Annotated in this window: 109 protein-coding genes and 6 pseudogenes (1 of these 115 cut by a window edge); 50 read left to right on the top strand and 65 right to left on the bottom strand. The window is 58.8% G+C overall.

The window, feature by feature from the left end:
- The first annotated feature begins 83 nt into the window (after nt 1–83).
- From thiC to MOV76_RS02325, 5 genes are read left to right on the top strand one after another with little or no spacing between them, the layout of a single operon-like run.
- A complete protein-coding gene (gene thiC / locus MOV76_RS02345; protein ID WP_247263697.1) occupies nt 84–1,907 on the top strand; it encodes a phosphomethylpyrimidine synthase ThiC in 1,824 nt (607 codons plus the stop codon).
- The gene (gene thiO, locus MOV76_RS02340; RefSeq protein WP_247263696.1) at nt 1,907–2,884 is read left to right on the top strand and encodes a glycine oxidase ThiO; all 978 of its coding nucleotides are present in this window, start codon (nt 1,907–1,909) and stop codon (nt 2,882–2,884) included. The genes thiC and thiO overlap by 1 nt, the downstream gene beginning before the upstream one ends.
- 4 nt (nt 2,885–2,888) lie before the next feature.
- Nucleotides 2,889–3,086, top strand: coding sequence for a sulfur carrier protein ThiS (thiS, locus tag MOV76_RS02335; RefSeq protein ID WP_247263695.1), 198 nt, complete (start codon nt 2,889–2,891; stop codon nt 3,084–3,086).
- Between the two features lie 3 nt (nt 3,087–3,089).
- A complete protein-coding gene (locus MOV76_RS02330; protein ID WP_018517438.1) occupies nt 3,090–3,863 on the top strand; it encodes a thiazole synthase in 774 nt (257 codons plus the stop codon).
- Nucleotides 3,860–4,468 carry a thiamine phosphate synthase gene (locus MOV76_RS02325; RefSeq protein WP_247263694.1) on the top strand — a complete coding sequence of 203 codons (609 nt, stop codon included), beginning with the start codon at nt 3,860–3,862 and terminating at the stop codon, nt 4,466–4,468. Before MOV76_RS02330 ends, MOV76_RS02325 begins: the two co-directional genes overlap by 4 nt.
- A gap of 227 nt (nt 4,469–4,695) precedes the next feature.
- Here MOV76_RS02325 and MOV76_RS02320 read toward each other — a convergent pair whose 3' ends face one another.
- Nucleotides 4,696–4,842: a hypothetical protein gene (locus tag MOV76_RS02320; RefSeq protein ID WP_155257546.1), complete on the bottom strand. Its 147-nt coding sequence runs from the start codon at nt 4,840–4,842 to the stop codon at nt 4,696–4,698.
- 394 nt (nt 4,843–5,236) lie between these two features.
- Here MOV76_RS02320 and MOV76_RS02315 point away from each other — a divergent pair, with 394 nt between their 5' ends.
- From MOV76_RS02315 to MOV76_RS02300, 4 genes are all read left to right on the top strand, one after another.
- A complete protein-coding gene (locus MOV76_RS02315) occupies nt 5,237–5,656 on the top strand; it encodes a GNAT family N-acetyltransferase (protein ID WP_027686785.1) in 420 nt (139 codons plus the stop codon).
- A gap of 328 nt (nt 5,657–5,984) precedes the next feature.
- Complete coding sequence (locus tag MOV76_RS02310) at nt 5,985–6,722, top strand: GGDEF domain-containing protein (RefSeq protein WP_113544027.1); 738 nt, start codon at nt 5,985–5,987, stop codon at nt 6,720–6,722.
- A gap of 269 nt (nt 6,723–6,991) precedes the next feature.
- Complete coding sequence (locus MOV76_RS02305; protein ID WP_018517443.1) at nt 6,992–7,267, top strand: type II toxin-antitoxin system ParD family antitoxin; 276 nt, start codon at nt 6,992–6,994, stop codon at nt 7,265–7,267.
- A complete protein-coding gene (locus tag MOV76_RS02300; RefSeq protein ID WP_020572920.1) occupies nt 7,248–7,598 on the top strand; it encodes a type II toxin-antitoxin system RelE/ParE family toxin in 351 nt (116 codons plus the stop codon). Before MOV76_RS02305 ends, MOV76_RS02300 begins: the two co-directional genes overlap by 20 nt.
- Before the next feature lie 94 nt (nt 7,599–7,692).
- On the opposite strand, the pseudogene MOV76_RS02295 reads toward MOV76_RS02300, so the two are convergent.
- From MOV76_RS02295 to MOV76_RS02280, 4 genes and pseudogenes are all read right to left on the bottom strand, one after another.
- Nucleotides 7,693–7,846: pseudogene (locus MOV76_RS02295) on the bottom strand (integrase); the annotation flags it as partial.
- Between the two features lie 490 nt (nt 7,847–8,336).
- A complete protein-coding gene (locus tag MOV76_RS02290; protein WP_131591533.1) occupies nt 8,337–8,834 on the bottom strand; it encodes a hypothetical protein in 498 nt (165 codons plus the stop codon).
- Nucleotides 8,824–9,708 carry a PGN_0703 family putative restriction endonuclease gene (locus MOV76_RS02285; protein ID WP_247263693.1) on the bottom strand — a complete coding sequence of 295 codons (885 nt, stop codon included), beginning with the start codon at nt 9,706–9,708 and terminating at the stop codon, nt 8,824–8,826. Before MOV76_RS02285 ends, MOV76_RS02290 begins: the two co-directional genes overlap by 11 nt.
- Nucleotides 9,709–9,798: 90 nt before the next feature.
- Nucleotides 9,799–10,522, bottom strand: a pseudogene (locus tag MOV76_RS02280) (DUF2726 domain-containing protein).
- A 506-nt stretch (nt 10,523–11,028) separates the two neighbouring features.
- On the opposite strand from MOV76_RS02280, the gene MOV76_RS02275 reads away from it, so the two are divergent.
- Entirely contained in the window at nt 11,029–12,990 is a 1,962-nt protein-coding gene (locus MOV76_RS02275; RefSeq protein WP_247263692.1) for an elongation factor G, read from the top strand.
- Between the two features lie 39 nt (nt 12,991–13,029).
- On the opposite strand, the gene MOV76_RS02270 is transcribed toward MOV76_RS02275, so the two are convergent.
- Nucleotides 13,030–14,523: an FGGY-family carbohydrate kinase gene (locus tag MOV76_RS02270; RefSeq protein ID WP_247263691.1), complete on the bottom strand. Its 1,494-nt coding sequence runs from the start codon at nt 14,521–14,523 to the stop codon at nt 13,030–13,032.
- A gap of 116 nt (nt 14,524–14,639) precedes the next feature.
- Nucleotides 14,640–15,596, bottom strand: a complete 957-nt coding sequence (locus MOV76_RS02265; protein ID WP_210068881.1) for a sugar-binding transcriptional regulator — start codon at nt 15,594–15,596, stop codon at nt 14,640–14,642.
- A gap of 139 nt (nt 15,597–15,735) precedes the next feature.
- On the opposite strand from MOV76_RS02265, the gene MOV76_RS02260 reads away from it, so the two are divergent.
- The 10 genes from MOV76_RS02260 to MOV76_RS02215 all read left to right on the top strand — a co-directional run bounded on the left by MOV76_RS02260 (nt 15,736) and on the right by MOV76_RS02215 (nt 28,117).
- Nucleotides 15,736–17,091, top strand: a complete 1,356-nt coding sequence (locus MOV76_RS02260; RefSeq protein ID WP_131598646.1) for a sn-glycerol-1-phosphate dehydrogenase — start codon at nt 15,736–15,738, stop codon at nt 17,089–17,091.
- Nucleotides 17,092–17,095: 4 nt separating this feature from the next.
- Entirely contained in the window at nt 17,096–17,908 is an 813-nt protein-coding gene (locus MOV76_RS02255) for an HAD-IIB family hydrolase (RefSeq protein WP_247263690.1), read from the top strand.
- Entirely contained in the window at nt 17,905–19,452 is a 1,548-nt protein-coding gene (glpD, locus tag MOV76_RS02250) for a glycerol-3-phosphate dehydrogenase (RefSeq protein WP_247263689.1), read from the top strand. Before MOV76_RS02255 ends, glpD begins: the two co-directional genes overlap by 4 nt.
- 154 nt (nt 19,453–19,606) lie before the next feature.
- Nucleotides 19,607–20,494: a carbohydrate ABC transporter permease gene (locus MOV76_RS02245; protein WP_027686776.1), complete on the top strand. Its 888-nt coding sequence runs from the start codon at nt 19,607–19,609 to the stop codon at nt 20,492–20,494.
- A 1-nt stretch (nt 20,495) separates the two neighbouring features.
- Nucleotides 20,496–21,377 (top strand): carbohydrate ABC transporter permease, encoded by an 882-nt coding sequence (locus MOV76_RS02240; RefSeq protein WP_027686775.1) that lies wholly within the window; start codon nt 20,496–20,498, stop codon nt 21,375–21,377.
- Nucleotides 21,378–21,446: 69 nt separating this feature from the next.
- Nucleotides 21,447–22,946 carry an ABC transporter substrate-binding protein gene (locus MOV76_RS02235; protein WP_065275909.1) on the top strand — a complete coding sequence of 500 codons (1,500 nt, stop codon included), beginning with the start codon at nt 21,447–21,449 and terminating at the stop codon, nt 22,944–22,946.
- Between the two features lie 127 nt (nt 22,947–23,073).
- Nucleotides 23,074–23,799 (top strand): SDR family oxidoreductase, encoded by a 726-nt coding sequence (locus MOV76_RS02230; protein ID WP_065275910.1) that lies wholly within the window; start codon nt 23,074–23,076, stop codon nt 23,797–23,799.
- Between the two features lie 49 nt (nt 23,800–23,848).
- Nucleotides 23,849–24,913, top strand: a complete 1,065-nt coding sequence (locus tag MOV76_RS02225) for an ABC transporter ATP-binding protein (protein WP_247263688.1) — start codon at nt 23,849–23,851, stop codon at nt 24,911–24,913.
- A gap of 70 nt (nt 24,914–24,983) precedes the next feature.
- The gene (locus MOV76_RS02220) at nt 24,984–27,032 is read left to right on the top strand and encodes a bifunctional aldolase/short-chain dehydrogenase (RefSeq protein WP_130729697.1); all 2,049 of its coding nucleotides are present in this window, start codon (nt 24,984–24,986) and stop codon (nt 27,030–27,032) included.
- Between the two features lie 44 nt (nt 27,033–27,076).
- Complete coding sequence (locus tag MOV76_RS02215; protein WP_018245328.1) at nt 27,077–28,117, top strand: hypothetical protein; 1,041 nt, start codon at nt 27,077–27,079, stop codon at nt 28,115–28,117.
- Between the two features lie 29 nt (nt 28,118–28,146).
- Here MOV76_RS02215 and MOV76_RS02210 read toward each other — a convergent pair.
- Both MOV76_RS02210 and MOV76_RS02205 read right to left on the bottom strand, forming a co-directional pair.
- A pseudogene (locus MOV76_RS02210) lies at nt 28,147–28,331 on the bottom strand (Gfo/Idh/MocA family oxidoreductase); the annotation flags it as partial.
- Nucleotides 28,332–28,409: 78 nt separating this feature from the next.
- Nucleotides 28,410–28,628, bottom strand: a pseudogene (locus MOV76_RS02205) (hypothetical protein); the annotation flags it as partial.
- 153 nt (nt 28,629–28,781) lie between these two features.
- Here MOV76_RS02205 and MOV76_RS02200 point away from each other — a divergent pair.
- Nucleotides 28,782–29,876 carry a GSU2403 family nucleotidyltransferase fold protein gene (locus MOV76_RS02200; RefSeq protein ID WP_247263687.1) on the top strand — a complete coding sequence of 365 codons (1,095 nt, stop codon included), beginning with the start codon at nt 28,782–28,784 and terminating at the stop codon, nt 29,874–29,876.
- A 296-nt stretch (nt 29,877–30,172) separates the two neighbouring features.
- On the opposite strand, the gene rsgA is transcribed toward MOV76_RS02200, so the two are convergent.
- Both rsgA and MOV76_RS02190 read right to left on the bottom strand, forming a co-directional pair.
- Entirely contained in the window at nt 30,173–31,225 is a 1,053-nt protein-coding gene (rsgA, locus tag MOV76_RS02195) for a ribosome small subunit-dependent GTPase A (protein ID WP_247263686.1), read from the bottom strand.
- Between the two features lie 34 nt (nt 31,226–31,259).
- Nucleotides 31,260–31,436, bottom strand: a complete 177-nt coding sequence (locus MOV76_RS02190; RefSeq protein WP_247263685.1) for a hypothetical protein — start codon at nt 31,434–31,436, stop codon at nt 31,260–31,262.
- A gap of 257 nt (nt 31,437–31,693) precedes the next feature.
- Between MOV76_RS02190 and MOV76_RS02185 the strand changes: the two genes are divergently transcribed.
- Complete coding sequence (locus tag MOV76_RS02185; RefSeq protein WP_245277491.1) at nt 31,694–31,957, top strand: HlyD family secretion protein; 264 nt, start codon at nt 31,694–31,696, stop codon at nt 31,955–31,957.
- A 261-nt stretch (nt 31,958–32,218) separates the two neighbouring features.
- Here MOV76_RS02185 and MOV76_RS02180 read toward each other — a convergent pair.
- From MOV76_RS02180 to csgH, 7 genes and pseudogenes are all read right to left on the bottom strand, one after another.
- Nucleotides 32,219–32,661: pseudogene (locus tag MOV76_RS02180) on the bottom strand (TA system VapC family ribonuclease toxin).
- Complete coding sequence (locus MOV76_RS02175) at nt 32,658–32,885, bottom strand: CopG family transcriptional regulator (protein WP_112907822.1); 228 nt, start codon at nt 32,883–32,885, stop codon at nt 32,658–32,660. Before MOV76_RS02175 ends, MOV76_RS02180 begins: the two are co-directional and overlap by 4 nt.
- A 209-nt stretch (nt 32,886–33,094) precedes the next feature.
- Nucleotides 33,095–33,478 (bottom strand): type II toxin-antitoxin system VapC family toxin, encoded by a 384-nt coding sequence (locus MOV76_RS02170; RefSeq protein ID WP_018245324.1) that lies wholly within the window; start codon nt 33,476–33,478, stop codon nt 33,095–33,097.
- Nucleotides 33,475–33,675 carry a type II toxin-antitoxin system VapB family antitoxin gene (locus tag MOV76_RS02165; protein WP_018245323.1) on the bottom strand — a complete coding sequence of 67 codons (201 nt, stop codon included), beginning with the start codon at nt 33,673–33,675 and terminating at the stop codon, nt 33,475–33,477. The genes MOV76_RS02170 and MOV76_RS02165 overlap by 4 nt, the downstream gene beginning before the upstream one ends.
- Nucleotides 33,676–33,840: 165 nt before the next feature.
- Nucleotides 33,841–34,185, bottom strand: a complete 345-nt coding sequence (locus tag MOV76_RS02160) for a hypothetical protein (protein WP_165548379.1) — start codon at nt 34,183–34,185, stop codon at nt 33,841–33,843.
- Nucleotides 34,186–34,201: 16 nt separating this feature from the next.
- Nucleotides 34,202–34,570, bottom strand: a complete 369-nt coding sequence (locus tag MOV76_RS02155) for a curlin (protein ID WP_065275915.1) — start codon at nt 34,568–34,570, stop codon at nt 34,202–34,204.
- Nucleotides 34,571–34,735: 165 nt separating this feature from the next.
- Complete coding sequence (gene csgH / locus MOV76_RS02150) at nt 34,736–35,080, bottom strand: curli-like amyloid fiber formation chaperone CsgH (protein ID WP_112907636.1); 345 nt, start codon at nt 35,078–35,080, stop codon at nt 34,736–34,738.
- Between csgH and MOV76_RS02145 the strand changes: the two genes are divergently transcribed.
- Nucleotides 35,052–35,651 (top strand): hypothetical protein, encoded by a 600-nt coding sequence (locus MOV76_RS02145; RefSeq protein ID WP_408987976.1) that lies wholly within the window; start codon nt 35,052–35,054, stop codon nt 35,649–35,651. The two genes, csgH and MOV76_RS02145, sit on opposite strands and share 29 nt — an antisense overlap.
- Before the next feature lie 1,112 nt (nt 35,652–36,763).
- Here the strand turns inward: MOV76_RS02145 and MOV76_RS02140 are convergent.
- The 9 genes from MOV76_RS02140 to MOV76_RS02100 form a co-directional block, all read right to left on the bottom strand.
- Nucleotides 36,764–36,928: a hypothetical protein gene (locus tag MOV76_RS02140; RefSeq protein WP_247263684.1), complete on the bottom strand. Its 165-nt coding sequence runs from the start codon at nt 36,926–36,928 to the stop codon at nt 36,764–36,766.
- A gap of 276 nt (nt 36,929–37,204) precedes the next feature.
- Nucleotides 37,205–38,611, bottom strand: coding sequence for an adenylate/guanylate cyclase domain-containing protein (locus MOV76_RS02135; protein WP_113544109.1), 1,407 nt, complete (start codon nt 38,609–38,611; stop codon nt 37,205–37,207).
- An 87-nt stretch (nt 38,612–38,698) separates the two neighbouring features.
- Nucleotides 38,699–39,343 carry an NrsF family protein gene (locus tag MOV76_RS02130; protein WP_131703275.1) on the bottom strand — a complete coding sequence of 215 codons (645 nt, stop codon included), beginning with the start codon at nt 39,341–39,343 and terminating at the stop codon, nt 38,699–38,701.
- Nucleotides 39,343–39,990, bottom strand: a complete 648-nt coding sequence (locus MOV76_RS02125) for a sigma-70 family RNA polymerase sigma factor (RefSeq protein WP_113544107.1) — start codon at nt 39,988–39,990, stop codon at nt 39,343–39,345. The genes MOV76_RS02130 and MOV76_RS02125 overlap by 1 nt, the downstream gene beginning before the upstream one ends.
- Before the next feature lie 52 nt (nt 39,991–40,042).
- Nucleotides 40,043–40,486, bottom strand: coding sequence for a DoxX family protein (locus MOV76_RS02120; protein WP_408987977.1), 444 nt, complete (start codon nt 40,484–40,486; stop codon nt 40,043–40,045).
- A 65-nt stretch (nt 40,487–40,551) separates the two neighbouring features.
- Nucleotides 40,552–41,421 (bottom strand): DNA-binding domain-containing protein, encoded by an 870-nt coding sequence (locus tag MOV76_RS02115; RefSeq protein WP_309506037.1) that lies wholly within the window; start codon nt 41,419–41,421, stop codon nt 40,552–40,554.
- Between the two features lie 17 nt (nt 41,422–41,438).
- Entirely contained in the window at nt 41,439–42,338 is a 900-nt protein-coding gene (locus MOV76_RS02110; RefSeq protein ID WP_113544105.1) for a DUF692 domain-containing protein, read from the bottom strand.
- Between the two features lie 72 nt (nt 42,339–42,410).
- The gene (locus MOV76_RS02105) at nt 42,411–42,743 is read right to left on the bottom strand and encodes a DUF2282 domain-containing protein (protein ID WP_113544104.1); all 333 of its coding nucleotides are present in this window, start codon (nt 42,741–42,743) and stop codon (nt 42,411–42,413) included.
- Nucleotides 42,744–42,929: 186 nt separating this feature from the next.
- Entirely contained in the window at nt 42,930–43,238 is a 309-nt protein-coding gene (locus tag MOV76_RS02100) for a putative quinol monooxygenase (protein WP_113544103.1), read from the bottom strand.
- A gap of 381 nt (nt 43,239–43,619) precedes the next feature.
- Between MOV76_RS02100 and MOV76_RS02095 the strand changes: the two genes are divergently transcribed.
- Both MOV76_RS02095 and MOV76_RS02090 read left to right on the top strand, forming a co-directional pair.
- Nucleotides 43,620–44,252 carry a DUF433 domain-containing protein gene (locus MOV76_RS02095; RefSeq protein ID WP_018444521.1) on the top strand — a complete coding sequence of 211 codons (633 nt, stop codon included), beginning with the start codon at nt 43,620–43,622 and terminating at the stop codon, nt 44,250–44,252.
- Complete coding sequence (locus MOV76_RS02090) at nt 44,249–44,623, top strand: DUF5615 family PIN-like protein (protein ID WP_018245318.1); 375 nt, start codon at nt 44,249–44,251, stop codon at nt 44,621–44,623. Before MOV76_RS02095 ends, MOV76_RS02090 begins: the two co-directional genes overlap by 4 nt.
- A 71-nt stretch (nt 44,624–44,694) precedes the next feature.
- Here MOV76_RS02090 and MOV76_RS02085 read toward each other — a convergent pair whose 3' ends face one another.
- Nucleotides 44,695–46,275, bottom strand: a complete 1,581-nt coding sequence (locus MOV76_RS02085) for an ABC transporter substrate-binding protein (protein WP_247263682.1) — start codon at nt 46,273–46,275, stop codon at nt 44,695–44,697.
- A gap of 121 nt (nt 46,276–46,396) precedes the next feature.
- On the opposite strand from MOV76_RS02085, the gene MOV76_RS02080 reads away from it, so the two are divergent.
- Nucleotides 46,397–47,182 carry a helix-turn-helix transcriptional regulator gene (locus tag MOV76_RS02080; protein WP_018245316.1) on the top strand — a complete coding sequence of 262 codons (786 nt, stop codon included), beginning with the start codon at nt 46,397–46,399 and terminating at the stop codon, nt 47,180–47,182.
- Between the two features lie 56 nt (nt 47,183–47,238).
- Here MOV76_RS02080 and MOV76_RS02075 read toward each other — a convergent pair whose 3' ends face one another.
- The gene (locus MOV76_RS02075) at nt 47,239–48,273 is read right to left on the bottom strand and encodes a LacI family DNA-binding transcriptional regulator (RefSeq protein ID WP_018245315.1); all 1,035 of its coding nucleotides are present in this window, start codon (nt 48,271–48,273) and stop codon (nt 47,239–47,241) included.
- 160 nt (nt 48,274–48,433) lie between these two features.
- Here MOV76_RS02075 and MOV76_RS02070 point away from each other — a divergent pair, with 160 nt between their 5' ends.
- From MOV76_RS02070 to MOV76_RS02045, 6 genes are all read left to right on the top strand, one after another.
- Nucleotides 48,434–50,008 (top strand): sugar ABC transporter ATP-binding protein, encoded by a 1,575-nt coding sequence (locus MOV76_RS02070; RefSeq protein ID WP_247263681.1) that lies wholly within the window; start codon nt 48,434–48,436, stop codon nt 50,006–50,008.
- Nucleotides 50,008–51,018: an ABC transporter permease gene (locus MOV76_RS02065; protein WP_182565304.1), complete on the top strand. Its 1,011-nt coding sequence runs from the start codon at nt 50,008–50,010 to the stop codon at nt 51,016–51,018. Before MOV76_RS02070 ends, MOV76_RS02065 begins: the two co-directional genes overlap by 1 nt.
- 100 nt (nt 51,019–51,118) lie before the next feature.
- Nucleotides 51,119–52,042: a sugar ABC transporter substrate-binding protein gene (locus MOV76_RS02060; protein WP_247263680.1), complete on the top strand. Its 924-nt coding sequence runs from the start codon at nt 51,119–51,121 to the stop codon at nt 52,040–52,042.
- Between the two features lie 107 nt (nt 52,043–52,149).
- Nucleotides 52,150–53,154 (top strand): Gfo/Idh/MocA family oxidoreductase, encoded by a 1,005-nt coding sequence (locus MOV76_RS02055; protein ID WP_018245310.1) that lies wholly within the window; start codon nt 52,150–52,152, stop codon nt 53,152–53,154.
- Nucleotides 53,151–54,110, top strand: coding sequence for a sugar phosphate isomerase/epimerase (locus MOV76_RS02050; RefSeq protein ID WP_018444515.1), 960 nt, complete (start codon nt 53,151–53,153; stop codon nt 54,108–54,110). Before MOV76_RS02055 ends, MOV76_RS02050 begins: the two co-directional genes overlap by 4 nt.
- A 108-nt stretch (nt 54,111–54,218) precedes the next feature.
- Nucleotides 54,219–54,506: a MurR/RpiR family transcriptional regulator gene (locus MOV76_RS02045; RefSeq protein ID WP_080764045.1), complete on the top strand. Its 288-nt coding sequence runs from the start codon at nt 54,219–54,221 to the stop codon at nt 54,504–54,506.
- 339 nt (nt 54,507–54,845) lie between these two features.
- Here the strand turns inward: MOV76_RS02045 and MOV76_RS02040 are convergent, their stop codons facing one another.
- Together MOV76_RS02040 and MOV76_RS02035 are read right to left on the bottom strand one after the other, a co-directional pair.
- Nucleotides 54,846–56,273, bottom strand: coding sequence for an aldehyde dehydrogenase family protein (locus tag MOV76_RS02040; protein WP_065275921.1), 1,428 nt, complete (start codon nt 56,271–56,273; stop codon nt 54,846–54,848).
- Nucleotides 56,274–56,438: 165 nt separating this feature from the next.
- Entirely contained in the window at nt 56,439–56,849 is a 411-nt protein-coding gene (locus MOV76_RS02035; RefSeq protein WP_018245306.1) for a helix-turn-helix domain-containing protein, read from the bottom strand.
- Nucleotides 56,850–57,145: 296 nt separating this feature from the next.
- On the opposite strand from MOV76_RS02035, the pseudogene MOV76_RS02030 reads away from it, so the two are divergent.
- Nucleotides 57,146–57,484: pseudogene (locus MOV76_RS02030) on the top strand (hypothetical protein); the annotation flags it as partial.
- A gap of 108 nt (nt 57,485–57,592) precedes the next feature.
- Here the strand turns inward: MOV76_RS02030 and MOV76_RS02025 are convergent.
- From MOV76_RS02025 to MOV76_RS01965, 13 genes are all read right to left on the bottom strand, one after another.
- Nucleotides 57,593–58,384 (bottom strand): SDR family NAD(P)-dependent oxidoreductase, encoded by a 792-nt coding sequence (locus tag MOV76_RS02025; RefSeq protein WP_112907624.1) that lies wholly within the window; start codon nt 58,382–58,384, stop codon nt 57,593–57,595.
- 263 nt (nt 58,385–58,647) lie between these two features.
- Nucleotides 58,648–59,457 (bottom strand): sugar phosphate isomerase/epimerase family protein, encoded by an 810-nt coding sequence (locus MOV76_RS02020; protein ID WP_065275924.1) that lies wholly within the window; start codon nt 59,455–59,457, stop codon nt 58,648–58,650.
- Nucleotides 59,458–59,557: 100 nt separating this feature from the next.
- Nucleotides 59,558–60,379, bottom strand: coding sequence for a sugar phosphate isomerase/epimerase (locus MOV76_RS02015; protein ID WP_245369014.1), 822 nt, complete (start codon nt 60,377–60,379; stop codon nt 59,558–59,560).
- 36 nt (nt 60,380–60,415) lie between these two features.
- Nucleotides 60,416–61,183 carry a 2-keto-4-pentenoate hydratase gene (locus MOV76_RS02010; RefSeq protein ID WP_247263679.1) on the bottom strand — a complete coding sequence of 256 codons (768 nt, stop codon included), beginning with the start codon at nt 61,181–61,183 and terminating at the stop codon, nt 60,416–60,418.
- 156 nt (nt 61,184–61,339) lie between these two features.
- Complete coding sequence (locus tag MOV76_RS02005; RefSeq protein WP_247263678.1) at nt 61,340–62,272, bottom strand: dihydrodipicolinate synthase family protein; 933 nt, start codon at nt 62,270–62,272, stop codon at nt 61,340–61,342.
- A 27-nt stretch (nt 62,273–62,299) separates the two neighbouring features.
- Nucleotides 62,300–63,127, bottom strand: a complete 828-nt coding sequence (locus MOV76_RS02000; protein ID WP_210068858.1) for a shikimate dehydrogenase — start codon at nt 63,125–63,127, stop codon at nt 62,300–62,302.
- Nucleotides 63,118–63,936 (bottom strand): sugar phosphate isomerase/epimerase, encoded by an 819-nt coding sequence (locus MOV76_RS01995; protein WP_210068856.1) that lies wholly within the window; start codon nt 63,934–63,936, stop codon nt 63,118–63,120. The genes MOV76_RS02000 and MOV76_RS01995 overlap by 10 nt, the downstream gene beginning before the upstream one ends.
- 138 nt (nt 63,937–64,074) lie before the next feature.
- On the bottom strand, nt 64,075–65,082 hold the full coding sequence (locus MOV76_RS01990; protein ID WP_222333550.1) for an aldo/keto reductase: 1,008 nt from the start codon (nt 65,080–65,082) through the stop codon (nt 64,075–64,077).
- Nucleotides 65,083–65,386: 304 nt separating this feature from the next.
- Entirely contained in the window at nt 65,387–66,685 is a 1,299-nt protein-coding gene (locus MOV76_RS01985; protein ID WP_065275932.1) for a sugar ABC transporter substrate-binding protein, read from the bottom strand.
- A 50-nt stretch (nt 66,686–66,735) separates the two neighbouring features.
- Entirely contained in the window at nt 66,736–67,371 is a 636-nt protein-coding gene (locus tag MOV76_RS01980) for a carbohydrate ABC transporter permease (protein WP_162710345.1), read from the bottom strand.
- Between the two features lie 219 nt (nt 67,372–67,590).
- Complete coding sequence (locus MOV76_RS01975) at nt 67,591–68,469, bottom strand: carbohydrate ABC transporter permease (protein WP_247263677.1); 879 nt, start codon at nt 68,467–68,469, stop codon at nt 67,591–67,593.
- A 117-nt stretch (nt 68,470–68,586) separates the two neighbouring features.
- Nucleotides 68,587–69,639, bottom strand: coding sequence for an ABC transporter ATP-binding protein (locus MOV76_RS01970; RefSeq protein ID WP_258719687.1), 1,053 nt, complete (start codon nt 69,637–69,639; stop codon nt 68,587–68,589).
- A 143-nt stretch (nt 69,640–69,782) separates the two neighbouring features.
- On the bottom strand, nt 69,783–70,613 hold the full coding sequence (locus MOV76_RS01965; RefSeq protein WP_247263676.1) for an IclR family transcriptional regulator: 831 nt from the start codon (nt 70,611–70,613) through the stop codon (nt 69,783–69,785).
- Between the two features lie 178 nt (nt 70,614–70,791).
- On the opposite strand from MOV76_RS01965, the gene MOV76_RS01960 reads away from it, so the two are divergent.
- Both MOV76_RS01960 and MOV76_RS01955 read left to right on the top strand, forming a co-directional pair.
- Nucleotides 70,792–71,799 carry a Gfo/Idh/MocA family protein gene (locus tag MOV76_RS01960; protein WP_247263675.1) on the top strand — a complete coding sequence of 336 codons (1,008 nt, stop codon included), beginning with the start codon at nt 70,792–70,794 and terminating at the stop codon, nt 71,797–71,799.
- A gap of 175 nt (nt 71,800–71,974) precedes the next feature.
- A complete protein-coding gene (locus MOV76_RS01955; RefSeq protein ID WP_247263674.1) occupies nt 71,975–72,907 on the top strand; it encodes an SMP-30/gluconolactonase/LRE family protein in 933 nt (310 codons plus the stop codon).
- Between the two features lie 534 nt (nt 72,908–73,441).
- Here the strand turns inward: MOV76_RS01955 and MOV76_RS01950 are convergent.
- From MOV76_RS01950 to MOV76_RS01940, 3 genes are all read right to left on the bottom strand, one after another.
- Nucleotides 73,442–74,245: a shikimate dehydrogenase gene (locus MOV76_RS01950; RefSeq protein ID WP_245472814.1), complete on the bottom strand. Its 804-nt coding sequence runs from the start codon at nt 74,243–74,245 to the stop codon at nt 73,442–73,444.
- Entirely contained in the window at nt 74,242–76,215 is a 1,974-nt protein-coding gene (locus MOV76_RS01945; protein ID WP_247263673.1) for a VCBS repeat-containing protein, read from the bottom strand. The genes MOV76_RS01950 and MOV76_RS01945 overlap by 4 nt, the downstream gene beginning before the upstream one ends.
- Before the next feature lie 347 nt (nt 76,216–76,562).
- Nucleotides 76,563–77,387: an IclR family transcriptional regulator gene (locus MOV76_RS01940; protein WP_247263672.1), complete on the bottom strand. Its 825-nt coding sequence runs from the start codon at nt 77,385–77,387 to the stop codon at nt 76,563–76,565.
- 323 nt (nt 77,388–77,710) lie between these two features.
- On the opposite strand from MOV76_RS01940, the gene MOV76_RS01935 reads away from it, so the two are divergent.
- Complete coding sequence (locus tag MOV76_RS01935; RefSeq protein ID WP_247263671.1) at nt 77,711–78,586, top strand: ribokinase; 876 nt, start codon at nt 77,711–77,713, stop codon at nt 78,584–78,586.
- Nucleotides 78,587–78,661: 75 nt separating this feature from the next.
- Nucleotides 78,662–79,237: a LysE family translocator gene (locus MOV76_RS01930; protein ID WP_247263670.1), complete on the top strand. Its 576-nt coding sequence runs from the start codon at nt 78,662–78,664 to the stop codon at nt 79,235–79,237.
- A 354-nt stretch (nt 79,238–79,591) separates the two neighbouring features.
- On the opposite strand, the gene MOV76_RS01925 is transcribed toward MOV76_RS01930, so the two are convergent.
- A complete protein-coding gene (locus tag MOV76_RS01925) occupies nt 79,592–80,188 on the bottom strand; it encodes a mobile mystery protein B (protein ID WP_113544095.1) in 597 nt (198 codons plus the stop codon).
- Nucleotides 80,185–80,646: a mobile mystery protein A gene (locus MOV76_RS01920; protein ID WP_247263669.1), complete on the bottom strand. Its 462-nt coding sequence runs from the start codon at nt 80,644–80,646 to the stop codon at nt 80,185–80,187. Before MOV76_RS01920 ends, MOV76_RS01925 begins: the two co-directional genes overlap by 4 nt.
- Nucleotides 80,647–80,878: 232 nt before the next feature.
- On the opposite strand from MOV76_RS01920, the gene MOV76_RS01915 reads away from it, so the two are divergent.
- Nucleotides 80,879–81,019, top strand: a complete 141-nt coding sequence (locus MOV76_RS01915; protein WP_247263668.1) for a hypothetical protein — start codon at nt 80,879–80,881, stop codon at nt 81,017–81,019.
- Between the two features lie 137 nt (nt 81,020–81,156).
- On the opposite strand, the gene MOV76_RS01910 is transcribed toward MOV76_RS01915, so the two are convergent.
- The 16 genes from MOV76_RS01910 to MOV76_RS01835 all read right to left on the bottom strand — a co-directional run bounded on the left by MOV76_RS01910 (nt 81,157) and on the right by MOV76_RS01835 (nt 97,467).
- A complete protein-coding gene (locus tag MOV76_RS01910; protein ID WP_247263667.1) occupies nt 81,157–82,044 on the bottom strand; it encodes a hypothetical protein in 888 nt (295 codons plus the stop codon).
- A 100-nt stretch (nt 82,045–82,144) separates the two neighbouring features.
- The gene (locus MOV76_RS01905; RefSeq protein ID WP_247263666.1) at nt 82,145–83,302 is read right to left on the bottom strand and encodes an iron-containing alcohol dehydrogenase; all 1,158 of its coding nucleotides are present in this window, start codon (nt 83,300–83,302) and stop codon (nt 82,145–82,147) included.
- A gap of 12 nt (nt 83,303–83,314) precedes the next feature.
- Entirely contained in the window at nt 83,315–85,066 is a 1,752-nt protein-coding gene (locus MOV76_RS01900) for a nitrilase-related carbon-nitrogen hydrolase (protein WP_018444507.1), read from the bottom strand.
- Nucleotides 85,067–85,093: 27 nt separating this feature from the next.
- A complete protein-coding gene (gene urtE / locus MOV76_RS01895) occupies nt 85,094–85,789 on the bottom strand; it encodes an urea ABC transporter ATP-binding subunit UrtE (RefSeq protein ID WP_018444506.1) in 696 nt (231 codons plus the stop codon).
- A complete protein-coding gene (gene urtD / locus MOV76_RS01890) occupies nt 85,789–86,538 on the bottom strand; it encodes an urea ABC transporter ATP-binding protein UrtD (protein WP_247263665.1) in 750 nt (249 codons plus the stop codon). Before urtD ends, urtE begins: the two co-directional genes overlap by 1 nt.
- Nucleotide 86,539: 1 nt before the next feature.
- Nucleotides 86,540–87,679 carry an urea ABC transporter permease subunit UrtC gene (gene urtC, locus MOV76_RS01885; protein ID WP_131704248.1) on the bottom strand — a complete coding sequence of 380 codons (1,140 nt, stop codon included), beginning with the start codon at nt 87,677–87,679 and terminating at the stop codon, nt 86,540–86,542.
- Nucleotide 87,680: 1 nt separating this feature from the next.
- Nucleotides 87,681–88,574 (bottom strand): urea ABC transporter permease subunit UrtB, encoded by an 894-nt coding sequence (urtB, locus tag MOV76_RS01880; protein ID WP_247263664.1) that lies wholly within the window; start codon nt 88,572–88,574, stop codon nt 87,681–87,683.
- Nucleotides 88,575–88,718: 144 nt separating this feature from the next.
- Nucleotides 88,719–89,969: a transporter substrate-binding domain-containing protein gene (locus MOV76_RS01875; protein WP_018444502.1), complete on the bottom strand. Its 1,251-nt coding sequence runs from the start codon at nt 89,967–89,969 to the stop codon at nt 88,719–88,721.
- A gap of 248 nt (nt 89,970–90,217) precedes the next feature.
- The gene (locus MOV76_RS01870) at nt 90,218–90,826 is read right to left on the bottom strand and encodes an ANTAR domain-containing response regulator (protein ID WP_018245266.1); all 609 of its coding nucleotides are present in this window, start codon (nt 90,824–90,826) and stop codon (nt 90,218–90,220) included.
- Between the two features lie 11 nt (nt 90,827–90,837).
- A complete protein-coding gene (locus tag MOV76_RS01865; protein WP_018444501.1) occupies nt 90,838–91,989 on the bottom strand; it encodes a transporter substrate-binding domain-containing protein in 1,152 nt (383 codons plus the stop codon).
- 354 nt (nt 91,990–92,343) lie between these two features.
- Nucleotides 92,344–92,823 (bottom strand): MarR family winged helix-turn-helix transcriptional regulator, encoded by a 480-nt coding sequence (locus MOV76_RS01860; protein ID WP_018444500.1) that lies wholly within the window; start codon nt 92,821–92,823, stop codon nt 92,344–92,346.
- A 134-nt stretch (nt 92,824–92,957) separates the two neighbouring features.
- Entirely contained in the window at nt 92,958–93,989 is a 1,032-nt protein-coding gene (locus tag MOV76_RS01855) for a leucyl aminopeptidase (protein ID WP_047620173.1), read from the bottom strand.
- Nucleotides 93,990–94,048: 59 nt separating this feature from the next.
- Nucleotides 94,049–94,690 (bottom strand): N-carbamoylsarcosine amidohydrolase, encoded by a 642-nt coding sequence (locus tag MOV76_RS01850; protein WP_247263663.1) that lies wholly within the window; start codon nt 94,688–94,690, stop codon nt 94,049–94,051.
- Nucleotides 94,691–94,703: 13 nt separating this feature from the next.
- Nucleotides 94,704–95,456 carry an Asp/Glu racemase gene (locus MOV76_RS01845; protein WP_309506031.1) on the bottom strand — a complete coding sequence of 251 codons (753 nt, stop codon included), beginning with the start codon at nt 95,454–95,456 and terminating at the stop codon, nt 94,704–94,706.
- Between the two features lie 77 nt (nt 95,457–95,533).
- Nucleotides 95,534–96,334, bottom strand: a complete 801-nt coding sequence (locus MOV76_RS01840) for an alpha/beta fold hydrolase (RefSeq protein WP_047620175.1) — start codon at nt 96,332–96,334, stop codon at nt 95,534–95,536.
- Nucleotides 96,331–97,467, bottom strand: coding sequence for an FAD-dependent monooxygenase (locus MOV76_RS01835; RefSeq protein WP_047620176.1), 1,137 nt, complete (start codon nt 97,465–97,467; stop codon nt 96,331–96,333). Before MOV76_RS01835 ends, MOV76_RS01840 begins: the two co-directional genes overlap by 4 nt.
- Nucleotides 97,468–97,824: 357 nt before the next feature.
- Between MOV76_RS01835 and MOV76_RS01830 the strand changes: the two genes are divergently transcribed.
- The 12 genes from MOV76_RS01830 to MOV76_RS01775 form a co-directional block, all read left to right on the top strand.
- Nucleotides 97,825–98,364, top strand: coding sequence for a (2Fe-2S)-binding protein (locus MOV76_RS01830; protein WP_245304544.1), 540 nt, complete (start codon nt 97,825–97,827; stop codon nt 98,362–98,364).
- Nucleotides 98,361–101,903: a molybdopterin cofactor-binding domain-containing protein gene (locus MOV76_RS01825; protein WP_247263662.1), complete on the top strand. Its 3,543-nt coding sequence runs from the start codon at nt 98,361–98,363 to the stop codon at nt 101,901–101,903. The genes MOV76_RS01830 and MOV76_RS01825 overlap by 4 nt, the downstream gene beginning before the upstream one ends.
- Before the next feature lie 11 nt (nt 101,904–101,914).
- Nucleotides 101,915–104,599 carry a carbohydrate-binding protein gene (locus tag MOV76_RS01820; RefSeq protein ID WP_247263661.1) on the top strand — a complete coding sequence of 895 codons (2,685 nt, stop codon included), beginning with the start codon at nt 101,915–101,917 and terminating at the stop codon, nt 104,597–104,599.
- A 17-nt stretch (nt 104,600–104,616) separates the two neighbouring features.
- Nucleotides 104,617–106,854 (top strand): MGH1-like glycoside hydrolase domain-containing protein, encoded by a 2,238-nt coding sequence (locus MOV76_RS01815; protein WP_247263660.1) that lies wholly within the window; start codon nt 104,617–104,619, stop codon nt 106,852–106,854.
- A 364-nt stretch (nt 106,855–107,218) separates the two neighbouring features.
- The gene (locus tag MOV76_RS01810) at nt 107,219–108,295 is read left to right on the top strand and encodes a PotD/PotF family extracellular solute-binding protein (RefSeq protein ID WP_032981498.1); all 1,077 of its coding nucleotides are present in this window, start codon (nt 107,219–107,221) and stop codon (nt 108,293–108,295) included.
- The gene (locus tag MOV76_RS01805) at nt 108,285–109,199 is read left to right on the top strand and encodes an ABC transporter permease (RefSeq protein ID WP_247263659.1); all 915 of its coding nucleotides are present in this window, start codon (nt 108,285–108,287) and stop codon (nt 109,197–109,199) included. The genes MOV76_RS01810 and MOV76_RS01805 overlap by 11 nt, the downstream gene beginning before the upstream one ends.
- 10 nt (nt 109,200–109,209) lie before the next feature.
- Nucleotides 109,210–109,989 (top strand): ABC transporter permease, encoded by a 780-nt coding sequence (locus MOV76_RS01800; RefSeq protein WP_007813634.1) that lies wholly within the window; start codon nt 109,210–109,212, stop codon nt 109,987–109,989.
- Entirely contained in the window at nt 109,976–111,025 is a 1,050-nt protein-coding gene (locus MOV76_RS01795) for an ABC transporter ATP-binding protein (RefSeq protein WP_247263658.1), read from the top strand. Before MOV76_RS01800 ends, MOV76_RS01795 begins: the two co-directional genes overlap by 14 nt.
- A 2-nt stretch (nt 111,026–111,027) precedes the next feature.
- Nucleotides 111,028–111,624: a cysteine hydrolase family protein gene (locus tag MOV76_RS01790; protein ID WP_018245250.1), complete on the top strand. Its 597-nt coding sequence runs from the start codon at nt 111,028–111,030 to the stop codon at nt 111,622–111,624.
- 52 nt (nt 111,625–111,676) lie between these two features.
- A complete protein-coding gene (locus MOV76_RS01785) occupies nt 111,677–112,156 on the top strand; it encodes a MarR family winged helix-turn-helix transcriptional regulator (RefSeq protein ID WP_018444488.1) in 480 nt (159 codons plus the stop codon).
- Between the two features lie 32 nt (nt 112,157–112,188).
- Nucleotides 112,189–114,531: a beta-glucosidase gene (locus MOV76_RS01780; RefSeq protein WP_247263657.1), complete on the top strand. Its 2,343-nt coding sequence runs from the start codon at nt 112,189–112,191 to the stop codon at nt 114,529–114,531.
- A gap of 13 nt (nt 114,532–114,544) precedes the next feature.
- Nucleotides 114,545–114,634: the beginning of an XdhC family protein gene (locus MOV76_RS01775; protein WP_047620183.1), read on the top strand. 240 nt of this gene lie beyond the right edge of the window; only the first 90 of its 330 coding nucleotides appear in the window; it begins with the start codon at nt 114,545–114,547; the stop codon falls past the right edge of the window.

Genomic DNA, 114,634 nt, shown 5'->3' with positions numbered 1-114,634 from the left:
CGTCCTTCGGAATCCACGGCGTTTTTTCATCATTCCAACACTGGAACTGGGTCTCCAAACGTCAAAACTTGGAGCCTCGAACCATGAATATTGCAGCCACCAAACTCACTCCGGTCGTCACCACAGGTCCGCTTCCCGCCTCCGCGAAAGTCCTGAAAGCAGGCACCATTCATCCGGATATCCGCGTACCGATGCGTCAGATCGCACTGCATCCGACCTCTGGCGAACCGCCAGTCACTGTCTACGATTCTTCGGGTCCCTACACCGCAGAAAGTGCCGAAATCCGCATTGATGCAGGCCTGCCACGCCTGCGCGAAAGCTGGGTTCTTGCTCGCGGTGATGTTGAATCCTACGGGGGCCGCATCGTCAGGCCGGAGGATAACGGCTTTGTTTCAGGCGACAGGCTGACGCCGGAATTCCCCGTTCGCAGCCAGCCTTTCAAGGCGAAGGCGGGGAGGGCCGTTACCCAGCTCGCTTATGCGCGGGCCGGCATCGTCACGCCGGAAATGGAATTCATCGCCATTCGCGAAAACCTCGGACGACAGGCGGCCAAGGAAGCTCTCATCCGCGACGGCGAAAGTTTTGGCGCCCATATCCCGGATTTCGTGACACCGGATTTCGTCCGTCGGGAAGTCGCGGAAGGCCGAGCGATCATTCCCGCCAATATCAACCATCCAGAATCCGAACCGATGATCATCGGCCGGAACTTCCTGGTAAAGATCAATGCCAATATCGGCAATTCGGCTGTTACCTCGTCCATGGCGGAAGAAGTGGAGAAGATGGTCTGGGCGATCCGCTGGGGTGCCGACACCGTCATGGACCTGTCGACCGGCCGAAACATCCACAATATCCGCGAATGGATCATCCGCAATTCGCCGGTGCCGATCGGTACCGTGCCGCTCTACCAGGCACTCGAAAAGGTGAACGGCGTTGCCGAGGACCTCACCTGGGAGGTCTATCGCGATACGCTGATCGAACAGGCCGAGCAGGGCGTCGACTATTTCACCATCCATGCCGGCGTGCGGCTCGCCTATATTCCGCTGACCGTCAATCGCGTCACCGGCATCGTTTCCCGCGGCGGCTCGATCATGGCCAAGTGGTGTCTGCACCACCACAGGGAGAGTTTTCTCTACGAGCATTTCGAGGAGATCTGCGACATTTGCCGCGCTTACGACGTTTCCTTCTCGCTCGGTGATGGCCTGCGCCCGGGATCGATCGCTGATGCCAACGATGCGGCGCAGTTCGCAGAACTGGAAACGCTCGGCGAGTTAACGAAAATCGCCTGGGCGAAGGATTGCCAGGTGATGATCGAAGGTCCCGGCCATGTGCCGATGCACAAGATCAAGGAAAACATGGACAAGCAGCTCGCGGTTTGCGGCGAGGCGCCTTTTTATACGCTCGGACCGCTAACCACCGATATCGCGCCGGGCTATGACCACATCACATCCGGCATCGGGGCTGCGATGATCGGCTGGTTCGGCACCGCCATGCTCTGCTACGTGACGCCCAAGGAACATCTCGGCCTGCCGGACCGCAACGACGTCAAGGTGGGCGTCATCACCTATAAGATCGCGGCACATGCCGCCGATCTCGCCAAGGGCCATCCGGCGGCGCGGGTGCGCGACGATGCGTTGTCGCGCGCCCGTTTCGAGTTCCGATGGGAGGACCAGTTCAACCTCTCGCTCGATCCGGAAACCGCCCGTTCCTTCCACGACGAAACGCTGCCGAAGGAGGCGCATAAGGTGGCGCATTTCTGCTCCATGTGCGGCCCGAAATTCTGCTCGATGCGGATTTCGCACGATATCCGCGCCGAAGCGCAGAGGGAGGGGTTGCAAGCCATGGCCGCCAAATACCGCGATGGCGGCGATCTTTACATGCCGGTCGCAGACCTTCCGGGTAACGCATAATGTCTACCTTTCTCGTCAAAGGGGCCGGCGTTGCCGGCCTCGCGATGGCCCATGAGCTCGTCAGGCGGGGCTTTTCGGTCGAGGTGATCGAAAAAGCCGGCGCGGCGGGACTTGGCGCCTCGCATTTTGCTGGAGGAATGCTCGCACCCTATTGCGAACGGGAGGCGGCCGAAGAGATTGTCCTGACATTGGGCCTGGGCGCGGCCGGATGGTGGGAGGAGGCCGTGCCCGGCGAGGTTCGTCGCCGCGGTACTCTGGTCGTGGCGCAGCCGCGTGACCTTCCGGATCTCGTCCGGTTTGCGGCGCGCACGACCGGTCATGTCTGGATCGATCGCAAGGGTGTGACCGACCTCGAACCTGCACTTGCCGGCCGCTTCGAAAAGGCTCTTTTCTTCCAGCAGGAAGCGCATCTCGATCCACGCCGCGCACTGGCCAGACTAGCCGGCAGGCTCCGCGAGCGTGGCGTCGTCTTCCATTTCGGCGGACACGAGCCGCAAGACCGGCGATTTGCCGGCGTGCTCGACTGCACCGGGCCAGCGGCGATACCGCGACTTTCCGGCATGCGCGGCGTGCGAGGCGAAATGCTCTATCTGGAAACTGCGGATGTGACGCTTTCCAGGCCGATCAGGATGCTGCATCCACGCCATCCGATCTATATCGTGCCCCGCGACGATCACCGTTTCATGGTCGGGGCGACGATGATCGAGGCCGAAGATGACGGACCGATTGCCGCGCGTTCGCTCATGGAATTCCTGAACGCGGCCTATACGCTGCATCCGGCGTTTGGCGAGGCACGCGTTGTCGAGACCGGGACTGGCATACGTCCGGCGTTTGCCAACAACATTCCGCAAGTAATCGAAACGGAGGAGGGGCTCGCCATCGCCGGCATGCATCGGCATGGCTTCCTGTTGGCCCCCGCCATGGCTGTGCGGGCCGCAGATATTCTCCTCGCGCGACATTCACGTCTGAAAGGCTAACCCCATGAAACTGATCATCAATGGCGAAACCCAGGTCTGCGAGGCCGTAACCCTGGCCGAACTTCTTCATGTTCTGGAATACGAGGGCGACTGGTTGGCAACCGCCGTCAACGGAGATCTCGTGCATCGCGAGGACCGAGCCGCTCACCGGCTGGACGTTGGTGACCGTATCGAAATCCTGTCCCCGATGCAGGGAGGTTGATCCATGCTTTCTCTTTATGATGCTGCACTGTCTTCGCGGCTTCTGCTCGGTACCGCGCGTTATCCGTCACCGGCCGTCCTTGCCGAGGCGGTGAGCCGGTCCGGCGCGGAGATTGTCACGGTCTCGCTTCGCCGCGAAACGGCCGGCGGAAAGACGGGGGGAGCCTTCTTCGAACTCATCCGCCAGCTCGCGGTGCACGTCCTGCCCAACACCGCGGGATGTCACAGTGCGTCGGAGGCGATCCTGACCGCCAAGATGGCGCGCGAAGTATTTGGTACCGACTGGATCAAGCTCGAGGTGATCGGCCATCACGACAGTCTCCAGCCGGATGTGTTCGAACTGGTCGAAGCCGCACGCATTCTTTGTTCGGAAGGGTTTTGCGTATTTCCCTATACGACGGACGATCTGGTGGTCGGTGAAAAACTGGTCTCCGTCGGATGTCGGGTCTTGATGCCCTGGTGCGCGCCGATCGGTTCTGCGGCCGGTCCGCGCAACCCTTCCGCGCTCAAGGCCATGCGGAGCGCCTTTCCGGACATCCCGCTGATCGTGGATGCGGGGATCGGGAGGCCGTCGCATGCGGCAGCGGTGATGGAATTCGGCTACGACGCGGTGCTGCTGAATACCGCGGTCGCCGTCGCAGGCGATCCGCCTGCCATGGCCGAGGCGTTTGGCAAGGCGATCGAGGCCGGAAGGCTCGCTTATCTTTCCGGCATGCTGGAGCCGCGCGACATGGCGGTACCGTCCACCCCGGTTGTCGGAAAGGGCGTTTTCGCATGAGGCTCGATCCCTTCTATCTCATCGTCGACAGTTCCGAATGGATCGAACGTCTCGTGCCGCTGGGCGTCAAACTGGTGCAACTGCGCGTGAAGGATCGCCCGGACGAGATCCTGCGCCAGGAAATCCGTCGTACCAAGGCCGTTTGCGCAGCGGCGAATTGCCAGCTGGTTGTCAACGACTACTGGAAACTGGCGATCGACGAGGGATGCGATTTCATCCATCTGGGCCAGGAGGATCTGGTGGAAGCCGACCTTGATGCTATTCGCAGAGCCGGCCTGAAATTCGGTCTTTCCACACATGACGAGACGGAGCTCGAAACGGCTTTGGCTGCGAAACCTGACTATGTGGCGCTCGGCCCGATCTATCCCACCATTCTCAAGCAGATGAAATGGCCGCCGCAAGGTCTGGAACGGATCACGGATTGGAAGAAGCGTGTCGCACCCTTGCCGCTGGTGGCCATCGGAGGCTTGAATGTGGACAGGCTACAGGGCGTATTCGACGCGAGCGCTGACACCGTGGCGGTTGTCACCGACATCACCTTGAACGCCGATCCCGAAGCGCGGACGCGCGAATGGATCGATCGCACGGCACCGTGGCGTTATTGAGGGTACCACCACGCTTCCGTCGTGCGCTCTGCAGGAAGTCCACGTTGTTTTTGGAGCAGTATCCCGATATCGACGTGGAAATTAGCGTTGATGAGGGCCTGAGCGGTATCGCAGCCGCGGCCGCAGGCGTAATCCGCCTGAGCAGCGTCTGTTGAGGTGGCTTTGTCCAATGCAAGCGGCGCAACCGACGCCGCTTCGCGAATCCGCTATTCATCCAATATGGCGGCTCAGGGCCGGTGCACCGGCGCCAGTCTGGAGGTCTTTTCCGAATGGATTTCCGGCCACTTGCTATTCGGCGCCGGTGCAGTGCCAATCGCCGAAATGGACACCACGATCGCCGTTACCGCCGAGAAAAGCACGAGTGCATAGGTCATAGCTTTTGATCCTTTGAGGTTGGTTCCCAGCCATCCCGGCCGCAAACTGCTCTGGGAGGATGAATCAAAGGCTAATCAACATGGTTAAGCGCACGGATTTTTTCCCGCTTAGGGACAGAGCTCTGGATGAAACTTCCATCGCCACGGTCTTCGGGACCTTTGGCTTGCCGCGAGTTCCATTTCAAGCGCGATTGTCGGCCGCGGTTATTGGCGAAGTGATCGCAGCCGTTTGCGGATGATCAGAGAGTGGTTTGGAGGAAACATGGCCTGGAGAGACGTTCTGTTATCTTTTTAGGGCCAGTTCATAGCGCGATAACTTGGCCCATCAATCGCCAGCACCGCGATAACGGTGGCGAGAGAGATTTTTTAGGAGACGTACATTGAAAGGCATTACATGACCCAGCATGACGATTACCGCATCGAGCCCCGCGTCCCGGGCATCGACGATTACCTGCGCCTGCGATACCTGTCGGGCCTCAGCCCCTTTTCGAAAGAGGCGGCCGAAAAGGGGCTGCCCAACTCGATCTTTGGTGTCTGCCTGATGAGCGGCGACGCGGTGATTGGCATGGGTCGCATCATCGGCGACGGAGGCTGCTTCTTTCAAGTCACCGACGTCGCGATCATGCCCGAACACCAGGGCAGGGGGCTTGGCAAGATGATCATGGCCGCGCTGACGAACCATATCGAGAACCAGTTGCCAAAGACGGCCTATGTCAGTCTGATCGCCGACGTCCCGGCGAACCGCCTGTACCGACAGTTCGGTTTCGCTGAAACCGCGCCGCGCTCGGTCGGGATGGCGAGGAAAGTTGCCTGACGACAGGCCGTCCGTCCGGCGAGCCTTCCCGTCTTCTGCCGGCAGGCTTAGACGCGCAAATCCGCCGGGCGGCAATCATGGGATAAACCTCTCGATGTTCCACGACCATTCAAGACGGCCACGATGACGCGACCGCGCAGCCGCGCTTTCTCGCATAGTTAAAAACAGAACAAGGATAGCTGCGACGATCTGGCGGCCAGATGCGGGGGGTGGCCATTCGAGGCAAATCGTCGGTGAGAGAGACGCATGAATCAAGTTTTATCGATGTGTTTCAACCCATTTTAAATTGATGAGCTCATAGCAGTTTCACTTCGTCACGGTGGTATTGATGCGTCGTATTGTCGAAAAGTCTATTTTAACTGGACTGCTTTCAGTGTTCGCCTCGCTGGCACTTTCATTCATCATTGTTCCACTGTTGGGCGGACAAGTGGCAGGCGCTGGCCTATTCATGACGATTTTTTGCCCGCTGGCGATATCGATCCCGGCTTCGGCGCTGCATTTTACTCAGTCGGAAAAAGTCCGACGCGCTGAAGCTGCGACAAAAGAGGCTTTGAACAAGCTCGCGGACGCTTATGACGCCCTTCGCGTCCAATCTCGCACGGATGGCCTGACGGGCACCCTCACTCGCAGCGCCTTCCTTGAAGAGCTAGACGCGACCAGTCAACACGGTGTATCCGGCGCCTTGCTGTTTCTGGACCTCGACTATTTCAAGTCGATCAACGACCGATATGGTCATGCAACGGGCGATGAAGCACTCCGCTGCACCGGTCTTATCCTCGCCCGCTACCAAGGGCAGTCAGGGTTCGCAGGACGCCTCGGGGGCGAAGAGTTCGGTCTGTTTCAACGCAATTTGACGCCTGCCGAGATGCTTATACGTAGCGAGGAAATCCGGGAAGAGATCGCGCGTATTGATCTGCGATCTCCTTCGGGTTCGAAAGTGCTAATCTCGGCGAGTATCGGTGTGTTTCATTGCCGGCCGGGGTTTCATCCACACTCTTGTTTGAAAGCCGCGGACGAAAACCTTTATCAGGCTAAAGCCTCGGGTAGAAACATGGTGATCGGGTAGCTGTCGAGCATATGTCCGAGGACCTTTCCACACAGCTAGTGCTGAGAGTCCGAGAACCGGATATTCATGAATCGCTTGGGACACTCGGCCCCCGGCGGGCGCTCGGCGGCGCACATCGTGACGCGGACCGCGAACCAGCAGAAAGCTATTGATCCAGCGTTGATCCTGGATTGACATTGCGCTGCCATCCTTTGCCGCCCTGACGGACATCTCGTCATATTGACAAATGTGCTACTGAGTAGCAAATTAGGTTCAAAGGAGTTAAACCTATGAGTGTCAAATCGTCGATCTCGCTGACCGACCAGCAGGATGCGTTTGCCCGTTCGTTGGTGGAGAGCGGCCGGTATGCCAGCCTGAGTTCCGTTCTTCAGCAGGGCCTAGAACTGCTTCGCCAAAAGACGGAAACCGAGACCGTCGAAACGGCAGCGCTTCGCGAATTGGTTCAGCGGCGATTGAATGGACCTATGATTACTGCGACGGAAATGGAAAGCCGCGTCTCGGCAATGATTGAGCGGAAGCGACGGGTTGTTCGTGTGGACTCTTGAATATTCAGAGGATGCCGAACGCGATTTCGAGTTGATCTTCGATCATCTGTTCGGCGCCTATGTTGAACTCGGGGACTCGCCTGACGAGGCGGTGGAGCGCACCGCTGAACGGATCCACAAACTCCGTGTCGAAATCGATCGTCTCGTCGATACGCCTTATATCGGGACTCTGCGGCCCGATATTCATCCCGGGATCCGGTTTCTTCGGCGGGACAAGGCAGCTATTTGGTTTCTACCGGTAGAAGATAGCCGCAAAATCATTGTCGCGGCAATTTTCTACAGCGCGCAGGACCACATCAGAAATATGCTCGCACGTATGCTGGCGGGATAAGGTCCCTACAGCCCTGTAGCTTTTACTCCCCGATTTCAATTGAAGCGCGAACACCCAGCCGGCAATTTTGACCGCTTGGGGAGGGACCCTTAAAGCCAAGACGCTTGGTGAGGTTGCTGCGGAAGCGGCCGCACCGCAGCTGACGATTGCGTGTCAACTCAGCCGAAGTGTGCCCCTGCTGTTTTTCAACATAGCGCTCCTCGACATCGCCCGAGGAGGGCAAGGCCGGCGCGCAGCAAATGGCCGGTCAAGTTGCGTTCCTATTCATGGTCCGAGGGATGGAGCCCGAAGCGTCGAGTTTTCTGAGGATTTTCGCCGGTTGTGCAGACTGGGATAGTACACTTGTCACGCTGCTCATCGCGAGCGGCCAAACACCTGATAAGCCCCAGCACCTTTCGGAGCCTGCCTCTTTGCGGTCGGATGATATTGAATTTGGACTTCAGAGATTGTCGGATCTCGATGTGCTAACGCCGCGCCCTGCCGCCACTGGCCAATGCCGCAATCACCGCAAGCGGCGCCCAAAGCGGCCGTGAATGTCGACGATGTGTTCCAGTTCATTGCCCTCGACCCCTCAAGGCACGGATGCTGTGATGCCAAGCGGACTATACGCGTGCATCTAAAATTCTGAATTAATGATTTTTGGCTGCTACGTCGTGCAACCAAAGTTTGCCGCACGAGAGGAGAGGGCGCTCGAGGGCCTGAGGGGTTCGCCACTTGGCGCGATCACGCATGAAGTCGTCATTGGCCTTTGGGCAGATCGCTCCACCTTATCCTCAGGAGAGGTTTGGTCGTTTTCGGAAGCTTCGAGCGGTCAACCATCCGCGACGACACTTCAAAGTCGCCGTTGATTTTCACGACGAGCAGCTTGCTGAAATTACTCGACACCTTGACGGAAACCTCGTCCTTGGACTTGAACGGCGTGATGGTTTTGATCTCCACGTGGTCGTTGCCCAGCCGCCCGTCGGCACCCTGCGCGTAGTTCTTATTCAGCTTTATTCCGTAGGTGATTGCTCCGAACAGTTCACCAATGACGCCGTACACATCAAGATGACGACCTGTCTCACGGTGGTAGCTTTCGGCCAGTGCCAAGAGGTCCTGAAAATATGGGATCAGATGTCTAATCGCATTGGGATACTTGGCACGCCACTCTTGATATTGGAGTTGTTCTTCCACGTCGGACCAGGAAACCCACTCGCCATCGTCATAGAAGGCTCCATTCCAGATATCAGCATCCATTTCGAACCTCTTGGAAGTCCGATTTTCGCGACGCTGCCCGTGCGATCTTATGATCTATCCATGCAGAAAGCTCGTTCCAGAGCGCTCGGTCACGGCCGACTTGGCAGGCGATCGCAATGATCTGCTGGTATGAGACAGGCGTTATCGCCCCTTGGCCGGCGAGACTAGGATCCACCAGGCCTCGTTTCACTTTTCGCGCTGTTGGAAAAATTGGATGATCGGCAAAGGCTGCTAGGGCAGCCGCTTGAAGATTGCGGTGTTTGCCTAGCGCAGCCGCCAACACGGCGTTGCGCATCCACTGATAGGCGTCTCCCTTAAAGGGGCAGGGCGTATGGTCCACACCTGGATCGAGCTCGAAGATCTTTGGGATGTATTCCCAGTACCGGATGCTCTTGCCTGTCAGAGCGCATCGCGATCGCACGCCATTGCCTGGGTTGATTTGGTCTTCGTAGTTTCCGTTGCATTGGCGTTCGCCCGAGCGAGAAACGGCCGTTTGGCTACATTGTCCTGCGGGCTCGGTGAACTTGCACTCGATGACAAGTGCGGCCGCAGAGCCGACGGCAAGTGCATCCACTTGCGTCGGCCTGGGTTCTCTCAGAAGCCGATCGGTATCAGTCCACTCGAGTATTACTGCCCATGGGCCACCCCGTGCCACCCCCACGCACTCAGCGATGGCGTCGAAAATGCGATCGCGGTCTCTGCTCATCTTCAGGGTGCCGAAGACATCGATTGCGATGGCTTGCGACGAATGCGCCTTATAAGCCTGAATTTGATTGGTTCGATCACGATGCCAGGGGAACTTGCTCCAGTCCTCGATCGCTCCGTGACTCGCCGGAAACAGATTTTCGCGAACTGCCTCGAAGTCGGAGATCATCTCGGGTGCGCCTCAATTCCATTAAGGCACGGCAATCTGCTTATCCACTCAGAGAGGCACGAGCGTGCAGTCATGCGTGTTGAGATCGCTTTAAGTGACACTCGGCTTGTCCACCAGCTTCTCGACCAATCGCCTGAGTTCCGACGGCGTCGTTTGACCAGCCACCACTTCATAAGCCGATCCCGGCGCGTCGTAGCGCCTCCTTCTTTACCGCGTCACGCGCGGCCGTGGCTCCTTGATGGTGCGCTCCGCCCTGGTATTCGATGACGTGCCGCGGTTGGCAGTTACCGTCCACGAGGAGCAGGTCGACACGTTTGGAGTTGATGCAACTGTAGGCCTCCGGATCGGCACTTCGGAGGATCTCGCCCAATGAAACCTGCGCCATCACCTGCCAGGAGGAATTGCAGCCGATCACGACGCTGTCGAGCTCCCAAAACACCCGGGCTTCGCTTTTGTTCAGCAATGGTTGAATCGTGAAATTCGAGCGCATCACGATACGCAGTTGATCCGCAGCGTCGACCGGTCGCAATCGCTCCGCAACTGGCGTCTGAAGCCAGGGCCTCGGTACGATGCGCTCGTTTCGGCGCCGGTTCTCCCAGCGTGATCTGCTTCTCTGCCGCCACGCCTGTTTGTTCATCGTGGCGAGGAACTGCTCAACGGCCATTCCGATGATAATACCGACAAACAGTGCGGCGACTAACAGTTCCGGCTTTTCGAAGTCTGCAATCGTTATACCGCTCGAAGCGCCGACTGCGGCAGCTCCGATGATCAGCCAAGGTGCTGCGAACAGCACCGACCTTTGGCGATATTGCATGCCCCTCTCCGGATTTCCCGCCAAGATAGTATTACGCTTTTACGATGCGCGAAAAGCTATCCAAAAGAATGAGGGAGCGCACGCATGATGCTTCCCCCGAGGAACCGATATTGGCTCTAGCGGTCAGTTAACATCCGCCTCGGCGCAGGACGTTCCTACGTCCCTGGCACAAACAGCGGCGCGGGCGGAGAGTTTTCATGCAACTGCGGAGGAACTGAACCTGACGCCCTCCGCCGTCGACGGCTTCCAGCCCTTGGCCGTAATCAGCACCCGAAGCCTAGGTCGATAAAGGCGGAAGAAGCAATTGTCCGGACAGCCCGTGGGTTGGCTTCAAGATCAAACGAGACCTTCTCGGATTTAGTATCGAACCGTAAGCTCAATGGATCAGCCTCAAATGCAAGTCTAAGTCAAAGCGTCGTGAAACTGAACACCTCTGGCGCCTTGCAGCGGTTCAGGGCATCCTATGATGGCTGAAAATTGTGTTTATGGCAGTTGGAGGAAGACCGATGCGCTGCTTTACCGTGCTTGGACCCTCGCAGACCGGAAAATCGACAGTCGTGGAAAAGCTCGGCTCCCTGGAGGGGGCGCCGAAAAAATCCAGCTCCCCCTATGGATTGAACCTAACGGAATTCACCTTCGGAAACGAGGCGTGGTGTGCGCTGGATGCGCCAGGACCCAACGAAGCGTTGGCGCATGCGCAGCACGCGCTTCTTGCCAGCGACGCCTGCATCCTGTGCGTTTCATCGGCACCCGAGGAGGCTGTGCTCGCCGCGCCCTATCTGCGGATAGTCGAAGCCTCGGAGACGCCGTGCATCCTCTTCGTCAACCGGATGGACGAACCGAGAGGGCGGCTGAGGGACGTGATCGCCGCGCTTCAAGACTACGCCAACCACACGCTTTTGCTTCGCCAGATCCCGATCCGCGAGGGAGACAGGATCATAGGCAGTTGCGATCTGATTTCGGAACGGGCGTGGCGCTACCGGGAAGGCCAGACTTCGGCGCTGATCGCAATCCCCGAAAGCACTGCCGAGCGCGAGCACGAAGCGCGCAGCGAGCTCCTGGAACACCTGTCCGAATTTGATGACTGGCTTCTCGAGGAACTGATCGAGGATCGCGAGCCGCCCAGCGACGCGCTCTATGCCATTTCATCACGGGTTCTCAGGGAAAATAGAATTATCCCGGTCCTGATCGGTGCTGCAAGTCACGGCAACGGCATGACGAGGCTGATGAAGGCGCTGCGCCACGAGGCGCCGCCGTTAGGGGTTCTTCGGCAGCGTCTCGCTCATACGGGAACTGTCGATGAAGGCAAGCTGGTGGCCGTGAGCTTCCATGCCTATCATCGCCAGAATGTCGGCAAGACGGTGCTCGTGCGCGCACTTGGCGAGGGACTGCGGCAAGGCGTTTCACTGGGCGGCTCCAGCCTCGGCGCCGTACAAAATCTCGCAAACGGGCGGTCCAATTCGGCGGTGCTGCCTGCGCCGGGGGATGTCTTCGCGACGGTCAAGTCCGACCACCTGCCCGTCCCTTCGCTGTTGACCTCCGGCGCGGTGGTCGCCCCGCCTGAGTGGACGGAACCACCCACGCCGATGCTTGAAAGGATCCTAATTCCAGGCAGCGAGCGCGATGAAAACAAACTTTCCGAAACGCTGGCGAAACTTTCCCAGACGGATCGCGGTCTGAAAGTCTTGCAGGAGGAAGGCACGGGCGCTCAACTCGTCCGCGCCCAGGGGCCGGTGCATCTGCGTGATCTCTGCCGAACGCTGTCCGATGTCTTTCATATCTCCGTGACCGACCGAACGCCCAGCCCAGTCTACCGCGAGACGATCACGAAACCATCGGAGGTTCATTACCGCCATCGCAAACAGACCGGCGGTGCCGGACAATTCGCGGATGTGAAGTTGAGCATTCACCCCAACGAGCGCGGCCAGGGCTTCACCTTTGGCGAAACCATCAAGGGCGGCGCCGTTCCGCGCAATTACATCCCCGCCGTCGAAGCGGGCGCGCGCGAAGCGATGGAGAAAGGACCGTTAGGCTTCGAAGTCATCGATGTCGGCGTAACGCTGTTAGATGGTCAGCACCATACCGTCGACAGCTCGGAACACGCCTTCCGGACTGCGTCGAAAATGGGGGTGCGACAGGCGCTTTCCGAAGGATCGACCGTCTTGATGCAGCCGGTCTTCCGCAGCGAGTTCCACATCCCATCGGTCTATTCAGGCAGCCTTGTCCAGATCGTCGCCGCTCTCAACGGTCAGGTTCTCGGCTTCGACCGTGATGAAACCGCCAAGGGATGGGACATCTTCCGGGCGCTCGTTCCGGGCGGCGCGCTTAACGATCTGGCGCGGGCGCTGCGCTCGGCGACGCAGGGCATTGGTTATTTTTCCAAGACCTTCGATCACTTCGAGGAACTATACGGCAAGGAAGCGGACGCCATTGTGAGGGCAAACGAGAAACCAGGCACCGCACACTGAAACGTTCGCGCCACTTCATGCTCGTTCACAGAGCCGGGCTCACGTCCGCCCTTGCTCGCGATTGTTGATGTAAACTTGGGCCTGTCTTTCCGAGAGGGTAAGCCAATCCTCGTAAGCGGCAGGATCAGGCGCAAGGGCTTCGGTCGTCCGCGCCATGGCATTTTTCGCTTCGTGGAAATTGCTGTACCACCCGGCACCCACCGCTGCCGCAATGCCTGCACCAAGTGCCGATGCCTCATTGGAGAGGCTGCGATGGACAGGAAGCCCTGTAGCATCTGAAACCATTTTTCTCCACAGCACACTCGAAGCTCCGCCGCCGATCACGAAAATTCGCTCGGCTACGAGCCCCGTGGCCCTCATCTCCTGCAAGCTCCTTGCAAATTCGAGCGTGATCGCTTCAAGGGATGCGCGATAGAGATGACCCATTCCGTGATCCGGCCCGAAGCCAGTAAAACTCGCCCGCGCATTTTCATCCCAGTAGGGATCCATACAGCCCATCAGATATGGGCACACCGTCAGCCCGTCAGAGCCGACAGGCAGGCGCATGGCTTCCGCCTCTAGTCGTTGAAAAACCGCCACATCCGTGCGTCCGCCAGCGAAATTATCGAGCAGCCAGTTCACGAAAAAAGCACCGCCCCGCTGTACGCTTTCCAGAACAAAGCCGTCGCCAGTGGGAGATACCAGCGTGCGCCAATGTCCGCTCAATTCCGGCGTGGCCGACCAGAGGCCACCCACGACCGCTGTTCCGAGATTAAGATAGACTGTCCCCGGTTCGATCGCGCCTACGCCAAGAGCGGCGCAATGACCATCTCCGCCGGCAGCAAAGATTGGCGTGCCTGGTTTCAGGCCCGTCTGCGCAGCGGCTTCCTGGGAGATAGAGCCGATTCTGGAGGCGGGCGGATTGAGCGGCGGAAGCTTGGCCTCGTCGATCATGAGGTGGCCGAGGATCGTCTTCGACCAGGTTTTACTGACGATATCGAAAATTCCGAACGGATCGGCGCTTGTCCATGTCGCCTGCGGTGTGCCGCTCAGCTGCATCGTCAAGTAGTCATGCACGGACAGAATATAAGCCGCCTTATCGAGCAACTCCGGCTGATTGGCACGCATCCAGCGCAGGCGATAGACGCAAGGAATAACATCGACCGGCTTTCCGGATATGCCGTGCAGAACATCCGCGCCCAATTCGTCAGCAAGGAGGGCGGGCATGTCCCGCGCACGCCGGTCGAGCCAAACCGTGGCGGGCGCCAGCGGACGTCGCTGGTCGTCCAGCAATGCCATTGTCTCGCGCTGATTGGAAATCGCTATGCCATCGATGCGGTCGGGGTCGGTAGCTCCGGCTACAGCTTTCAAGGCAGTGGTCGCTGCGCTCCACCATTCGTCGGGATCCTGTTCTGCGCGGTGGGCGTCAGGCGTTATAAGCGTGTGCGGCGCACGCCCTTCGAAACAAGGCTGACCGTCTTTCGACCAGGCAATGGCCTTCACCGATTGCGTCGATGAATCGATTCCTATGACATAACGTTCCTCCGACTGCATTAAAGCGGCTCCTCTCCGCTGAGTGATCCGCGATACCTCGGTACGAACCGATGTGATGCGGGTGGGTCCATTGAATACCTCCACAGGCAGCGGCCCTTCGCCACTGCTTGTGATTGTCAAACCCCCAACAAGGCCTCTCCCGTGGCCATGTCTGTGACGAAATGCGTCGCGTAACCGCCTTCGAGTGTTGCGGTAATGGCCTCTATCTTGCCGGCCCCACCTGCCACGCAAATCCTATTGGGCGTCTGAATAAGCTCTTCGAGTGCGATTCCGACCATTCGTTCATCGTGCTCGCCGCCTACCGCGCGACCGTGCGCATCGATAAACCGACCGATGATAACCGCGACCGCACCATGTTCGACATATGTGTCGATTTCCCTTTGGCTTGCGATCCCGGACGCTCGCACGGTGCTTTTAGGGCCGACATCGCCGACACCAAACAAAATGCGGTTTGTCGAGTGTATGAGGTCGAACTGCTTTTTCAGGACCGGTTCGTCGAGCAGCATCGCCCTGAGTTCCTTGGTCGATAGAATGGCCGGCGCCAGAAGGTTGACGCAACGCGCGCCGATACGGCTCGACAGAAGCGAGGTGCACAATTCGGGCGAGAAATCCGGCTCGCCCGTCGAGCTTCCCGAGACCTGGACCACGGTGAGATTGGAGATCGGTTCAGGAAGTGAAATCTGATCGGCGACCGAAAGCACGGTGCGCCCCCAAGCCACCCCAATTACATCTCCCGTCGTCACCTGGTCGGCCAGAACACGGGCTCCGGCGTCCCCCAACCGACGCACGAGGTCTCCATTTCCGGTCGAGGGGATGACCAGCGCGCCTTCAAGGCCAAATTTTTCCTTCAATGCACGGGCGATCTTTGTCCGTCCGCTCGCATAGGTGCTGATCCGGATGGAGACAATGCCACGGCTGCGCGCCTCTTGAAGGTAATTGACGACTGTCGCGCGGGAGACGTTGAGCGTTTTGGCGATCTCGCTCTGGGTCATCTCGTCGGCGTAATAGAGCCATGCGGCCCAATTGACGGCATCGTCGAACTCCGTGGGCAGGGTGACGCCTGCGTCCAGCATGTGTTTCCTCAGTGTTTCCTTGTTTCCACCTTATCTGATGACACTGAATGGCAAATGTCAAGGCGGTTTGATTTATGTATTGACAAGTGTCAGTGGCTGGTGTCTTTTGTTTTCATCACAATAAGACTGGACATCAGGAATGGAAACGACAGGGAACCAGGGCGGCGCCGCAAGCGCTCCCCAGGGCGGCTGGACCGCGTTGATTGATGATATCGTCGCCGGGCGCTGGGTGGATCCGGAGACCGGCAAACCAGCAGCTGTGCCTTACGAATCGATCATCATCGCAGATAGCCTTGAGGGACGGGAAGCCGAACTGGTTGCCGGACTAGGGCTAGGTAAGACGTTCACAGTCGTGGCCGATCACGCCACCTGGGATGCGATGGGTGAACGCATCGCCCATGCTCTCCAATCGCTCGGCCCCGTCAAGACCGTTCTTCTCGACCATCCGCATGCCGATATGGCGAATGTGGCTGTGTTGACCGAAAAACTGAAAGGCGCCGAAGGTGTGGTCGCAGTGGGGTCGGGCACGATCAACGATCTGGTGAAATACGTGACCGGCCTCGATGGACGGCGGTATTGTGTATTCGGCACCGCCGCCTCGATGAACGGCTATACCTCGACCACCGCGTCTATAACCCTCGACAACGGTCTCAAAGTGTCGTTGCCATCGCATGCGCCGGCAGGTTTCTTTGTCGACCTTTCTGTCGCCGCTGCGGCGCCCACCTATCTATCGGCTGCCGGCTTCGCCGATTGCCTCGTTCGGTCTGTGGCGCAGGTGGACTGGTGGCTGTCGCATCGCCTCTTCGGGACGGCCTACGATAACGCGCCTTATATCATTCAGCAGGAGGACGAGGCGGAGCTAAACCGGCGCGCCGAGGGGATCAACCGCGGCGATGTCTCCGCAAACGGCTACCTCTACCGCGTTCTGACCATGTGCGGTCTTGGCGTCTCCTTTACCGGCATGTCGAACCATGGCTCCATGGGCGAGCACCAGATCTCCCACTACATCGATTGTTTCGCGGGAGACCGCCATCCGGGGACGCTTCATGGCCAGCAGGTCGGCGTCGGCGTCCTGACCATGGGCCGCTTGCAGCGGCACTACCTGGAAAACGCATCACCGCCGAAAATGAAGGCAACCAGGATTGATCTTCAAGGAATGTCGCGTCGCATGGGCGCAGATATTGCCCAGCAATGCTTCACGGAGATTCAACCCAAGATCTTCGATGAAAAAGAAATCGGCGCTCTCAATGAAAAGATTGCCGATCTTTGGCCGGCGCTGCGGGAGGAGTTGAAAGCCTTCGTCATTCCGGTCGAGGAAATGACGCGGCTGCTCAAGGCAGCAGGTGGTCCCACGACGGCACAGGAACTCGGCGTACCGGTCGAATTTTACCGTGAGGCAGTGGTTCACTGCCGCGAGATGCGCAACCGGTATTCGTTTCTCGATATCGCCGCCGACGAAGGCATTCTCGAAGACTTCTCGCGCGGGGAGGTGTGATCTGATGCGCGCCATCGTCGAAATGCCGTTGGAAGATGCAGGCAGGGTCCATACGCTGTTTGCCGATATAGACGACACGCTGACCACAGACGGACGTCTGCCGGCCTGCGCCTATCAGGCGTTGGAGCGGCTTCTGGATGCCGGCATTGCCGTAGCGCCCATCACCGGCCGGCCCGCTGGCTGGTGCGATATGATTGCGCGGATGTGGCCCGTTTCAGGCGTTGTCGGTGAAAACGGCGCATTCTATTTTTCCTATGATCAATACAGCCGGCGCATGCGCCGCATTTTCGCGATCAGTAGCGATCAGCGCGCCGATGATCGCAAACGGTTGGAAACAGTGCGCGCTCGCATCTTGGCCGAAGTGCCCGGTACCGCCATTTCGGCCGACCAGCTTTATCGCGAGGCCGACCTCGCCATCGACTTTTGTGAAGATGTGCCATCCTTGCCGACCAGCGCGGTGGACCGCATCAAGCAGATATTCGAGGAGGAGGGAGCGGTTGCAAAGGTTTCGTCCATCCACGTCAATGGCTGGTACGGTGCCTATGACAAGCTGACGATGACCCGCCGTTTCGCGGCCGACGTGCTCGGGCTCGATATTGACCGGGATAAGGACAAGGTCGTGTTCGTCGGCGACAGTCCGAACGATGCACCGATGTTCCGTTTCTTCCCCAACGCCTGCGGCGTTGCCAATGTCCTGCAGTTCCAAGGCCGCATCGAGGCCGAACCGACTTACGTAACGGCCGCTGAAGGCGGACAAGGGTTCGTCGAGGTTGCAGACCGTCTTTTGGAAGCGCGCAAGGGGAGAATGGTTGCATGACGATGGCAACGTACGACCTGGCGATCATCGGCGGCGGAATCAACGGCGCGGGTCTGGCGCGCGACGCGGCCGGTCGCGGGCTCCGCGTCTTTCTGTGCGAACAGTCGGATCTTGGCTCCGCCACGTCATCGGCGTCGACCAAGCTTATTCATGGCGGCCTTCGTTACCTCGAACACTATGAATTCGGGCTCGTGCGCCATGCGCTACGCGAGCGGGAGGTTCTGTGGCACATAGCGCCGCATATCATCTGGCCGCTCCGTTTCGTGCTGCCGCATCGCAAGGGGCTGCGGCCGGCGTGGCTGTTGCGGCTCGGATTGTTCATCTACGATCATCTCGGCGGTCGCAAAAAGCTTCCGGGAACCCGGACACTCAAGCTTTCGCGTGATCCCCTCGGCGCACCCCTTCGCGACGTGTCCGCCATCGCGTTCGAATATTCCGATTGCTGGGTACAGGACAACCGCCTCGTCGTCCTCAATGCGCGCGACGCGGAAAAACGGGGCGCCGACATTCGCACGCGCACACGTTGCGTGCAGGCAAGCCGCGAGAACGGGCTGTGGCATGTGACCGTGGAGGATGCTGAAACCGGGCGATGCGAGAAAATTTCTGCCCGGGCGCTTGTCAATGCCGCCGGTCCGTGGGTGGACCAGGTTCTGGCCATCGTTTTGAACCGGAAGACGCAAGCAAAAATCAGGCTCGTCAGGGGCTCTCACATTGTCGTACCGCGCCTGTACGCACACGATCGCTGCTACATTTTCCAGAATCCCGATGGACGTATCGTATTCTCCATCCCGTACGAGGACGACTTCACACTGATCGGCACAACCGATGTCGATCATAAGGATCAACCCGAAAACGTCCGTATTTCGGATGACGAGATCGACTATCTGTGCCAGGCAGCCTCTTCCTATTTTAAGGCCGGGGTGACGCGAGAAGAGGTCGTCTGGACTTATTCCGGCGTTCGGCCACTTTACGACGACGGTGCTGCCAATGCGCAGGAAACCACGCGCGACTATGTGCTGGAAGTCGACAGCGCGGAAGACGAAGCACCGCTTCTGAGTATCTTCGGTGGAAAGATTACAACCTATCGCTGCCTTGCTGAGAATGCGATGCAGAAGTTGGCAGCGCGGTTCCCAGAGTGGGGTGTAAGGGCGCACTGGACGGGCAAGCATGCCTTGCCCGGCGGCGACTTTCCCGCAGGTTCAGCAGAGTTCCTGGCTCAGGATCTTACGCGGGACTATGGATTTCTGGACATACGCGCGGCGCAGCGCCTTGTCAGGCACTATGGTTCCGAGGCGCGCGCCATTCTGGCCGGTTCCCGCACACGGGCTGACCTGGGCCGGTCCTTCGGCGCCGACCTGACGGAGGCGGAGGTCCGTTTCCTGATGACCCGCGAGTATGCGCGCACGGCCGAGGATGTGGTGTTTCGCCGGACAAAAGCCGGCATCCGCATGGGCTTGAACGAGATTACCGAACTGGATGCCTGGATGGCAGAGCAACGCTCCGCGACAAGCATGCACAGTGAGAAAAAAGCAGCGGCACACTGACCGGCCGCAGCTTTGAAGACGCATGCCGGCTTGCGCCGGCGTAGAGAAACAGGATCGAGCAGAGCTGAACCGGCAGAGGAGTGCGGGTTTGGCAACGGTGACGCGCGCTCATGCCGGGCGCAATAGCCGCAGTCCGCTCGCTGGAGGGTACGGAATGTCCGTCGCACAGGTGAAACGCATTGCAATATCGGACTCGCCGATCCCGTGGCTCCTGCCACTGGTTTGCTTGCTCGTGGTATTCACAATCTATCCGCTGATCTACAACGTCTGGCTGAGCTTTCATGAATTCGTGCCGACAAAGCGCGCGTTGAAATTCGTCGGCATGGCGAATTGGGTTCAGCTCTGGAACGACACGCGTTTCTGGAGCGCGCTGGGCGTCACCTTCCTCTATTTCATTGTCGCGCTGGTGTTCGAAATCATCCTCGGCATGGCAATCGCGATGCTGTTGGATGCCGAACTGCCGGGCTTCAGCGTACTGCGAGCCACACTGTCGATGACATTGGTCATCCCCCCCGCCATCGCCGGTATGATGTTCCTGTTGATGGAGGATCCGCAATTCGGCGTGCTCCCCTATCTGCTCAGCACGATGGGTCTGCTCGACAAATCGACTCCAATCCTTGCCACGTCATCCCTTGCTTTGGCCGGCGTGCTTGTCGCTGAAATCTGGCAGTGGACGCCCTTCATGGTGCTGATCTTCATGGCCGGTCTCCGCTCGCTGCCGGCCGAGCCCTATGAAGCAGCGATGATCGATGGCGCCTCGTCCTTCCAGATGTTCCGCCGGCTGACGCTGCCGATGATGTCGAAGGTCATCGCGGTCGCCGTGCTCCTGCGCGGCATCGATCTCTTCCGGGTGTTCGACTATGTCTTCGTCATGACCTCGGGCGGCCCGGGAACGGCCACCTATACCGTCAGCCTTTACGCCTGGCAGCAGACCTTCTCGTTCCTGAAATGGGGGTATGGCGCAACGCTGAGCCTCGTCAGCCTGGCAATGGTGATGATCATGGCCAACGTCTTCATCAAAGTCTTCAAGGTGAGGTGGTAACATGCACCAGAGCGCTGGCACACGAACACTTCGCACGATCGCCGGCTGGCTCGTCGTGGGAGCCTTCTTCTTCCCGATCTACTTCTGGACGTCGGTTGCTTTCCGCAACGCCAAGGACATCTTCAACTGGCCGCCGAAATTTTTCGTCTTCGAACCGACGGTCAAGAATTTCGAGCAGGTATTCGGCATTTCGCTCGGCTTCGGTTTCGGGACGCAGGAAACGGTCAATCCCGGTGGCGGCAATTTCTACATGGCGCCCCGGCTTTGGGATTCGATCGTCGTCGCCTCGATGTCGACGGTGCTCGCCATCATCGTCGCGACGCTCGCCTCCTATTCGTTGTCACGGATGAATTTTCGGGGCCGGCACGAGTTCGTCAACTGGGTGTTGTCGACCCGCATGATGCCGCCGGTCGCCGTCGCCATCCCGATGTTCTTCATCTTCAAGCAGTTCAGCCTGCTCGACACCTATATCGGCGTCATCCTGATCCACGGCCTGATGAACCTGCCGCTGGCGGTGCTGCTCTTGAAGAGTTTCTTCGACGATATCCCGGCCGAGATCGACGAAAGCGCGCTGCTTGACGGCGCGTCGCGCTGGACGATCTTCCGGCGCATCGTCCTGCCGATGGCCAAGGGCGGCATCGCCGCGACCGCGGTTCTCTGCTTCATCTTCAGCTGGACGGAATTCCTGTTCGTACTGACGCTGACGCAGACCGGCCTAAAGACCGTACCGGTGGTGTCGTCGACCTTCGTGACATCGATTGGAACGGCCTGGGGCAACATGGCGGCGCTGGGTGCAGCGGCCATCGTACCGGCCTTTATCGTGATCCTGCTGGTCCAGCGCCATCTGGTGCGTGGCCTGACGATGGGGTCGCTGAAACAGTAATTCGGCGCGGAGGCGTTTGAATATCCGGCCGGCAATTCTGTCGTCCGTTTAAAAGTGGAGGAGAAGAGGATGAAGGACAGTATTAGAAAGATGCATCTCGCATCGATCACCGATAGGTTCGTCAAGGGCCAGATGGCCCGCCGCGACTTCCTAATGGCCGCCGGCAAGCTGGGCCTGGGTGCAGGCGCACTCGGCATGGGTTTGGGTCGCCGGCCGTTTGGCGGGTTCTCGCAGGCCAATGCACAGGAAGCACTGCAGCCGTCGCCGGAAGTGATCAAGTGGCTGCAGGACGTCGGCAAGCCGTTTGCCGGCACCACGCTCAAACTCGCCACGGAATCGACACCCCCGTCAAACGCCATCAACTCGCAGCTGAAGAAATATTTCGAGGAAGCCACCGGCATCAAGGTCGAGATCGAGGTTCTGCCGCTGGAGCAAGTTCTGCAGAAGCTGACACTCGACGTGGCCTCATCGCTCGGCACCTATGACCTCTATTATATTGACCAGAGCTGGGCGGCATCCTTCAGCAAGGACGTCTTCGATCCACGCGAGCAGATCGAGGCCAAGGCCGACCTGGCGATGCCGAACTACAATATCGATGACTTCCTGCCGGCACTGGTTGACGGTATCGCCAAGTATGAGGACCGCTGGGTCGGCGTTCCCTACGACATCCCGATCTTCATCATGATCTATCGCAAGGATATCTACGAGAAGCTCGGCCTCAAGGCACCGGCGACACTCGAGGAACTGTACACCAATTCCAAGACCATTACCGACGAGATGGGCCCGAACGTCTACGGCACCAGCGGCCAGATGAAATCCGGTCATTACAGCCTGGAATGCGACTGGACCGCATGGCTCTGGGGTCACGGTGGCTCGATCTTCGGACCGGACGGCAAGTTCACCGGTAACGACGAAAAGGGCGTTGCGGCGCTGGAATACTGGACGAAGCTCAAGGCAACCATGCCTCCAGGCGTCGATGGCTGGACCTGGGATGGTCAGGGCCAGTCGGTGGCACAGGGTGTTGCCGCGTCGATGCTGTCTTGGGGCGAATTCTTTCCCTATTTCGACGATCCGACCCAGACCAAGGTTTCGGGCCTTTGCGAAGTTGCAGTGCCGCCGCAGCCGATTGCCCTTCGCACCGTCAAGGAAACCGGTTACGGCGAAATCCCAGGCGTCGGTCACCAGGGCGGGTCGTCTCTTGCCGTGTCGAAATACTCAAAGAGCCCGGATGCAGCCTGGCTGTTCATGCAGTGGGCGACTTGCGCCGATACACAGGCCCTCATCACCACGCTTGGTGGCGGTACGGGTCCGACCCGCACCAGCGTCTATGACGATCCGCGCGTTCTCGCCAATGCTCGCGTCGGTGCCGGCACCACCCGTCACTTGCCGATCGTGCGCGAGACGATTGCGAAATACATGGGCTCCGAACCGGACCTGCCAGAATGGGCACAGCTGTCGAGCGACACGATCCCCGTTGGGCTGGGCAAGTATTTCGCCGGCAGCTACGGCTCGCCAAAGGAAGCCCTCGACGACATCGCTGCCCAGGTTGGCACCGTGATGAAGGGTTGATTGGACGGGCGGCGGTTTTCCGCCGTCTGCCAAACAAACGGTTCCTGGGGTTGCGATGCCATCTTGCCCTCTTCCAGTGGCATTCGCATCCCGGGGATCGACAAAAACAAAACCGGGAGGCTGAAACATGGCGGACAAGCCGCTGATTGCAATTACAGGTGCGAGCTCCGGCATCGGCGAGGCGACGGCGCGGGCCTTTTCGGCCGCCGGCCACCCGGTGCTGCTGATGGCACGCCGTCTCGATCGCCTGGAGGCACTGAGGCTGCCGAACGCCGTGCTGAAACAAGTCGATGTCCGTGACCGCGCCGCACTGACCGCAGCCGTCGTCGACGCCGAAAGTCAATTTGGCCCGGTGGACATGATGTTCGCCAATGCCGGCATCGCCCGTCTCGGCGACATCGCCAAGCAGCCGCCGGAAGAATGGGACGAGATGATCGACATCAATACCAAGGGCGTAATGAATTCCGTCCATGCGGTGATGAACGGCATGATCGCTCGCCGCCACGGCACGCTGATGATGATGAGTTCGATCGCCGGCCGCAAGGTCTATCCGGATCACACCGTCTACTGCGGCACCAAATATTTCGTCCATGCGGTCTCGGAAAGCTTCCGCGAGTATCTGGCACCGCACGATGTGCGCGTCATCGTTCTGTCGCCTGGCATCATCGACACCGAGGTGCTCGACCATGTGAAGGACGAGACTACGCTCGCCAATTACAAGGCCAACAAGGAGGCGATCGGCGGCGGCATTTCCGCCGATATCGTCGCCGAGTTGATCCTCAATGCCTACAATCTGCCTCAAAAGGCGATCGTGCAGGAAATCGTCATCACCCCGACCCGGCAGAAATACTGACCGGCACGCGACCGTCAGCAATACTAGAAGACGAGTGGAGCAGAAATTTATGGCAACCGTGGAATACAAGAGCATCGGCAAGTCGTTTGGTGCCTTCAACATCATGCGGGATATCTCGTTCCTGATCGAGGATCACCAGTTCGTCGTGCTGCTCGGGCCTTCGGGTTGCGGCAAGACCACCTTGCTGCGCATGACAGCCGGGCTCGAAACCGTCAGCGAAGGTGATCTTTTCATCGGCGGCAAACGGGTGAACGATATGCATCCGCGCGACCGTGATATTGCCATGGTGTTTCAGAACTATGCGCTCTACCCGACAATGAAGGTCTACGAAAACATTGCCTTCAGTCTCGAAGTGGCAAAGCAGCCACCGGCCGAAATCAAGCGGCGGGTCGAGCATGCCGCCGAAATCCTCAATCTGACGCCGTATCTCCAGCGCTATCCGAAAGAACTTTCCGGCGGCCAGCGCCAGCGGGTCGCCATGGGCCGCGCCATGGTGCGCGAGGCGGCGGTCTTCCTGTTCGACGAGCCGCTCTCCAATCTCGATGCCAAGCTCCGTGCGCACATGCGCACCGAAATCCGGCAGTTGCACAATCGTCTCAAGACGACAACGATCTATGTGACCCACGACCAGATCGAGGCGATGACGATGGCCGACAAGATCGTCGTCATGCGAGCCGGGAAGATCGTGCAGATGGGCACGCCCGACGATGTCTATGATAGACCCGCAAGCAAATATGTCGCCGATTTCATCGGTTCATCGGCGATCAATTTCCTGACGGGCACGATTGTCGCGGACCAGGGAGCGCCAGCTGCGGAGACCAAGGCCGGCCTTATCCGGCTCGAGCCGTCCCTCAAACTATCTGCAGGCCAGCGGGTGATCTGCGGCGTCCGCCCGACAGATGTCACGGTCGATCCGCAGGGATCCATTGTAGCCCGGTCGCTGCTAATCGAGCGCATGGGGCATGAAGCTCAGCTCTGCTGCGAGGGGCCGGAAGGTCAGTTCCTAGCGATCGTCGACAAGTCTGCGCATTTTGACGAGCGGATGGATGTCCGTTTCTCGATTGCGCCCGAAAAGGTCCACGTCTTCGACGCCGCAACGGAAAACCGGGTCTGACACATACGCATCTAGATATCTAACGTTTGTAACCCGGTTCGCCAACAACTCGGGAAGAGAGGTGATAGTCATGAAATCGAGATGGAACGACAGCGAGTTTACATCCGTGGTCGAGGCTTATGTCGGAAAGGGCATCAACCGCGATCTAGCGATCCGAACCTATACAACGCGACTGCTCGGACAGGATCCGGAACTAGTGCTGCACGGCGGCGGTAATACATCGGTCAAGACGGCATGGACTGATCGGGACGGCACCTCGGTTGATGTGCTTTGTGTCAAGGGCAGCGGTTGGGACATGGGCACTATAGAGCCACAGGGCTTGCCGGCCGTGCGGTTGGACCCGCTGAAAGCGATGGTCGGTTTCGATGAGCTGAGCGATGATGAGATGGTGATGCTGCAGCGGCGGCTGCTGATGGATCCGAACGCGCCTAACCCTTCGGTCGAAGCCATCCTGCACGCCCTGTTGCCATTCCGGCATATCGACCACACCCATGCCAACGCGATAGTCTCTCTGACAAACCAGCCGCATGGCGAAGACCTTATCCGAGAACTGTTCCCTGATACGATCGTCGTGCCCTATGTGATGCCTGGCTTCCTTCTCGCGAAGGCTTGTGATGCAGCCTTCCGCGCCAATCCCAAAGGCGACGGCATGGTTCTCCTGAAACACGGAATTTTCACTTGGTCTGACGATCCGCGCGCGGCCTATGAGGACATGATCGCTAAGATCGACCGCGCGCAACACAGGCTGGCGAAAGGTCGGGCAAAGCCGTTTACTTCCGCCAAAGTGCCAAAATCGCTCGCCAGTGTGGCGGAAATCGCACCGATCTTGCGCGGCGCCATCGCCATCGATACCGGCTTAGAGGGCGCACCGAAACGTTTGATACTGGAACACCGCTGCACAGAGAGCGTGCTCGACTTCTGCAATGCGGAAAATGTGGAGAGCCTGGTCAGGCGCGGCAATGCGACGCCGGAGCATGTCATCCATATCAAGCGCCACGGTGTTGCGCTGCCGGCACCGGTGGCAGGCGAACTCGATACCTGGAAGGACATGGCCCAGGTCGCCGTTGATGCTTATCAGGCGGACTACCGGGCTTATTTCGAACGCAACAATGGTCGCGTCGGCGGCGGAAAAACGATGCTCGATCCTATGCCGCGTGTCTTTTACGTTGCGGGTGTTGGATTGTTCGCCGCGGGCGCCACGCGCAAGAACGCACTCGTCGGTGCAGATGTGGCAGAAGCAACGGTCGATGTTATCACCAAGGCGGAGGGCATCGAATCCTTTGAAGCGCTCTCCGAGGCTGACCTATTCGATATTGAATACTGGTCACTCGAACAGGTCAAGCTGACCAAGCAGGTGGAAAAGCCCCTGACCCGGCAGATAGCAGTCGTGACAGGTGCCGCCGGCGGACTAGGCCTTGCCATCGCCGAAGCACTTCGCTCCGAGGGCGCCGAGGTTGCGCTGATCGACATTGCACAGGACGCCGTAACTCACCAGGCAAAGCGGCTAGGAGGGTTCGGCGTCGCCTGCGACGTGACCGACCCGGCCGCAGTGGATGCCGCCATTGCCAAGGTGGCGAGCCATTTCGGCGGGGTGGACATCCTGATCTCCAACGCAGGAGCAGCCTTTCAGGGCTCGCTGATCGACGTGCCAGAGGAGACGTTCAGGAAGGCGTTCGAATTGAATTTCTGGAGCCATCATTACATGGCCCGAGCCGCCGTGCGTGTGATGGAGAAGCAGAAGACCGGCGGCGCCATCGTCTTCAATGTTTCCAAGCAGGCTGTCAATCCAGGTGCGGATTTCGGCCCCTACGGCACCTCCAAGGCCGCGCTGATGGCGCTGATGCGCCAATATGCAGTCGAGCACGGCGCATCTGGCATCACATCCAATGCCGTCAATGCTGACCGGATCCGCACGGGTCTAATGACGGACGAGATGGTCACTGAAAGAAGCCGCGCGCGCGGCCTGACACCCGAAGCCTATATGCGCGGCAACCTTGTTGGCCGCGAGGTAACGGGTGCCGATGTGGCAGCCGCCTTCGTGCATCTCGCTAAGGCGCGCTCAAGCACCGGCGCGGTTATCACGGTCGATGGCGGCAATGTCGCTGCTATGATGCGGTAGCGGGTCGGCTTTCCGTTTCGAACCACACCAAGAGGAGGATTACCGTGGCAAAAATCGTTGTACTCGGTGCGGGTGTCATGGGCACCGCGCTTTGCGTACCCGCTGCAGACAACGGCCACAAGGTGCTGCTCGTCGGCACGCCGCTCGATCAGGACATCGTCGTTACCATGCGGCGTCCGGGCGGGATCCATCCCAAACTCGACGCTGCCCCGCCCGCCGGCGTCGAGGCGATCCGCTTCGACGAACTGCGATCGGAGCACCTCGCGAACGCGGATATCATTGTTGTCGGAGTGAGTAGCCCAGGCATTGGCTGGGTGACCGACATTCTTAACCGGGTCATGACGGAGGCGTGTCCCATAGCCTTTGTGACAAAAGGACTTGAGTCTGCGGGTTCCGCCGTATCGACCTATGCCCAAACGCTTCCCTCCCGTATTCCGCTGATGAGCGCTTTCATCGGGATCGGCGGACCGTGTATCGCCCGCGAACTCGCCAACCGTCTGCCGACGGCATGCATCTACGCCTGTGAGGATATTTCGGTCGCCGAACAGCTCGCCGCGATCATGCAAACGGACTATTACCGTCTGTCGGTGACGACGGACGTCACGGGCGTCGAAGCTTGTGCCGCGCTCAAGAATTTCTACGCGATCGGCGTGAGCGCCATGCAGACGCGGTATCCCGATCAAAGACGTGCGGACGGCCAATCTAAGAATCCGACGGCTGCAGTCTTCACCCAGGCAACTTTGGAAATGGCCAGACTATGCGAGAGGCTGGGCGGGCAAACCACAACGGCATTCGGGCTGGCCGGATTGGGCGATCTGCATGTCACTGTTGGCGGAGGGCGTAACAGCCGCCTAGGCCAAGGATTGGGAACTGGCCGCACAGTCGTTGAAATGTTGTCGAGCGAACTGTTTGGCGAAACGGTCGAAGGTGTGGATACAGCGCGGGTTCTGGCGAATATGGCGCTTGAGAAGCAACATACCGATGAAGGTCCGCTCGCTTATTTCCCTCTGGCGTCTGCCATCATGGACGCCGTTCTTCAGCAGAAACGCTTCTCGTTGGATTTTTCAAACCTCATTGTCCAGTAAACCGGGTCGTTGATTTCCAGTGAAATCTGCGGCTTTTCGCAGAGAGCCCGCTTGCCGGCTCTTATGCAGGACAGCGACAAGGGCGCGTGCGTGAAATCGGGGCTTGCGATGATAACTGCGTCCACGTCCAGACGAGCGGACACCCGGTCGGGTCTGAGTCGACGTCGTGAGCGCCGTAGGCGTCCGCCACCTTGCGGGCGCGATCTGCATCCATGTCGCAAACGACCTAGAGGCTCGCCCCCGGCAGATCCGCTGCTGCATCGGCAGAACCACGAGCGATGTATGCAAGCATTCATCGACGAGAAACTTCACGTAGCCGTGCCGAGGGCTTTTCGGTGCCGGCCTTTCCGAGAGGCAATCGCTTCACCGACTTCACTTTCAGTCCCTGCTCCGACAATTTTCGTGGCCGCCCACGGGCAGGATGAGCCGCTGCCCAGATTTCGGCCAGGTCCACCATGCGCGCAGTGAGAGCCGGATAGCCCTCGACGATCTCCTCCGTGGGAGCGCCTTGCGACCGGTATGGCGGGCCGACGATTAAAGAGCGCTCGCGCTTTGCTGCGGAGATTGTTGGCGCCCTGCGCGAAGGTAAGCATCCTATCTTGCGACCTATCCTCTCGACGGTTATACTGTTTTTGAAAAACAGTATAACGCCGGAGTCGAACTTATGAAGTCCATCGACCTCATGTATCAGACGATGCTCGCCGAGCTCGGTCAGCGCTCGCTCGACGCCGCCTGGACGGCCGATCTCCCTCCAGAGGGTCGGTTCACTCCGGCGAACATCAAGGGGCGCAAGTACTGGTACTTCGACATCCCAGATGGACATGGTGGTACGAAACGTCGTTATGTCGGTTCTGCTGAAGATCCGGATATCGCGCGGCGCGTAGCTGATCATAAGCGGGACAAGGACGATCTACGCGCTCGCAGGCGCTTGGTAAATACCCTGACTCGCGAAGGCGGGATGATCGCCCCTGATGCCATGTCGGGCGACATCGTCGAGGCTCTTGCCGATGGCGGTCTCTTTCGGCTCCGAGGTGTTCTCATCGGCACGGTGGCCTTTCAATGCTATGCAGGACTGCTGGGCGTCCGCCTCCCCATGGCTGCGATCCTGACCGGCGATGCGGACATCGCTCAGGACCACGCCATCAGTCGCGAGGTTGAAGACAGTCTGCCTCCGATCGTTGAGCTGCTGCAGGGCGTCGACCCCAGCTTCCGGCCAGTTCCACATCGATCGGGGTCCGCGGCCTCGTCGGCGTTTCAGAACGCCAACGGCTACAGGGTTGAGTTCCTGACGTCGAACCGTGGTTCTGATGACTACATCGACCAGCCGGCGAAGATGCCCGCCCTTGGTGGCGCCAGCGCGGATCCACTACGCTTTCTCGACTTCCTCATAAGGGAACCCGTCAGGACAATGCTGCTCCACCGAAGCGGTGTCTCAGTCGTCGTCCCTGATCCGTCCCGGTATGCGGTCCACAAGCTCATAGTCGCCAGCCGCCGACACACTGACCGGCAGGGACTGGCGAAGCGAGAAAAGGACGTTCGTCAAGCTGCGCTGCTCTTTGAAGCCCTGCAGCAGACAAGGCGATCTGCCGACTTGGCGCTCGTCTACAACGAAGCATGGGAGCGCGGGCCTGCCTGGCAAGAAGGTATTCGAACCGGGGCGGGAATGCTGCCGGCACAAGATGCCGAGCGATTCAACACGGTCCTGATCGAGGGCGCAAAAAGAAACCGCGAAGAAATTGAACTTCCGCTTGGAGTATAGGCTGTCTTCAGCTTCGACAGCCAAGCTGTTGATTTGATTCGAAGAGCCGAAGACAAATATGGTGCCGAGAGTTCGAGGCCCAAGGCGATTTGCACGAGCGGGACAGCTAGAGAAAGCACGTTCGCATCTCGTTTGTTCAAAGACATATCCCGCACAAGCGGGGAGCGGCCGTTTGCAGGGTCTTCTTCTTGACCGCAATCCCAATCATTGAGCGCTGACGCTATCCCCAGCCCAGCCAATTCAGGTGGCGGATCGTGGCTGACGCCGATGAGCACCGTCGCAAACGTTCGACACTTTCAATATTTCTTCTTGCGGACGATCTTGTTGCCGCGGGGTCCGCTCACGACCGGTGTCCGGTCGCGATTTTCTGCAAGCAGGTTCCGCCAGCGTTCCAGGCGATCGGCGACCAGGGCACCGCTTGCGACAGCTGCCTGAACGGCGCACCCCGGTTCATGGGCATGGGTGCAGTCGCGAAAGCGGCAAAGCGGCGCCAGTTCGGTTATTTCAGCAAAGAGGGTGTCGATACCGTCGGTAACATCACTCACGTAAAGCGTCCTTATTCCCGGGGTATCGATGACCCAGCCGCCGCCTGAAATTGCATGCAGGGATCGTGCGGTGGTTGTGTGTCGGCCCTGCGCGTCATATTCGCGGATGGTGCCTGTCTTTTGCTTTGTGTCAGATTCAGGCCCGGTCATGGTGTTCACCAGTGTTGATTTTCCGACACCAGAAGACCCCACCAACGCAACCGTTTGGCCGATGCCGCACCAGGGCCTCAACAGGGAAACGGCGTCCGCGGAGCGCCCATTCAAGGCAATGACAGGCAGGTCACGCTGCAAAGCCTCGGCTTGCGCCTGGAACATGCCGGCATCTTCCGCGGTGTCGGCCTTTGTCAGCACAATCACCGGATTGCTCCCGGCCTGGTTGGCCATGATCAGGTAACGTTCCAGCCGAGCAAGATTAAAATCGGCATTGCACGAGGTCACGATCAACAGGGTGTCGACGTTGGCGGCAACAAGTTGCTGGCCACTCCCGCCTTCCTGTCGTCGCTGAAAGACGCTTTTTCGGTCGAGACGTCTGATGAGCATGTCAGTCAGTGGATCGGCAAGAACCCAGTCGCCGACCGCGTAGTCACCAGTATTGGTATTGGATGGAAATTCCAGTCCGACCGGCCCGGTGACATCGATTGCCTCGATGCGTGCCCGGTGAACGGAAGCGACGCGTCTGGGGATCAAGTCAGCTTCGCTGGGCTGGACCTGGTCCGCGAAGAATTCTGACCACCCAAGCAGTTCCAGCGGCGAAGAAAGTTGGGAGCTGGTCAAATCCTGTTCCACATTCGTTAAGGCTGCCATAAAGGGTTTTCAATGATCTTCCGCGGCTTCTCGCCTAGCTGCGTGGATGATCCCGTTTTGGCATCGAGGTTGCGTAAGCAGCAGCTTCGCCGGGGTAGGGGAAATCGTCCCCGAGCTGACGGTCGCCATCGTAGACTTTGAAGCTGGGCCCTTCAACTTCAACGATCTTATAGCCATTCACGTATTCGATCTTCGGTGTTTTCCAGCCCATCAAAAGCTCTCCGATCCGGTCCGAGGCTCTCTGAAGATGGTGCCAAGACCTCATACTCGGCGGTCCTATCAGGTGCTTCACGATTAGCCAACGCCGGGTCGATCCTGTTCAATGCGAATGTCGATTATTTAATGAAGCGAGCTCATCCTGGAGGAGAAGGAATTCAACGCCCGTATGGCCCGTTTCCGCTCGGAACAGACCATTCTCAAAGAGCGCCTTGAACAGCTAGGGTAATCAAGGCGCCTTCGGATGGCATCGTGGTCACGTCGGTGTACAACGTCGTCGGACCAGGTGAGAAGATCATGGAGATTCTGCCCACAGCAGGCCGGCCAATGATCGAGGCGAGGCTGCAACCGAAGGATATCGACGTGGTCCATACCGGTCAGCACGCGCGACTACGTTTTACGGCCCTCGATGCCCGGCGCACGCCTGAGATTGAGGCAGTGGTGAAACAGGTGTCAGCCGATCGGCTACTCGATCAGGCCACACAGCAGCCCTATTACAGAGCCTCCTCGAGATAACGCAAGACTTGCCCGCGGGCGTCGCCAAGGACGATCTTCATTCGGGGATGCTGTTGAGGTATTCATCAGCACGGGGGACCGGACGTTTTTCGACTACCTGATCAAGCCGTTGCGGGATTCCACGAGCCATGCTTTGTCGAGGATTGAGTTTGATAGTCGCCATCCGCTTCAGCCGGGCTCCTACATCGCTGGCACCCAGCCAGTGCTAGCTCGTTGGCATGGTGTTCCCACTCTGTCCCTTCAAGATGGATCGACGGGAACTCACGAACTACTCTCGGTGATCAGGTGCAAGGCAGAATTGCCCCTTGTAACCGCTGCTGATGACAGCTTGCGATCGAATGTCGCCCGCTGGCCCCCACGCGCCTTGGCTAGCGCAAGCAGATAGGTGTCAGTTACTTGCCCCGATGTTAGAATTTTCGTGGGAGCGATATCACCTGACCCGACAAGGCTCACATCGTCCGGCCAAAAACTGTGACCGGGAGCGACCGCAATTTGCGGACGATCTCCATCACGAGTGACGGTGAACCGGGAGAGTTGGGATATTTGGGGTTGCCGACAATCCGGATGACACCATTTTCGGTAATGGGGCAGGTAGCCCACGCGGTCTGACCCATCGCCGCGAACCATTCGTGCGCATCATCATGGGCTACATGGCCCGGATCGATTAAGGCAATCAGCACATTGACGTCGAGCAGGAAAGTCACTGCAGTTCGTCACGCAAGGCGTTCACGATTTCGAGCGTCACTGGCGGCGCATCCGGCCGAGCTGACAGGAGAGGAATGCCATTGCGCTCGCGGCTGCTGGGCGGTCGGCGCAGAGAACGTCTCGCCAGCTCAGAAATGACCTCGCCGACGCTCCGGTGCTGCTGGGTTGCCATCGCCTTTGCGGCGATCAGGACATCGTCGTCGATTGCCAAGGTCGTTCTCATATCCGCCTCATCACGCATCATATAAAGCAGGTGGCCGGCCTTCTCAAGGTTGATACCGAAAGGACGCACCATTGCGCCAACCTGTTCACCGGCGAAAACGGTTGAAATCGCATTCTCAAATCTGTGCGCGAACCACGGGTCTCCGGTTCGAACCTGCTCAAGGCGAAAGATCGGAAAAATGCGAAAGATCGGCAGAACTATTTAGGTGTTTAGTTGCGAGCATTGGCCGGCTTATGCAATGAAGCGCCTGCCTTTTTGGCCGCCGCCTGAAGACGCTTGTCCCTGGTCCATAACGCCGCTCGCCGATCAAGCAGTATCGAGGCGAGCAAGTGGGCATCTGTATAGCCGATGCCCATACTGAAAATGCCGTGACGATCAATCATTGTCATCACTTCGTCGTGCGTTGCGACGAACGCTTGGCGCTGGGCTGCCAGAAACGCTATCACGCGCCCGCGATCTCGAAGGCTGCCAAGCGCCAGTTCGCCAACTACAGCCGGATGGCAGAGTAGACGATCGTCCTCAATGATCGTCCGAAGTTCCGCATCAACATGGCGGAAATGATCGATCCATATAGAAGTGTCTGCCAGTATCACTTGGCAGCTGCGCTCCGGCGACGTGGAGCTGCCTCTGCATCGGGCATAGTTCCGCCGAGCGCGATGAGGCGTTTTCCGGACTCTACTCGGACAAGCGTCTCCAACGCCTGGCGGACTATAGCAGCGGTTTCTTTTGTGCCGGTCAGGGACCTGGCCCTTTCCATGAGAGTGTCGTCTAGATTGATAGTCGATCGCATCGTTTCTTATCCTTGTCCTGGCGCTTTAACTAGCACCATTTGGTGATAAAATCTACGCCTAGTTCCCACATCGATACCTGAGGACCGCCGAGTGAGAGCCGGAGCTGCGCGACCGCGTGGCGGCTACCGTAGCCGATCAGGTCACTAGCGCTCGCTTGCTTCGACCTATTTCGACATCTTCTGAATCTTCTCGATCTGGCCGTGATCGTCTGCGCGGCAGGCAGGATAACATCCCATTTCCTCAACACGACCCCGGCCGAGCCACTCCGGCAGGCTGTTGCCATTGCTGATGGAAAGCCGGTCAGGATTGGGGGCGGTGCCAGTGTTGTGCGCGACTTCCTCTGAGGCAACGGCCAAAAAGATGTCCGGATGTTCGACGCGATTGTGTAGGTGATCACCATTGGGGTCGCCTCGGGGAAAGCGGCGAACATGCGCTGCCGAAACGACGTGACATCGCCTTTTTGGACTGTTGTGAACCGCCTCACCAGCCATAGCTGAACGTGGCACCACTGCCGTTATCCCCATCCTACACCACGTCGGTTTCAGCATTTCGCCCATACTGGAAAATGCCATAGGCATTGTTGTTGCCGTTCTGCCGCAAGGTCGCGGAATGACCATGGCCCCGCTGCCGGATGAAGCCGAGGTTGCCACGGCCAGCCTGAGCGATACCAGCCGCGTTACCCCGGCCCACCTGTTGGATGTCGGCGTCTTTCAGGCCGCGATAGAGCGAATAGACGCGCAGTCCAGTTGAGAAAAGACCCGCATCCTCGGCGTTGTCCGGTGCGAGGTTGAACGAGATTCGGCCGCCGGCAAAGGCTGGCACAGACAACGCTGCTTGCGCCAGGCTCCCGGCAAGAAGAGTGACGGTAATGATCTTAAACACGTTGCGGCTCATTCTGATCTCCATCCGGCGGCTTCGGCCGATGATCAACTTTCGCATCTTGCAGCTGAACCCAGTCGGAATTGCCCGTTCAGTTGTCGTTCAGTCGTTTCGACCTGAAAGCAAAGGGACGCCGGGAACCGGCGCCCCTTTACGAAAATTGCAGCGTGTGGAGGCCGATTAGTCGCCGCCGATCTGTTTCGTGCAACTGAAACTCCTAGCCCGGATGACGACGTCCAGTGTGGCTTTGTATTTGGCTCCTTTTGAGTCGAGCGAGACCGAACCAAGGATTGCCGTACGTCCCTCGACGGCATCAAAATCGCCACTCTGGTTGATCGTGGAGCTTCCGCCGTCTCCCACTTTTTCGACATGGAAGGTGTACGTCCCCCCGACATACTTGTCGGCGTGGACGAGCGCATCCAATCTGACCATACCTGCTCCAGGCGTTGCTTTGATTTCGCAAAGCTGCGCGCCGTCAGATTGGTTGGCAGTTGTCATGGTGGCAACCGCGCCGACGGCCTGCATCTACGCCTGTGAGGATATTTCGGTCGCCGAACAGTTCGCCGCGATCATGCAAACGGACTATTACCGTCTGTCGGTGACGACGGACGTCACGGGCGTCGAAGCTTGTGCCGCGCTCAAGAATTTCTACGCGATCGGCGTGAGCGCCATGCAGACGCGGTATCCCGATCAAGGACGCGCGGACGGCCAATCCAAGAATCCGACGGCTGCAGTCTTCACCCAGGCAACTTTGGAAATGGCCAGACTATGCAAGAGGCTGGGCGGGCAAACCACAACGGCATTCGGGCTGGCCGGACTGGGCGATCTGCACGTCACTGTTGGCGGAGGGCGTAACAGCCGCCTCGGCCAGGGATTGGGAACTGGCCGCACAGTCGTTGAAATGTTGTCGAGCGAACTGTTTGGCGAAACGGTCGAAGGTGTGGATACAGCGCGAGTTCTGGCGAATATGGCGCTTGAGAAGCAACATACCGATGAAGATCCGCTCGCTTATTTCCCTCTGGCGTCTGCCATCATGGACGCCGTTCTTCAGCAGAAACGCTTCTCGTTGGATTTTTCAAACCTCATTGTCCAGTAAACCGGGTCGTTGATTTCCAGTGAATCTGTCAGTATTTATTGGAAGTCGCTAATGGACTGCACAAAGCAACTCGGGCAGCATATGTGCATCGTGAGATTCTGTTTCGATGGATCGGATTTGTCTACCCGCCGGTTAAACCGGCGATGAAAGCACGCCGATGCGCGCCACGCTCTTGATCACGTAAAGCTCTTGACAAAGTAAATATGGCCGCCGCCCATGTGGTGAGACACCGGAAAAAGATCGCGTCTGACGCGGCAAATTTAAAGCGAACCTATCAATCGCTAGAGGCACTGAGTGTGTTCCGGCGTGCAAATTAAAATTGGATGCCGATTGACAGACCACCATTACGGTGACCGCGATCACAGGCAATTCCTGATCGATGAGCACTGGGATCCGGAAAAGATCGAACGTATCATGGCAGACGAGCCGAAATCATAACTGTCGCGGCCCTCACTGGGTGGATGCCGTGCTTGCTTGCGAGAGTCCGAGGAAAGCGACTCCAGACTGCCGAAACGCACCGACCATCTTTCAAGTATAGGAAAAACTACCAACTCGGCGCTGGTGGATAGCGGTGATTTGGCGGCATGCTCCCTCCGCTTCACCAGCACCTGAAATTACCCGCTTTGTGTCAGCACCCCAGCGAAAATTGTAGCGGGCTCCATCAGGATCGTGCGCCTGGCTCCACTAGCTAGCCATCGGGCGGCACGCAGCGAGACATGAAACTTATTCGGGGGAGCAATTAATCTCTGTGCTGTCTTGGGTTGGGACATTGCGAGTGCGAGTAGGCACCCAGCAGTTCGGCTCGTTGCCAAGCAACATCTGGAAAAAGCCAGCCGCGTATTCCGTATCGTTACTCGCATTCTCCCGGAAAGACCACCAACTACGAAGATCATCAACCATCTCGCTGACTTGGACGTCGATGTGAAACTCCTGGTTCATCGTCGCTGCGTATACCGTCAAACAAAACGTCGTAGCGACATATCCTTCAGGCCAAAACGCAGCTGCCGATGTCGGATCGACGCCGGCGGGGGCACATGCTGCCCTAATCGGCATGTCCCCTACGAGTTCGCGCAATAAAAGAGAGGGTGCGAATCGAAAAAAGTCGTGTCGCTCTACCTCTCCTTTGGCTTCTGACGATCGATACTTTCCGGCCAACGAACGAATGCTCCAGCCAGCTTGATGTCGTCAACGCGAAAATCGCACTCCATCGCTTTGCCGCACTGATCGGACGAAACCGGGACACCGGCGGTGGTCGTGGTAAAGTTCTTGTCGGACATGAATTTCCCCTTGGTTTGTCATCTGGTTTGGAACTCCTGGGTTTGGAAGAACCAATCGGACACCCGAGCGACTATGCATACTGCCAAGGCACGCATGTGGACCGGTAAACCGCAAGCTAGCTGATCGTGAGAACATCAGCTTTCGCGAGCTTGGCGAATATCATCGTGAAATTGCGAAGGCACGTTAATGAGCGGCCTTCACATCAGTGGGAAATGGTCATGAGAGCGGCGGACGGCGACACCTTTTATGGGCGGTGGCGCCCGCACATGGCACCTTCACTCGATTTCATAGACGGAGATCTCTTCGTCAAACCCGCGTAGCCACCGCCAGGAATGAACGATGCCGACTTCTTGCCCCTTAAACAGCGACCGGACGCCCGCGTCTGCCAGCACAGCTTCGGTAGCAACGATCTTCTCGATGTCGGCCAGTCCCTGCACACGCGATGCGATGTTGACTGTCTGCCCAAAATAATCCTGCCGTTCATTGAGGGTCACGGCAACGCAGGAGCCGGCATGTAGTCCTATCTTGAGCAGAATGTCTTCGCTGCCGCGCTGTGCATTGAGTTCGGTCATCGCCTTTTTCATGAGAAGTGCAGCCGCCATGCCGTCGGACGGTGTGGGGAACGATGCCATGACCGCGTCGCCGATGGTCTTTACCGTCGCCCCGGAATTCCGCGCGATGATGTCGGTTAGCACATGGAAATGTGCCCGGATCAGGTCGAACGCTGCGAGATCGCCGATGCGCTTGTAAAGCGCCGTCGATCCTTTCAAGTCGGTGAACAGGAATGTCAGGCTGGTGATGCGGAAGTGCTGGTTAATGTCGAGCACGTCCGTTTGGTATAGATCGCGGAATGTCTGGTGGCTGAGCAACCGCTTGGCGCTCAGAGACGGCACCCGTCGGCTGACGAGCGTGCGCAATGCGTCGCCTACAAGCCACAGGATCGGCATTGCGCGTTGCGCTGTCCTGTTTTCCAGCGTGAGCTCAAGCGGGCCTGGCGCCACCTCTATCTGAGGGCGTTCTTCCACTCCTTCGGCGAGAGCGATCGTCAGCGTTTGTGGAACCTCCTGCAGTGTCCCAACGACGCGAAGCAGGGTAGAGCTGTGTGTCACCGGGTCAAAAACCACCACGAACCCCTCGGTCATACGCAGCGTTCGGGTTGCGAAGGAGCCGGCCGGCAACTCGATCGCATCCAGCGCAACTCCGTTGACAACTGGCCGGAGGTCGGCAGGCAGATCGCTCCCGGAACTCCAGTAGACCTGGCGGACATAGTCCCACAGTGGCAGGGTATCCGGCTCGTGGGCGGAGATGGGACGCAATTTCGGGCTGACAGTAAAGGTCACCTCGACACTGTCATCGAGCATCGTCTGACAGTCGGCAGCGCAGAGCCCACATCGGTAGTGCAGATCGTTTAGTGCTTTAAGGGAATTAGCCGAATGCAGGATGCCGCCACACCCGCCGCAGACGACGTTCCAGGCCAGATCGACGATCCCGATTTGGGTCGCGTGAAGGAAGGCCCCGATGCAGGCCGTCTCGTCAAGGCCAGCCTCCACGGCGAAAGCGAGCGGATTGATGCGGTTCACGCAAAAGTCCGACGCTTTGCATAAAAGACGTTCGATGGCCTCCGAAGTCCGGCCATCGCAACGTTGTTTCAGGAGTGAAAATTGAGCCGCTGAGTTGTTCATTCGACTAACCGTCTTTCAGAGGCCGCCCTGACGAAGCATTCGCTCGTGTGCCCACTGGCATCATCATATTGGCGGTCGGACTTTCCGCTAATCAATCGAGCTTCCCATTTTCCGATTGACGATCGCGGCGCCCGCAAGGAACAGAACGGCCGTGCCTAGATTCCATCCGAGGATCATTGCTGTGGCATCAAGCGGATGGAACATCGACAGGGCCGTCGCGGTGATTGCCGAAACCGCAAGGCTTCCCATGAGAATGACAGACGTTGGCCGGAGTGCAGCCGTGTAACGCAGCATCGCCAGCATCAAAAGCGACAGCGGCAGGCTGGTCAGGACGAGTGTCGCGAGGCAACCGGATGCCGCTTCGACCGTGATAGCTCCGGGCGGAACGGGCACCCAGCCGGCGAAGCACTGATAGCCGATGGTTGACAGCCACACGAGGAGCGGCGGGGCCGGTAACAGAAGCCATCGGCGGGGTCGGTCCGGCAGGCTGGCAAAGAAGGTGGCGATGGTCGCAAGAACCCCGGTCAGCAGCGACGAGATCATGTTAATGGCGAATACGGCATCCTGCATGCGCTCGGCGAATTGCGGCCGGACGCCATGACTAATCGTCATAAGGCCCATGATCACTGCGGCGATCAGAAGCCATCCCATCGCGCGGAGCAGCGGCGGCCGAAGACGCCTGACGGGGGTTGCATTGGTGGCGAGGGAATGGATCAAGTCCGACGTCTCCATCACGAATCCCTCCGATCCGAAAGCAGGGCACGCAAATTCTGAAGTGCCCTATACGTTGCCATTTTCAGGGATGCCACCGATAGCCCGGTAACATCGGAGGCCTCCTTCAACGACATTTCCTTGAGTTTCAGGAGATCGACGGCCTTCTGCTGGATCGGCGGCAAAACCTTGATGGCTTCAGTCAGTTTGTGTTTGTCGGGCGTGCCATCGTTTTCATCGGGCGCCATTGCCGCATCGTGTTCGGCAGTGAGTGGAGCCTCGCGCTGCGTTTGCCGACCACGCCGGCGCAGTCGGTCGACGGCGCGACGATTGGCGATACCAACGAGCCAGGGACCGAACGGACGCGAAGGGTCGTAGGTGTGCCGGATCGAATGGAGGGTAAGCAAGATGTCCTGCACTGTATCTTCGATGTCCCAAGGGTCCCTATGCCACCGTCTGACCCTTGATCTAAGATAGGGCGTGATTTCCTGAAGAAGACGGAGATAGGCCACGGTATCGCCATCCTGCGTACGCGCCATGAGAATAGTCCAGTCGAGGTCGCGGGATGCGGCGGTCTCCTCGTCCTGCAAACGATCTCTCTCTTTCGTTCGGGTGCGCTGCCCATCCGAGGTCACAACGGTAAGGCGCTTGCGCTTTTCATCCTTCATCCCCGCACCCTCACAGGCGCGAGCCGGTTAAACATGATCTTACAGCAGGGCATTACCATGTCGACCCCGACGGACGGAAGTCATTGACCATGCGTCTGACCCCGCAATCGACGGAAATTGCGCCGGGGCCAACCGCGATGACGCCCAGGGCCAAAGCTGCCCAGTAGAGGTGGAAGTTGGCCCAGCCATCCGGAAACACCAGTTGGATCACGCCTGTCATGACCAACAGGCCGAGTGCGGCAAAGCGCGTTGCGAGACCGACGATCAGCAGAATCGGCAACACGATCTCTGCAATCGCGGTTAACAACGCAAGTTGGTCCGGCACGGGAAAGGCATACTCGCCGCCGAAGATATGAAGCCTGAACTGTTCCTCAAACAGAAACAGCGTGCCCGGCGACAGGGATAGGAAACCGTCCCATCGTGTGAAGCCGGAGCGAAGGAAGGGAAGCGCCAAGGTGATGCGCAACACCGGCGGTGCGATCCATCGTGCGATCATACTGAAATGGAGATGCGCTTGATGGATGGTCGCGACGATTTTGCTCACCAATGTCGGTTGCGAATTCATGCGATCTCCAACGGTCGGATCGGCCGCATATGGTAGCCGATGATTGCACCTGACTCGATCATGCCATGAAGCGTACCGGCAAGATCGAAACGCGGACTGGCGGACAACCCCTGCCTGAGCGCATCGACGATTAGCGAACCTGCCTGCAGAGCCTCCATGAAAGCGGTGGTACCCGCTGGTAGACGCCGAACCTCGACATCCGCTTCGGGACGAACGATGAGCGCATCCTCTCCGCCTTCATCCAGATCGATTTGCGCATCTTCAACGCCATCGATGTTCACCTGCCAGATGCTCACGATCGGGAAAGCAGACCTTACGATGCGAACGGATGGATGAAGGGCGAACCGTAGCGCTGGCAGGTCGCCCGGCTGCAGCTGACTGAGAACAGAAGGTGACAGCGGCGTTGCTTCGGTTGCGTGGTATGCTTCCACCCATGCCCGCTCGAGCCGGGCAACATCTCCGAGATAGGGGAGCACAGCTGCGGGTTCGAAGCCTGAGATGAAGGCGGGAAAGCCAGATCCGTAGTCGAGCATGATCGGAGAGGCCGGCGGTTCCGCCAACACATATAAACGCGCCATGGCAGCGAAGAATTCCTCGCCAACAAGGCGGTGGACCACAGGATACGCCGCCTTCAGGGTTTCGATCAACCCGACCACGACATTGTTGCGGTAAACGGCGAACCGCTTGACGCTTGGCAGTCCGTCCGGACCGACCAGACCTGACGGGATGGGTAATTCCGGACGTAGCAGTGCTCTGGCGAAGTCGGCTTGCCGGTCGGCGAACCCGTCCATGCCAATATCGTGTTCGGAGTTCGCCAAGCTCGCAGTCAATTTGCGAATCGAGCCGGTAATTCTCGGTATCGACATACGGCCCTCCTGCGGAGTTAGCATGCGTGGGCCGGGATGGCTGCACGCCGGTGAATGTTGCCGATGTCGGCCATGATCAGTTCAGCGCGCTCCGCCTCGGCCTTCAGTGTCGGCCAGTCAGGCAGACCGGCATCCCATTCGATCAAGGTTGGAACCGGACCAATGCGCTCGATCGTATGGGCGAACAAACCCCAGACGGTTTCCGCAACGGGACGGTCATGAGCGTCGATCAGCAGCGGGCGGCCCTCCTCGTCGGCGTCGGGCGCGAAACCGGCCAGATGGATCTCCTGCACATGAGAAAGGGGATAGGCATTGAGATAGACGATCGGGTTCCAGTCCTGATTGGCGCAGGCGACGTGAATGTTGTTCAGGTCCAGCAGGAGACCGCATCCGGTCCGTCGGACAATTTCCGCAATGAAATCGGTCTCTGTCCAGGTGCTTTCGGCGAAGGCCAGGTAAGTGGAAGGGTTCTCCAGCAGCATCTGGCGCCCGAGTGCTTCCTGCACCTGATCGACATGCTCCACGACGCGCATGAGTGTCTCGTCCGTATAGGGTAGAGGAAGAAGGTCGTTGAGAAAGCCGACGTCGTGGCTCGACCAGGCGAGGTGCTCGGAGAAAAGCGCCGGGGAGTACCGGTCGATCAACTGTCTCAGGCGGGCGAGATGGTCATTGTCCAGATGACGGGCCGCGCCGATCGACAGACCAACACCGTGGAGCGACAGCGGATAGCGCTCGCGGATCGCTGAAAGGTAACGATGAGGTGGGCCACCTGCACCCATATAGTTCTCTGCATGCACCTCGAAAAAGCCGACATCGGGCGAGGTCTGCATGATCGTCCGGTAGTGCTCAGCCTTCAGGCCGACGCCGGCGCGTTTCGGCATCATTGTCTGCGAGGTTTTAAGGGTTCGTTCCGGCATGCGTTCACCTTGACTTATACAGGGCCGATACGTTGGGGATGGCCGGGCCTTCGGGGCCCGGCCGGAAGGCCATTAGACCTTGGGCTTCAGGCTGCCTGCGCCATTCGGGGTCGAGATGCCCGTGCAAGTGCCGGTCGGAACCAGCTTGAAGGCATTGCCCTGGTAGTCGGCGGCGCTGGTGCCCGCGCAGGTCGTACCGGCACCTGCGAAGCAATCGTTCTGGCCCTTGAGCGCGACGCCGAAGCAAGGCTCGACCTTGCCAGACTTTACCTTGACGGTGTTGTCGGCCTGAATTTTCTTCTGCTGCTCCGTGAAGTCCTGGGCATGGGCCGGGACGACGGCAAGCGTACCGAAGGCGGCGGCGAAGGCACCAGCCACCAGCGTAGACATCAGACGATCGGACATATTGGTTCTCCTGAAGGTTAGGCCAGCACTTTCAATTGCTGGCGACGACGGCCGGGTTCGACCTGTCTGTATGGAAGTTCGATGCAAGTTCCCCCGAGGTAACGCGGCTTCGGAGAAATATTTGTCTGGCCGATTTTTGATGCTCGCATGTGGGCCGGAAAAACGGGATTCGAGCCTCCAAGCGCGCTATGCTGCTGGCTTCGACGCAATCACTGTGCTCGGATGGAGTTGGGGTTCTGCGGCCAGCAACTCGGGCACGGTCGCGAAAATCTGGCTTGCGGCGCTGCCCGTCATATGGGCGTTGAGACTTCCTTCGCTGTCGAAGAGGTCGACGAGGAAGATCGTGTCCATACTGGCGTTCGAGCGCAGGACGAGCCAGAGCGTCGTGCCTGCTTCCGCCTCGACCGCGGGAAGTGCTGCCGCGATTCTTTTTGCTGCTTCCTCGCCCAGGCCCGGCTTGGCTTTGAACACAACGACGCCTGCTATTCCTGTCATGGATAATTCCTTTCTGTGGCGGTTTGGATGACTTGGCCGTCAGACTTCACAGATGAAGGTTCGCTGCGGGCCGAGAGAGGTAACGCGGGATCTGACGAATGCGCCAATCGGTCTTCCGGTTCATGAGCCAGCAGACACTTTTGGCTCGCTATGGAACCTGTCGCCGTTCCCTATTCGGGCTTCGATCGCCGGCACGCTCCCAGATCCCCGACGGACGACCAGAGCAAGGATCAGCGCCGATGCGGCAAGGAGGGCTGAGGCAATGGGGATCGCGATGCCCATTGCCTGCGCTCCGCCGGCAATGACGAGAATTCATTTGTGCCAGCCACATTGCGAATTGCCCGTAAATCATATATATTCTTTCGGAGGAGAATATTAATTATGGCTGCAGGACTTCGCGAATACACACCCACTGAGGCGGCTGCCGTGAGTGAGATCGGCATTAAGTCGGTACACAACGCGATCGACAAACGAATCATTGGAAGCCCCTCTACCGGCCACCGAAGCCGAGCGATCACTGACGACGATCTGCTGCGCCTGAAACTCTGGTTCGGCGTCGGCTCAATCCTTTCCGCTGAGCGCCGGAAGCGCCTCTTTGCCGCCATCGACGAAAATCCTGAAGCCGACACGGTCAGAGCAGACGACTATCTGATCGTCGACGTCGCGAGAGCGAGGGAGCACTTGGCCGCGCGTGGCGAAGCACTCAGGGAAGCGGACAAGATCATCCACAGCGTGAAAGGTGTGGTTGGCGGTGAGCCGGTCTTCAAAGGAACGCGCGTTCCTGTCCGAACAATCGCTGCGATGAAATTGCAAGGCGCTCCCACGGACGAGATCGTCGAGGGCTATCCGGCTCTCACTGCGCGCATGGTGGACCTCGCCGAAATCTGGGTAGCGGCTCATCCTGCCCGTGGGCGGCCACGAAAGTTGTCGGAGCAGGGACTGAAAGTGAAGTCGGTGAAGCGTTTGCCTCTCGGAAAGGCCGGTACCGAAAAGCCCTCGGGCACGGCTACGTGAAGTTTCTCGTCGATGAATGCTTGCACACATCGCTCGTGGCCGTGGCTCAACATCACGGCCACGATTGCTTCCACGTCAATTGGCTGGGCCTGAGCGGCGAGACCGATTGGGATCTGATGCCTCGGATCGTCGCGGAAGATTTTACCTTCGTGACGAACAATGCCCGTGACTTCAGGAAACTCCATGCGCGAGAGGATCTGCATGCTGGCTTGGTGATCATCGTGCCGCAGGTTCTGCCGATGCAGCAGCGGGAATTGTTCACGCTCGTTCTGCGGGAGCTCGCCGGATCTCCGGATCTGGTGAACGAGGTGATCGAGATCGCCATCGAAGAGGGCGAGGCTCTGCTGACGCGCTATGCACTGCCAGAGTGAAGATCAATTTCCGCCAATGCGGGACAGATTGGTTAGAATCCGCGCGCGCCCTATTCGCCCGGCTTCGGGCATCAGGCGTCCAGCCAGACACGCGTCGCGACGTAGCCGTTCGACATATCGTTGCCGATGTCGTCGACATAGCCCTTCAGCGTCTTCGACGAGGCCATGATGTTGTCGTTGAAGACGGGCAGGATCAGACCGCCATCGTCTCGCACCATCAAAGCCAGCTGTCGATAAAGCACCTTGCGCTTGGCTTCATCGAGCTCAGACCGCGCCTGCAATACCAACTTGTCGAAGTCAGGCTGCTTGAAATGCGTGTCGTTCCATTCGGCGGTCGATAGATAGGAGGTGGAATAGCGCGAATCCTGTGTCGGGCGACCGCCCCAGAAGGAGGCGCAGAAGGGCTGCTTGTTCCAGACATTAGTCCAGTAGCCGTCTTCCGGTTCGCGCTTCACGTCGATCGTGATCCCGGACTTGCGCGCGCTTTGCTGGAACAGGATCGCCGCATCCACGGCGCCCGGGAAGGCTGCGTCGGAGGTGCGCAACAGAATTGGACGGTCGAGACCCGATTTCTTGAAGTAGAAGGCGGCCTTGTCGGGATCATAGGGCCGTTGCTCGATATCGGTCGGCGCCAGGGGGTAGTTGGAGTTGACCGGATAGTCGTTGCCGATCGTTCCATAGCCGGCGAGAACCTTGTCCAGGATCGACTGACGATCGATGGCATATTTCAACGCGAGACGAAGGTCGCTGTTGTCGAAGGGCGCCGTGTCGCAATGCATCAGGAAGCAGTAGAAGCCCTTGCCTGCATTCCGGATGATACTCACAGTCGGTGCCCGCTGCAGCATGGGAACTGTCTTCGGGTCGATGCTGTTGACGAAATGGACCTGGCCGGAGGCAAGCGCCGCAACGCGCGCGGTGTTGTCGTTGATGACGAGTATTTCGACGCTGTCGACAAAGCCGCGGTCGGAGCGCCAATCTTTTGGGTTTTTCTCGAATGTGGCGCGGACCCCGGGTTCGAAGCTTTTCAGAATGTAAGGACCGGTGCCGACTGCTGCTGCCGGATTTTCGACGCCGCCCTTGGGTTGGATAATCAGGTGGTAGTCGGTGAGAAGGAGAGGCAGATCCGCATTGCCTTCCGAAAGCGTCAGGACAAGGTCGCCCGCCTTTTCTTCAATGCTTGCAATTGACGCCATGAGCCCAAGAGCGCCCGACTGCGAGTTTTTGTCCGCGTGCCGCTTCAGCGTCGCAACAATGTCGGCGACGGTCATCTTGCTGCCGTCGTGAAACCGTACATCGTTCCTGATCTTGAAGGTCCAGATCGAAGCATCCGTCGACGGCGTCCAGGAGGTTGCCAGCGAGGGCAGGGGTGCGCCAGTCTTGGGGTCGGATTCGATAAGTGTGTCGCCCCAGAGGCGGCCAATGACGAACAGTACCGAGGCACTGTATGTTGCCGGGTCGAGCGCGTCGCTGGTGGCGCCGCCCTTGAGGCCAAGCTTCAGATGGCCGCCACGCTTGGCTTCCTGCCCCCGTGCGTCACGCGGCATCAGGAGGCCCGAGGCGAGGACCGGCAAGGCGCCGAGCGCGACGGCACCGCCGAGGAAGTGGCGGCGGCCGATTCTTGGCTGCGAAGATAGATCCTTTTGATGCGTCATGACGGTTCCCTCTTTTTCATTTGTGAGTGGGAACGTAGAGGTAGGGCCGGCTCACGCAATTTCGCGACTTGACGCAGCCTTAAGCGAGTTTACGCTAGTTCACGAGAAGACGGAGTTACGGATGCCTCACCTGGTCGAGAACCTCAAAATCGCCTGCGCAACGCAACGTTCAATTTCGCATCTGTGCCGTGCAATCGATATCAACCGGCAACAATTCAATCGATACATCAACGGCCAGACGAGGCCTTCCGCCCATAATCTGGCTCGCATCGCCAACTATTTCGATCTTGATGCAGCCGACTTTGGCCTCGCTCCCAAGCAGTTTCGCGAGCGACTTCACAAACCCGTCCTCGGTAGCAACGGAGGTTCAGAGCTTCTCAAAGCGTTTCCCGGAAACCTAGCCGCGCTCAGGCGTCATATCGGTTATTTTCAGACCTATTATCGTTCGCCATCCTGGCCCGGGATGGTTGTCTGTTCGTGCAGCCGCCTCATCGAGCAGGGTGGATTGGTGCAGGCCAAATCGATGGAGCGGCTTCGAGACCTCGGAAGCGGCATTCAACAGTTTTCGAAATATCTCGGCTTGGCGGCCTTCTATCGGAACCGGATCTTCATCACGCAGCGTGTCGTCGGACCGAACGCCATGATGTCGCAGACTATCCTCCTGCCATTCGACGAGTATCAGCGCGTCTATCTACGTGGGACGACGATGGGAATTTCGTGGCGAAGGGAAAACCTCCCCTATGCCTCGCGGATGATCTGGCGGCATGTCGGCACCGAGCCAGACTTGCGTGAACTTCTTGCGCGCTGTGGACCTGTCCCGCTATCGTCGCGCCAGCTACCACCGACGGTGCGCTCATTCCTCGAGGATCCAGCTGCAGAAGTATATGAGGTGCCCGCAGAGTATTGAGAAAAGTCCGGGGGGCGATGTCACAACGGCCGCCATCGTATCACCAGGCAGTTTTCCTATATATTAGTCGCTGTGTAGAAGTCGAAGGGTACAATGTGCTGCGACACGGTCGGTGATCGGTCGGTATCGAGAGCTTGCGCCATTGCGCGCACCAAGGTCTCCCCCAACTGCTTTGCCGGGTGAGATAGGACGACCTTGATCAATCCTTCAGCAAGACCGGCTTTTGTTTCATTCGTGAGCTCGTGTGCTATGACCACAAGGCGTTTGGCTGCCGGTCCACCATCCTCCCGCAGAGCTCGCATCACACCGGTGATGCCGCCGCCGGCAACGTAAAGCCCGACCCAATTTGGTTCGGTCTGTAGAAGGTGACGCGTGGCCTCATAAGCAATTTCGGGCTCTTCAAGGGTTGCAACCGTCTCCAGCATCTGAAAGCCCGGCGCGCTCTCCCGGAAGTATGATCGAAACCCCATTTCGTTTAGTTCTTGCGCAAGATATCGGTGATTTCCGACGAAGACGGAAACCTTGCCGCCATTGCCATTCAGCCCGGCTATGAACCACGCGGCCGTGCGGCCCTTTTTGACGCAGTCGTTGCCGACATAGGCTGCGCGGGAGGCAGTGGAAATATCGGAAATCATGGTCACGACCGGAATGTTCTCTGCTGCAAGACCATCGACGGCGTGGTTCACCTGCGGGTGGTCGGAGGTGATCATTCCAATGACGTCGGCTTCGCGACTGAGAGCGTAGATCGCCTCGGCAGCCTTGTCGGGCGCAAGATCGTCCATGAATCTAACGATGGCCCTTCCATGGGCGTCGGGAAATGCTTCGGTCGCCGCGACGAGAACGTCGCCCCACATTTGATAAAGCTTGCGGTGAGACTGCTTGAGAAGAAAGCCAAATTTGATCACCGGCTTGTCGTGCTCGAGTCGCCGGGCGATGGCCGTCACGCCATGGAAACCAATCTGGCGGGCGGCGTTAAGAACCCGCTCCGCCGTCTGTGGGCGCACGGGGTCGCGACCGTTCAACACGCGGTCGACTGTTGAAATGCTTACATTCGCGGCTTTTGCCAAGTCGGGGATCGTTGGGCGTGACATAATAAGCCTCTCATAATCTGACGCTATTTATGAGAGGTTTTGGGAGAAAAATCCACAGCTTCGTTGACAGCTGGCGGAATTTTCGCAATTTCATCTTTCAGCAAAAGCCAATTTGGCGGGAGGGCTTGGGAGAGCTCTCTCATTTGGAGGAAATACTCTCATGTCTGCGACCTTGCAAAAGGTGGCGCCGCTTTCAGGCGGCGAAGGCCATCGCACGCCTATAGATAGCGGAGCCGGCTTCGTTCTTGAAATGCGTTCAATCACCAAGGCCTTCCCTGGTGTTCTCGCGCTCGATGGCATGAGCCTGAAGGTTCGTCCCGGCACCGTCCATGTCCTCGTCGGGGAAAATGGCGCCGGCAAGTCGACACTCATGAAGATTCTGAGCGGTATCTACGCGATCGACGGCGGAGAAATCCTTTTCAGAGGCGAAAAGCTCGACCACCAAAGCGCCGCAGCCGCACTGGACCGAGGGATCTCGATGATCCATCAGGAACTCAGCCCGGTGCTCGACATGACCATCGCCGAAAACATCTTTCTCGGCCGCGAGCCCACTTACGGCCGGACAGGCATTTTGTCCCGGTTTGTCGATTTCGATCGCATGAATTCAGATACGCAGACGCTCCTGGATCGGCTGGGTCTGAAATACAGCCCCCAAACCAAGATGCGAGACCTGTCCATCGCGACGATGCAACTCATCGAGATCGTCAAGGCGATTTCGCGCGAGGCCTCTCTGGTGATTATGGACGAACCGACGTCGGCGATCAGCGACACGGAAGTCGCGATGCTCTTCAGACAGATCGCAGACCTGAAGGCAGCAGGCGTCGCGATCATCTACATCACACATAAGATGGACGAGATCTTCCAGATCGCCGACGACATCACGGTGATGCGTGATGGCCAGTTCATCGCTGCCGCCCCGGCCAGCGAATATGAGCCCGCAAAGCTGATTTCCCAGATGGTCGGCCGCACGATCTCCAGCATTTTTCCGAAAGAGGAAGTGCCGATCGGCGAGATTGTCCTTTCCGTCGAGAACCTCTCTCGTGACGGCAGCTTCGAAAATGTCAGCTTCGAGGTGCGCGCCGGCGAGATCATTGGCCTTTCCGGCCTGATCGGCGCAGGGCGGACAGAGGTCGCCCGGGTGATCTTCGGCCTGGACGCGGCGGACGCGGGCGTCCTCCGTCTGAACGGAAAACCGCTAAAGCTCATGTCCCCGAAGGATGCTATCGCCAACGGCATCGCCATGGTCTCAGAGGATCGCAAAGCGGAAGGTCTGGTGCTTTGCCGGTCCGTCGGCGAGAACATTTCGCTTGCGAACCTCAAGAAGTTCGCTTCCGGCCTTTTCATCAGCGAGCGGCAGGAAGAGACGGCTTCCCAGCGCATGATCAAGATGCTCCAGATCAAGACGCCCGATACGGCAATGATCGTTGAGAACCTCAGCGGCGGCAATCAACAGAAAATCGTTCTCGCCAAGTGGCTGCTGGGTGATCTGAAGCTGCTCATTCTCGACGAACCCACACGAGGCATCGACGTCGGGTCGAAATCCGAAATTCACAGACTGATGACCGAGTTCGCTCGTCAGGGGCTGGCGGTCGTCATGATCTCATCTGAACTGCCCGAGATCCTAGGCATGAGTGACCGCGTGGTGGTGATGAGCGAAGGCCGGGTGACCGGCGAACTAACAAGGAACGAGGCCACGCAGGAAAACATCATGCGCCTCGCCACGGGAGGACACTGATGAGTATCGAACGCGCAGAGGCGGCCGTGAAACGAGGAGGCCAGGTGATTTCAGGCTCTCGGAACATGAGCTTTTCCCAGATCTACCGGAAGTACGGCACGGTTCTCATCTTCGTCGGAATCTGCATCCTCGCGTCGATTTTGAGCCCGACGTTCCTGACGGAAGCCAACCTGACCAACGTCCTTCGTCAGGTTGTGGTGGTTAGCCTTCTCGCATGCGGCGTCACCTTTATCATTATTCTGGGACACATCGACGTATCGCTGGGATCTGTTCTCGCGCTCTGTGGTGTCATCGCCGGGAGCGTGATGGCCATCACCGCCAGCGTCATCCTCGCGGTCGTCGCGGGCGTAGCAGTCGGCATTCTGACCGGCATCATCAATGGCTTCGTCATCACCTTCTTCCGCATCCCGTCGTTCATCATGACATTGGCAATGACGACCGTCGCACGCGGCGCAGTGCTCCTTTATACGGGTGGATCGCCCGTGACGGGCTTGGGCGACTTCAAAGTGATCGGGCAAGGCTCGCTTGGCCCAGTACCGATCTCCGTGCTCATCCTCGCGATCGTCGTCGTCATTTCCTGGATTCTTCTCAACAAGACCAAGTTCGGCCGATACGTCTATGCGGTAGGCGGCAATGAGCGTGCCGCGCGCGCTTCCGGCATCAATCCAGACAGCATCGTCGTGAAGGCTTTCATCTTCAACGGCATTCTGTGCGCCGTCGCAGGCATCGTCCTCATGTCTCGCATCAATTCCGGTCAGCCAGCCGGCGGCGTCGGCTATGAGTTCGACGCGATCACCGCGGTGGTCGTTGGCGGCACCAGCCTGATGGGCGGCACCGGAACCATTACCGGCACAATTATCGGATCGCTGATCATCGGCGTCATCAACAACATGCTCAATCTCATGAATGTCAGCTCGTACTGGCAGCAGATCATCAAGGGTCTGATCATCGCGATCGCCGTGATCCTCGATGTCTGGACGAAGTCTGCCCGCAGCAAAAAGAAGGCATGACCGATGTTCTTCGGCGGGCTAGCGCCTGCTGAGGAACCACCTCTTTGTCGGCGGGATTTCCCGCATCCGGAATGAATCTGAAACTCTATGGGAGGACCCAATGAAAGCCATTTCCAAACTCGCTCTCGCCTGCGCCATATCCCTTGCCGGGATCTCCACCGGCGCTGCATTCGCCGCGGACAAATTCGTCGTCGGTTACGCCAATATGGCGGATACGGACGTCTTCGTCATGGCGCGCAAAAACGCCTTCATCGAAGCGTCGAAATCCGATCCGGCAGTCGAAGTGAGCTTCTCCGACGCCAACAACGACGTCAGCAAGCAACTCGATCAGATCGACAACTTCATAGCGCAGAAAGTCAATGCAATTGTCGTCGTGCCGGTCGACTATCAGGGCATCGTACCGGGCGTCGAGAAGGCGAACCAGGCCGGCATTCCCGTCATCGCTCTCGGCATCCAATCGGCAGGCGGCAAATACACGTTCGTCGGCTCGAAGAACATCGATGCCGGCCGTCTTCAGGGCGAATACATGAAAGAACACCTGCCCAAGGACGCCAAGATCCTCTACCTCGAAGGCACGCCGGGGCTTTCGCACACGCAGGAGCGAAAGAAGGGATTCGAGGATGCGCTCGGCCGTTCCGACGTGGCCACCCTCGCCAGCCTTTCGGCAAACTACGACCGCGCTGAAGGCATGAAGGTCACGGAAGACTGGATCCAAAGCTTTCCGAAGTTCGATGCAATCGTCGCAGCCAACGATCAGATGGCGCTGGGTGCCCTCGAAGCACTTCAGGGTGCCGAGCGCCTCAAGGGCGTGATGATCTCCGGTGTCGATGGTACGGCCGATGCTCTTAATGCGATCAAGGCCGGCACCATGTCGCAGACCATCTTCCAGGACGCCGCAGGCCAGGCGAAGGCCGCCTTCGAGGTCGTGGAAGGCCTGAAAAAAGGCGAGGATGCGCCGGCCGAAAAGCTGGTGCCGTTTGCTTCGATCACCAAGGACAACGTTGACCAATACGCAAAGAAATAAAGCCCTCCCAAGGGTGCGTGCCGGGATGGGGTCCCGGCACGCATTTCGCACGACAGACGCAATGCTTGCCGCAAATCGCTAGTTCTCTAACGACAGGAAAAATCGAAATGACAATAAGGATCGCCGTCATCGGGGCAGGGTTGATGGGAGCCGATCATGCGAGAATCGTCGCAGAAGATCTGCCGGGGGCGAGCCTCCAGGTCGTTTGCGACATGGATGCGGATCGCGCCCGCAAGGTGGCGGACGCCTACAGCGCTCACGACGTCGACTCAGACCCCGACCGGGTGTCCGCTCGTCCGGACGTGGACGCAGTTATCATCGCAAGCCCCGATTTCACGCACGCGCCCTTGTCGCTGTCCTGCATAAGAGCCGGCAAACGGGCTCTCTGCGAAAAGCCGCTGTCGCAATCTTCGAAAGAATGCTTGGAGATCATGCAGGCGGAAGAAGCCGCGGGAAAGAAGTTCATAATGCTCGGCTTCATGCGCCGCTTCGATCAATCCTATGTGGAGATGAAGCAGGCTCTGGAGCACGGTGCGATCGGCCGCGCCCTGATGATGCACAACTTTCATCGTAATGTCGCGACGCCCGCGTCGGACTTCACCGGAGCGATGGCAATCACCAATTCCGCCCCGCACGAGTTCGATGTCGTCCGACATGTGCTCGACACCGAATACGTATCGATCTCCGCCTTCCAGCCGAAGCGCTCCGACGCGCTGGTCGCACCGGTTTATATGGTGCTCGAAACCGCCGATGATCAACTCGTGAATATCGAGATCAACAATAACGCGGCCTACGGATACGACGTGCGCGCGGAACTGGTCGGCGAGAAGGCGACCATCGCCATGAACGCCGTCAACTACACCCGCGTCGACCGGGAGCTCGGCCAGAGCACAAGCTACGAAGCGGATTGGCGCGGCCGCTATGCCGAAGCCTATCGCCGCCAGAACCGCGCTTTCATTCGGTTCGTCGAGACCGGAGTGTTCCCGCACATCGCGTCGAGCAGTTGGGACGGATACTGCGCCGCAAGGGTCGCCGAAGCCGGCGTTACGGCCTTGAACGACGGCTGCAAGGTTCCCGTCGAAATGATTTCCAAACCGGAGTTTTACGCATGAAGCTTGGATTCGTATCAGACAGCCTCGGCGGCCTGCCCTTCGAGGCAATGCTGGATCACGCGCAAAGGCTGGGCGTCTCCGGCGTCGAGGTCAACACCTGTGGCTGGTCGACGGCGCCGCATTTCGATCTATCGACGATCCTGCGGGACAAGAACGCGCAGAAGGCATTCCTCAGAGCTTTCGCCGACCGGGAACTGGAAGTGGTAGGCTTGAACGCCAACGGAAATCCCCTGCATCCGACCGATCATGGCCAGGGGCAGGGTCTTGAGGATACGATCCGCGCTGCCGGCGAGCTGGGTATCAAGACCGTCTGCGCGATGTCGGGACTTCCAGCCGGGAATGCCGCCGACACCATGCCGAACTGGGTGGTCTCCTCATGGCCGCCGGAAACGCAGGCTATCCTTCGCTACCAGTGGGAGGAGAAGCTCCTCCCGTACTGGACCAGGATCGTGGCACTAGCGAGAGAGCACGGTGTGGAACGCATTGCGCTGGAACTGCATGGCAATCAGTGCGTCTATAACGTCCCTTCGCTGCTGAAGCTTCGCGAAGCCGTTGGCCCGGTCGTCGGAGCAAACCTGGACCCGTCGCATCTCTTCTGGATGGGTGCCGATCCTCTTGTCGCCGCAGAAGCGCTCGGCGGAGCCGTATACCACGTTCATGCCAAAGATACCCTCCTCAACACTCCGAAGCAGGCCGTCACCAGCCTTTTGGAGAACGGCAGCCTAATGGATATCCCGGCGCGTAGCTGGTCCTATATAACGCTGGGATTTGGCCACGGCGAAGAATGGTGGCGGCAGTTCTGCTACAGGCTGAAGATGGCCGGTTACGATGGCTGGCTCTCGATAGAGCATGAGGATGTGCTTCTGAACAGCCTTGAAGGGCTGGAGAAGTCCGTCGCTCTGTTGCAGGGCGTGATGCCGGTCGCAGCCAGCGATTTCAAGCCGCAGGCGATCTAGTCGGAGCGAAACACGCCCGACTGCACTTCGCATATCTTATGTGTGGCGCCGCCTCTGTGCGGGCTTCGGCTGAGTTGCGTGAAGTCAGCTCTTTTGAAAGTGAGCGCAATGCTACAGGATCGGAACTCTCCTCCTCCCTCAACACTGCAGGAGCTGAAGCGCCTGATCGCCAGCCGGCAGCTGGTATTTCCCGTCGGTCTCGAACGGGTCGCAAGGGAGATCCTGGAAAGGCCGGAAATAACGGCCTTTGAAAGTGCTGCCGCGGTGGCGCGCAGGTGCCGCGTTTCTCCAACAACGGTCCATCGGCTTGTCCGGCACATTGGATTCCAAAGGTTCGGCGAGCTTCGTGTGATAATAAGAGAAGATCTCTGCAGCACTGCCGCTGGTCATCGCTGAAGATCCGCGATTTCTGCGGCCCCATCGGCGGTGATCGGCGGAGTTTCCTGGCGAACTTTACGACAAGGAGATCGACGAAGCACGGAATGCAGCTCGAAATGGCGACGCGCGGGCCAGAAAGGCCTGAAGCTAATGTTCGATAAGATGAAGTTTCCATCCGCCAGCGCCCCTTCTATTTTCTTCCGCGCCGGGGTGAAAGATCGAGAACAGATGGGGCTGCAAGAACGCATCGCGCTTTCGAGAAGTACTGACAGATCACGGTCGTCCGCCGGCGGTGGGAAGAAACAGCAGAATGCCCGGATCAATTGAGTTCCGGGCATTCATAATCAGATTAGGCTGTCAAGCTGCCTCACGGAAACCGATGATGGCCTTGGTCTCAAGGAATTCAGCGATCGCCATCGGACCCCATTCACGTCCGTTGCCGGACTGCTTGTAGCCGCCGAAGGGCGCAGCCAGATCAAGATTAACATTGTTCAGGTAGACTTGGCCGGCACGCAGGCGACGCGCGACAGCTTCGGCCGCAACCCGCTCACCCTGGACATAGGCAGCAAGGCCGTAGGTCGTGTCGTTGGCGATCCTCACCGCTTCCTCCTCGTCGGAATAGGCGATGATGACCAGGACTGGCCCGAAGATTTCTTCGCGCGCGATCGTCATGTCGTTGCGCACATCGGCAAAGATCGTAGGCCGGACGTAGAAGCCAGCATCAAGTCCGTCGGGACGGCCGAGCCCTCCAGTCACAAGCGTGGCGCCTTCATCGAGACCCGACTGGATCAGACTCTGGATTTTGTTCCATTGCGCTTCCGAGGCCACCGGTCCCATCTTTGCATTAGAAGAAGGATGGCCGACCGACCACGTTTCGGCGGCCGCCTTGGCATAGCTGATTGCTTCGGCAACCTGATCGACATGGACCAGCATCCGAGATGGTGCGCTGCAGTTCTGTCCGCTGTTCAGCATCATCTGCGCTACGCCCCCTTCGACAGCAGAAGCGAGGTCCGCGCTACGGAGAACGATGTTGGGTGACTTCCCCCCCAGTTCCTGATGTACCCTTTTGACTGTGAGCGCACCGGTGCGAGCCACCTCGATCCCAGCCGCAGTTGAGCCGGTGAAGGAGACAAGGTCCACCTCGGGATGGCTCGTCAAAGCATTGCCGACAACGCGGCCATTTCCATGAACAAGGTTGAACACGCCCTTGGGTACTCCGGCGTCGTGGAGGATCTCAGCAAGGATCGTACCTGAGAACGGCGCGATTTCAGACGGCTTCAACACCACGGTGCAACCCGCAGCAAGCGCAGGTGCCACCTTTGCGGCCATCAGCATCAGCGGCCAATTCCACGGCGTGATCAAAGCACAAACGCCGATCGGCTCGCGCACGACTTCGCTTGTGCCAAGAGGCTCATCAAAACGGTATGTCTCAAGCGCTGCTCGCGCAATCTTGAAATGGGCAACGCCGACGGTCACCTGCAATTGCTCTGAAAGCCATCGCGGCGCGCCCATTTCATCCGTTACCGCGAGGGCTAGGTCGCTCACTCGCTTGTCGTAGGCAGCTATAATCCGGTCGAAGAGCGAAATTCGCTCCTCAATCGAGGTGAGCGAATACGTTTCAAATGCCTTTCGCGCGGCTGAAACCGCGTCGTCCACATCACTTGCATCGCCTAGCGCGACTTGACCAACGACGCTTTCGTCCGCGGGGTTGATAACATCGATTACGGCCGTGCTTTTGGGCTGTACCCAGGCTCCGTTGATATAGAATTGAAGATTGTTGCGCATGAATATGCTCCATCATTGTTGACGGAAACACAAGTATACTTTGTACACCTAGCGTCAATCAGGCACTTAAAGTAGCCCTGGTAGGGCACAGTATACCTAGTCCGAGTTCTCTTTCCTGAACCGCCGCGAGCCAGTATCGGACCTCCTGCAGTCGCTCTCGTCGCGTCACAGACGTAACTGGATTAGCGATCTGTCCGCGCCCTTCTGCCCGCCATCTATGCTGTCGAAAGCCTCTCTTGCTGCTGTGACCTCCGGCAGTTTTACCAGTGTCCATTTGTGAAGTTCCTGGAGTGGCTCCCGTAACGTGCGGCCCAGCGGCGTCACCTGATACTGAACGGCGACCGGCGAGAGTGAAATCACCTCTCTCGCTATCAGGCCGTTGCGTTCGAGCCGGCGGAGGCACTGAGTGAGGGCTTTTTGCGTGACACCTTGCAGCCGACGGCGAATGGCGTTGAAGCGCTGCGGTTCGTCGTCGAGTACGGCAAGCACCATCATTGACCACTTATCAGCAATCTGATCGAACAAGGCCCGGCTCGGGCATTCAGAAGAAAAGCAGAGCGGTTCAAGTTCGAGCATGACGGTTTCCTTCGATATACCTAGGCGACTTGAAGTGCCTGATTGACGCTAGGTTTACATGGTATACCGGTAGGCCCGTTAAACGCAACGGAGTTCTACTGAGGGCCAGTCCCGATACAAGCAGTCTTTTCCGCCCCATCGCCAACCGATCGCTTGAACTCAAAAATCGGATTGTTATGGCGCCGATGACCCACCTTTTTGCGCCCGAAGGCGTGCCGGGGTCAGCGAGTGCTGACTGCCCATCGGCGCCGGGCAGAAGGTCGCGCCGGAATAATACTGTCTGAAGGGGCGGTGATTGTGCAGAGGCAATGAACGCAAGGTCATTGGGTCTATACCGTCGGACTTGTGCTCGTGCGGCAAAAGCCGGGATCGGCCAACGGCATCATGTTCACCACCATCGAGGACGAGACGGGGCGGGCCGACACTCTTCGAAAAACGCCGGCGGATCGTTCTCGGATCGTCGATGATGGCGATCAATGGCCGGATCCAACGGGAAGGGGAGGTCGTCCATCTTGTTGCCCAGCAGCTGTTCGACTGGTGTCAAGCGATTTGGCCGCTCTGGCTAATCGTGACGAACAGTTCAAGCGAACGGCGGAGAGGGCAACGAGTTCGCGCATTGCAGGGAACGGGCGTAAAATTCTGACGATCACAGCGCTTCCGCGATCGCCAGAACCTTCAAAAGCTTTCGTCTTCCGGGGCCAAATGCTGGAATTTATTCAAGCGTGCGGTCGCGCCTTCGCTGATTACGAATTTGAGCTTGGGCGCCCAGGGATATGGCTTAAGATTGATTTTGAGAAGCCGCCGTCGACGCAGAGGTCTTGACCGGTGATGTAACTCGCAAGTGGGCTTATCAGGAACTCAATCGCATTAGCAATGTCTTTTGGATCGCCGATCCTGGAAAGTGGGATCAGATCCTCTCTCGCCCGCTTAATCGCTGGATCGGCATACATTTTTGCGGACATTGGAGTGTGCGTCATTCCCGGAGAGACGATGTTCGAACGAATGCCATCCGGCGCCCATTCCAAGGCAAGGGTCTTCGCAAGCATAGTTAGCGCCGCTTTGCTTGGACTATATGCACCTGATCCCGCATGAGGTACTTGTCCCGACATCGACGATGTGAAGCATGCAGCGCCTCGACTCTGCTTTAAGTGCGGGTGGCAGTGTTTGGCCAGAAGCCAAGCCCCGCGAAGGTTGACCGCGAACATCTTGTCCCAGTCTGAAACCGACAAATCACAGATGTTTCCGGGACTTGCCATGCCAGCATTGGCAACAAGAGCGTCCAGGCCACCAAACTCCGACACCGCCGCCTCTACGAGGTTCGGGGCCACATCGATGTTGCCCAGGTCGCCAGACAACGCAATAGCATCGCCTCCCAACGCGCGCACCGAACGCGCAACGTCCTCTTGCCCTTCGGAAGAGCCAAGGCCACACACTGCGATCTGAGCACGCTCGCCTCTTGATGCAGCAGCTTCTGCGATACGTATACAAACCGCTGCGCCAATTCCGCGGCTTCCTCCACTAACTAACACTCTCATGGACATTTCTCCGATTGATGATGTGGAATGATATGGAATTCACTTCCAAATCACAATGCGATTCTAAATGAGTTTCAAATACGATAATTGTTGAACTCTGCCCGCCCAACAAGATGGCGTGTTGTGGCATCTAGGGCGTCATGGACACTCACAAAAATTCGCGCTCCCCAAGGTATCCACCACTTTAGATGGATATCGTGGGCGAAGTTCACTCATTTACCGACGGGGATCTTCCACCGAGCGTAATTGCGATGCGGAGTTTATCAATCAACCCTCCAGCCCCTCTTTTTGAGCTCCTGCATCGCATTGTTAACTTCCAACAGCGGCTCTTCTTCGCGAATAACCTCGAGGACAACGCTATCAATACTAAAAATTGAATCGACGGCGCGCCCGAGACCCGCAAAATCTATGATCCCCGTGCCGATAGGATCGTGGCCCCAGACGTCCGTACCCGTATCCGAGATATGCACGAGACCTATGTGAGAGTGATGCAACCGAAGACTCGCTACTGGATCCTCGCCAATGTAGGCCGCGTTTGCGACGTCATAGACGATGCTCAGATTTTCGTTTTTGATTTCCTCGACAAGACCGACGAGTTCCCCGATTGTCGGCCTGAAACAATATGGGGTATTCTCCATGAGGAGCCGCACGCCGGCTTGCTTTGCAACCGGTAGAAGCACGTCAAGACTCTCATATAGCCATCCAAGGGTTTGCGGGATGGTGGGAGAGATCATCGGACGGCGCGTTCCTGGAGAGATTACAACGTCGGCAACCCCCCAATCGACCGCGAGTTGGATGACATCTTTAATGTGGTCAGTGCTTTTGCGCCTCATATTTGCGCCTGGGCTGGCCAGATTAATATCATATCCGCCAGCATTCAGCGACCTGACGCTCGCTCCGTGGTCCTGCAGTTGCTTTCTCGCATCCAAACGCGAACTTGCCGACATTTCGTCCGGCCAGCAGTGTGGGGAACTCACGGGAACTTCAAATACCGTAAAGCCATGCCGGATAAGTTCAGACATCGCCTGTATCGCAGTGGATTTCCAAAGGTAGGAAAAAGTATTTATGATCATTGACGTCTCCTGGTCGCCTTCAGCGCGACATCTAGCTGCGTGGTGTGGTCTTATCTGCAATCTGAGAGAGAAAGATCGCAGGCCAACGGACCGATCTCGATCATCTGGGCCGCCAGAATTTGTTCAAGAATGATGCGCTTTCCAGAATTGCTCTGTCAGGGTCAGCTGAAACGATCTCGAAAATCGAAGGTCCGCGATAATCGATGCTCTCCAGAACCTGCGCGATAGGTCCAAATGACACTGCGCCTCCTCCAAGTGGATCGTGACGAAAATCATCCAGGGGCGTGTCTGCAACGTAGATGGCCGACAGATGCTTTTTTAATTTGGGAATCACATCGACCGCCGGATCGCGCCCGAAGGCAGCATTCGCAATGTCATATCCCAACCCGATGTTCGGCCACCCATAACGATTAAAAAAGGACAGAAGGTCGTTTCCCTTATAAAGCCACGACAGCGGATGGTTCTTAACTATGAGCTGGACCTGCAGATCGGCCGCGCGCGGCACCAGGATGTCGAGAGACGATTGAAAACATTCAGTAAGCTTCTCAAGACTCGCCGGGAAAACAGGGTTTGTCTTTCCAGGGTTGACGACTACTCCAGCGGCACCCCAGTCAGCAGCAAGTTCCAACGCAGCGGCAACAACACCGCAAGAGTATTTGCGGCATTCGGGCGTAAGGGCTGCAAGATTAACGTCGAGATTTGGCTGATTGAGGGTTTCGATGCGAATGTTTCGTTCGTTTAGAAGACTTTCGACCGCTTTGCGCTCCGCGACTGTCGCGGTACTCGGCCAAAAATGCCCCGGGACAAGCATCATTTCGAAGCTAGAAAAGCCAAGACCAGAAAGATGGCGTAGGCAATCGAGAGCGGAGTAACCGGTCGTGTAAGAGTAAGTGTTCACAGTATAGGAAGCGTTCAACTGCATCACTTCGGGCTCCTTTTTCGTCATGTGTAAAGAGGCTTAGGACAGCGCGAAATCCAGCACATCGTCCTCGCCCAGTTGGACGGATACGTCCCCCGGATTGGCAACCTCGAGTGCACCACAGAGGCTTCCCGTCGTGATAATCGAGCCTGCTCTGAGCACTTCGTCAGGCCTGGATCGATTGTTCGCGTACCCGCAGATCCAAGTAAGCGGATCCTTCGTCGGATGCTCTGCGGCAGCGTCGAAAACGACCTGCTTGTTGAGCCAAATCTTGAGGGGAAAACTGGCACCGGGCTGAAGAACCGATAGGGTTAGAGCCGGCCCTCTTACGTAGCCAATATTTCCGAGGCGGTCTGCCACAAAGGCCTGGAAGGAAATGCTGCCACCTTCGAAAATGCCGCTCCACACCAACTCTGCACCGAGGTAGACGTTTGAGATTGCGGCCTCGATGTCGGCCCGCTCATAGGATGTGTCGGCCCGAACAGGAAGATCCTGGCAAAGCTCCACCGCAACTTCTATCTCCAGTTTTATGTCCCTTCGCCATGCAATGGCCGCACCGGAAGGATTATCGAAGTATGGATGAAGCGGAGCGATAACAGGTTCGCCGTCGGGCGATTTGGCCACTTTCCAAGCAGGGACGTCTACTCCTTCGAGTTTCGACAACTGCCTCTGCACCTCTATTGCGTTCTCAAGCGCTAAGGGCATTGACACGAGCTGACCCGTCGGAATCTGGCTTGCGTCATGACGGAGACTGCGAAGTTGATAAGCCAACGCAATTTGATCAGGTGTGGCTAGAGTAGGGCTCATTTCTGCCTCTTGGACGGCTTCGCTTGAAAGATGAGTGTTAGAATCGTCCGATGATGACCGCATGGATGACGGCGCGCTCCGCGGATAACCATTGTTCTTCAATGCGTAGCGCGCGTTCCCGCGCATTGAAGAAGCAAACTCGACGGTGGCTAATGGTTAGGAGACTTGCTTGATCCGCTCTCTGAACCTGTCGGTCCCCCGCCGAATATGGTCTAGCAGATCCACGACTGCCCAGTGCCGCTCGGTAATGTCATAATCTGTGACACGGGAATGAACGCTATCAAACGTGCCAAGGCGCTTGTGCCAAACCTTGGCAAGACCGGGATAGCCCATCGGCTCGGCCATCGCTGCTAGCGCCAGGAAGTTTTCAAGGTCGCGGCGCAAAACGCTCTCTTCGGAAGCGTGTTTGTAAAGCCAGGCGTAGAGGTCGGGGTGGATGTTGGTGAAGACGCCAGAGAAGCCTTTCGAACCTGCGCGCATAGCGGCAGCGGCGATGGCCGCATTGGCGTTGACGATCGCAAAGCCGGAATCGCCAGAAAGCGCGATGCGCCGCTTGACTGTTTCGAGGTCACAGGAGACATCCTTCAGCGTTACGAAGCGGCCGGTGTCGCGGCACAGCTTGAATTCGTCATCGCTCAAGAGGCGGCGATAGGGAGCTGGGCATTCGTACAGACCGAGGGCCAGGTGGCTGGGGAGCCAACTCAAGATTCCATCGAGGGCGGAACGAAATGCTTCGGTTCCGGCATTGCCGGTGTCGAGCCTGTTGCTGACCAGGACAAGGGCATCGATGCCAGTCTCAGCCATCGCCACCAGTTCTGCGCGCTGGTCATCCCTGCTCTCGCTGATGTGTCCGGATGAGATCACCCGCACGCGTCCGGCCGCCAAGGAGACCACCTTCTTGGAAAGCTCAACTCGCTCCTCCAGCGACAACTTCTGCATTTCGCTCGACTGACAAACGGCGAAGAGCGTATCGGCACCATTGGCGATATACCATTCAACAAGTCGCTCGAGACCTTCCCAATCGATCCGGTTATCCGGGGTGAAAGGGGTAAGCATAACGGGAACGATCCCCTGGGCTTTGATCTTCATGATGTAATCTTTCGCTATTTTTGATCGTTAGAGTGCAGTTCCTGCCGGCAAGCCTGCGGCAAAACCTGCCATCAGGCGGATCTGCGCAAGCAGCATGTCATTTCCATCAGAGACGGTTGCGCCGGCTGCCTTAGCGGCGCGCAATAGTGCCGTCTCGCCGCTTAAGCTGGCGATGTCAGCAATGAGCATTTCAGGCCGTATCGCGGCCGCTGGCATAGGAAAGACGCTGTCACCCTTGACGCCGATCGGAGACGCATTGATGACGATATCGTAGTCCCACCTTGTCGATCCATCGACTGAAACGGCGCATTCCTCGCCACGAAAGGAATTGACTATATTCGCGGTGAAGGCGACGGATTCAGCTGAAAGATCCATAAGATCTATCTTCCTTACGCCTTCTTCAGCTAGCGCGAAGGCGATCGCGCGGCCTGCGCCGCCTGCGCCGACAATCAGCACACGGGCGCCACTTAGTCGCGGCTTTGCCTCTCCAAGTCCTTCAACAAAGCCTACACCATCAAACAGCGCACCATTCATCTGGCCGTCCTCGCCACGCTGAACGCAGTTGACGGCGCCGACTGCCTTTGCCGTCGGCGTGAGGGTTGAACACCTCTTGGCGGCGGCCACCTTGTGAGGGATGGTCGTGCTGATACCGCAAAGGTTGGGAATCGCAGCAAAAATATCCCACGCCGCAGCAAAATGTTCGTCGGTTATCAGAAACGGCACCGCGTAGATGTTAACTCCGGCCGCGGCAAAGATCGGGTTGATCAGGCGCGGCGTCTGGACCTGGTGGATTGGATCGCCAAACACAGCGTAGACACGCGAGTTGCCATCAAGGTTGGGAATATTCACTCGCATGGTTTTATTGCCTTGTTGAACAGGCTACGGCAGCGATCGAGCGCAATGTCCATGACCTCCGCAGGGTCGCGAGCCCACCAGTCGGCGGAGAAGATCTCTACCTCCACCGCGCCATGGTAGCCGGCATCTCGCATCATCGAGTGGATGCCGCGCAGATCTATGATCCCATCTCCCATCATGCCTCGATCGGTGAGGAGATGCCGCGTAGGGATCAGCCAGTCGTTGACATGAAAACCAAAGAGCCGGCCGGCCTCACCAGCACGCTCGATTTCGGCACTAAGTCGCTCGTCCCACCAACAATGATAGACATCCACGACCACGCCGATGCCCGGTCCCAATGCATCGCAGAGAGAATTTGCATGGGAAAGGCTGGAGATCACGGTGCGATCGCCGGTAAGCATTGGATGAAGTGGCTCAATGGCCAGCTTCACTCCAATCTTGCGTGCGCGCTCGAGGACTTTGCCAACTAGATCCTCGATCCGTCGTCTTGCTGAACCCAAATCCTTTTCATTGTCCCGCAAGCCTCCCGTAAACAGGAAAACATGATCAGCCTCGAATCTGGCTGCGCGCTCAAGCTCCGCCTCAGCCCGGTCAAGGCAATCGGCTGCCAACGGTCCAACGCGATTATAGCCTGAGACCGCCATCCCGAAATCTTGCAAAACAGAGAGAGCGTCTTTCTCGCCGACCTTGGCAATCTCGTCCCCCCAAATGGAAACGGTGTGAAGTCCTCGCTCCGAGCAGAGTCGAAGAAAGGTCAGCATATCTGCTCTCTCGCGCACCGTGGCGTGGTTGAAGACAATGTCTGTCATCGGCTCCTTCTTATTGTTCGAATTTCAATATTTCTCGGGCCGCTACTGGTTCTGCCGGAACATCACGATCGTACCGTTCGCGCGGGATACGGACGAAATGTCATGTGACGACGAAGCCCCGTCACGGCCGTCTGTTGTTTAGGCGACCTTACCTAGGTGGCGACGAACCTCTGGCGCGAGCCATGGAGACACATAGCCGCGATCAGCCTCTTCGATGAGCGATCCCGGCGGCACAAGTTCGTCAATCCGGTCAAGGGTCGCTGCCTGAAGGGTGGCCTCGAACCCGGCTTCCATGGCCTTGAACTGCTCAAGCGTACGAGGCCCGAGGATCACAGACGTCACCGCGGCATGCGCTAGGGGAAACGCCTGAGCCATGTGCATCAGCGACAAGCCAGCCTCAGTTGCGACGCGTTCAAGTTCGGGGAGTAGTTCCAGCTTGCGCTTGTTGCCCTCGCGCTGCATGTCGAAGCGAGACTGCAGGATGGGATAGTGCTGTCCCCATTGCCCTTTGACGCGCTCGGCCCGGGAACCAGACGGCGTGGAGCCATCGGCTTTGTATTTGCCGGTTAACCAGCCGCCGTTCAGGGGACTCCAGGCGGTAAATCCCATACAATAGTGTTGAACTGCGGGAAGGGTTTCTCTCTCTACGGCGCGTTGAAAGATCGAGTAGGGCGAGCTCTCATTGATGAACCGCGCTGTCTTATTCAATCGGCTAACCGATTGTGTCTCAGCAAGGTACCAGCTCGGCAGTGTCGAGGAGCCGATGTAACGAACTTTGCCTTGGGTTACCAGGTCGCTAAGAGCGCCCAGTGTCTCGTCGAGATCAGTTTGAAGGTCGGGCCGATGCATTTGGTAAAGATCAATATGATCAGTATTCAGCCGGCGCAGGCTGTTTTCGACCTGCTTCATAATCCAGTAGCGTGATCCGCCCTGTTCGTTGCGCCCTTCACCTGCCGCCAGACGAAACTTGGTTGCGAGTACCACCTTGTCCCGACGGCCTGCAATCGCTTTGCCGACGATCTCTTCGGCCTCTCCATGGGAATAAGTGTCCGCAGTGTCGATGAAGTTGATGCCGCGGTCCAAAGCATGGTGCACGATGTCTATGCACTCTTTTTCGTCAGTATTCCCATCTGATCCGTAGCTCATGGTCCCCAGCATGTATTCGCTGACCTGAACTCCCGTCCTCCCAAGGTAACGATACCTCATAACCACGCCTCTCTGCGAGTTGGAAAACGGCTCGGTTCGGATGGTGTTGACGCGATCTGCGATCGTCGGGCACACCGATGCCGTCGGCTTATTTCAGCCGGCGAAAAGCCTGAACACGGGCCGTCGAAACCACTAATCTTCGCGTCGACGATCGGCGACGCGCGTTGATGGTAATGTCTTGGTAGCGGCTGGATGGAGGGGAGTATTCACCCCCATCCAGCATTTTCATCTGCAGTTAAGTCAATTACTGCGCCTTCGCGAGTGCCGCGCCATACCGTTCGATCAGCTCATCGTAGGCATCTGCCGGCGATCCGTCTTTCAGGATCATTCGTTGGAAAGCTTCGCCCAGGATGGTGTGATATGTGGAGAGGATGGGGGTGTAGGTTACAGTTTGGCCACGCTGGGCTACCAGGTCAGCCCACTTCTTCTGGTCCTGACCAGCGTCGCTCTGGAAATATGGCGCAGTGTACGCTGATTTACGCGATACAACTTCGCCGCCCTCGGCTGCGAAAGCTTGTGCCTCCGGTGACACCATGAACTTCACGAAGGTCCAAGCGGCATCCTGATTGACGGTCTTCTTGTTGATCGCAATGTTGTAGCTGTAGACCGTCTGTTTGTCATTTGCTGTATATCCTGGCGCCGGAGCCCAGGCCAAATCATCACCGCCACCTTGCTGCTTTACTGTCTTATAACGATACAGGCCGAAAACGGCCGACGCCGCACTACCTGACCGGATCGCGTCGTGCAATTCGTTGAACCCCATCTGCGCGCTGCGCAGCGGCGTCACCTTGCATGTCGTATAGAAGTCTTTGATCGTTTGCGCCGCTTTGATGAACGACTCTTTTGAGAAAGCAATTTTACCATCAGGGGTGAAGTATTCACCGCCGTTTCCAGGCAGCATTGTACTCAGGAAGAATTCGCCGAGGCTCTGGGCGCCACCAAGCCCGCCTGTGGCTCCCAGCGGAACGGCGAACGGGATCGTGTCGGATTCGCCGAATTTGGGACCTAGTGCACACACTTCATCCCAAGTCGTCGGCGGCTTCACCCCGGCCTTCTCCAACATGCTCTTGCGGTAGAAGAGGATCGGAATGCGAAAATCCTGGGGGAGGGCATAAAGTTTTCCTGCGACCTTCGTACGCGACAGAGGCAGGAGCCAATCGTCATCCGGAATGCCGTCCTTCTTTACCAAATCATCGAGTTCAAGAAGATTTCCAGTGGCGGCGAATTCGGGAACAGCAAAACCGACGACGCGGATCACGTCCGGTGTCTGGCTGCCGGACTTGATAGCACGAGCTGCTGTTGCCCCCGTCGGATCGACAAGGAGCTCGACCTTGATGTCAGGGTTCTTCGCCTGAAAAGCGTCGATCATCTTGGTCTGAGCAGCAGACCGGGGATCCTTCGAATTGTTCGGATCCAAGAAAGTCTGGTAGATGATCTTCGTGCTCTCCGCAAAGGCTTGCGGAGCAAGGAAAGCGAAGATGGCGGAACTAATTCCCAGTGCCGCGACCGATTTGATGAGTTTCCGTTTTGATGTGGTTTGCATGCGTCTTCCTCCCAGGTTGAACAAGGTGTGTGGATGTTTTGTGTACGTCATCAGCCTTTGACAGCGCCTGCCGTAAGGCCGGAGATGAACCACTTCTGAACGAAGCCGAACATGAAGATAACGGGCGATGATGCGACCATGACAAAGGCCATCATGTAGGACCAGGAAATCCCGACAGCGTCGAAAACCTGATTAACGAGGGCGACCTGCAGGGTCCGTTTTGCGACCTCGGGCGCAAAAACGGCGACGGTAATGTAGTCATTCCAAGTCGTTACAATGCCGATCGTCGCAACAGCGGCTATGCCGGGACGTATCAGCGGCAAGATCAGGCTCCAGATGATCTGGAAGCGGGAAGCGCCGTCGATCATGGCTGAGTCCTCGATCTCGATTGGAACAGCCTCGACGAAATTTGCGATGAACCAGACGGTCTGCGGGATGATCCTTGCGGAAAGGATAATCGTCACAACGACACCGCTGTTGAGCAAACCGACCGTTTCCAGCAGGTAATAGGTGGGAACCAGCAACGCGACTCCTGGCACCATCGAGGTCGCAAGAACCGTCAGCATCAGGGCACGCTTGCCTTTGAAGGAAAAGCGTGCGGCGGCGTAGCCCCCGGGAATTCCGACGAGGAGAGCGATGATCACGGCACCGACGGAGTAAGCGACGGAGTTCCAGAGATCGGTCAAGAAAGCCGCGTCCTGCAAGACCTTGGTGTAGTTCTCGAGAGTTGGTGAATTTGGCCATATGGTCGGGGGAACAACAACCGCTTCAACTTCTGTCTTGAAAGACGTTGCAAAGGCCCAAAGAATCGGCCCGAGAACGATAATTCCGATAATGAAGGATCCCAGGACGGCGGGTATTTGTCCGCCTGTGCGGTTCGAAAGAGCGCTACTCATGTTAAAATCCTATCCGGTCACGCGGCCGGTTAGCCGGGTGTAAAGAGCACCAAGGGCGACATTGATAATGAGGACGACGATCGAGACGACAGCAGTCGGCCCAATGTTGACCGCCTGAACGGTCCCACGGAAGGCTTCGAAACTGAGCGTGGTCGTCGACCCCAGCGGTCCTCCGCCTGTCATGACAATGATCAGTGTCATCAAGGTCAGGTACATGATGGAAAGCGTCAGCGCCGTGCTGCCCAAGGTGGGAAGAATTTCAGTGAGCGTGACGTAACGGAACTTCACAAACGCGCCACCTCCATCGATCTCTACGGCTTCGTAAAGTTCTTTTGGAATGGACTGCATGGCTGCCGTCGCCATCACCATGACATATGGGAACGACCACCAAGCTGTGACGATGATGATGAGGGGCAAGGCCATTCCTGGATCCCCCAACATCAAACCGGGATCGATACCCAGCTTCTGGATCACGTAGGGTATGGGCCCAAATGATGGGTTGAGGAGCCAGAGCCAGATGCTGCCGACGACCGACATGGATAGCGTCCAGGGAAAAAGGATGAAAACGCGCAGCGCAGAACCTGTAACGCCCGCCCGGTTCAAAACCAGCGCTGAGGCCATTCCAAGGATTATGGCACCGGCCAGAGATCCCCCAACGTAGGTCAGGGAAATTACGGTCGTGTCCCAGAACTCGGATGAGCTTAGAACTTCGGCGTAATTGGCGAGACCAGCAAAGCCAACGAGTTCGTAGTATTTCGTTTTCTGGAAGCTCAACCAGATCACGAAGATCGTCGGATAGAGCGTAACAAGAAACAGGATCAAGATAGCGGGTGTAAACCACAGAAAGGGAGCCCAACTAAAGCGGTTTGCGTCGTCAGTGGCGTCCACAACGTCGCTCGCAAGGTTGGTCCCGCTTTGATCAGTGCTGAGTTGTAGCGGAGGTATCGACATTCGATTACTAATCCCGTGTAGGCGCCTCAGGCAGAGTGGGGTTTTGTCGCGTGCTCAGGACAGGCGACGGCCAGTGCTCTCGCTGAAGAGATGAACGCGTGAAAGATCAGGGGCTACGGTGATGGTCTCGCCGACTTGCGGTAGAACTCGATCACGGAAAATGCAGACGATGGTTTGAGAGCCATGACGGGCAATGATCTGCGTTTCCGACCCTGTTGGTTCAACGACCGTGACGGTGAGGGGCATTCCTCCGTCACTCAGAGCGAGATGCTCCGGACGAACGCCGTAGATCACCTTCTCCGACATATCGGCTATGCTCGCAGGCAGTGGAAGGGTGTGGCCGTCCTCAAGAACGAACCGACCTTGCTCGACTTTGCCTTTAAGGAAGTTCATCGACGGCGATCCGATGAAACCAGCAACGAATATATTGGCGGGGTAATCATAAAGCTCAAGCGGCGCACCGACTTGCTCGACATAACCGTCGTGCATGACGACGATCTTGTCGGCCATAGTCATTGCCTCGACCTGGTCATGGGTCACGTAAACAGTCGTTGTTTTGAGCCGCTGATGCAGTTCCTTGATCTCAGCGCGCATCTGCACGCGCAACTTTGCATCGAGGTTAGAAAGCGGCTCATCGAACAGGAAGACTTGCGGATCACGAACAATTGCTCTGCCCATCGCGACACGCTGACGTTGCCCACCTGAGAGTTCGCGCGGGTAGCGATCAAGGAGTTTCGTGAGACTGAGGATTTCAGCTGCTCGTTGAACGCGTGTCGCCCGCTCCTCGCGGGGCGCCTTTTTCAGCTTCAAGGAGAAGCCCATGTTTTCCGCAACGGTCATATGCGGATAAAGGGCATAGTTCTGGAAGACCATCGCGATATCTCTGGCCTTGGGAGGAACATCGTTGACGGTGCGTCCGCCAATCTGGATCTCGCCGCCTGAGATGCTTTCCAGGCCAGCAATCATCCTCAACAGAGTTGACTTTCCGCAGCCCGAGGGCCCGACCAGGGTTACAAACTCCCCTTCATTGATGTCGACTGACACGCCATGAAGCACGGGTACGGCGCCGTAAGCTTTGCGAACGGACTTGAGCTCAACACTAGCCAACTGTTTCCTCCTGCCGGCCACCGAAGCGGCCACTTCCTTAAGGCGATCTCCACAATCGCTATTGGAACGTTATTCCATTAAGAAAGGCGGGTGTCAACAGAGGTCAGTGATGCGAGAAATACACTGATAGCTGTCGGAGATTTTTAGATAATATTTCCAACAACTTGCGAGATTCTCGAAGTGTTGGCTTGAGCGCTGGGTGAGGCTATCCGATACGGCCAAAGTTGCGAAAGTTCCTCGGCCGTGGCCTTCACCTGTTCCGCTAACTGCGGAAGTACTTGCGGAGAAAAGTGGTGGATCGGCCCAGCGATGCTCACCGTTCCAACAACCTGACCTCCAACGCGAATGACAGCGGCGACAGCGGCGACGCCGGCTTCAGCTTCCTCGATCGCCGCGGCCCATCCCCGTTCTTCAGTCTCATCCAAAGCCGCAGAAAATGTCTGCTTAGACGTGATAACGCGCGGACCACCCAGGTCTGTCCGTCCCAATCCACTGGCAACCGCCCTGGCCAGCGCCTCCTCCCGATCCAGCGTCGCTAGCCAGGCTTTTCCGTTGGCGGTCGTGTGCAACGGGACCTTTGCAACGAGTTCGGGCTGGTAAATCAGGCCGGACCGCATTCCCTGCGAATGGGAGATCCACGTCAAGCCGTCTGGATCCAGGATCGCAATCCTGCCTAGTCCCTTGGTATTGCTGGCTAACCGATCCAGAATAGGTTGGCAGATATCGGGGATTCTTGTCCCGGCCAGCAGGCGCTGGCCCATCACGGCGAGGCGCAACGAAAGCCGGTAGAACCCGTTCTCGGGATCCTGTTCGGCCCAACCCAGATCACACAGACTGTTGAGCAGGCGATGCGCTGCGCTCTTGGGGATGTCCAGTCGACGACTGATTTCGCCTAGCGACAGTCCAGTGGCGTTCTCCGTCAACAGCGTGATGACGTCGAAACAACGGTCTAGAAGGGATTTGACAAGGCGCATGGTATCACGATATCCGGTTTATCGGAACGCTATTCCAATAGCATTACGAGAGGCGTTTCACAAGGAGCCGCTTGACGGCAGTTAAAACATCAGTCCGCGCACCGTCGTCTGGCCACGGCCCTTGATGCGTTTAACCACGGCTCCTCGCCTTGATAAACCTCCAATAATCGGAGTCGAGATGAAGATCGCAGTATTCGACGTCAGCCACTGGCATTTTCCGCTATACATCCCAGCGCTGAAGGATCCGGGTATCGAGGTAATCGGCATATCGGACAGCGCTTCATTCGCCGGGCCTCGTTTTTCCGATCTGCTCAATTGCAAGCTCTATGGTTCCAATGACGAACTGATGAGCCAGGACTTTGACTTTGCGCTCGTGTTTAGCCGTCATTCCGACATGGCCAAACTCGCAGAGAGTCTGATCGCCAAAGGCAAGCCATTTCTTATAGAGAAGCCATGCGGGGTGAATCTCGAGGAAGTTCGTCGTATCCGCAAACTTTCGGAGAAGCATGGCGTCTATGTGAGCGTGCCTCTCATTATGCGCGTGAGCGACCTGGGCGATCGTCTCTCGCCGGCTGCAGGATTCTCGCCAGAGGGTTTCCAGCATCTTTCCTTCAGGTTTATCGTGGGGTCGGTTGCCCGTTATGAGCGAAACGGATGCGGTTGGATGCTTGATAAGGCGCTTGCCGGAGGTGGGTCGATGCTGAACGTCGGCGTTCACTTCATCGACATGATTTCAAACCTGACCCAATCCCCAATCACCCAGGTCTCAGGCCAGGTCCAGATTTATCGACCTGATGTAACAGTTGACGAACAAGCTGTGTTCACCTGCCGCACCGGTTCAGGTCAGATCGGTGTAATCGAGACTGGCTATCTGTATCCCTCCACAGCCAAGGATCAGCGAGACTTTTCGTTCTCGATCTCGCATCGTCAATCTTACATTCGCGGTTACGCGGACCAGTTCTATGCAAAGTCGCGTGAAAACGAGAAGGCTAGGTCGACGACAATCGAATACAATACGGACGAGTATTACCCGGTTTTTCTTCGCCGCAGCTGGGCTGATCTCGCAAAGGGCCGCCCTCCCTTTGCAGGTCTACTCGAGGCGGAACGCGCACTGGCCGTCATCGAAGCGGGGTACCGTTCGGCGGCAAACGGGGGCCTTCCTGAACAGATCGACGCCACTACCTAACTCGCCGCTTAACAGTTGTCTGGCGGCGCAGATGACCCTCAGCTCGAGCTGCAAAAGTCAGCCGCGACGTAGCCCATTGCGACAACGGCCTGGCCTCGGGCGCCCGAGTCTATGACAACCATCCGTTCGCCTTAGATTTTTACGCGGACATCGTATTGCACCATCGGCCGATTGTATGACGAAGCCTGCCATCGAGATCATTGCCAAGGGACTTCACTTTCCGGAAGGCCCCGTCGAACTCCCCGACGGTTCGATCGCCGTCGTTGAGATCGGTCGCGGCAGGATCGTGAGGATCAGGAAAGGCGGAAAACAGGACGTACTGGCGGTCACCAACGGCGGTCCTAACGGGATGGCTTTAGGGCCGGATGGAGCGCTGTACGTTTGCAATAATGGGGGCTTCTCCTGGGAGCAGGAGGGTGATTGGTTGCGACCCGTTGGTCTGGCTCCAGATTACTCCGGCGGATTGGTCCAAAGGGTCGATATCGCTACGGGTGAGGTCACGACCTTGTATGACCAGTGCGACGGCCGAATACTTAGCGGCCCTAACGACATCGTTTTCGATGATCAGGGCGGCTTTTATTTTACTGACACGGGCAGGGTCCGGGAGTTCTACCGGGACCATGGGGCTGTCTATTACGGAAAAGCCGATGGCAGTTCGATAAAGAGGGTGGTGTTCCCACTTCTCGCACCAAACGGAATTGGCTTGTCACCCGATCTCTCGACGCTTTACGTCGCCGAAATGGAAACAGCACGACTGTGGAGCTACGCCATCGCTGGGCCGGGAGTAGTCCATAAAAGACCTTTTCCGAGCCAGAGCGGCGGCGAGCTCGTTATCGGACTTGGCGGCTTCCAACGCCTGGATAGCCTGAAGATTGCGGCTTCCGGTAACATCTGTGTCTCGACCTTGGTGACCGGGTGCATAACGGTGATTTCTCCACAAGGCAAACTGCTTGACCAAGTGTGGATGCCGGAAATCTATCCGACAAACCTCGGGTTTGCAGGCCGAGGATTGCGCGACGCCGTCGTGACGCTATCGCTGACAGGCATGGTTGGCAGACTTCGGTGGCCAGAGAAAGGTCTGAGGCTGCAAAATCAGGGAACTCGATAATCCTGGCACTGCCTCGGCAGAGGCCCGTTTGCAAGAGCGGCAGCTTCTTCATGACCAATGCATTGACGATGGCCCTCCCGACAGGTGCCAGTGAGAGCTTTTGAAGCCACCTCAGCTGGAGACTACTGAGCCTGAGCGCAATCCTGTCAGGAAGTTAACTCTGAGAAGCACTCGGATGCTGGCGTTCATCAGGCGCAAGGCTCACTGCACTGCAGACCGCGAATGCACCCTAACATGGCCGTCCGGACGGACCGTCGTGTGTCAACACAGAAATTCCGCGAATATTGTAAGCAGTGCGCGAGCATCTTCATCCAATGGTGGGAGGCATCAGAAATGAACAGGTTCGTCGGTAAGCCGCGGATCGGCGCAATCGGAGTGGGTTGGATTGGCTATCGTCATGCGAAATATTGTGGCTCACACGCGAACTGAAAATCGGGGCTGAACTTGGCGTCCCCAGCTTCGCATCGGGTGACCGGTGCGAATGGCATGGTGAAACGTCCGGCATGCCGGATGGGTGCGCCAAATTGAACGCGACTAAGCCCAAAGCTCACAGATATGGTCGACGGTGAGGTCGGCTTGTCCGGTGATCATGTGCATGCCGGAATGCGTTTCGACATCCCTTGCCGCAGCCAGCGCAAGAAGCCTGGTTGTTTCCGGCTGGGCAATGACTTCAGCGAATGTCATCCCTGGCTGCAGGAGATCTGGATTGAGCGGTAGCGCGTCAGTATCTTGAAGGCCGAGTGACGTGGCATTGACGACGAGCTGGCCTGCTTCCGGCTCGGCCCTGCCTGCCTTGGCAACTTTTCTTCCAAAATCAGCGTTCACCGTCTCCGCCAGCGCTTCGGCTTTGTCAAAAGTTCGATTAGATACTGTAATGCTGTTTGCACCTGCCTCGACGAGTGCAAACGCTATAGCGACCGAAGCGCCACCGGCTCCGATGATGAGAGCATCGCGACCCTCAATCGAGATTCCCTTCGACTGGAGGCCACGCACAAAACCTCTGCCATCGAATTGGTAGCCTCGAAAGCTACCGTCGCGTTCGCGCCGGACGAAGTTGACAGCGCCGACCCGGGCGGCCACCGGATCGAGACTGTCGCAAAGATCGATGGCCGTCTGTTTGTGAGGCAGAGTAATGCCGAACCCCACGAGGTTCGGCATCGCCCTCAGCCCGGCCCAGATTGTCGTCAGGTCTTTTGCGGGGACATGAAGCGGGACAGACACGATATCTGCTCCGCGTGCCGCGAAAAGAGGATTGACCGCAGCTGGCGACTTAGCTTGGGCGATCGGGTCGCCGATGATGCCAATCAGCTTTGTTGTGCCTCGAATGTTGACGCTCACCACGACAGTTCCTCGCGCTTGAGCCAGACGATGCTGCCGTCTTCGATCCCGACAACGATATCGAGATTTCCGCGGCCCGCCCAGTCGACGACTTCTGGGGAAGCGACATGCATCGCCATCTGGATGGTCTCGTCACGGTGCTTGATGGGGATTGGCAACGCAAAGCGCGGCTCTTCTGGTGTTCCGACGTTGCGGGAGTAGAACAGGCCCGCCTGCTTTGTTGTATTGCGTGGTGCGCCGGTCTTCGGATCCGGTGGCACGCAGGCGCGAGCATGGGTGCCAAAGATCAGATCGGTGCGACCTGAGTCCTCCCAATCGCAAAAGCAGAGCTTCACGCGACCGCGACCGCCGCCGACATCGACCGTAAAGCGCATTGCTTCGCCATCTTCCCAACGTAGGAAACGTTTGTCGACGAGTTCCGTGTCGGACGCCTTCCTCCAGTCACTGAGCACTCCGTCCTCATCCAGTGCGACATAATGGAGGTCGCTGTCCTTGTGCCAATCAACGACCGCCGGTCGAACCCGCCAGACTGTCTTCAAGGGCTTGCCCTTGAAGGTTAGGAACTCCTCCTCGCCGAAGCGCGGCGGCAGGACCTTTTCGCCGGTGTTTCGGAATAGCCGATGACGGCCTGTGACGTCGCTGACCAAAATGTCCATGCTGCCATTGCCGGTCCAATCGGCAAGGGTCGGGCAGGAATAGCCGAACATTTTTTCCGACGGCCCCTGGATAGAGCCCGTCAATCCGGCTGCAAGCCGGATCGGCGTGTCGCCACCCTTCAGCATGACTTCCTTGTCGAGATAAATGATCCCGTCTTTTTCCCGGCTCTGGTAGAAGAGCAATTCGCCTGTGCTGTTGCCAACGATAAGATCGTAGTGCCCGTCACCGCTGAAATCATAGGCCGCGGGGCTTGGCAGGATACCCGCGTGAATCAATGGCTTCGTGGTCTCGATGCGACCGCGCTGCTCGAAACGTGGAAGTCCGTCTTCGCCATCGCCGACGTTCTTGAGGAAGCTGATGTATCCATCCTCGGCGCCGTAAACGATATCTTCGCGACCGTCGCCATCCCAATCGACGACGCAGGGGAGATGGATGCACTGTTCGAGTTGCAGAACCGTGTCGTCGACACCGCGGACCAGGCTGGTCGGCTCGAAGGTTCCGTCTTCGCGCTGCCGGGCAATATGCAGGATATTCCAGAACTCGCCTGCGATGATGTGTTGCTGCCCAGTCCCGAACTGGCCGAATGCGGGCGCCAGCTGCCCATAGACCTCAAGTGGCGTTTCGCCGGCGATGAGGGCATGACCCTTTTCCAGCACGGGAGCTGCGAGCGTACCGTTGTTCTTGAATGCGTACAGGAAGCCACGCAGCGGACCGCCGAGCCAACGTCCGGCGTCGTCATAGCCACGATAGCCTTCATCGTTCCATTCCAGACCGTTCGGCCAATAATCGTTCCAGTAGTCGCTACCGACGATGAGTTCCGCCACCCCGTCGCCATCGATATCGTGGAACCGGGCCATATGGAAATATTCGTTACCCTTGACCCAGTCGGCATCGAGGTCAAGGCGCACGGGGTCGCCAAATTCAGGCGCGCCTTTTTTTCCAATGTTGGGAAACACATAAATCTGCTTGCGCAGGCGCGACGCGGAGACAAGATGGAAAACATCTCCGTCCTTAACGGCCGTCACGTAGCCGCGGACGCCTTCGACAAGTTCTTCTTTACCTAGGACAGGTGTGCCGTCAGGATTGGTGCCGATTTGGCGACGCAAGAAGACGCGACCGTCGTAGCAGGCGTCCCATGCAGAAATCAGCATGTCCTTTGTACCTGTGCCGCTCCAATCGACGATCTCGACACAGGTGATGATCCGACCTGCGACAGCCGCCGACTTGACGTCCGGGTGGTATTTCAAAGCCTCCGAGCCATAGTCTGGACCGTGCCAAAGAGTGGCGTCGTCCTCCCATCTTGTTACGCTCATCGCAAACCCTCTCTTACTTGGGGATTTAATTGGAAATGATTTCTAAAACGAAAATACCTTTCAAATCTACTGGAAAATTGAGTGAGGCGCGCCTTCGGGTGCGAAACATCGGCACGGTGATAGATAGGGAGGAAGAGGCTGATGTCCGGCAAAGAGCAGAGGATAGACGCGAGTGTGCTCCCAATCAGCCTGCGTTGCTGGCGGGCTGGCAGTGGACAAGCTCGAGGGCGCGGAGAGGCGCAGAACCGCTTCGTGAGGGCACATGATGAGGTCTGCAATGCCAGAGCTCGGTGGTCCTTGCAGATCCAGCCGGACGTGATCATGCTTGAAAGTAAGTGTAGACGCAGCTACCGCACAGCGCCGGTTGCAACGATCAGTGGCGTCATGGTTCGCTGACGAACTCGCAGAGGCCAGATGTCGCTCAGTTCTTCCGCAGCCTTTTTGAGGGAGCGAACTAAGTCGGGCCAACGATCTTCGGTTATGCGCATAAGAGGTCCCGCAACGGAGATCGTTCCAGCGACCGGCGCTTCAGCATCAGAACTCGTTCGAAAGGGAACCGCAACTGCTGCGGTACCAGCCTCACCCTCCTCGACAGAGGTTGCGAAGCCCCGCTCCCGGGTTTCATTCAGTCGGACTCTGAGTTCATCGATCGATCGAGCAGAATTGGGACCAAGCTTTCGTTTGGCCGCAAAACCGCGAGAATAGACAATCTCCAGTGCGCGTTCTTCAGGCAGGGTGGAAAGCCACGCCTTTCCATTCGCCGTTGCGTGAAGAACGATTTCTTGTCCCATGTCCGGATCATATCGGAGGCCGGTTGTCGCTCCTTGTGCGCGTGCCACCCATACCAAATCCTGACCTTCCAGGATCGCTAGACGGCAATATTCTTGCGTTTCCGCAGCCAACCGATTCAGGACAGATTGGACCACGTCGGGGACGTTCCGGGCATCGAGATTCCGGAACGCCAAGGCGCTCAACCGAAGAGAAAGGGCATAGTTTTGGCTCGCGGCATCTTGGGTCACCCAACCGTGGCTAATCAGCGTAGTCAAAAGGCGATGGACCGCACTCGCTGGCATATCAAGACGTCCAGCGAGGTCGGACAACTCGATTGATCCTGCTTCTCCAGCCAACACTTCCAAAAGCGTCAGGCATCGTGATACGGCTGCGACGGTCAAACCGTAATCTCCTTTTAGTGAAGCCTATAAGGTTTGTTTCCAATATGGAATAGGCTTCCACAACAGATCCATTTGTTGTCGCAGCTGTCAAGTCTCGGTTTGTTTGGTCCGGGGGCTCGAGCCGGACAAGTTCGGAATGCTCTTTGAGCTTGATGAAAATAGAAATGGATTCTAAAAGAAAAAGCAATTCTGATTATAAGCGAAGCGAATGAGAGTGAGAACTAACGGATTGTCACGGTGATGTGCACTTCGATTGCAGACGAAGATCACAGCGATCGCTCATTTTGGCGCCGCCGGCGAGCAGCAAACGAGGGGTTGGTAGTATGATCGTCACGTTCGGATCCATAAATGTTGACCTCATCTACCTGGTCAACGAGATACCTCAAGCGGGTCAGACGGTCTTAGCCCGCGGATCGCGAACGGAGGCTGGAGGGAAGGGGGCTAACCAAGCGCTGGCAGCTGCGCGGGATGGCGCAAATGTCGTCATGACCGGGGCGGTGGGTAACGACGCCATGGCCCCTATCGCCCTTCAGAATTTGGAAAGCGAGGTCGATATCCGCCGTGTGGTCCGATCGAACGAGCCTACCGGCTCCGCCGCAATAATGATTGATGCCGATGGCCGCAATATGATCGCAGTCGCAGCAGGCGCCAATCTGGCAGCCCAATCCGATAGCGTTGAAGATGAGCTGCTTCGTAACGCAAGTTACGTCCTGATGCAGATGGAGAACGACGCTATTCAGATTGAAAATCTAATCAGACGGGTTTCCAATCATCCCGCAAAGTCGATTCTCAACCTCGCTCCTGCCTACCGGCTAGATCGCGACCTTCTCTCTCTCGTCGATATCGTAATCGTCAACGAAGACGAGGCCGAAGCTCTTTCCGGTTGGCTTGGTTGCGAGTCGACCGCGAGATCGTTGTCCGAGTCTCTCGACACCGGTGTCTTACGCACCATGGGAGGAGAGGGAGCCGAAGCGTTCATCGATGGCGAGAATGTAAGGGTCCCAGCGCTGCGCGTTGATGCTGTGGATACGACCGCAGCTGGTGATTGTTTTGTGGGCGTCCTCGCGTCGGCTCTCGATCGAGGCCTCTCGCTCGACGCGGCGATGCGACGAGCCGCGAAGGCCGCTGCGATTGCCTGCTCGCGTCCGGGAAGCCAGTCGAGCATTCCTTACAACGACGAGACAGATAGTTGGACCTGAGAAAAGCCAAGGGCAAGCACCTGCGTGTACCCCATCGAACTTGACTCAAGACACTACCACTACAGGCGACCTGCAATGAGCTATCCAGCATTTATCTCGACGGTGTTCATTCTCCTACTAAGCCCCGGCCCGACCAATACGTTGATGGGGTTGGCATCGGCACGCAACAGTTTTTGGGTCGTTCCGAGACTACTCCCCGCCGAATTGCTCGGTTACCTTACTATGATCTTGCCCCTTACGTGGCTTGGGGGAGAGCTGATCAGGCGTTGGCCGGAAACTGCTCTGGTGCTGAAGGCCGCAGCGGCGATTTGGGTTATGTATCTCGCAATAAAGCTTTGGGTGGCGGGAAACAAAGATGTATCGGACCGCTGCGTGACCGCTCGACGCATATATGTGACGACGACGCTCAACCCCAAGGCCCTTGTGTTCGGACTTGTTCTTCTACCTCCGCCGAGCGCGTCGGACTTCCTGCCAAAGCTTATCATTTTCGTTGCCTTGGCAAGCATAGTTGCCGTGATTTGGGGTTTAATAGGCAGGTTGACGCAGGTCGGTCCGCGAAGCCATTGGCGCCTGATGATACTTCAGCGGACCGCGTCCGTATGGCTCGCTATCGTGTCCTGCACGGTTGTCGCGGGGCTGTTTCAAGCCTAGGACCATTAAACGATCGGGTCTGAGTCCGCATTCGACTATCTTACAATAGTGACGTTGCGAGTTCGAACTCTTCAGTCGAGGTTCAGGAGACCCAGTCTACTCGAGGTGCCTGGTTGACACAGACATTCAACGCAAACGATTATCCGGCCATACGAACTACTATGGAGCATCATGTCTACATTGGGGAGACGGTTTGACACGTGACATTTGGTTCGGCGCTGCGGCAGCCTCTAACAAAAATTCCATAAATAGGCATGCCTCACCTTCGACTTATCAAACGCTTAACTCATCTGCGTAAGGCGCCGACGGTTCGTATCCTTTCAAGGCGAACGATGTGCACTGAAGCTGCGCCTCTCATGTGCGCGCGAATTCTAGCAGCGGGGCGATATTATGGTTGTCGGCTGCGCGAAGGGCTGCGACGTAGCGAGTCCGCAGCTCACCGACATCGGCCAGAGTTCCGCCGCCCCAACTGAAACGCTCGCTGCCAAGGCGTTCGATCAGAAGATCGGCCGCCAAGCGAGCGTGACGGCCATTTCCGTTTGGAAATGGGTGGATCGCGACCAGGCGATGGTGAAACCTGATCGTAATTTCATCCGGCGAAAATGTCTCATGCTCCACCCAATATCGGACGTCGCTTAACAGGCTCGCGAGCTCCGCGCCGATACGGTAGGCTTGGACACCGATGTTGCGCTCCGTCGTTCGGAAGGTGCCGGCCCATTCCCAGACTTCGCCAAACATCCGCTTGTGCAGTGTCCGCATAAAGTTCTCGCTGAGCATTCGTTCAAGCGATACGCGCCGGCGACCGCGCGCCCAGGCCGCACCCTCGACGATGTTTTCCTGCTCTGCCTCGTTGAGATCACGGCGGTGCGTGATCCATGTCTGAAGCAGCCCCTCTCGCTCATGCGGTTCAAGGGGCGTTGCGCCCTCAGGCTCCTGAAACAGGTCCGTCATGTCTCGTTCCAGAGGTCGCGCTCGGAGAGCTTGTCGCGAATGTATGCCTGGACGCGCGATTCGAAGTCCGCTTCATCCGTGCCCTGAGCTTCGAGCCGCATTGTATGCGCGACGCGCTGAAGCTCGCGCGTTGCGATTTTCCTCGCGCGCGCCTCGACGACAGCCCCGAGTGAACTGTTGGGTACCAGTGCGTAGACGAGGGTGCAATCCATCGCCTCAGCTGCACGACGTAAGGTGTTAAGTTGGATCGTGCCCGCGGCTTCCGACTTCTCTATCGCTTCTACGGTTTGGGGCCGCACGCCAATGCGCGTGCCGAGCTGCGCACCCGTCATCCCGAGCGCGTCGCGTAGTGCGCGCACCCATCCCTTCGGCGGCGCCCTGAACCGGTCGATCGGTTGGAGCGCTCGAAGTCGTTCATCGAGTCGCAGGCGCCCCCTCTTTCGACTGTCGCTCTTCATTCATTGCCCTCAGACTGTAAGCTGATCATGAGACAAAAATATCAGAATACAGACTGATTATCAACGGCAACACACAGTCTATAATATGATTGGAAGATTCAAAATATCAGGCTGTATTCTGTGAATCAAGAATCAGAAATCAGGCTGGAGTCTGGCGGATATCGGTTTGTGCCTATTTTGTTCTGTGTTATAACAGTCGCCTGGGCGGGATTTTGCCGCAACCGGAATGACGATGACCGCAAACGAACTGGTCAGGCCATTCAACGATCGCCCGGTCCTGTTGCAGGAAAGCGAATGGGAGCGTTGGCTCCATGGAACGATCGAGGACGTTATCGAATTCCAGTTTCGCGAACCGATGCATCGGAGCAGCTGAGCATTCTGCACACCGGCGATCGATGGCAGAGTGGCATTCCGCCATGCGACCCGTCTTCTCGGCGCCCAAAGACCGTGCTTATATTGTAGCTTGTCTCAGGATCGGCCACCTTCGAAAGGTTTGCTCCATTTGCAACTCTAAGATGATAGCCGATTTGCCGTTCGCCTCGGAATGCGCATGGTGAGGGGGCTTGCCAACGCTGATGTTCTGCGAGAGATGTAGTCCATCACCTCCATTTGTTTGGCGAGAGGCGTTCTCACATCTTCGAAGAGCCACTCGTCGTAGTCGACCAGAAGCGGCGTTAACATTACTGGCTCAAATCCTTGTCGGCGTGCGTCCGCGACGAGTTGATCCACCAGAACATGGCTATAAAGACGGAATAGACTGAACCATTCGAGGTAACGGCTGAACATGCCAAGGTCGACGAAAGCACGCGCACTTGCAGCCCGAGCTTCGATCATAGTCAGGGGAGCAACTGCGCTCGCGCGTACTGTCCCAGGCTTGCCTCCGATGACGAAGTCCAGAAACTTCATTTCTCCGCTTTCCGGTGGAGCGGCATCATGCTCCCCAGCGGTTCCCATGGTCGCAGGACCCCGGTTGCGGCTGCGCCTGTCAATCTCGAGGAGAAATCCTGCCATATCCTCGATGGCAGCCTGGCGCGCCTGCTCTCGATTTGCCGCAGTTCTTTCCGGATGAGCCTTGTTCGTCAGCACACGGATTTCCTGATCAGCGTCAGGTGCTGTGTTGGTTCCGAGGAGGCGCAAGGCCAATTCGATAGCGACATCTATAGCGTCGGGATCCCATACCCCCATGACATGGAAGGACTGCTCAGGGTAGTTTTCGAAAACAACTTGCCGCAGGAAGCGGGTGGTGGGTAGGTCGGAAGCGTTGAATAGATGACAATGAGCGTCGATAAGAGGCTGCCCCTTGCCGGGCGCAGTCGGCGTTGCATCATCACTCGTGCATCCTGTCGAAAGCGTAGCTCCGAATAACGCGCTCTGTCGCAGGAAATCTCTTCGCAGCATGAATGGCTCCCCCTCAGAAGTCCGGACATGCAACCACAGGGTCAGCGGCTTTGCAACTACTGGCAATAACGAGGCAGGACGCCCAGCACGAGGCACCTTTTTACCAAGCGACTTCGTAGATCCTCGCGGCATCCGACAGCGACACCGTGCGCGGATTGTTGACCAGCAAGCGGGTCTGTTCCATCGCACTTTCCGCTAGCAGGGGAAGCCCGTCCTTGGGAATTCCGACATCGCGCAGGCGTACGGGCAGGTTGAGGCGCACAGGCAGTATTGCCAATCCTTCGATGAAACCGGAAAGCCGCTCAGCCAGACCGGCGGGCCCAAGATGAGGAAAGAGGCACGGCGCCAGTTCGGCATAGGCATCACCACACACCGTCGCGTTGAAGCGCAGCACGTGCGGCAGAACCAGGCTGTTGGAAAGGCCGTGCGGAACGTGATAGCGGCCACCGATCGGGTAGGCGAGAGCATGGACGGCAGCGACCGGCGAATTGGCAAAGGCCTGACCGGCCAGCATCGCGCCGAGCAGCATCGCCTGCCGGGCGGCCAGATCGGTTCCTCTCATCACTGCGATCTCTAAATTCGCCCCGAGAAGCCGAAGGGCCTCCTTGGCAAGGGAACGGGAAACCGGATTGTTGTTTGCACTCGCGGAGGTGAAAGCCTCGATGGCGTGCACCATGGCGTCAATCCCCGTTGCAGCCGTCACGGCTGGAGGCAGGCCGAGGGTCAACTCCGCGTCGAGAAGCGCCGCATCCGGCAGCAGGACTGGCGATACGACGCCTTTTTTCTCGTATGCGCCCGTGGTGACGATGGAAATCGGTGTGACTTCGGAGCCGGTGCCTGCCGTTGTGGGTACAAGCACCAGCGGCAAGCGCTGCCCGCTGACTTTGCCCACTCCATAGATATCATCGAGTGCATCGCCGCTTTTGCAGAGCAGAGCCACAAGTTTTGCGACATCAAGCGACGAGCCGCCGCCGATGCCAAGTACACCCGTCGCGCCGAAACCGATCGCCTGCGCCACAGCGGCATGAATGATGGCGTCCGGCGGGTCGGCGACAACACCGGTGAAGATCGATATTTCAGCGCCGCCGTCCGCAAGGCTTGCCAGGGCCGGCTGAACGAGCCCCGCTTTGACGACCCCATCGTCCGAAATCACCATGACGCGCGGTCCAAGCCGGGTTTTCGTCAGCTCCGAAAGCCTCGTGATGCAACCCGGTCCCGCGATGATCTGCGGGACGGTCGCGAATGTGAATGTGGACATCTTGCCGGTCTCTCACTGATGCCATTTGACGAGCGGCTGATAGTGATGCGGCTGGCGCATGACGACAAGATCCTTTCGCCGGACGATGTTCGTCGGATACGGCGTTTCGAGATTGGTGGTGTCGACGGTTGCTGCCGCAATCCCGTCCTCGTCCAGGATTACCGATTCCTGGCGCGGAAAGGCAAAGGAATCCGGCCCGAACACCGCACTCTTGCCCAGGTATCCCCGCGCCGCATCCAGGACATTGGCGAAGGCGAAATAGACGTTGTTCTCGCCGCCGCGCACGCGCAACGCATGCCAGTGGTAGGGATCGGCGCCCTTGGGGATCGGATAGTTATGCGGAATTTTCGTGCCGTTGTGGCTGCCGGTGAAAGTGCCAGCTATGGCTGATGGGCAAGCGACCACGTCGCATCCCAACAGCGCGAGCGAACGGATGGCTTCCGGATAGAGCGCGTCGTGGCCGATCGCCAGACCGACGCGGCCGATCGCCAGATCGTAGACTTTCCATTCGTCGCCGGCCGTCGCCCAGCTGTCGGAAATGCCGAGATGCGTCTTACGGTAGCTTCCCACAAGCCCCTCGGGGCCAGCGAGAACCGCACTGTTATAAACCTTGTCCCCATCCGCCTCGGCAAATCCGGCGACAAGATAGAAACCGAGCTTCATCGCCAGATGAACGAAGGCCGATACCGTCGGGCCCGAGAGCAGCTCCGCCCGGCGTTGCGGCGCCTCCAGTCCGGTCAGCGACAGTTCCGGGAAAACCAGAATGTCCGGCGCTGTTGTTGCCTTCGCCTCGGCTGCCAGATCGGCGATGCGGGCGAGATTGTCTGCGACGACGGAGGAGGGGGCGAACTGGGCGACGGCGGCACGCGATGCGCGTCCGCGCGGGATCGGCTGGTAGCCATAGAGACGGAAGTAGTCGCCCGGGTTCCAGGTGAAGCTGTTGGTCATTATGTTCATGTAGAGTTCGGGCCGGCGGGACTCAAACACCGGTTCGCACAGGACCTCGCGGCGGCGGGCAAGAGCGAGATCGATAGTGCCATAGACGATCCCGTCGCCCGTATCGATGGATGCGGCGACCGTGCCGTCGGGATCGATCACGCAGCTTCCGCCGGAAAACTGCACGGTTCTCTCTAGTCCCCAACGGTTGCTCTCGATGACATAGCAGGCGTTTTCGAAGGCGCGATTGATCCAGTAGGGTGCCGGCGTGCGCTCCTGCAGCCAGTTGGAGATATGGCAGATGATGTCGGCACCCGCGAGCGCCTCCAGACGCGCCGTCTCGAAGAAGTGCAGATCCATGCAGACCAGCATCGAGATCCGGCCGATCTCCGTTTCGAATACCTCGTGGACGATGTCACCGTTGGCAGCCCATTTCGGCTCCGCGATATAGGGATGTGATTTGCGATGCCGGCCAACGACGCCCTCAGGGCCTATCAGCACGGCGGTATTGTAGTAGAGTTCGCTCGCCGGGTCGACTTCCGGCATGCCGACGACGATATGGCAGCGGTGTTTGCTGGCAATGGCCTGGAAAACATCCGTGGTCGGTCCGGGGATAGTTTCGACGAAAGGTTTCACTTCGGCTCTGTCGAACCAGCAATAGCCGGTCGTGCCCATTTCGGGGGTGACGATCAGGCGCGCGCCTGCCTCCGCTGCCTCCTCGCAAAGGGCTGCCAGCCGGCTGATATTGCGCGCCTTCTCGAACATGGTGGGTTCGAACTGGATGGTGGCGGCGGTGTAGTTTTGTGTGGATGTCATTGTCGTTCCCATTGTCTTTATGGAGGATAGCGGGCTGTTTCAGACAGCCATATGCCGATGAACAAGCGCGTCGGAGAGAGCATCGATGGCGCCGGCCGCGACCACACGCCCCTTCTCAAGCATTGCGAACCGGTGAGACGCGTGCCGCGCAAATGCGACGTTTTGCTCGACGAGGATGATCGTCATGCCGATTTCGCGATTGAGCCGGATGATGATCTTTTCAATCTCCTCGACGATGGAAGGCTGGATGCCTTCATTAGGTTCATCGAGAAGCAGCACTTTCGGATCTGCGGCCAGCGCGCGGGCGATGGCGAGTTGCTGCTGCTGGCCGCCCGAAAGCACGCCGCCCGGCCGATCGAGATTGGCCATCAGGTATGGAAAAAGCTCTGGCACCAGCGCTGGAATCTCGCGTTTGCCATCGGTACGGGCAAAGGCGCCCATCAGGATGTTCTCGCGGATGGTAAAATCGGGAATGATCTCCCTGCCCTGGGGGACGTAGGCGATGCCGGCCCTTGCCCTTTCATGCGTTGGGGATGCGGCCATGTCCTTTCCCTGCAGACGCATCTCGCCCGTCATGCGGTCGGTCAATGCCATCAAGGTTTTCAACAGCGTCGTCTTGCCGGTGCCGTTGCGGCCGAGGATGCTCGTCACCTTGCCGGCCGGAACATCGAGGGTGACGCCGTGCAGGATATGGCTACGGCCGTAATAGCTGTGCACGTCTTTCAACGACAGCATCAGGATATTCCTTTCGAACCGAGATAGGCTTCACGGACTTTCGGATTGCGTTCGATATCTTCGACGCTTCCCTCCGCCAGAACCTCTCCGAGATGGAGAACGGTGATGCGTTCGGCGATCTCGCGGACAAACCCCATGTCGTGTTCGACGACGAGGATCGTATGGCGACCTTTGAGATTGTTGATGATCTCGGCGGTCTTGCGGGTTTCGGCCTGGGTCATCCCGGCTGTCGGCTCGTCAAGCAGAACCACCTTGGGATCCTGGACGATGAGCATGCCGAGCTCCAGCCACTGCGTCTGGCCATGGCTGAGATAGGCGGCCATCACATCGTGTTCGGCATCGAGGCCGATGAGGGTAATGACGTCGTCGACGCGGTTCGCCTCTGCACGCGAAAAGCCGAACCGAAGATTGGCGAGCACCGAAGGATTGCGGCAATTGGCGACCTCCAGATTCTGTCGCACGGTAAGGTCCCGAAAGACGCTGGGAATCTGGAATTTCCGGCCTATGCCGGCGCGTGCGATGCGGTGTTCGGGCCAGTTGGTGATGTCGGTGTCGTAGACGAAGACCCTGCCCTGGGTGCTGCGCGTCTTGCCGCTCACCAGATCCATCAAGGTCGTCTTACCGGCACCGTTTGCGCCAAGCAGCACACGCAGCTCACCGTCGAAGACGGTGATGCTGACATTGTTGACGGCGCGGAAACCGCCGAAATCGACGCCGAGACCGTCGATGGTCAATGCAATGGCGCTCATATCACAATGCCTCGCTTTGCCGCGGCAATGCCGGAAGGGCCTCAGCTGGTTTGCGCCGGCGGACGAACCACCGCAGCACGTCATGCGCGACGCCGCCAAGGCCGCGCGGCATGAACAGAACGACCAGCACGAAGATCAGACCGATGATCGCTTTCCACGCCTCGACCAGCGCCTCGGTCTCGCTGACCTCCGCTTCGATCATGTTGATCAGAATTGCGCCGATGCAGGCGCCAAGCAGGGACGAGCGGCCGCCGACGGCAGCCCAGACGACCATCGTCACGGAGAAGGACAGATCCATGAAGGTCGGAGAGGCGAACTCCGCGACGACGACGTAGAGCATACCGGCAACGCCGGCGATCCCTGCCGAAATGACAAAGAAGAACACCTGGTAGAGCGAGACGTCGAAGCCAAGATACCGGGCGCGCACCTGGTCATCGCGGATCGCCTGCAGGATCATGCCCGCTCGGGTTTCCACGATAAGACGCGCACCGATGAGTGTCAGCGACAGGCATACGGCGCACAGATAATAGGTCGCCCGGCTGTAGGGATCGAATTCGACGCCGCCGATCGTGAGCCAGCCGAGATCCGTCAGGCCGTTGAAGCCGTTCGTCACCGGCTGCGCATCGACCATGACGAGGCGGACGAGCAGAACGAGCGCCAGCGTGATGATCGAGACGAAGACGCCGGAAATGCGCTTGCGGAAAACCAGCATGCCGAGTGCGCCGGCAATCACCACCGGAAGCGCGATGCCGAGCACAAGACCCACCGACTGGCTTTGAAAGGGAAGCCAGAGGAATGAGCCCTTGTTGATGCAGCAAAGTTCCGTCGGCGCGCCGGGCTCGGCATTCCAGAGCATGAAATCCGGAACCGGCTTGTCGGAACCCTGTTGGAGACTGGTCAGGCTCGACAGCTTCAACGACATGGCCAGCATGTAGGCGCCCAGGCCGAAAAACAGTCCCTGGCCGAGATTGAGAATGCCCGCATATCCCCATGTAAGCGCGATGGCGACGCCCAGCATGCCGTAGACCAGGTATTTCGAAATGCGATTCAGCCAGAATTCGTCGCCGAAAACGGGGGCTGTGAAGATCACCGCGATGAAAAGCACATAAGCCGCGATCTGGAATTTCCGTTCAATGCTCATGTCAGCGTCCCTTGAACGAGAACAGCCCGCTGGGCTTGACGAGGATGACGAGTATGACGACGCCGAACACGACGGCACGCGCCAGGATGTCGTTCGTACCGATGGCCACCAGGGCATTGATCTCGCCGAGCAGGCCTGAGGAGAGGATGGTGCCGAAAAGGCTGCCGACCCCGCCGGTCACCACGACCATGAAGCCGTCGACGACCATCGTCGTGCCCATGTCGGGAAAGACGGTCTTGAAGCCGGACATCATGACGCCGGCGACGCCGGCAAGGCCCGACCCGAACGCGAAGGTCATGGCGTTGACGCGTTTCACGTCGATGCCGCAGGCAGCGGCCATTTTCGGGTTCCGGATGATGGCGCGGACCTGCATGCCGGCCGCCGTCCGGTAGAGAATGAACCATGTCGCCAGTGTCAGCGCGGCGGCAACGGCGATGATGAAGGCGCGGTAGGCGTTGATATCAGCGCCGGCGAGCCTGAACGTGCCCTGCAGGTAGACAGGCACGGCGACGTTCTGCAGGCCGGCGCCCAGGCCTTCGACGTGAATGCCGAAAAAGGACAGGCCGAACTCGAGCCGCACGGCTTGCTGCAAAAGGATGGCGATTCCCCAGGTGGCGAGAAGCGTGTCCAGCAGACGGCCGTAGAGCCGTCGGACGACCACCCGCTCGATCAGCAGGCCGAGCAGGGCCGTGACGACGAAGGCCAGAGGGATCGCAAGCAGAAGGCTTGCTTTTAGCCAGATGCCGGAGAGGACGGCGACATAGGCGCCGATCATGACCATTTCGCCGTGGGCCATGTTGATGACGCCCATGGCGCCGTAGGTGATGGCAAGGCCAAGCGCGACCAAAAGAAGGATCGAGGCGAGACTGAGGCCGATAAAGAGAATGTCGAGCATAACGCCACCGTTCGTGAGAAGGACGGGCCGAACTCTCCTGCGCCTTGCCCATCCTGATGGCAGCTTGCGGAAGAAGAGGGGAGGCCGGCCTTACCGAGAGATGATCCCGCCATCCATGGATGGCGGGACGTCGCGGGGAAGGGGTCAGCCCTTGAGCTTTGCGGCGTCGAGACCGTTGCTGGTGCAGAATAGATTGCTCTCCGTCTCGCCATAGGCCGAATAGGGCAGGGGCTTGATCGGCGCCGGGTAGGCGTTCACCACCTTGCTCTGGCCGTCCGCCTGCCATTGCCCGATGCGCGGCGTCAGCCAGCAATGCAGGTTATCGGGATCGGTGGTCACCTTGCCGCCGGGTGCTTCGTAGGTTTGGCCGCGAATGCCGGCCCTGATCGCCTCCGCAGAAAGATCGCCGGATTTTTCGACGGCCTGCTTCCACAGGAAGACCTGGAAATAGGCGGCTTCGAGTGAATGGTAAGTAACGGCTTTTGGATCGTTGACGAACGTCCTGAAGCGGTCGATGAAGCTCTTGTTTGCCGGTGTGTCGATCGACATGAAATAGGGGAAGGAGGTATAGCTTCCTGCCGCATATTCGGCGCCCATCGCCGCGATTTCGATTTCGGAGGTGACCGTCGCGCAGATCGGCAGAACCTCCTGCGAGAGCCCCTGGTTCTTGAACTCGCGATAGAAGGCGATGATGGAGTCGCCGACCACGTTGGACAGGACCACGTCGGCGCCCGATTCCTTGATCTTGCTGACCATGACGGCCCATTCCGAATGGCCAAGCTCCAGATATTCGTCCGCCACCCATTCGGCGCCGGCTGCCTCGATCAGCTTCTTGGAAACCTTGGCCATCTCGCGCGGATAGACATAGTTCGAGCCGACGATGAAGAATTTCTTCTTGCCCAGTTTCTCGACGATCCAGGGGATGTAGTTGGAGAGCTGTTGGTTCGGTACGGCACCGGAATAGACGACGTTGCGCGAGCACTCGAAGCCTTCGTAATGCGTCTGGTAGAACAGCATCGCGCCCCGTCGCTCGAAGATCGGCAGCACGGCCTTGCGGCTGGCCGAGGTATGGCAGCCGAACACGGTGGAGATCTTATCCTTGAGGATCAGTTTCGAAGCTTTCTCGCTGAAGGTCTTCGGATCGGATGCCCCATCTTCGACGACCACCTCGACCGGACGGCCGAGAACGCCGCCGGCCGCGTTGATTTCGGCAACGGCCATCATGACGCCGTTTGCCAGAAGCTTTTCTGCAACCGAAAGCCCGCCCGTTTGCGAATAGAGCGCACCGACCTTGATAGGATCGGCTGCGAAGGCGCGGCTGCCCAGAGCCGGCAGGGCGATCGCGGCAGAAGCGGTGGCTGCGGTTTTCAAAAATTCACGTCTGTTGAACACCATCTTGGTTCCCCTTTTTTTGATTGGCGCGCACGGCGGCACGGCCCGCCGAACGGCGAGGCTTTCATGCCGAAAATGGGTAGAGAACTGACGTCACTGTCAGCAGACAACAAAAAACCCGCGAGGCTTGTCACAGCCTGCGGGCGCCCTTGCCATCACCGCATCACGGCGGCGCCGTGTGCAACAGCGGCACATGGCTTCGTCAAGCGAAGGGATGTACCGGAGGCGTTTCGTTTGAAACACATGAAAAACTAATCATGTTTCTGGGCTGGGCGCAAGAGTTGTTCGGCGTTGATAATCGAATTGGCGATTTCATCGATGGGCACGCGCCGGGCCATCGCCTGCTCGCGCATTTCGCGGTAGGCCTCGGTCTCGCTGGTGCCGCGGTTGGCCATCAGAATCGCTTTTGCCCGTGCCAGTTTCTGGTCACCTAGAACCTTGCGCTTGTACTTGCGTGCCTCCTTGACGAGCTTCTGGCGTTCGAGCCACAGGTTGCGGGCGATGGCCAGATTGGTGAGGAGGCCGAAGGGTTTGATCGGTCTTTCGACGATGGCAAGCGCGCCGCTTTCCAGTACGATCTGCAACGTTGAGGGGTTTTCGTAACCGACAATGGCAAGCATGGTCGGGGCCGGGTTGGGAAAGGACTTCAGCAGACGCTCGATTTCCGGTCTCGCCTCGTCTTCCATGGCAAGGAAGACGACATCCGTGCCATGCGGCAATTCGGCCGGCACCGGCCAGAGACAATTGACCATGCAACCGATACGACGCAGATGATCCACGAGAAAATCTCCCTCGGATGTCCGAGGGTGGATGACCACAACTTTGAGATCCCGCAGATCCCTGAGAAGGGCGAATGACATCTCGCTCCCTCTCAAACCGGGACGCTATGCGGGGAAGACTGCGTGAAGTCTGGGCGATATTCGCGCATGAACGGATCAGGCGCGACCCGGAGCGACGGATCGTAGACGATGTCGTAGCTGCCCTGCGCATTCACCCTTGCCACTCTCGGCCACAGATGCGTGTGGTTCGTCAGCCGGTCTATCTTAACCGCCCCCTGCGGTGCATCGTACTCGACTTCAGAAAGAGCCGGCAGAAGCTCCTCGAGCCTGTCGCTGCCGGCGTGCTGCAAAGCCGCCGCATAGAGATAAACCTGGAAGTAGGCGGCTTCGGCTGGTGCTGTGGGCGGCATCTGCAGGCCGTAGCGCCGTTCGTAAGCGGAGACGAAGGCGCGGGCGCGTGGCGTATCCAGAGACGCAAAGAAGGGGGCGGCGGTAATGTGGCCTGCGGCCACCTCCGGCCGCATGCGGATCACGTCGGCCTCGCTGGTCGACTGGCTCGAGATCGGCATCGTCGCCGCATCAAATCCGGCCTCCTTGAATGCTGTGTAGAAGGGGATGATACCGTCACCGACAATGGTCGAATAGATGACGTCCGGCTTTGCCGCGTGAATATGCCGGATGATTTTGGCGACGTCTTCGGTTTTGAGGTTCAGGGGAACATACATCTCGTCCAGCACCTGTCCGCCGACCTGAAGAAAAAGGTCGCTGATCGTCCGGTTGGACTCATAAGGATAGACGTAGTTCGAGCCCACGAGGAAAACCCGCTTTCCATAATGCCTGGTCAGGAAGTCGACCAGCTGGACGGAGTTTTGGTTGGGGGCCGCCCCCGTATAGATGCAGTGCCGGGAATATTCGAACCCCTCGTACAGCGTCGGATAAAACAGCAACGCGTCACGGGCCTCGATGACGGGAAGGACGGCTTTGCGGGTGCTCGACATATGGCAACCGAATACGACCCGGACGCGGTCATCGTCGCAAAGCCTGACTGCAAGTTCCTTGTAGAGATTGGGCGTCGATTGCGGATCGTACACAATGGGCTCGATAGCCCGCCCGAGCACGCCTCCCGCCGCGTTGATTTCGTCGATCGCCAGCAACGTTGCCGCCCTTTGGGTTTTTTCCACCGCTCCGGTCACACCCGTTTCGGAGAACAGCACACCGACCCGCCAGCTTTCTGAATGCATCATCGTCCACCAAAAAATAAAAAAGCTCCCGCCCGTTTCCGGTCGAGAGCTACCCTGCTCATGGAATATCAGCGGCCCATTGGAGCCTGCCCGTTCATGATGGCAGTTTCTTTGTCGGGTGACAATAGCGGAACGAAAGGCCGTGCACGGCTATCGGCTTGCATCCTCAAGCAGCATCGCAGCGCCTGTCATCGCGATAGTGCAGCGTTGCCGACCGAAGCGCCTCTCGATCGAAATATTTTCGTAATTGCGAGAGCGACTTGCTTGCGCTGTATCGATCAACCTCCAGAAAAATTCGCTTTCGAGGAGTGGGGCGGTAGTTCGAATCCCTTCAAGAGCAGGGACCCCAATCAACACCTACTGTTCAGTCTCATCGTCGGCAATTTTGCGCAAGAGATACAACAACGCGATGCGTTCCGCCGGATTGAGACGCGCGACAGTTTTTTCACTGATGAGGTAGGCTTGCGGATACATGTCCTGCAGCAGGGCTTCCCCTTTGGGCAGCAAAGAGATCACCACCTTGCGGCCGTCGGCCTCGTCCTTAGAGAGATCGATCAGTCCGCGGGCCTTCAGCCGCTCGACGATGCCACGGATGGTCGCCTGGTCGACGGACGTTGCCTTCACGAGCTCGACCTGCGAGCTGGGACCGAGATCGTGCAGCGCGCACAGCGTCACGAACTGCACCGACGTCAAGTCCGGATCGCTGGCATTGGTTTGGAAAATCGACAGATGGCGCTGATAGGCCTTGCGCAGGAGATGCCCGACTTGCTCCGTCACTTGGTAGCCATTTTGAGGCGCCGGAGCTTCTGGCAGCTGTTCGGTCTCTTTTGCGGTCATCGTCGATGTGGTCCATCAGTTACGGCGTCTTTGGCGGGAATGCAGGAAACACCACAGCATGTTGCGACGGTCAAGGCGTGGCACACCGCCAACCCGCTCCGCGCGATTTCACGCGGAGCGGCTGGCAAGCCCGGTTATTTGAAGTTGTGCTTCATTTCCTTCACGGCGATGTCGCCATCCAGAACCATTGGCTCATCATCGAGGAACAGCGAGCAACCGCGCATCGGGATATCCAGATGGCACGCGGTGTCGTTCGGGCCGCCGAGCTCGTTGTTGGGGCCGGTTGAAAACATCACGTTGCCGTAGAAGGAGCGTGCCTCCATTCCCATGCCACCCGGGAATTCGCCCGGTACCATGCGATGCCACTTGGCGTTCTGATTGAGACCCCAGCCGACATGGCTCATGCCCATGCCACGCGGGTCGTTGAAACCATCCATGTAGGACTTGACCAGCTCGGCATCGAGGCCGCCGCGAATATCGGTGATCCATCCGTTTTCAATCGTGTAGATGATCGGGTCGCGCACGTAGATGTTCTGCGGCAGCAGGATATCGCCTGGAGCAACGACGATTGTCCCGTCGACGCCATCGTCGTCACCGCCGGTGAAGACAAAGCCGGACGGCCAATGATCCCAGCGGCCCGGCTCGTCCGTGCACGCATATTCGGTAATGGCGGGATAGGTGTTGAGCTTGTAGGTGACGTCCGTGCCGTGCGGAGAGGTGATCCGCATCACTTTCGCCTTGGACAGCAGGTCTCCGGCAAATTCGACGCGCTCGCGCAGTTCCTTGGTCGGCAGCATGCGTGCCAGAATTTCTGGCGGTTCGACGGCGGTCAGGATACGCGTGCCGGCCGCCTGGATCGCCATCTGCTCCGGGCTGAAGAGCAGGAAGATGCAGTCGATCAGCATGTCGGCAGCCTTCAGGGCCTCCACCGCTTCCGGCATGGCGGCGAGGCCCGTCTGGCCGACCGCCCAGGCACCTGCCGGTGGCACCGGCGGCAAACGCATGTGATACATCTTGGCGCCAAGACGCATGCCTGCCGCCATGAAGGCGTCGGCGTAATCGAGGCGCTCGCTGCCCTGGGTCAGGACGATGAGTTTTTCGCCCTCGTGGACACCCGACATCTTCAACTGATGCAGGCAAATTTCCGTGAAACTGAATTGATCCATGCTCGTTCCCCTATCTTGTTTGAAGGCTTAGGTTTGAAGTCTGGGGCGTTTCCCCCAAATTATGCGCGGTCGGACCTGACTTTGGCGATTTCCGCGATCGCCTCCTCCCTCGAAACGACATCGCCATATTTGCTGTCGATGTCGAAGAGATTGGCATTGTGCGGATCTGGGTGCCGGTCGCCGACGCACTCGCGCACCACGATGCCGCGGAATCCATGCTGGACCGCATCCACGGCGGTGGCGCGAATGCAGCCGCTGGTCGAACAGCCGGCCATGATCACGGTGTCGATCCCCTGCGCATGCAACTGGGAGGCAAGACTGGTGCCGAAGAAGGCGCTGGCATATTGCTTGACGATGACGAGTTCGCCGCTGGCAGGCTCGACACCGTCGCAGAATTCGGCCAGCACGTTGCCTTCGACCATTCCTTTCATGACAGGCGACTTCTTCACCCACATCCCGCCATCGGCGCAGTCTTCCGCAAGATAGAGGATGCGCGTATGGATGATCGGGATGCCGGCCTCGCGGGCGGCATCTATGAGCGCCGGCGTCTGCGCGACCGCGTCAACCACGCCAGGGGCGTAGAGAGGCGCGCCCTCGGTGGTGTACGCCTTTAGGAAATCGATGACGAGGAGGGCAGGGCGCTGGCCGAAGCCGATGCGGTTGCCCCAGACGCCCTGATAATTGCTTTGCGCGCTCTGCATGATCGGCCCCTCTTCAGTATGCGCCCGACAGAAGTGCGCCGGCGCCTGGCACGACGGCTTCCAGACTGAGCTTCTTGAGCATGCAATAAGTGGTCGCGACGGCGGCAGTCAGTACCGGTTTGCCTGTCATGGCTTCGACCTTGGCGATGACGGGCAGCGATGGCATCTGCACGCAGGCCGATAGCACGATCACGTCCACATCGGTCAGGTCGAGCGTCTGCACGATCGCCGGAAGATTTTCCGGGTCGTGGCGCGCCACATCCAGATTGTCGGGGATCTCGAGTGCCCGCCAGTCCACGACCTCGAAGCCTTCCTCGCGAATGTAGTCCACGACCAGCTCCGTCAGCGGTTTCATATAAGGCGCGACGACGGCGATCTTCCTCGCCTTCATCACCTTCAGGCCCTCGATCAGGGCGCCGGCACTGGTCACGACGGGAATGTCAGTGCCATTCTCCTGGGTGCGACCCATCAGGCGCTTCTCCGACTGGCGGTGATAGCCGAGGCCCATCGCCATGATGGCGACCAGGCACGCGTATCCGAGAACATCGACGCGGGCGTCGGAGAGCTCGACGGCGCAACGGTCGGATTCAGCGTCCATTGCCGCCAGTTCTTCCTTCACCACTTTCTTCATCCGCATACGGCTGGAGTGGAAAGTGAAGCGCTCGGGCCGGATGGACTGGCGTGCCGTCAGCATGGCGGGAATTTCGGTCTCCATCGTCGTGTTGGAGCTCGGAACGATCTGGCCGATACGGTAATACTTCTGCACGGGTGAAATCCTTTGCTTCGCAAAAAAAACGGCTCTCAAACAAACGGCGGTGGATCATCGCCCCACCGCCGCTTCAATCAACGGGAGAGAAAATCTCCAAGCGCGGCAAAGAAGCCGTCGAAATCATCCCATGGAATCATATGCCCTGCATTTGGCACCCGGGTAATTTCCAGCCCCGGATAAAGCGAGCGGGCCTCGTCCACGTCGACGCTTTCGATCACGCCGCCACGGCCGGCGACCATCAACATGGCCGGCTGCTTGAGCTTCGGCAGATCCGGAAAGATGTCGTCCTTGTGGAAGTCCTCGAAAGCGGTGACGATCGCGGGCTCGTAGCAGCTGTGCAGCCATTCGGCGCGCAGCTTCAGTTGCTCGTCGGTCCATGTCGGACAAAACGCCTTCATGCCCTCCGCGTCGATGCCCTTCAGCGCCAGGCGGATGCTGTCGACATACCAGGTCAGCTTGCTCGGGTAGGCGCGGCGTCCGGGGCCGGAGACCGGCGGATCGATCAGCGCCAGCCTCGAAAACGCCTCCGGCGCCGCAACGGCGGCACGAATGGCGATGCGCGCGCCCATTGAATGGCCGAGCAGGGCGGGAGTAGCAAGTCCAAGCGCCAATGCGAAGCCGACGACGTCGGCAGCCATGGCGTCGAGGCCGTAATCGAGGTCGGGGCCAGTCGACGACAGGCCGCGGCCGCGCACGTCGATCACATAGACGTCGTAACGCTCGGCCAGGCGTTCGGCGACGAAACCCCAGGTGATCGCGGGGCTGGTGATGCCCGGGATCAGGATGACCGCAGGGCCTTTGCCGCCATAGCGTAGATAGTGCTGTCGGATGCCGTTGGCGAAGACGTTCGCCCCGTACAAGGCGCCGCCGCTCATGCCGCGGTCTCGCTCTTCAGGGGGGCGGCATAGATATCATAGCCGTAGACCCAGGCCGGATCCTCCTGTTTGAGCAGGAAAGTGTTGGCGTTCGAAACGCTCTGGACACGCGTCGCGCGATCGCGGCGATTGGTCTCATACAATCCGAAAGCGGTGCGGAAGTCGTTGACGCCGGTCTCCTGCAGGCAGCGGGTCAGCATGGCGGCGTCTTCGATCGCCATCGCGGCGCCCTGCGCCATATGCGGCTTCATCGGATGGCACGCATCTCCAAGCAGCACAAGACGGCCCTTGCTCCAGAGCGGCAGCGGGTTGCGGTTGAACAACGGCCATTTCGTCACCCCATCGGTGCTTTCGATCAGCGCCTGGATGATCGGATGATAACCCTCGAACGCCGCCGCCATCTCGTCGCGGCTGCTGTCGACGAAAGCCGAATCGAATTCCCAGGCCGGATGCGGAACGCCGGTGACATAGTAATATTCGTCGCGCCGAGCCGTCGTGTAGTAGACCATCATATGACGGTCCGGACCCCACCACTTGACGCAATCCTCGAATGTCAGATCGTATTTCTTCAGTTTGTCGGACGAGATCAGGGCGCGATGGCCGACCCAGCCGCTGTAATTCGGCTTCTCTTCGCCGAGCAGCGTTTCGCGAACGCGCGAATTGATGCCGTCGGCGCCGATCACGATGTCGGCGCGTATCGAGGTTCCGTCTTCGAATTCGATCAGCACATCGGTGCCGCTGTCGTCGAGGCGAGCCAGCTTCTTGCCGAAATGCAAGGTGCCTGGCTGCAACGCATCGCACTGGATGGCCTGCAGGTCGCCGCGGTGAACGGTGCAATAGGTCTGGCCGTAGCCTTCAAGCGAAACCCGGGCGGTGTATTCGCCGGTAATGCCGTCGCGGCTGAACCAATGGCTCGGCGTGCTGCTGATGCCGATCACCTTCTTGTCGACGCCGATGCGCTCGAAAATCTTCAGGACGTTCGGCCCCATATGAATGCCGGCGCCCAGGCGCGAGAATGCCGGTGCCTGTTCATAGACGTTGACGTCGAAACCTGCGTGTTGGAGCAGCGCACCCGCGACAGCGCCGCCGAGGCCGGCGCCGATAATCGCGATCTTTTCTTTTCCGTTAGACATAGCGACCCTTCTTAGCTGTCTTTCGACGCATTGTTCCCACGATTGGAGGCTTGGCAAAAATTCTAGCGCATACGCTCTAAATTGCAATAGCGATGTTCTGATTTTTATCAAGGCGACACAAAAAACGCCTTGCTGATTGGATATACTAGCAAAATCCCGATGATGAAATCCGACTTGTCTTTTGTCATTATAAAGCGTATGCACTTCTTAATAATAAAAGGGGCAATAGATGCGAAGAGTCGGTGACCGTCGCATCGTTATGGTTTGCGGACATCCGGGCGATGTCTGCTGCGTAGCGGTACGGCCGATGGAAAGAGGCGAGGTCTGTGTTTCGTTCTCCGGGGCGGAGGACCTGCTTTGACACTGCCAGTTTGCTTCAGTTTGAATGTGAACGATGCCGTCGAGAGCGTCGAAGCAAGCCCGGAAACACCCCTTCTCTATATCCTCAGAAACGATCTCTCCCTCAACGGCCCGAAATACGGTTGCGGGCTCGGTGAATGCGGCGCTTGCGCCGTTCTCGTCGATGGTCGCTCCGTGCGCTCCTGCACCGTGCCTCTGGGTGCCGTCGGCACCCGCCGCGTCACTACGCTTGAGGGTCTCGGCACGCCCGAGCATCTGCATCCAGTCCAGGCGGCGTTTATCGACGAGGCCGCCGCTCAATGCGGATATTGCCTGAACGGCATGATCATCGCCACCACAGCCCTGCTCAATCGCAATGCCGATCCCGACGAGGACGCGATCCGCGAGGCGTTGCGCCATCATCTGTGCCGTTGTGGAACGCACATGGAAATACTTGCCGCGGCCAGGCGGGCGGTCGCCTATTCCAGGGCCGAACGGACGCGACGATCCACGCCGGACGATATCTCACCAAAAGCTGCGAAGGAGGTCTCCCCGTGACCGACCACCGCCAAATGCCGAAATCCGCCTATATGTCGGCCGCCGACATGCTGCTTGTTGTCAACGATACGCGGCTTGGCGACGGTGCGGAACTCTACATCGCGGTGGGCGCCGATAGCCGTGTGACTGCGTTCAACGGCCATGTTGATCTAGGGACGGGCATCCGCACCTCTCTGGCGCAAATCGTCGCCGAAGAGCTCAGCATGCCGTTCGAGCAGGTAGACATGGTGCTCGGCACGACCTCCGCCGCGCCCAACCAGGGCGCGACCATCGCCAGCGAAACGATCCAGATCACCGCAGTGCCGCTGCGCCAGGCCGCCGCCACCGCCCGCCATCATTTGCTCGCCAAGGCGGCTGAGAAGGGCGGCGTGCCGCTTGAGCGGCTGCGACTGGAAGACGGCATCATCCGTGCCGATGGCGGCGAGAACTGGCAGCTCAGCTTCGGCGACATCGTCGCCGGCAGCCATGTCAGGCTGTCGATCGATAAATACGCCGCCCTTAAGCCGGCCTCGGACTATAGACTGGTCGGCTCGTCGCGGCCGCGAGTCGATATCCCCGAGAAGGCCACGGGGCGCTGGACTTATGTGCATGATGTGCGCGTGCCGGGCATGCTGCATGGCTGCGTCGTTCGCCCGCCTTATGCGGGGTTCGATCACGGCGATCATGTCGGAAACAGCCTGATCTCTATCGACGAAACATCGGTTGCGCACATCAACGGGCTGGTCGGCGTCGTCGCCCTCGGCGATTTCGTCGGCGTGGTCGCGACCCGCGAGGAAAACGCTATCGAGGCGGCCAAGAGCCTGAAGGTCGTGTGGCGCGCGCCGCCCGAGTGGCCGGATCTCAACGCGCCGGAAAAGGCGCTGCGCGCCAATCCGTCGACTGCGCGCAAGCTTGCCGATCTCGGCAATGTCGATATGGCCCTGGCCGGCAGTGCCCAGCCGATGAACCGCACCTATGTCTGGCCCTACCAGATGCACGGCTCGATCGGGCCGTCCTGCGCGGTGGCCGATTACAACGAGGGCGGGCTAACGGTCTGGTCGGGGACGCAGAACCCGTTTCCCATGCGCCGCGATCTGGCGCTGCTGCTCGACATGCCGGAAGAGCTGATCCGGGTCGAGCGGTTGGAGGCGGCTGGCTGCTATGGCCGCAATTGCGCCGATGACGTCACGGCCGACGCGGCGCTGCTGTCGCGCGCCGTCAAGGCACCTGTCCGGGTGCAGCTGACGCGCGAGCAGGAACATGCCTGGGAGCCGAAGGGCGCCGCCCAGGTCATGGACGTGCGCGGCGGTATCGACCTGGAGGGCGGTCCGTCCGCCTATGATTTCGAAACCCGCTATCCCTCCAATCTGGCGCCGACCCTTCCCTTGATCCTTACCGGCAAGGTGCCGCCAGTTTCCGACGTCGTGCAGATGGGCGATCGCACCGCCATCCCGCCCTATGCCTACGGGAACCTCCGCGTCACCGTGCACGATATGCCGCCGATTGCGCGTGCTTCCTGGTTCCGTGGCGTGTCGGCAATGCCCAACACCTTTGCGCACGAATGCTACATCGACGAACTGGCCGCCGCCGCCGGCGTCGATCCGGTCGAGTACCGGCTTCGCTACCTCCACGATCCGCGCGCCGTCGACCTGGTGCATGCGCTGGCCGAGCGGGCGAAATGGGTGCCGCATACGACATGGGGCACGCTGGGTGGTGAGGGCGACCTGCTCTACGGGCGCGGGTTTGCCTATGCCGTTTACGTCCATGGACCGTTTCCGGGCAAGGCCGCCGCCTGGGCCGCCTGGGTCGCCGATGTCGCCGTCAACAAGAAGACCGGAGAGATCGCGGTCACCAAGGTGACCTGCGCGCAGGATTCCGGGATGATGATCAATCCTGACGGCGTGCGCCACCAGATCCACGGCAATATCATTCAATCCACCAGCCGGGTGCTGAAGGAAAAGGTCGAATTCTCCTCGACCGCCGTGCAGTCGAAGGAATGGGGCGGCTATCCGCTGATCACCTTCCCCGAGGTGCCTGATATCGACGTGCTGATGGTGCCGAGGCAGGACGAGCCGCCGCTCGGTGTCGGAGAATCTGCCTCCGTTCCCAGCGCCTCGGCCATCGCCAATGCCGTTTACGATGCCACCGGCATTCGCTTCCGCGAACTACCGCTGACGCCGGAGCTGGTACTCGCCGCGCTGAACGGCAAGACGGATGAAGCGCCGGCTGCCCCGGTGGCGAAGAAGCGGAAGTGGTGGAACATCGGTCTGTCGGCCGTCGGTGCCGTCGCCGCTTTGTCCGGTATCGTCACAATGGCCTCGCCTTGGCGTTCTGCTATCGGCACTATTCCGCGACCCGATGCCAACGTCTACAGCCCGGCCACCATCGAACGCGGCAGGCTGGCGGCCGCGGCCGGCGCCTGCAATGTCTGCCATGTCGGTGATGACGGCACACCCTTTGCCGGCGGCCGGCGCTTCGACACGCCGTTCGGCGCCGTCTATGCCACGAACATCACCCCGGACACTGAAAGCGGCATCGGCGCCTGGTCGTATCCAGCCTTCGAACGGGCCATGCGAGAGGGCGTCAGCCGCGACGGCCATCACCTCTATCCCGCCCATCCCTACACCTCGTTCGCGGGCGCCGAGGAAGCCGATCTTCAGGCACTCTACGCCTACATGATGACGCAGGCGCCGGTCGCCGAAGAGGCGCCGGAGACAAAGCTCAAATTTCCCTACAGCATCCGCGCGATGATGGCGGGCTGGAATGCGCTGTTTCTGAAAGCTGAGCCGTTCAAATACGTCGAGACCCGTGGTGCGCAATGGAACAGGGGCGCCTATCTCGTCGAGACGCTCGGTCACTGTTCGGCCTGTCACACGGACCGAAATGTGCTGGGCGCGGAAAAGAGCGGCAGCGCCCGGCTCTCCGGTGGCTTTGCCGATGGCTGGGAGGCGCCGGCTCTCAATGCCTTCGCCAAGGGCCCTGTCAGCTGGACGGCGGACGCCTTCTACGACTATCTGCGCACCGGACATTCGCGCGATCACGGCAGCGCCGCCGGCCCGATGGCGCATGTCGTCGAAGTCATGCAGCCGCTGCCGGATAACGATATCCGTGCCATGGCAACATATCTCGCCAGCCTCAACGAGGCCCCCGCCGATAGCAAAGCACAGAGCGAGGCCGCCATTGCCGCAAGTGAAGCGGCCAAGGCTGTCGCCGCTCGGGTTTCGCCGAAGGGCGAGCGGCTGTTCAACGGCGCCTGCGCCACATGCCACACCGGAAACTCGATCCTGTCGTCGCTGGCGCTCAACAGCAACCTGCATGCGGCGACGCCGGACAATCTCATCCAGGCGATCCTGAACGGTGTCGAGGCGCCGGCTATTCTGGCGCAGACCACCGGCCGTGAGGCCCCGGAAGTGATGTCGATGCCGGCCTTTCGCCAGACGCTGAACGAAAGCCAGATCAAGGATCTTGCCGACTATCTGAGAGCGCGTTTCGCGCCCGACAAGCCGGCCTGGACGGAAACGACCAACGCCATGCAACGCGTGACGGCGGCAACCCACTAGGGAGCAGACGATTGGAGCAGATCCGAACCGGGCAGGACATCGATCGCCGCGACTTGTTCGAGAACCCGACAACAGCGTTCCGGCCGTCGGCCTACTGGTTCTGGCATTCGATCCCGACAGAGGAGGTCTGCCACGCGCAGCTTGCCGATTTCAAACAGAAGGGGATCGGCACGATCCTGATCCAGGCTCGGCTTGCGATGTCGCGCGACGACTACTTGTCGCCGGCCTACCTCGTCGCCTATCGCGCTGCGGCCGGCATCGCCGCCGAGCTGGGGCTGAAGCTCGGGATCTACGACGATTATAACTGGATCAGCGGGCACGCCGGCGGCCGGACAGTCGTGGACCGCGACGACCTGCGCGAGCGCCATCTGTTCTGGATGTCCTCAGGAGATCTGCGGGGTGAGATCAGTGGCATTCATCCGCCTTTCACTCGGAAGATGGGATCGGACATTTTCGAGTGGCAATATGAAGGCGGTCGGGTCGAGTGGTGCGAATGGATGGTCGCGTCGGCCCTGCTGCATTCCTCCGGTGAGGTTGGCAGTCTGGACGAGATTGTCGATGTGACCACGCAGACATCAGTCGTTAGAAGCGACGGTGTTTCCTGCACCTACGCATTCGACGGGGAGATTAAAGACGGCCAGACGATAACGGTATTCATCAGCGCGCGCTCCACGACGTCCCGGTTGATCAACTACCTCCTGCCGGAAGCCACGGTGCGATTTATCGACGTCGGGCTCGATCCGCTCGTCGAAGCGCTTGGTGATCTCGTGCCTGATCCCGTCGGCTTGGTCTTTTATGACCAGCCGGCGGCCGGCTTTTACAAATGGGATCAGATTTCGGGCAGTCTTGGCAACAGTCTGCTATTTGCTTCGACGCTGCCGGATGCCGTTTTGCAAAACACGGGCCAGCCGTTCGCCAAGACGCTGCTGGCGCTGCTGCGCGATGTCGGGCCTGACACCTTGCGGCTGCGCGCGCAATTTTATGCCGCTTATTCAGCCCTGATGAACGATGCCTTCTCGGGCACGCTGCGTCGATGGGCCGAACGCAGGGGCATCGCACTCACGGGGCACGAAATCCTGCCGCATATCAGTTCGTGGGCCTTGAACGGGGGCTTCACCAGCATTGACCCCAGGGTCGCGCTTGCCGTGGATTTCTTCGGCATCGATTCCTACAGGCATGAGACGACGGTCGACTCCAACAATTTCGTCGCACAGCTGGCGCCCAAGCTTGGCGATTCCGTTGCCCGCTCGAATGGCCGCAGCCGCTGTGTCGTCGAAACCTATGCCAGTGCCGAGCGAACGCCGGTGCGCGCCGCCGGGCAATGGGAACTGACGCTGGAGACGATGCGGGCGCAGGCAATCCGGCTTTATTGCCTCGGCACTCGCCAGTTTCTATGGCACGGCGTCTACCAGACGGATGGGCGCGACAACGATCCGACGCCCTTTACCAATCCGCGTTTCGATTTCGCGCCGGGCATCAACTTTGAGCCCTGGTGGGGCTATCATGACCTGTTTTCGCAGGAGACCGCGCGTATCTCTGCCTTCATCGAGCCGGCCAAACCCCGCACCCCGGTCGCAATCCTCTATCCACTTCATACCGCCTTCGCAGAAGGCCCACGCCACGGCCATGCCACTCACATCGGTGCATGGTGCGAAGAGCTTCTGGCCAGGCGCTGCGACTTCATGTTCGTCAGCGAGGCCGATCTGGCCAAGGCGAGGATCGAGGACGGCCAGATGCTGGTCTCGGGGCTGGTCTTCGATGCCCTGATCCTGCCATCGGTGACCGTGCTGGAGACGAAAAAAACGGTGCGAGCACTGGAGACCTTCCGCGCCGCTGGCGGAGTTGTCTGGTCCTCCGGAGATCGCCTGTCGACCGTTTGCGATGCCAGGGATCCGGTGGCTGCGGTGGCGTCGACGCATATCGATCGGATGCCCGGCGGCAGCGATATCGACGCGCTGCTGGCAGGGCTTCCGCCGTCCGGTCCTGTCATCACCGGCCATCCCGCGGACCGGCTCTGGCAATGGGTCGGATACGAGGACAATGGCTGGTGGCGGATCGTTCTCTTCAACGATGGTGCAGCCGCGCTGGAAAGTGAGATTTTCTTCAATGACGGTTTCGACTGCGAAGTCTGGTCCGCCACGACAGGCAAGATCGAGGGGGCCGCTGCCTTCAGTCAATTGACCGTCACGCTCGAAGCGCAGGAAGCGCGCTGCCTCCGCCTGCGTCAGGCAACGCATGGGGGCGCAGGCGATGGCCATCTCTCGAACCAGCCAGCGCTTGACCTCGCGCGCGCCGTCTCACTTGTCGATGGTTGGAGTTTTGCGCCGGCGGCCAATGCAGCATTCGTGCCGATTTCGGTCGAGACCGGATGGGAGACGCAGGGATTTGCCGATTTGTCCGACACCGGGATCTACCGGCTGGCGCTGGAGATCGGCGACGAGGCCGACTGGTTTCTCGAGTTGCCTGACGTCGCGACAGTGGTCGCCGCCAGCCTGGATGGCCGGCAGATCGATCGGCGGGGCTGGCGGCCCTATCGTATTGCGCTCGGCCGGTTGCGTCCTGGCGTCCATTCGCTCGAGTTGCGCGTCGCCAACACGGCGGCAAACCGATATTACGCCAACACGCCTTATCTCGGCGATACGGCCGACAAGAGCGGCCTGTCCGCAGTACCGAAACTTATTCCGCTGACACACTGACCGGAAGTTACAGAGCCATGCTACAACATTCGACAATCCCCCTGATGCGTGCCTGGAACAGCTGGTCAAGCCGGCCGGCCGAAATGGTCTTCCTGCCGCTCGGCGTGCGGATCACGCCGGTTCTGTATTCAACGCGTAGCAGAACGACCTCCGCGATAGAGCCGCGGCGCGACGCCGTTCGCCTCGGCCGTCACACCATTGACGGCTCGTTGATAGAGCTGGAGACAGACCTCAGCGGTACGACGGTCTCGTTTTCGACGACCAAGACCGACCCCTTCGCCGTACGCGGCAGGTGGACCGGCAAGGTGTCGGCCGAATGGGGGCTGCGATTTTGGGTGACGCTGGCGATCTCCTCCGATGGCGGTGAGGTGGCAGTCCATGATGCGGCACGCAACATTACGCTGCTGAAGGTTGGCACGCGATTCGTGGCGGTCGCGACCGCCGAGGCGCCGGTGCATGTCACCGGCCACGACACGATCGACGCGCTGCGGGCGGACTTCGAGGAGAACGGCTATTTCTACACCGCCACGCGCAAAAACGAAGCGCCGGTGATCGCCCTGCGCTTCAATCTTGAGATGATGCGCCAGGGCGCCTATGCCGCGGGCGTCGCCGACAGCGCCGAGCTCGCGATCGCAAAGGCGAAGGCCTGCCTTGCGGCCGGCGCGCCGGCTGAGATCGCCGTGGCGCAGACCGGCCTGTTCGAGGGCGCCCTCGACGCAATGCGCGACGTGGTCGCCTGGAATACCATCTGGGACGAAACCAACGCGCGGCCCTATACGGCGGTGACGCGGATTTGGAATCTCGGGAAATTTGCCGTCTGGTTCAACGACCAGATTTTCGCGGCCCTTCTCGCCGGCGTGTTCGACGCCGATCTGGCGCGCGAAAACATGGCGACCGCCATGGCCGGCGCAACGCCGCAGGGCAATATCGCCTGCATCGTCACCTCCAACGATGCCTGGGTCGATCGCACCCAGCTGCCGTTCGGCGCGCTCGTCGTCTGGCAGCTCTACCAGCGGACCGGCGAACGGTCGATGATCCAGGCGAGCTACGACGCGCTGGTGCGCAATCGACGTTGGTGGCAGGAGAATCGCGATCCCGATGGTTTCGGCCTGCTGTCCTGCGGCACCTCTGATGTGGGTGAGGGCCTGTACAAGGGCACTGCCTTCGGCGCGCGCAACGAGACCGGCATGGACAACTCCGCGACGCATGACGAAGCGATCTACGATCCCGTCACCCGGACGCTCTCGACCTTCGACCTCGGCCTCAACTGCGCGGCCGCTCTCGATGCCGAAATGCTCTCAAAAATGGCCGTCGTGCTCGGCAAGCATGATGATGCCCGCCAATTCGCCGCTTTGGCCGAACGCCACCGGACGCTGATCTCGGAAACGCTCTGGGATGAAAGTCGCGGCATCTTTGCCAATCGACAGCGGCGCGGTGGTTTTGTCCGATCGCTGTCTCCGACCAGCTTCTATCCGCTGCTTTGCGGCGCCGCGACGCCGGCTCAGGCGGCGCGTCTGCTCGAACATCTGAGCGACGAGACCACTTTCGGCGGGGACTTCGTGCTGCCGAACGCGACGCGTGACGATCCGGCCTTCGCCGACAACGTTTACTGGCGCGGCCGCATCTGGCCGAATGTCAACTACATGGTCTGGCTTGGGCTGCGTCGCTACGGCTTCACCGCCGAAGCGAGCAAGCTCGCCGGCCAGAGCTACGACCTGTTCATGAAGAACTGGCGCGAGGATCGCATCGCCTCCGAAAACTACAACGCCGTGACCGGCGAGGCACTGGACCAGGGTGACACCGACCCGTTCTACATCTGGGCCGCCATGCTGCCATTGATGGCAACCGGCGAAATCGTCGAATTTGATCCGTGGACGGGCTGGACAGTGCGCAACACCGGCCGCGACCTGGCGCTCGGGCCAATGTTGTCGCCATCGGGGACTTTGCATCTGCAGGTCGAGGCCGCTGTTTTGTCGATGACGTTCAATGGCCGCGTGATGTTGCGGACGGACCTGCAAACGACGCTGTCGCGCATCGTCATGAGCGATGGACGACTGGCCTGCACCATCGCGCCTGTTGCCGCAGCTGGCTACATCGATCTGCCTCGGTTGGATATCGGCGATGTCCTTGCTGTTCGTCTCGATGGGCGGGGGATCGGCTATGTTGCAAGCGCAGAAGGCATACGCCTCACGATTGCTGAAAGCCCGCAGGACCGCCGACTCGACATCTATTTTTCCGCTGCAGACGCAAGGTAGCGCTTGACACCTGTCAATTCGTCATTAATAGTTTGTATGCAAATAAAAAAACAAAAAGACTAATTTCAAAGATCAGAGGGTTTGAACTAAAGGTCCACCGACAATCGAATGATTTAGGTGGGTCATTATCGAAGTACGGCACCGATATCTCGGTTATGAAGTCATGTTCCGCTCTTTGCGGCGCAGGCTTTTGCTCGCCTGGAAATCATGCGCCTCCAGCCTTCGCTCTCCTCTGGTTATAGTTGGTACACAAATTAGTTGATGTGCATTGCATGTCTTCTGTTTTCGGCCTTGCCGATCCGTTGAGGTCGCTGACCGCGGTCACGATCGTCCATAACTGTGTATGTTCAAGAGGGGTGCCACAATGACTGAACTCACCAGACGCAACACGATGAAATTAATGTCCGCGGCGCTTGTCGCTGGCGTCAGCTTCTCTAGCCTCCCGCGCAAGGCTTTTTCGGCGGGCACCATCACGGTCCTGAACTGGCAAGGCTACGGAACGGACGAAAAATGGTCTGTCGAGGCTTTCGCGGCAAAGACCGGCATCACGGTCGTTCACGACTACTATAGCTCGGAATCGGAAATGCTCACCAAGCTGCGCACCAATCCGGGGGCTTATGATCTCGTTATCCTCAACGCTGCGCGTTGCGCCCAAGCGGTTGCCGAAGACCTGCTGCAGCCGATCGATTTCAGCAAGGTTCCAAACGCCTCAACGGTCGATGAGACCCTCCGCGCCAACCCGAACTTCAGCAAGGACGGCAAGGGCTATGCCGTTCCTTGGGTCTGGGGCATGACCTCGCTTGCCATCCGTGAAGGCATGACCGTTCCCGACAGTTATGCGGTCCTCGCAGACCCGGCCTATAAGGGTCGTGTTGCCATGGACGACGACGCCATCATCAATGTCGGTGTCGGCGCGCTGATGAGCGGGCAGGACATCAACGATCCCAAGGATCTGGCTGCTGTCACGGCCGCGCTGAAGTCCATCAAGCCGAACGTCAAGTTGCTGTGGTCGACGGAAGACCAGTGGAACAAGTCGTTCGCCGCCAAGGAATTCGACCTGTCGCTGTTCTGGTCGGGCGGTTCAGTGCGCTCCAAGCGCGTTTCCAAACTTCCGGTTCAGTTCGTAGTGCCTAAGGAAGGCGGCGTCGGTTGGGTCGATGGTCTCGGGATTCCGTCATCGGCGCCGAATCCAGAAGGTGCTCTTGCCTTCATCAACTGGATGATCGATCCGACATTTTATGTCGAGTGGGCAACCAAGATAGGGGCGCCCGCCTCGTCGAATTCGGCAGCCCTTTCGGCACTCCCCGCCGACGATCTCACGCGTTTGGTGCACAAGACCGAGTACTTAAAGACGACGTCCTTTGTCTCGGGCATTCCCGACGACCGCCGTGAAGCCTTCAACAATATCTGGCAGGAAGTGAAAGCCTTCTATGCAGAATGATCGAGTGATTTCAGCGTCAGAGCGCGGACCTACGGGTCCGCGCAGCCGGCGCCCGCTCCCCCCATGGATATCGACGACGGCACTGCTGCTGCCGACCTATGGATGGCTGACACTTGCCGTTTTCCTGCCGCTGCTGACCATGCTCGTGTTCAGCTTCATGTCCGCGACACCGATGGGCAAGGCCCCGATCGTCTTTACGCTGAAGCAGTACCGCGCGTTCATCGACCAACCCTATCTGGTCGGGATTGGCATCACGTCGCTGCTGATCGGTTTCTGGACGACGCTGTTCTGCGCAGTGCTGGGTTTCCTGGCGGCTGTGGCTTTGGTCCGCTCGACCTTCGGCAAGACGCGTGAGATGTTGTTGATCCTCATCCTCCTGCCATTCTGGACCAACGGTCTTGTGCGCGTCTTTTCGTGGACCATGGTACTCCGGGAAAACGGCTTCCTTGACAATCTCCTGCATATGATCGCGCCCGATGCCGGATCGATCGGTTTTCTTTATACGCGCTATGCCATCGTGGTCGGTCTTGTTCACGGCTATCTGCCCTACATGATCCTGACTTGCTACATCGCGCTTGTGGCTATCGATGACGCGATCATTGAGGCTGCATCGAGTCTCGGCGCGCGCTGGTGGACCATTTTGTTCAAGATTTTGGTGCCGCTCGCCGCACCCGGCCTGATTTCTGGCTCTGTCCTGATCTTCATTCCGGTGATCGGCTCTTTCATGGAACCGCGCATCCTGGGCGGACGTGTCGGCGTCACCATGGGAACGGTGATCGAAGACCAGTTCACGCAGGCCTTCAACTGGCCGCTAGGCGCATCTTTGTCCTTTACGCTTCTGGCCGTCGTGCTCGCCATTTTCGCAACCTTCTCCGGCGCTCTGCGCCGTGGCACGGTAGCTTGAGGAGAGGATCATGAAACCGCTTGGCCGTATCTATCTCATTGCGATCCTTATCTTCCTCTACACGCCCATTCTCGTGATGATGGCAATGGGGTTCAACGCATCGCCGCTCTATGAACTGCCCTTCAGCTTCTCGTTGCAATGGTATCAGGCTCTGTCCAGCAACACCGTGCTCCTGACGGCTGGCCTGAACAGCATCGTCATCGCCACGATCACGGCAGTACTGGCGACGGCGCTTGGGACCATGGCTTCGGTGGCGCTGTCGCGACGGACATTCCGCGGCAAGAGCCTGCTGCAGCTAATGCTACTGCCGCCGATTGCCATTCCGTGGCTGATTACCGGCACGGCGATGCTGATCTTCTTTTACTGGAGCGGCATCGGGCGTGGCATGCATGCCCTGCTGATCGGCCACGTCGCACTCGCAATCCCCTATGTGGTTCTGGTGGTCGGGACCGGCTTCCGTACTATTCGTGCCGATCTGGAAGAAGCAGCCATGAGCCTCGGCTCCACACCGGTTCACGCCTTTTTCTCGGTGACATTGCCGCTGCTCTATCCGAGCATCCTCGGCGCCGCGCTGTTTGCCTTCGCAGTTTCGCTCGACCAGTTCGTGATTTCCTACTTTCTCGCAACGCCCGGCTACACCACGCTGCCGGTGCAAATCTACTCCTCGATCCGCAAGGGCTTCACCCCTGAAATCAACGCGATCTCGACCGTACTTCTGCTCGGCTCGATGACGATCATCCTGATTTTTGCGCGTTTCGCCAAGCCTGGAGACACTCGTGACAAACGTTAAAGTCAATTCCGTCGCCAAGACCTACGGCATCACGCCCGTCCTGTCGGATATCACCACCGAGTTTCCCGAAGGCTCCTTCACCAGCCTTCTCGGCCCATCCGGTTCCGGCAAGACCACGCTTCTGCGCATCATCGCGGGCTTCATCAAGCCGGACCAGGGTATCGTCAGGATCGGCAACAACGATGTCACCGACATCCCTGTCTGGGGCCGCAACATTGGCATGATGTTCCAGTCCTACGCACTTTTCCCGCACATGACGATCGCCCAGAACGTCGCCTTCGGTCTCGAACGTCGAGGCATCAAGGGCGCCGCCGCGCGCAAGGAAGTTGATCGGGCTCTTGAGATGGTCCGTCTTCCCGGCTTCGGCGACCGCACGCCCAAGCAACTGTCCGGGGGTCAGCAGCAGCGCGTCGCGCTGGCCCGCGCCATCGTTATCAAGCCGAGCGTACTTCTTCTCGACGAGCCGCTGTCGGCGCTCGATCGCCGCCTTCGCCAGGAGATGCAGGTCGAACTGCTGCGCATCCAGCGTGAAAGCGGCCTGACGACGATCTTCGTTACCCACGACCAGGAAGAAGCGCTGACGCTGTCCGACAAGGTGGCCATCCTCGACAAGGGCCGCATCGTCCAGATCGGCGAGCCGGAAACCGTCTACGAACGACCACTGACGCGCTTTGCGGCGGAATTCCTCGGCGATTCCAACTTCCTCACCGGGACGGTGGATAATGGGGCCGTGCGTCTGGCCGATGGGACGGTCGTCCGGACCACCGGGACGTTGCCATCAAGCGGATCCAAAATTACGCTCGCGGTTCGCCCGGAAAAGATGTCGATCGTATCTGGTCCGACGGACGGCAATAGCCTAACGGCACGCATCACCACGGTCATCTATGCAGGTCCCGTGCTTTCCTATCTGCTAGAGACTGCCGATGGCCTGCCGCTGAAGCTGTTTGCGCAGAACCGCGATGGGAAGATTCTGAACGATGGAGACAGCATCACCCTGAGCTGGGCCCCGGAACACACCGTCTCGGTGGCCGACTGATCATGGCAACTGCGCCGCTCTCCAAGAATACGTTGCATGTCGTCATCGACATGCAACGTCTGTTTGCCGAGGAAACGGCGTGGCATACACCAGCAATCGCCGACATTCTTCCGAACGTGCTGGCGCTCAGCCAAGCGCGCCCGTTCGACACGATCTTTGTCCGATTTGTGGTTCCGCAGAACGCGGAAGATGCAAAAGGCCGCTGGAAGAACTACTATCGCCGCTGGTCATCGGTGACGCTGGATGAGCTAGACGCGACCGTGCTGGATCTGGTCGCGCCGCTGGCGGCGATCGCCGGTCCTGGCTCCATCGTCGACAAAGAAACCTATTCCGTCTTCGGTTCGCCTGGTTTCGCCCGCCGCTTGCAGAACTCGGGAACGGACACTCTGATTTTCTCAGGCGTCGAGACAGACGTCTGCGTCTACGCGAGCGTTCTCGATGCGGTGGACGCCGGCTACCGGGTCATCCTGGCCGAGGATGCGCTGGGAAGCGGTGACATGAAAGCGCACGCTATGGTAACCGAGATCTTGGTGCCGAGGCTTTCGGAGCAGATCGAAATCTTATCGACAGAAGCCATCCTGGATTTATGGCGAGACTGAGTTCGACAATGCGATTGCCAACCACGACGAACAGGCAGATTTGAGAGATCCGATGGATGTTCCCTTCAAAGACAAAGGCGGCCGCAGGAAGGCGGCAGTGCCTAAGGTTCAAGGCCAGCAGGCCGAGTATGCGCTTGGCGAACAGATCGGCTTCTATCTGCGGCAGGCAAACCAGCGGCACGTGGCGATCTTTGCGAGCCTGATGGCGGAGAAACTGACCACGACCCAATGGGCAGCGCTGGTCAAGCTCAACGAACTGCAGCCCTGTTCGCAGGGCAATCTCGGCCGCGAAACCGCCATGGACATGGCGACAATCAAGGGGGTCGTCGATCGACTGGTGAAGCGCGGGCTGGTTCACACAGCACCCGACGCAACCGACGCACGGCGGTTGGTGCTGACGCTGACGCCGGACGGCGAGGCGACGGTGGCTCGCAACCTGTCGGTCGCACTGCAGATTTCGCAGGAAACACTGAGTAACCTGACGGTTGCCGAACGCATGATGCTAATGGAACTCCTTCAGAAAATCTGCTGAGCCGACGCTTGCCGTAACCTCGGAGACTACCCATGTTCCAGCTCAGCGAAGACGAAATCCCATCGCTCGTTGGCCAAATGACCGTCGGCGAAAAGGTCGCTCTACTGAGCGGACGCGGGCTGTGGAAAACGGCAGCGATCGAAAGGCTCGGCATCCCTTCGGTCGTCATGACTGATGGTGCGTATGGCGTGCGCTATTCGACCACCCAGATCGACGCCGGCGACAGCGACGAAGACAGTCTTCAGGCATTCCTCGATCTCGTCGGGCAACAGGGCGATGGGCCAGGCGGCATGTTCGGCGCCACCCGCCCGGCCACATGCTTTCCAAACGGCAATCTGCTCGGCTGTTCCTGGGATATCGATCTTGCCTACCGCATGGGGGCGGCGCTTGCGGCCGAGTGCCAGGATTTCGGCGTTCATCTGCTACTTGGCCCCGGCATCAACATCCGGCGCACGCCATTGGCTGGGCGGGCCTACGAATATTATTCCGAGGATCCCGTCATCAGTGGTGAACTCGCTGCTGCTGTCATCTCAGGCCTGCAGGATCATGGCATCGGCGCCTCGCTGAAGCATTTCGCCTGCAACAATTCGGAAATCGAGCGAACCACGACCAGTTCCGATGTCGACGAGCGGGCCCTGCGCGAAATCTATCTGGCGGGCTTCGAGCGGGCAATCGAAAGGAGCGCGCCATGGACCGTGATGAGCGCCTACAATCCGCTGAACGGCATCCAGGCAGCCGAGCATCATTGGCTGCTCGGCACCGTGCTGCGCGAGGAATGGGGTTATGACGGGCTGGTCGTCTCCGACTGGCATGCGATCAAGGATCGTGGCGCCGCGCTCAATGCCGGCACCGAACTCGACATGCCGGAAAGCCAGCCGCGCAAGGCGCGCCTTCACGCCGCGATCGAAGCCGGCGACGTGCCGACTGAGTTGATCGATGCCGCCTGCGCCAGGGTTCTGGCGTTCGTGATCAAGTGCAAGATGCACGAGAAGCGCGGCACGGCGGCGGATCTCGACGCGCACCATGCGCTGTCACGCGAAATCGCGGCGGAATCGATCGTGCTGCTGCGCAACGTAGGCAAGGCGCTGCCACTTGATCCCGGCCGCCTAGGCGAGCTTCTCATCGTCGGCGATGGCGCTGTCATTCCGGTCATCCAGGGCTCCGGCTCGGCCACCACCAATCCTTATCGCGTCGACAGTCCCTTGGCGCAGATCGCCAAGCGGGCGGGTGACACCTTGACGGTGCGGCATCAGCCCTTCTCCTGCGCCGCGCAGGGGGACCTGTTGGCCTCGATCGAGGCGATCGTTGAGGCTGCGTCACGCGCCGATGTCGTTGTGGTGTTCGCGGAAAACGAGAAGAGCCGCCACGGCGAAGGCAATGACCGCGACACACTGAAGCTCGCCGCTAGCCACGACGCCCTCATCAAGGCACTGGCGTCAGCCGGTCGCAAGATCGTCGTCGTGCTGTCGATGCCGGATACCGTCGAGATGCCGTGGCTCCACGATGTTGATGCCGTGCTTGCCAGCTTCTATGCCGGGCAGGGCGGCGGCGAAGCGATCGCCCGTATTCTGTTCGGCGAGCAGAACCCTTGCGGTAAACTCTCTGCCAGCATGCCCGCGCGCGTGAACGATATTCCAGGCTGGCACACCTACCCGGGCGAGCACGGGCGGCATGTCTATAGCGAGGGTATTTTCGTCGGGTATCGGTTCTATGATTTAAAAGAAATCGTCCCCGCTTTCCCGTTCGGGCACGGGCTCAGCTACACCTCGTTCACGTATGAGAATATGGAGCTCGACAAGAGCGAGATCGGCGCGGATACGAGTTGCACGGTGCGTGTTACTGTCCGTAACAGCGGCTCGGTCGCCGGCAAGGAAGTGGTCCAGCTTTATGTGCGCCCGCTTGCGCCCGGCCTGAAGCGGCCAATCCGCGAGCTCAAGTCCTTCACCAAGCTGCATCTGCAGCCTGGCGAGACGAAGACGGTGAGCTTGACGCTGAGGCAGCGCGATTTCCGCTATTTCGATACGGCACGTTCCGCTTGGGTTCTCGATGCGGAGGCTTTTGCGATCGAAGCTGCGGCATCCTCCCGCGATATCCGCTTGTCAGTCATTCTGCCATGTAAATTGCCCGCTCCTGTGTTGCCACTGATTTCGCCTAATTCTCCAACAGCCCTCGTCTTTGCCCACCCTAGGGCTGAGGCTGTTCTTGTCAGTTTCTTCGTCGCCAGGCTTTCGATCTCAAGTGCAGAAGCTACGGCGCTTCTTGCAAAAACGAAGGGGTCCTTTCTCGGATTCTACGACACTTTGAGCTGGTATGTCGGAGATAGCGTCAAAGAGACGGATATCGCCAAGATCTTTGCAGGACTGAACGACCATTGATCTGAGGGCCGAAATGACAACCGCAATATACGCAACCGACCCCCTTTTTGCTGCCGAAGAATGGATAGCAGCTGGTCGTGATGTTTCGATTGCGACCGTGATC

Source organism: Rhizobium sp. PRIMUS64, from assembly GCF_023006465.1.
In the GTDB taxonomy this organism is placed as follows: domain Bacteria; phylum Pseudomonadota; class Alphaproteobacteria; order Rhizobiales; family Rhizobiaceae; genus Rhizobium; species Rhizobium leguminosarum.
The sequence above is the reverse complement of the archived record's forward strand: the minus strand, read 5'-3'. Positions and strand labels throughout refer to the sequence as shown.

Bases quoted from the DNA above. Each gene is read 5' to 3' on its own strand.
- urtC (WP_131704248.1), bottom strand. From the start codon at position 87,679: ATGAGCATTGAACGGAAATTCCAGATCGCGGCTTATGTGCTTTTCATC.
- MOV76_RS01990 (WP_222333550.1), bottom strand. From the start codon at position 65,082: ATGAGCTACGGATCAGATGGGAATACTGACGAAAAAGAGTGCATAGAC.
- MOV76_RS02070 (WP_247263681.1), top strand. From the start codon at position 48,434: ATGTCTGCGACCTTGCAAAAGGTGGCGCCGCTTTCAGGCGGCGAAGGC.
- MOV76_RS01810 (WP_032981498.1), top strand. From the start codon at position 107,219: ATGACTGAACTCACCAGACGCAACACGATGAAATTAATGTCCGCGGCG.
- MOV76_RS02120 (WP_408987977.1), bottom strand. From the start codon at position 40,486: ATGATCGCACGATGGATCGCACCGCCGGTGTTGCGCATCACCTTGGCG.
- MOV76_RS01780 (WP_247263657.1), top strand. From the start codon at position 112,189: ATGTTCCAGCTCAGCGAAGACGAAATCCCATCGCTCGTTGGCCAAATG.
- MOV76_RS02065 (WP_182565304.1), top strand. From the start codon at position 50,008: ATGAGTATCGAACGCGCAGAGGCGGCCGTGAAACGAGGAGGCCAGGTG.
- urtD (WP_247263665.1), bottom strand. From the start codon at position 86,538: ATGAGCGCCATTGCATTGACCATCGACGGTCTCGGCGTCGATTTCGGC.
- MOV76_RS02140 (WP_247263684.1), bottom strand. From the start codon at position 36,928: ATGTCCGACAAGAACTTTACCACGACCACCGCCGGTGTCCCGGTTTCG.
- MOV76_RS01790 (WP_018245250.1), top strand. From the start codon at position 111,028: ATGGCAACTGCGCCGCTCTCCAAGAATACGTTGCATGTCGTCATCGAC.
- MOV76_RS02330 (WP_018517438.1), top strand. From the start codon at position 3,090: ATGCTTTCTCTTTATGATGCTGCACTGTCTTCGCGGCTTCTGCTCGGT.
- MOV76_RS02000 (WP_210068858.1), bottom strand. From the start codon at position 63,127: ATGCGAGTGAATATTCCCAACCTTGATGGCAACTCGCGTGTCTACGCT.
- MOV76_RS02245 (WP_027686776.1), top strand. From the start codon at position 19,607: ATGTCCGTCGCACAGGTGAAACGCATTGCAATATCGGACTCGCCGATC.
- MOV76_RS02050 (WP_018444515.1), top strand. From the start codon at position 53,151: ATGAAGCTTGGATTCGTATCAGACAGCCTCGGCGGCCTGCCCTTCGAG.
- MOV76_RS02320 (WP_155257546.1), bottom strand. From the start codon at position 4,842: ATGACCTATGCACTCGTGCTTTTCTCGGCGGTAACGGCGATCGTGGTG.
- MOV76_RS02130 (WP_131703275.1), bottom strand. From the start codon at position 39,343: ATGGAGACGTCGGACTTGATCCATTCCCTCGCCACCAATGCAACCCCC.
- MOV76_RS02200 (WP_247263687.1), top strand. From the start codon at position 28,782: ATGAAGTCCATCGACCTCATGTATCAGACGATGCTCGCCGAGCTCGGT.
- MOV76_RS02235 (WP_065275909.1), top strand. From the start codon at position 21,447: ATGAAGGACAGTATTAGAAAGATGCATCTCGCATCGATCACCGATAGG.
- thiO (WP_247263696.1), top strand. From the start codon at position 1,907: ATGTCTACCTTTCTCGTCAAAGGGGCCGGCGTTGCCGGCCTCGCGATG.
- MOV76_RS01945 (WP_247263673.1), bottom strand. From the start codon at position 76,215: ATGAGCGTAACAAGATGGGAGGACGACGCCACTCTTTGGCACGGTCCA.
- MOV76_RS02275 (WP_247263692.1), top strand. From the start codon at position 11,029: ATGCGCTGCTTTACCGTGCTTGGACCCTCGCAGACCGGAAAATCGACA.
- MOV76_RS01905 (WP_247263666.1), bottom strand. From the start codon at position 83,302: ATGTCCACATTCACATTCGCGACCGTCCCGCAGATCATCGCGGGACCG.
- MOV76_RS01910 (WP_247263667.1), bottom strand. From the start codon at position 82,044: ATGCTGCGAAGAGATTTCCTGCGACAGAGCGCGTTATTCGGAGCTACG.
- rsgA (WP_247263686.1), bottom strand. From the start codon at position 31,225: ATGGCAGCCTTAACGAATGTGGAACAGGATTTGACCAGCTCCCAACTT.
- MOV76_RS02100 (WP_113544103.1), bottom strand. From the start codon at position 43,238: ATGACAGGAATAGCAGGCGTCGTTGTGTTCAAAGCCAAGCCGGGCCTG.
- MOV76_RS02190 (WP_247263685.1), bottom strand. From the start codon at position 31,436: ATGGGCTGGAAAACACCGAAGATCGAATACGTGAATGGCTATAAGATC.
- MOV76_RS02265 (WP_210068881.1), bottom strand. From the start codon at position 15,596: ATGCTGGACGCAGGCGTCACCCTGCCCACGGAGTTCGACGATGCCGTC.
- MOV76_RS02020 (WP_065275924.1), bottom strand. From the start codon at position 59,457: ATGATCATAAATACTTTTTCCTACCTTTGGAAATCCACTGCGATACAG.
- MOV76_RS02155 (WP_065275915.1), bottom strand. From the start codon at position 34,570: ATGAGCCGCAACGTGTTTAAGATCATTACCGTCACTCTTCTTGCCGGG.
- MOV76_RS01800 (WP_007813634.1), top strand. From the start codon at position 109,210: ATGAAACCGCTTGGCCGTATCTATCTCATTGCGATCCTTATCTTCCTC.
- MOV76_RS02105 (WP_113544104.1), bottom strand. From the start codon at position 42,743: ATGTCCGATCGTCTGATGTCTACGCTGGTGGCTGGTGCCTTCGCCGCC.
- urtB (WP_247263664.1), bottom strand. From the start codon at position 88,574: ATGCTCGACATTCTCTTTATCGGCCTCAGTCTCGCCTCGATCCTTCTT.
- MOV76_RS01815 (WP_247263660.1), top strand. From the start codon at position 104,617: ATGCTACAACATTCGACAATCCCCCTGATGCGTGCCTGGAACAGCTGG.
- MOV76_RS01805 (WP_247263659.1), top strand. From the start codon at position 108,285: ATGCAGAATGATCGAGTGATTTCAGCGTCAGAGCGCGGACCTACGGGT.
- MOV76_RS02255 (WP_247263690.1), top strand. From the start codon at position 17,096: ATGCGCGCCATCGTCGAAATGCCGTTGGAAGATGCAGGCAGGGTCCAT.
- MOV76_RS02055 (WP_018245310.1), top strand. From the start codon at position 52,150: ATGACAATAAGGATCGCCGTCATCGGGGCAGGGTTGATGGGAGCCGAT.
- MOV76_RS02075 (WP_018245315.1), bottom strand. From the start codon at position 48,273: ATGTCACGCCCAACGATCCCCGACTTGGCAAAAGCCGCGAATGTAAGC.
- MOV76_RS02240 (WP_027686775.1), top strand. From the start codon at position 20,496: ATGCACCAGAGCGCTGGCACACGAACACTTCGCACGATCGCCGGCTGG.
- urtE (WP_018444506.1), bottom strand. From the start codon at position 85,789: ATGCTGTCGTTGAAAGACGTGCACAGCTATTACGGCCGTAGCCATATC.
- MOV76_RS02285 (WP_247263693.1), bottom strand. From the start codon at position 9,708: ATGATCTCCGACTTCGAGGCAGTTCGCGAAAATCTGTTTCCGGCGAGT.
- MOV76_RS02260 (WP_131598646.1), top strand. From the start codon at position 15,736: ATGGAAACGACAGGGAACCAGGGCGGCGCCGCAAGCGCTCCCCAGGGC.
- MOV76_RS01930 (WP_247263670.1), top strand. From the start codon at position 78,662: ATGAGCTATCCAGCATTTATCTCGACGGTGTTCATTCTCCTACTAAGC.
- MOV76_RS02305 (WP_018517443.1), top strand. From the start codon at position 6,992: ATGAGTGTCAAATCGTCGATCTCGCTGACCGACCAGCAGGATGCGTTT.
- MOV76_RS02290 (WP_131591533.1), bottom strand. From the start codon at position 8,834: ATGGATGCTGATATCTGGAATGGAGCCTTCTATGACGATGGCGAGTGG.
- MOV76_RS01865 (WP_018444501.1), bottom strand. From the start codon at position 91,989: ATGATGCATTCAGAAAGCTGGCGGGTCGGTGTGCTGTTCTCCGAAACG.
- MOV76_RS01955 (WP_247263674.1), top strand. From the start codon at position 71,975: ATGACGAAGCCTGCCATCGAGATCATTGCCAAGGGACTTCACTTTCCG.
- MOV76_RS01835 (WP_047620176.1), bottom strand. From the start codon at position 97,467: ATGTCTAACGGAAAAGAAAAGATCGCGATTATCGGCGCCGGCCTCGGC.
- MOV76_RS02135 (WP_113544109.1), bottom strand. From the start codon at position 38,611: ATGAACAACTCAGCGGCTCAATTTTCACTCCTGAAACAACGTTGCGAT.
- MOV76_RS01855 (WP_047620173.1), bottom strand. From the start codon at position 93,989: ATGGATCAATTCAGTTTCACGGAAATTTGCCTGCATCAGTTGAAGATG.
- MOV76_RS02325 (WP_247263694.1), top strand. From the start codon at position 3,860: ATGAGGCTCGATCCCTTCTATCTCATCGTCGACAGTTCCGAATGGATC.
- MOV76_RS02085 (WP_247263682.1), bottom strand. From the start codon at position 46,275: ATGACGCATCAAAAGGATCTATCTTCGCAGCCAAGAATCGGCCGCCGC.
- MOV76_RS02095 (WP_018444521.1), top strand. From the start codon at position 43,620: ATGGCTGCAGGACTTCGCGAATACACACCCACTGAGGCGGCTGCCGTG.
- MOV76_RS01935 (WP_247263671.1), top strand. From the start codon at position 77,711: ATGATCGTCACGTTCGGATCCATAAATGTTGACCTCATCTACCTGGTC.
- MOV76_RS01965 (WP_247263676.1), bottom strand. From the start codon at position 70,613: ATGCGCCTTGTCAAATCCCTTCTAGACCGTTGTTTCGACGTCATCACG.
- MOV76_RS02230 (WP_065275910.1), top strand. From the start codon at position 23,074: ATGGCGGACAAGCCGCTGATTGCAATTACAGGTGCGAGCTCCGGCATC.
- MOV76_RS01875 (WP_018444502.1), bottom strand. From the start codon at position 89,969: ATGGTGTTCAACAGACGTGAATTTTTGAAAACCGCAGCCACCGCTTCT.
- MOV76_RS02115 (WP_309506037.1), bottom strand. From the start codon at position 41,421: ATGTCGATACCGAGAATTACCGGCTCGATTCGCAAATTGACTGCGAGC.
- MOV76_RS01840 (WP_047620175.1), bottom strand. From the start codon at position 96,334: ATGAGCGGCGGCGCCTTGTACGGGGCGAACGTCTTCGCCAACGGCATC.
- MOV76_RS01915 (WP_247263668.1), top strand. From the start codon at position 80,879: ATGACCGCAAACGAACTGGTCAGGCCATTCAACGATCGCCCGGTCCTG.
- MOV76_RS02040 (WP_065275921.1), bottom strand. From the start codon at position 56,273: ATGCGCAACAATCTTCAATTCTATATCAACGGAGCCTGGGTACAGCCC.
- MOV76_RS02220 (WP_130729697.1), top strand. From the start codon at position 24,984: ATGAAATCGAGATGGAACGACAGCGAGTTTACATCCGTGGTCGAGGCT.
- MOV76_RS01850 (WP_247263663.1), bottom strand. From the start codon at position 94,690: ATGCAGAGCGCGCAAAGCAATTATCAGGGCGTCTGGGGCAACCGCATC.
- MOV76_RS02225 (WP_247263688.1), top strand. From the start codon at position 23,849: ATGGCAACCGTGGAATACAAGAGCATCGGCAAGTCGTTTGGTGCCTTC.
- MOV76_RS01920 (WP_247263669.1), bottom strand. From the start codon at position 80,646: ATGAAGAGCGACAGTCGAAAGAGGGGGCGCCTGCGACTCGATGAACGA.
- MOV76_RS02015 (WP_245369014.1), bottom strand. From the start codon at position 60,379: ATGCAGTTGAACGCTTCCTATACTGTGAACACTTACTCTTACACGACC.
- MOV76_RS01900 (WP_018444507.1), bottom strand. From the start codon at position 85,066: ATGGGAACGACAATGACATCCACACAAAACTACACCGCCGCCACCATC.
- thiC (WP_247263697.1), top strand. From the start codon at position 84: ATGAATATTGCAGCCACCAAACTCACTCCGGTCGTCACCACAGGTCCG.
- MOV76_RS02175 (WP_112907822.1), bottom strand. From the start codon at position 32,885: ATGAGAACGACCTTGGCAATCGACGACGATGTCCTGATCGCCGCAAAG.
- MOV76_RS02010 (WP_247263679.1), bottom strand. From the start codon at position 61,183: ATGAGCCCTACTCTAGCCACACCTGATCAAATTGCGTTGGCTTATCAA.
- MOV76_RS02035 (WP_018245306.1), bottom strand. From the start codon at position 56,849: ATGCTCGAACTTGAACCGCTCTGCTTTTCTTCTGAATGCCCGAGCCGG.
- MOV76_RS02045 (WP_080764045.1), top strand. From the start codon at position 54,219: ATGCTACAGGATCGGAACTCTCCTCCTCCCTCAACACTGCAGGAGCTG.
- MOV76_RS02005 (WP_247263678.1), bottom strand. From the start codon at position 62,272: ATGAAGATCAAAGCCCAGGGGATCGTTCCCGTTATGCTTACCCCTTTC.
- MOV76_RS01785 (WP_018444488.1), top strand. From the start codon at position 111,677: ATGGATGTTCCCTTCAAAGACAAAGGCGGCCGCAGGAAGGCGGCAGTG.
- glpD (WP_247263689.1), top strand. From the start codon at position 17,905: ATGACGATGGCAACGTACGACCTGGCGATCATCGGCGGCGGAATCAAC.
- MOV76_RS02110 (WP_113544105.1), bottom strand. From the start codon at position 42,338: ATGCCGGAACGAACCCTTAAAACCTCGCAGACAATGATGCCGAAACGC.
- MOV76_RS01860 (WP_018444500.1), bottom strand. From the start codon at position 92,823: ATGACCGCAAAAGAGACCGAACAGCTGCCAGAAGCTCCGGCGCCTCAA.
- MOV76_RS01925 (WP_113544095.1), bottom strand. From the start codon at position 80,188: ATGACGGACCTGTTTCAGGAGCCTGAGGGCGCAACGCCCCTTGAACCG.
- MOV76_RS02060 (WP_247263680.1), top strand. From the start codon at position 51,119: ATGAAAGCCATTTCCAAACTCGCTCTCGCCTGCGCCATATCCCTTGCC.
- MOV76_RS01985 (WP_065275932.1), bottom strand. From the start codon at position 66,685: ATGCAAACCACATCAAAACGGAAACTCATCAAATCGGTCGCGGCACTG.
- MOV76_RS02125 (WP_113544107.1), bottom strand. From the start codon at position 39,990: ATGAAGGATGAAAAGCGCAAGCGCCTTACCGTTGTGACCTCGGATGGG.
- MOV76_RS02310 (WP_113544027.1), top strand. From the start codon at position 5,985: ATGCGTCGTATTGTCGAAAAGTCTATTTTAACTGGACTGCTTTCAGTG.
- MOV76_RS01995 (WP_210068856.1), bottom strand. From the start codon at position 63,936: ATGACAGACATTGTCTTCAACCACGCCACGGTGCGCGAGAGAGCAGAT.
- thiS (WP_247263695.1), top strand. From the start codon at position 2,889: ATGAAACTGATCATCAATGGCGAAACCCAGGTCTGCGAGGCCGTAACC.
- MOV76_RS01870 (WP_018245266.1), bottom strand. From the start codon at position 90,826: ATGTCATTCGCCCTTCTCAGGGATCTGCGGGATCTCAAAGTTGTGGTC.
- MOV76_RS02315 (WP_027686785.1), top strand. From the start codon at position 5,237: ATGACCCAGCATGACGATTACCGCATCGAGCCCCGCGTCCCGGGCATC.
- MOV76_RS02080 (WP_018245316.1), top strand. From the start codon at position 46,397: ATGCCTCACCTGGTCGAGAACCTCAAAATCGCCTGCGCAACGCAACGT.
- csgH (WP_112907636.1), bottom strand. From the start codon at position 35,080: ATGCAGGCCGTCGGCGCGGTTGCCACCATGACAACTGCCAACCAATCT.
- MOV76_RS01960 (WP_247263675.1), top strand. From the start codon at position 70,792: ATGAAGATCGCAGTATTCGACGTCAGCCACTGGCATTTTCCGCTATAC.
- MOV76_RS02025 (WP_112907624.1), bottom strand. From the start codon at position 58,384: ATGAGAGTGTTAGTTAGTGGAGGAAGCCGCGGAATTGGCGCAGCGGTT.
- MOV76_RS02270 (WP_247263691.1), bottom strand. From the start codon at position 14,523: ATGCAGTCGGAGGAACGTTATGTCATAGGAATCGATTCATCGACGCAA.
- MOV76_RS02145 (WP_408987976.1), top strand. From the start codon at position 35,052: ATGGTGGCAACCGCGCCGACGGCCTGCATCTACGCCTGTGAGGATATT.
- MOV76_RS02165 (WP_018245323.1), bottom strand. From the start codon at position 33,675: ATGCGATCGACTATCAATCTAGACGACACTCTCATGGAAAGGGCCAGG.